At 42.2% G+C, this 109,713-nt stretch carries 102 protein-coding genes, 1 pseudogene and 1 other annotated feature; of the genes and pseudogenes, 27 read left to right on the forward strand and 76 right to left on the reverse strand.

Features of this window, described 5'->3' with window-relative positions:
• Positions 1-229 precede the first annotated feature (229 nt).
• Together tyrS and FD17_RS04925 are read right to left on the reverse strand one after the other, a co-directional pair.
• Positions 230-1,486, reverse strand: a complete 1,257-nt coding sequence (tyrS, locus tag FD17_RS04920) for a tyrosine--tRNA ligase (protein WP_057824197.1) — start codon at positions 1,484-1,486, stop codon at positions 230-232.
• Between the two features lie 312 nt (positions 1,487-1,798).
• Positions 1,799-2,452 carry a zinc metalloprotease gene (locus tag FD17_RS04925; protein WP_057824199.1) on the reverse strand — a complete coding sequence of 218 codons (654 nt, stop codon included), beginning with the start codon at positions 2,450-2,452 and terminating at the stop codon, positions 1,799-1,801.
• Positions 2,453-2,683: 231 nt separating this feature from the next.
• Between FD17_RS04925 and FD17_RS04930 the strand changes: the two genes are divergently transcribed.
• On the forward strand, positions 2,684-2,893 hold the full coding sequence (locus FD17_RS04930; RefSeq protein WP_057824201.1) for a hypothetical protein: 210 nt from the start codon (positions 2,684-2,686) through the stop codon (positions 2,891-2,893).
• Positions 2,894-2,981: 88 nt separating this feature from the next.
• On the opposite strand, the gene FD17_RS04935 is transcribed toward FD17_RS04930, so the two are convergent.
• Positions 2,982-3,416, reverse strand: coding sequence for a MerR family transcriptional regulator (locus tag FD17_RS04935; RefSeq protein WP_235803174.1), 435 nt, complete (start codon positions 3,414-3,416; stop codon positions 2,982-2,984).
• 123 nt (positions 3,417-3,539) lie between these two features.
• Between FD17_RS04935 and FD17_RS04940 the strand changes: the two genes are divergently transcribed.
• Positions 3,540-3,737, forward strand: a complete 198-nt coding sequence (locus FD17_RS04940; protein ID WP_057824205.1) for a hypothetical protein — start codon at positions 3,540-3,542, stop codon at positions 3,735-3,737.
• A gap of 42 nt (positions 3,738-3,779) precedes the next feature.
• On the opposite strand, the gene FD17_RS04945 is transcribed toward FD17_RS04940, so the two are convergent.
• From FD17_RS04945 to FD17_RS04960, 4 genes are all read right to left on the reverse strand, one after another.
• Positions 3,780-4,646: an NAD(P)-dependent oxidoreductase gene (locus FD17_RS04945; protein ID WP_057824207.1), complete on the reverse strand. Its 867-nt coding sequence runs from the start codon at positions 4,644-4,646 to the stop codon at positions 3,780-3,782.
• Between the two features lie 12 nt (positions 4,647-4,658).
• Positions 4,659-5,642, reverse strand: coding sequence for a dTDP-glucose 4,6-dehydratase (gene rfbB / locus FD17_RS04950; RefSeq protein WP_057824209.1), 984 nt, complete (start codon positions 5,640-5,642; stop codon positions 4,659-4,661).
• A gap of 103 nt (positions 5,643-5,745) precedes the next feature.
• Positions 5,746-6,252 carry a hypothetical protein gene (locus FD17_RS04955; RefSeq protein WP_057824211.1) on the reverse strand — a complete coding sequence of 169 codons (507 nt, stop codon included), beginning with the start codon at positions 6,250-6,252 and terminating at the stop codon, positions 5,746-5,748.
• Between the two features lie 267 nt (positions 6,253-6,519).
• Positions 6,520-7,689, reverse strand: coding sequence for an iron-containing alcohol dehydrogenase (locus tag FD17_RS04960; protein ID WP_057824213.1), 1,170 nt, complete (start codon positions 7,687-7,689; stop codon positions 6,520-6,522).
• Between the two features lie 617 nt (positions 7,690-8,306).
• On the opposite strand from FD17_RS04960, the gene FD17_RS04965 reads away from it, so the two are divergent.
• Positions 8,307-9,437: a trans-sulfuration enzyme family protein gene (locus FD17_RS04965; RefSeq protein WP_057824214.1), complete on the forward strand. Its 1,131-nt coding sequence runs from the start codon at positions 8,307-8,309 to the stop codon at positions 9,435-9,437.
• A gap of 30 nt (positions 9,438-9,467) precedes the next feature.
• Here FD17_RS04965 and FD17_RS04970 read toward each other — a convergent pair whose 3' ends face one another.
• From FD17_RS04970 to trhA, 7 genes are all read right to left on the reverse strand, one after another.
• A complete protein-coding gene (locus FD17_RS04970) occupies positions 9,468-10,178 on the reverse strand; it encodes a DUF975 family protein (protein WP_057824216.1) in 711 nt (236 codons plus the stop codon).
• Between the two features lie 27 nt (positions 10,179-10,205).
• A complete protein-coding gene (locus FD17_RS04975) occupies positions 10,206-10,910 on the reverse strand; it encodes an MIP/aquaporin family protein (protein ID WP_057824218.1) in 705 nt (234 codons plus the stop codon).
• A 35-nt stretch (positions 10,911-10,945) separates the two neighbouring features.
• Positions 10,946-12,133 carry an MFS transporter gene (locus tag FD17_RS04980; protein ID WP_057824220.1) on the reverse strand — a complete coding sequence of 396 codons (1,188 nt, stop codon included), beginning with the start codon at positions 12,131-12,133 and terminating at the stop codon, positions 10,946-10,948.
• A gap of 670 nt (positions 12,134-12,803) precedes the next feature.
• A complete protein-coding gene (locus FD17_RS04985) occupies positions 12,804-13,295 on the reverse strand; it encodes a hypothetical protein (RefSeq protein ID WP_057824222.1) in 492 nt (163 codons plus the stop codon).
• A gap of 102 nt (positions 13,296-13,397) precedes the next feature.
• A complete protein-coding gene (locus FD17_RS04990) occupies positions 13,398-13,832 on the reverse strand; it encodes a hypothetical protein (protein WP_057824224.1) in 435 nt (144 codons plus the stop codon).
• A gap of 230 nt (positions 13,833-14,062) precedes the next feature.
• Positions 14,063-15,343, reverse strand: coding sequence for a histidinol dehydrogenase (hisD, locus tag FD17_RS04995; protein ID WP_057824226.1), 1,281 nt, complete (start codon positions 15,341-15,343; stop codon positions 14,063-14,065).
• 458 nt (positions 15,344-15,801) lie between these two features.
• Positions 15,802-16,452, reverse strand: a complete 651-nt coding sequence (gene trhA, locus FD17_RS05000) for a PAQR family membrane homeostasis protein TrhA (RefSeq protein ID WP_057824228.1) — start codon at positions 16,450-16,452, stop codon at positions 15,802-15,804.
• Positions 16,453-16,585: 133 nt separating this feature from the next.
• Between trhA and FD17_RS05005 the strand changes: the two genes are divergently transcribed.
• From FD17_RS05005 to FD17_RS13535, 3 genes are all read left to right on the forward strand, one after another.
• Positions 16,586-17,059: a DUF1836 domain-containing protein gene (locus tag FD17_RS05005; protein ID WP_057824230.1), complete on the forward strand. Its 474-nt coding sequence runs from the start codon at positions 16,586-16,588 to the stop codon at positions 17,057-17,059.
• A gap of 81 nt (positions 17,060-17,140) precedes the next feature.
• Positions 17,141-17,719 carry a DUF975 family protein gene (locus FD17_RS05010; RefSeq protein WP_338092490.1) on the forward strand — a complete coding sequence of 193 codons (579 nt, stop codon included), beginning with the start codon at positions 17,141-17,143 and terminating at the stop codon, positions 17,717-17,719.
• On the forward strand, positions 17,668-17,910 hold the full coding sequence (locus tag FD17_RS13535) for a hypothetical protein (protein WP_338092491.1): 243 nt from the start codon (positions 17,668-17,670) through the stop codon (positions 17,908-17,910). Before FD17_RS05010 ends, FD17_RS13535 begins: the two co-directional genes overlap by 52 nt.
• Positions 17,911-17,977: 67 nt before the next feature.
• On the opposite strand, the gene FD17_RS05015 is transcribed toward FD17_RS13535, so the two are convergent.
• On the reverse strand, positions 17,978-18,379 hold the full coding sequence (locus tag FD17_RS05015) for an LPXTG cell wall anchor domain-containing protein (RefSeq protein ID WP_057824232.1): 402 nt from the start codon (positions 18,377-18,379) through the stop codon (positions 17,978-17,980).
• 198 nt (positions 18,380-18,577) lie between these two features.
• Here FD17_RS05015 and FD17_RS05020 point away from each other — a divergent pair, with 198 nt between their 5' ends.
• On the forward strand, positions 18,578-19,597 hold the full coding sequence (locus tag FD17_RS05020) for a sugar kinase (RefSeq protein ID WP_057824234.1): 1,020 nt from the start codon (positions 18,578-18,580) through the stop codon (positions 19,595-19,597).
• 33 nt (positions 19,598-19,630) lie between these two features.
• Here FD17_RS05020 and uxuA (FD17_RS05025) read toward each other — a convergent pair whose 3' ends face one another.
• Complete coding sequence (gene uxuA / locus FD17_RS05025) at positions 19,631-20,707, reverse strand: mannonate dehydratase (RefSeq protein ID WP_191983126.1); 1,077 nt, start codon at positions 20,705-20,707, stop codon at positions 19,631-19,633.
• A 169-nt stretch (positions 20,708-20,876) separates the two neighbouring features.
• Between uxuA (FD17_RS05025) and FD17_RS05030 the strand changes: the two genes are divergently transcribed.
• The 3 genes from FD17_RS05030 to FD17_RS05040 all read left to right on the forward strand — a co-directional run bounded on the left by FD17_RS05030 (position 20,877) and on the right by FD17_RS05040 (position 23,382).
• On the forward strand, positions 20,877-21,542 hold the full coding sequence (locus FD17_RS05030) for a GntR family transcriptional regulator (RefSeq protein WP_057824236.1): 666 nt from the start codon (positions 20,877-20,879) through the stop codon (positions 21,540-21,542).
• A gap of 109 nt (positions 21,543-21,651) precedes the next feature.
• On the forward strand, positions 21,652-22,836 hold the full coding sequence (locus tag FD17_RS05035; protein ID WP_057824238.1) for a D-alanyl-D-alanine carboxypeptidase family protein: 1,185 nt from the start codon (positions 21,652-21,654) through the stop codon (positions 22,834-22,836).
• A 288-nt stretch (positions 22,837-23,124) separates the two neighbouring features.
• Positions 23,125-23,382 carry a hypothetical protein gene (locus FD17_RS05040; RefSeq protein ID WP_057824240.1) on the forward strand — a complete coding sequence of 86 codons (258 nt, stop codon included), beginning with the start codon at positions 23,125-23,127 and terminating at the stop codon, positions 23,380-23,382.
• Positions 23,383-23,980: 598 nt separating this feature from the next.
• On the opposite strand, the gene FD17_RS05050 is transcribed toward FD17_RS05040, so the two are convergent.
• The 3 genes from FD17_RS05050 to FD17_RS05060 all read right to left on the reverse strand — a co-directional run bounded on the left by FD17_RS05050 (position 23,981) and on the right by FD17_RS05060 (position 26,224).
• Positions 23,981-24,715 (reverse strand): glucose 1-dehydrogenase, encoded by a 735-nt coding sequence (locus FD17_RS05050; protein WP_057824245.1) that lies wholly within the window; start codon positions 24,713-24,715, stop codon positions 23,981-23,983.
• A 90-nt stretch (positions 24,716-24,805) separates the two neighbouring features.
• On the reverse strand, positions 24,806-25,777 hold the full coding sequence (locus FD17_RS05055; RefSeq protein ID WP_057824247.1) for a quinone oxidoreductase family protein: 972 nt from the start codon (positions 25,775-25,777) through the stop codon (positions 24,806-24,808).
• 204 nt (positions 25,778-25,981) lie between these two features.
• Positions 25,982-26,224: a hypothetical protein gene (locus FD17_RS05060; protein WP_057824249.1), complete on the reverse strand. Its 243-nt coding sequence runs from the start codon at positions 26,222-26,224 to the stop codon at positions 25,982-25,984.
• A gap of 216 nt (positions 26,225-26,440) precedes the next feature.
• On the opposite strand from FD17_RS05060, the gene FD17_RS05065 reads away from it, so the two are divergent.
• Both FD17_RS05065 and FD17_RS05070 read left to right on the forward strand, forming a co-directional pair.
• The gene (locus tag FD17_RS05065) at positions 26,441-27,307 is read left to right on the forward strand and encodes a DUF3737 family protein (protein WP_057824251.1); all 867 of its coding nucleotides are present in this window, start codon (positions 26,441-26,443) and stop codon (positions 27,305-27,307) included.
• Positions 27,307-28,470 (forward strand): MalY/PatB family protein, encoded by a 1,164-nt coding sequence (locus tag FD17_RS05070; RefSeq protein ID WP_057824253.1) that lies wholly within the window; start codon positions 27,307-27,309, stop codon positions 28,468-28,470. Before FD17_RS05065 ends, FD17_RS05070 begins: the two co-directional genes overlap by 1 nt.
• A 132-nt stretch (positions 28,471-28,602) precedes the next feature.
• On the opposite strand, the gene FD17_RS05075 is transcribed toward FD17_RS05070, so the two are convergent.
• On the reverse strand, positions 28,603-29,160 hold the full coding sequence (locus FD17_RS05075) for a hypothetical protein (protein ID WP_057824389.1): 558 nt from the start codon (positions 29,158-29,160) through the stop codon (positions 28,603-28,605).
• A gap of 121 nt (positions 29,161-29,281) precedes the next feature.
• Positions 29,282-29,734 (reverse strand): NUDIX hydrolase, encoded by a 453-nt coding sequence (locus FD17_RS05080; protein WP_057824255.1) that lies wholly within the window; start codon positions 29,732-29,734, stop codon positions 29,282-29,284.
• Positions 29,735-30,082: 348 nt separating this feature from the next.
• Here FD17_RS05080 and FD17_RS05085 point away from each other — a divergent pair, with 348 nt between their 5' ends.
• The gene (locus FD17_RS05085) at positions 30,083-30,433 is read left to right on the forward strand and encodes a hypothetical protein (RefSeq protein ID WP_057824257.1); all 351 of its coding nucleotides are present in this window, start codon (positions 30,083-30,085) and stop codon (positions 30,431-30,433) included.
• Between the two features lie 101 nt (positions 30,434-30,534).
• Here FD17_RS05085 and FD17_RS05090 read toward each other — a convergent pair whose 3' ends face one another.
• Positions 30,535-31,992 carry an MFS transporter gene (locus FD17_RS05090; RefSeq protein WP_057824259.1) on the reverse strand — a complete coding sequence of 486 codons (1,458 nt, stop codon included), beginning with the start codon at positions 31,990-31,992 and terminating at the stop codon, positions 30,535-30,537.
• A gap of 91 nt (positions 31,993-32,083) precedes the next feature.
• Here FD17_RS05090 and FD17_RS05095 point away from each other — a divergent pair, with 91 nt between their 5' ends.
• Both FD17_RS05095 and FD17_RS05100 read left to right on the forward strand, forming a co-directional pair.
• Positions 32,084-32,578: a GNAT family N-acetyltransferase gene (locus FD17_RS05095; protein ID WP_057824261.1), complete on the forward strand. Its 495-nt coding sequence runs from the start codon at positions 32,084-32,086 to the stop codon at positions 32,576-32,578.
• Between the two features lie 114 nt (positions 32,579-32,692).
• Complete coding sequence (locus tag FD17_RS05100) at positions 32,693-33,523, forward strand: matrixin family metalloprotease (RefSeq protein ID WP_057824263.1); 831 nt, start codon at positions 32,693-32,695, stop codon at positions 33,521-33,523.
• A 194-nt stretch (positions 33,524-33,717) separates the two neighbouring features.
• On the opposite strand, the gene FD17_RS05105 is transcribed toward FD17_RS05100, so the two are convergent.
• The 4 genes from FD17_RS05105 to FD17_RS05120 form a co-directional block, all read right to left on the reverse strand.
• Positions 33,718-34,491 (reverse strand): CPBP family intramembrane glutamic endopeptidase, encoded by a 774-nt coding sequence (locus FD17_RS05105; protein WP_057824265.1) that lies wholly within the window; start codon positions 34,489-34,491, stop codon positions 33,718-33,720.
• A gap of 66 nt (positions 34,492-34,557) precedes the next feature.
• Entirely contained in the window at positions 34,558-35,352 is a 795-nt protein-coding gene (locus FD17_RS05110) for an alpha/beta hydrolase fold domain-containing protein (protein WP_057824267.1), read from the reverse strand.
• 138 nt (positions 35,353-35,490) lie between these two features.
• Positions 35,491-37,086, reverse strand: coding sequence for an MFS transporter (locus FD17_RS05115; protein WP_057824269.1), 1,596 nt, complete (start codon positions 37,084-37,086; stop codon positions 35,491-35,493).
• Positions 37,087-37,390: 304 nt separating this feature from the next.
• Complete coding sequence (locus FD17_RS05120) at positions 37,391-38,347, reverse strand: sugar kinase (protein WP_057824271.1); 957 nt, start codon at positions 38,345-38,347, stop codon at positions 37,391-37,393.
• Between the two features lie 156 nt (positions 38,348-38,503).
• Between FD17_RS05120 and FD17_RS05125 the strand changes: the two genes are divergently transcribed.
• On the forward strand, positions 38,504-39,142 hold the full coding sequence (locus FD17_RS05125; RefSeq protein ID WP_057824391.1) for a bifunctional 2-keto-4-hydroxyglutarate aldolase/2-keto-3-deoxy-6-phosphogluconate aldolase: 639 nt from the start codon (positions 38,504-38,506) through the stop codon (positions 39,140-39,142).
• A 147-nt stretch (positions 39,143-39,289) separates the two neighbouring features.
• Here the strand turns inward: FD17_RS05125 and uxaC are convergent, their stop codons facing one another.
• The 5 genes from uxaC to FD17_RS05150 form a co-directional block, all read right to left on the reverse strand.
• On the reverse strand, positions 39,290-40,708 hold the full coding sequence (gene uxaC / locus FD17_RS05130) for a glucuronate isomerase (protein WP_057824273.1): 1,419 nt from the start codon (positions 40,706-40,708) through the stop codon (positions 39,290-39,292).
• 14 nt (positions 40,709-40,722) lie between these two features.
• Positions 40,723-42,348, reverse strand: coding sequence for a mannitol dehydrogenase family protein (locus FD17_RS05135; protein ID WP_057824275.1), 1,626 nt, complete (start codon positions 42,346-42,348; stop codon positions 40,723-40,725).
• A gap of 263 nt (positions 42,349-42,611) precedes the next feature.
• Positions 42,612-42,980 (reverse strand): hypothetical protein, encoded by a 369-nt coding sequence (locus tag FD17_RS05140; RefSeq protein WP_057824277.1) that lies wholly within the window; start codon positions 42,978-42,980, stop codon positions 42,612-42,614.
• A gap of 39 nt (positions 42,981-43,019) precedes the next feature.
• Complete coding sequence (locus FD17_RS05145) at positions 43,020-44,279, reverse strand: family 43 glycosylhydrolase (RefSeq protein ID WP_057824279.1); 1,260 nt, start codon at positions 44,277-44,279, stop codon at positions 43,020-43,022.
• Between the two features lie 23 nt (positions 44,280-44,302).
• Positions 44,303-45,742, reverse strand: a complete 1,440-nt coding sequence (locus FD17_RS05150) for a glycoside-pentoside-hexuronide (GPH):cation symporter (protein ID WP_057824281.1) — start codon at positions 45,740-45,742, stop codon at positions 44,303-44,305.
• A 278-nt stretch (positions 45,743-46,020) separates the two neighbouring features.
• On the opposite strand from FD17_RS05150, the gene FD17_RS05155 reads away from it, so the two are divergent.
• Positions 46,021-46,827: an AraC family transcriptional regulator gene (locus FD17_RS05155; protein WP_057824282.1), complete on the forward strand. Its 807-nt coding sequence runs from the start codon at positions 46,021-46,023 to the stop codon at positions 46,825-46,827.
• Between the two features lie 90 nt (positions 46,828-46,917).
• On the opposite strand, the gene FD17_RS05160 is transcribed toward FD17_RS05155, so the two are convergent.
• The 5 genes from FD17_RS05160 to uxuA (FD17_RS05180) all read right to left on the reverse strand — a co-directional run bounded on the left by FD17_RS05160 (position 46,918) and on the right by uxuA (FD17_RS05180) (position 52,921).
• On the reverse strand, positions 46,918-47,310 hold the full coding sequence (locus FD17_RS05160) for a hypothetical protein (protein WP_057824285.1): 393 nt from the start codon (positions 47,308-47,310) through the stop codon (positions 46,918-46,920).
• Between the two features lie 50 nt (positions 47,311-47,360).
• On the reverse strand, positions 47,361-47,732 hold the full coding sequence (locus tag FD17_RS05165; RefSeq protein WP_057824286.1) for a hypothetical protein: 372 nt from the start codon (positions 47,730-47,732) through the stop codon (positions 47,361-47,363).
• Positions 47,733-47,824: 92 nt separating this feature from the next.
• On the reverse strand, positions 47,825-49,420 hold the full coding sequence (locus FD17_RS05170) for an MFS transporter (protein ID WP_057824288.1): 1,596 nt from the start codon (positions 49,418-49,420) through the stop codon (positions 47,825-47,827).
• Between the two features lie 356 nt (positions 49,421-49,776).
• A complete protein-coding gene (locus FD17_RS05175; protein ID WP_082617136.1) occupies positions 49,777-51,801 on the reverse strand; it encodes a glycosyl hydrolase 115 family protein in 2,025 nt (674 codons plus the stop codon).
• A gap of 37 nt (positions 51,802-51,838) precedes the next feature.
• Positions 51,839-52,921 (reverse strand): mannonate dehydratase, encoded by a 1,083-nt coding sequence (uxuA, locus tag FD17_RS05180; RefSeq protein ID WP_057824290.1) that lies wholly within the window; start codon positions 52,919-52,921, stop codon positions 51,839-51,841.
• A gap of 224 nt (positions 52,922-53,145) precedes the next feature.
• Here uxuA (FD17_RS05180) and FD17_RS05185 point away from each other — a divergent pair, with 224 nt between their 5' ends.
• Positions 53,146-53,811, forward strand: coding sequence for a GntR family transcriptional regulator (locus FD17_RS05185; RefSeq protein ID WP_057824293.1), 666 nt, complete (start codon positions 53,146-53,148; stop codon positions 53,809-53,811).
• A gap of 53 nt (positions 53,812-53,864) precedes the next feature.
• On the opposite strand, the gene FD17_RS05190 is transcribed toward FD17_RS05185, so the two are convergent.
• The 8 genes and pseudogenes from FD17_RS05190 to FD17_RS05225 all read right to left on the reverse strand — a co-directional run bounded on the left by FD17_RS05190 (position 53,865) and on the right by FD17_RS05225 (position 64,855).
• On the reverse strand, positions 53,865-55,751 hold the full coding sequence (locus FD17_RS05190; protein ID WP_057824295.1) for a DUF2264 domain-containing protein: 1,887 nt from the start codon (positions 55,749-55,751) through the stop codon (positions 53,865-53,867).
• Positions 55,752-55,913: 162 nt separating this feature from the next.
• The gene (locus FD17_RS05195; RefSeq protein WP_057824297.1) at positions 55,914-56,873 is read right to left on the reverse strand and encodes a beta-galactosidase small subunit; all 960 of its coding nucleotides are present in this window, start codon (positions 56,871-56,873) and stop codon (positions 55,914-55,916) included.
• Positions 56,857-58,746, reverse strand: a complete 1,890-nt coding sequence (locus FD17_RS05200; protein WP_057824299.1) for a glycoside hydrolase family 2 TIM barrel-domain containing protein — start codon at positions 58,744-58,746, stop codon at positions 56,857-56,859. Before FD17_RS05200 ends, FD17_RS05195 begins: the two co-directional genes overlap by 17 nt.
• A gap of 187 nt (positions 58,747-58,933) precedes the next feature.
• Positions 58,934-59,314: a hypothetical protein gene (locus tag FD17_RS05205; protein ID WP_057824301.1), complete on the reverse strand. Its 381-nt coding sequence runs from the start codon at positions 59,312-59,314 to the stop codon at positions 58,934-58,936.
• Positions 59,315-59,353: 39 nt separating this feature from the next.
• On the reverse strand, positions 59,354-60,646 hold the full coding sequence (locus FD17_RS05210; RefSeq protein WP_057824303.1) for an MFS transporter: 1,293 nt from the start codon (positions 60,644-60,646) through the stop codon (positions 59,354-59,356).
• A 576-nt stretch (positions 60,647-61,222) separates the two neighbouring features.
• Positions 61,223-62,086: pseudogene (locus FD17_RS05215) on the reverse strand (tyrosine-protein phosphatase).
• 321 nt (positions 62,087-62,407) lie between these two features.
• Positions 62,408-63,316 carry a magnesium transporter CorA family protein gene (locus FD17_RS05220; protein WP_057824305.1) on the reverse strand — a complete coding sequence of 303 codons (909 nt, stop codon included), beginning with the start codon at positions 63,314-63,316 and terminating at the stop codon, positions 62,408-62,410.
• A gap of 153 nt (positions 63,317-63,469) precedes the next feature.
• Positions 63,470-64,855 (reverse strand): Nramp family divalent metal transporter, encoded by a 1,386-nt coding sequence (locus FD17_RS05225; protein ID WP_082617137.1) that lies wholly within the window; start codon positions 64,853-64,855, stop codon positions 63,470-63,472.
• Between the two features lie 251 nt (positions 64,856-65,106).
• Here FD17_RS05225 and FD17_RS05230 point away from each other — a divergent pair, with 251 nt between their 5' ends.
• Together FD17_RS05230 and FD17_RS05235 are read left to right on the forward strand one after the other, a co-directional pair.
• Positions 65,107-65,748 carry a TetR/AcrR family transcriptional regulator gene (locus tag FD17_RS05230; RefSeq protein ID WP_057824307.1) on the forward strand — a complete coding sequence of 214 codons (642 nt, stop codon included), beginning with the start codon at positions 65,107-65,109 and terminating at the stop codon, positions 65,746-65,748.
• A 317-nt stretch (positions 65,749-66,065) separates the two neighbouring features.
• Positions 66,066-67,469 carry a uracil-xanthine permease family protein gene (locus FD17_RS05235; protein ID WP_057824309.1) on the forward strand — a complete coding sequence of 468 codons (1,404 nt, stop codon included), beginning with the start codon at positions 66,066-66,068 and terminating at the stop codon, positions 67,467-67,469.
• 55 nt (positions 67,470-67,524) lie between these two features.
• Here the strand turns inward: FD17_RS05235 and FD17_RS05240 are convergent, their stop codons facing one another.
• Positions 67,525-68,022 (reverse strand): DUF1440 domain-containing protein, encoded by a 498-nt coding sequence (locus FD17_RS05240; protein WP_057824312.1) that lies wholly within the window; start codon positions 68,020-68,022, stop codon positions 67,525-67,527.
• Positions 68,023-68,257: 235 nt separating this feature from the next.
• Here FD17_RS05240 and FD17_RS05245 point away from each other — a divergent pair, with 235 nt between their 5' ends.
• Positions 68,258-68,461 (forward strand): cold-shock protein, encoded by a 204-nt coding sequence (locus FD17_RS05245; protein WP_057824313.1) that lies wholly within the window; start codon positions 68,258-68,260, stop codon positions 68,459-68,461.
• A 147-nt stretch (positions 68,462-68,608) separates the two neighbouring features.
• Here FD17_RS05245 and FD17_RS05250 read toward each other — a convergent pair whose 3' ends face one another.
• A complete protein-coding gene (locus FD17_RS05250) occupies positions 68,609-69,472 on the reverse strand; it encodes a GRP family sugar transporter (protein WP_057824315.1) in 864 nt (287 codons plus the stop codon).
• A 184-nt stretch (positions 69,473-69,656) separates the two neighbouring features.
• Positions 69,657-70,310 (reverse strand): endonuclease III domain-containing protein, encoded by a 654-nt coding sequence (locus FD17_RS05255; RefSeq protein WP_057824317.1) that lies wholly within the window; start codon positions 70,308-70,310, stop codon positions 69,657-69,659.
• 145 nt (positions 70,311-70,455) lie between these two features.
• Between FD17_RS05255 and FD17_RS05260 the strand changes: the two genes are divergently transcribed.
• Positions 70,456-71,073 (forward strand): sugar O-acetyltransferase, encoded by a 618-nt coding sequence (locus FD17_RS05260; RefSeq protein ID WP_057824320.1) that lies wholly within the window; start codon positions 70,456-70,458, stop codon positions 71,071-71,073.
• 50 nt (positions 71,074-71,123) lie between these two features.
• Here the strand turns inward: FD17_RS05260 and yjeM are convergent, their stop codons facing one another.
• Entirely contained in the window at positions 71,124-72,614 is a 1,491-nt protein-coding gene (gene yjeM, locus FD17_RS05265) for a glutamate/gamma-aminobutyrate family transporter YjeM (protein WP_057824322.1), read from the reverse strand.
• Positions 72,615-73,201: 587 nt separating this feature from the next.
• Between yjeM and FD17_RS05270 the strand changes: the two genes are divergently transcribed.
• The gene (locus tag FD17_RS05270) at positions 73,202-75,400 is read left to right on the forward strand and encodes an alpha-galactosidase (RefSeq protein WP_057824324.1); all 2,199 of its coding nucleotides are present in this window, start codon (positions 73,202-73,204) and stop codon (positions 75,398-75,400) included.
• Between the two features lie 45 nt (positions 75,401-75,445).
• Here FD17_RS05270 and FD17_RS05275 read toward each other — a convergent pair whose 3' ends face one another.
• From FD17_RS05275 to FD17_RS05290, 4 genes are all read right to left on the reverse strand, one after another.
• Entirely contained in the window at positions 75,446-76,450 is a 1,005-nt protein-coding gene (locus tag FD17_RS05275) for a LacI family DNA-binding transcriptional regulator (protein ID WP_057824326.1), read from the reverse strand.
• A 134-nt stretch (positions 76,451-76,584) separates the two neighbouring features.
• Complete coding sequence (locus FD17_RS05280) at positions 76,585-77,274, reverse strand: 2,3-diphosphoglycerate-dependent phosphoglycerate mutase (RefSeq protein WP_057824328.1); 690 nt, start codon at positions 77,272-77,274, stop codon at positions 76,585-76,587.
• A gap of 105 nt (positions 77,275-77,379) precedes the next feature.
• Complete coding sequence (locus tag FD17_RS05285; protein ID WP_191983127.1) at positions 77,380-78,366, reverse strand: AI-2E family transporter; 987 nt, start codon at positions 78,364-78,366, stop codon at positions 77,380-77,382.
• A gap of 195 nt (positions 78,367-78,561) precedes the next feature.
• Positions 78,562-79,464, reverse strand: coding sequence for a hypothetical protein (locus tag FD17_RS05290; protein WP_057824333.1), 903 nt, complete (start codon positions 79,462-79,464; stop codon positions 78,562-78,564).
• A 199-nt stretch (positions 79,465-79,663) separates the two neighbouring features.
• Here FD17_RS05290 and FD17_RS05295 point away from each other — a divergent pair, with 199 nt between their 5' ends.
• Complete coding sequence (locus FD17_RS05295) at positions 79,664-80,044, forward strand: DUF1694 domain-containing protein (RefSeq protein WP_057824335.1); 381 nt, start codon at positions 79,664-79,666, stop codon at positions 80,042-80,044.
• 68 nt (positions 80,045-80,112) lie between these two features.
• Here FD17_RS05295 and FD17_RS05300 read toward each other — a convergent pair whose 3' ends face one another.
• From FD17_RS05300 to FD17_RS05410, 22 genes are all read right to left on the reverse strand, one after another.
• Positions 80,113-80,445, reverse strand: coding sequence for an AzlD domain-containing protein (locus FD17_RS05300; RefSeq protein ID WP_057824337.1), 333 nt, complete (start codon positions 80,443-80,445; stop codon positions 80,113-80,115).
• Between the two features lie 11 nt (positions 80,446-80,456).
• Positions 80,457-81,263 (reverse strand): AzlC family ABC transporter permease, encoded by an 807-nt coding sequence (locus tag FD17_RS05305; protein ID WP_420864818.1) that lies wholly within the window; start codon positions 81,261-81,263, stop codon positions 80,457-80,459.
• Between the two features lie 110 nt (positions 81,264-81,373).
• Complete coding sequence (locus tag FD17_RS05310; protein WP_057824341.1) at positions 81,374-82,639, reverse strand: D-alanyl-D-alanine carboxypeptidase family protein; 1,266 nt, start codon at positions 82,637-82,639, stop codon at positions 81,374-81,376.
• Between the two features lie 12 nt (positions 82,640-82,651).
• Complete coding sequence (locus FD17_RS05315) at positions 82,652-83,818, reverse strand: sensor histidine kinase (protein ID WP_057824343.1); 1,167 nt, start codon at positions 83,816-83,818, stop codon at positions 82,652-82,654.
• 31 nt (positions 83,819-83,849) lie between these two features.
• Entirely contained in the window at positions 83,850-84,539 is a 690-nt protein-coding gene (croR, locus tag FD17_RS05320; protein WP_013727423.1) for a response regulator transcription factor CroR, read from the reverse strand.
• A gap of 534 nt (positions 84,540-85,073) precedes the next feature.
• A complete protein-coding gene (locus FD17_RS05325; RefSeq protein ID WP_057824346.1) occupies positions 85,074-86,501 on the reverse strand; it encodes a nicotinate phosphoribosyltransferase in 1,428 nt (475 codons plus the stop codon).
• Between the two features lie 116 nt (positions 86,502-86,617).
• A complete protein-coding gene (locus FD17_RS05330; RefSeq protein WP_057824398.1) occupies positions 86,618-87,424 on the reverse strand; it encodes an NUDIX hydrolase in 807 nt (268 codons plus the stop codon).
• Between the two features lie 67 nt (positions 87,425-87,491).
• On the reverse strand, positions 87,492-88,244 hold the full coding sequence (locus FD17_RS05335) for a matrixin family metalloprotease (protein ID WP_057824348.1): 753 nt from the start codon (positions 88,242-88,244) through the stop codon (positions 87,492-87,494).
• Positions 88,245-88,445: 201 nt separating this feature from the next.
• A complete protein-coding gene (guaB, locus tag FD17_RS05340; RefSeq protein WP_057824350.1) occupies positions 88,446-89,597 on the reverse strand; it encodes an IMP dehydrogenase in 1,152 nt (383 codons plus the stop codon).
• A gap of 320 nt (positions 89,598-89,917) precedes the next feature.
• Positions 89,918-90,667 carry a DUF1129 family protein gene (locus tag FD17_RS05345; protein WP_057824351.1) on the reverse strand — a complete coding sequence of 250 codons (750 nt, stop codon included), beginning with the start codon at positions 90,665-90,667 and terminating at the stop codon, positions 89,918-89,920.
• A 26-nt stretch (positions 90,668-90,693) separates the two neighbouring features.
• Positions 90,694-91,794 carry a redox-regulated ATPase YchF gene (gene ychF / locus FD17_RS05350; protein ID WP_057824353.1) on the reverse strand — a complete coding sequence of 367 codons (1,101 nt, stop codon included), beginning with the start codon at positions 91,792-91,794 and terminating at the stop codon, positions 90,694-90,696.
• A 24-nt stretch (positions 91,795-91,818) separates the two neighbouring features.
• Positions 91,819-92,004, reverse strand: coding sequence for a DUF951 domain-containing protein (locus FD17_RS05355; RefSeq protein WP_013727415.1), 186 nt, complete (start codon positions 92,002-92,004; stop codon positions 91,819-91,821).
• A 328-nt stretch (positions 92,005-92,332) separates the two neighbouring features.
• Complete coding sequence (locus FD17_RS05360) at positions 92,333-93,217, reverse strand: ParB/RepB/Spo0J family partition protein (protein WP_057824355.1); 885 nt, start codon at positions 93,215-93,217, stop codon at positions 92,333-92,335.
• Entirely contained in the window at positions 93,210-93,974 is a 765-nt protein-coding gene (locus FD17_RS05365) for a ParA family protein (RefSeq protein ID WP_057824357.1), read from the reverse strand. The genes FD17_RS05360 and FD17_RS05365 overlap by 8 nt, the downstream gene beginning before the upstream one ends.
• 16 nt (positions 93,975-93,990) lie before the next feature.
• Positions 93,991-94,725, reverse strand: coding sequence for a 16S rRNA (guanine(527)-N(7))-methyltransferase RsmG (gene rsmG, locus FD17_RS05370; RefSeq protein ID WP_057824359.1), 735 nt, complete (start codon positions 94,723-94,725; stop codon positions 93,991-93,993).
• Positions 94,726-94,995: 270 nt separating this feature from the next.
• Positions 94,996-96,282: a peptidase T gene (pepT, locus tag FD17_RS05375; RefSeq protein WP_057824361.1), complete on the reverse strand. Its 1,287-nt coding sequence runs from the start codon at positions 96,280-96,282 to the stop codon at positions 94,996-94,998.
• Between the two features lie 10 nt (positions 96,283-96,292).
• Positions 96,293-97,942: a peptide ABC transporter substrate-binding protein gene (locus tag FD17_RS05380; RefSeq protein ID WP_057824363.1), complete on the reverse strand. Its 1,650-nt coding sequence runs from the start codon at positions 97,940-97,942 to the stop codon at positions 96,293-96,295.
• Positions 97,943-98,078: 136 nt separating this feature from the next.
• Positions 98,079-98,309: a binding site (T-box leader), on the reverse strand.
• Between the two features lie 167 nt (positions 98,310-98,476).
• Positions 98,477-99,391, reverse strand: coding sequence for a ribonucleoside hydrolase RihC (rihC, locus tag FD17_RS05390; protein WP_057824367.1), 915 nt, complete (start codon positions 99,389-99,391; stop codon positions 98,477-98,479).
• A gap of 95 nt (positions 99,392-99,486) precedes the next feature.
• The gene (locus FD17_RS05395) at positions 99,487-100,800 is read right to left on the reverse strand and encodes an NCS2 family permease (protein WP_057824369.1); all 1,314 of its coding nucleotides are present in this window, start codon (positions 100,798-100,800) and stop codon (positions 99,487-99,489) included.
• A 30-nt stretch (positions 100,801-100,830) separates the two neighbouring features.
• A complete protein-coding gene (locus FD17_RS05400; RefSeq protein WP_057824371.1) occupies positions 100,831-102,108 on the reverse strand; it encodes a NupC/NupG family nucleoside CNT transporter in 1,278 nt (425 codons plus the stop codon).
• Positions 102,109-102,233: 125 nt separating this feature from the next.
• Positions 102,234-103,064, reverse strand: coding sequence for an alkaline phosphatase family protein (locus tag FD17_RS05405; RefSeq protein WP_057824373.1), 831 nt, complete (start codon positions 103,062-103,064; stop codon positions 102,234-102,236).
• Between the two features lie 1,336 nt (positions 103,065-104,400).
• Positions 104,401-105,477, reverse strand: coding sequence for a hypothetical protein (locus tag FD17_RS05410; protein ID WP_057824375.1), 1,077 nt, complete (start codon positions 105,475-105,477; stop codon positions 104,401-104,403).
• A 195-nt stretch (positions 105,478-105,672) separates the two neighbouring features.
• Between FD17_RS05410 and FD17_RS05415 the strand changes: the two genes are divergently transcribed.
• Positions 105,673-106,890 (forward strand): SGNH/GDSL hydrolase family protein, encoded by a 1,218-nt coding sequence (locus FD17_RS05415; protein ID WP_057824377.1) that lies wholly within the window; start codon positions 105,673-105,675, stop codon positions 106,888-106,890.
• 56 nt (positions 106,891-106,946) lie between these two features.
• On the opposite strand, the gene FD17_RS05420 is transcribed toward FD17_RS05415, so the two are convergent.
• A complete protein-coding gene (locus FD17_RS05420; RefSeq protein WP_057824379.1) occupies positions 106,947-107,993 on the reverse strand; it encodes a DUF5776 domain-containing protein in 1,047 nt (348 codons plus the stop codon).
• 18 nt (positions 107,994-108,011) lie between these two features.
• On the reverse strand, positions 108,012-108,845 hold the full coding sequence (locus FD17_RS05425) for a C39 family peptidase (protein ID WP_082617138.1): 834 nt from the start codon (positions 108,843-108,845) through the stop codon (positions 108,012-108,014).
• Positions 108,846-109,023: 178 nt separating this feature from the next.
• Here FD17_RS05425 and FD17_RS05430 point away from each other — a divergent pair, with 178 nt between their 5' ends.
• Positions 109,024-109,317 carry a type II toxin-antitoxin system Phd/YefM family antitoxin gene (locus FD17_RS05430; protein ID WP_057824383.1) on the forward strand — a complete coding sequence of 98 codons (294 nt, stop codon included), beginning with the start codon at positions 109,024-109,026 and terminating at the stop codon, positions 109,315-109,317.
• 13 nt (positions 109,318-109,330) lie between these two features.
• Positions 109,331-109,651, forward strand: a complete 321-nt coding sequence (locus FD17_RS05435) for a hypothetical protein (protein ID WP_057824385.1) — start codon at positions 109,331-109,333, stop codon at positions 109,649-109,651.
• Positions 109,652-109,713 lie beyond the last annotated feature (62 nt).

The following is a 109,713-nucleotide window of genomic DNA, read 5'->3' on the forward strand; positions in this document are numbered from 1 at the left end:
CGAAAATTTTGTTCAGTTTTCAAAGGTCTACTGGTTGTCGGAAGCGCTTATTCATCGCTTTTGACAACTATTTAATATTATCATGACGACCATTCAGTGTCAATGATTTTTTAAAATTTGTGACTTGTCGAAGAAGTCATTCTTGCGAAAGCCGCACTAAATAATATACCGACTTTTGCGAGGTATGTCAACTAAAAAAAGACAGATCGAATTCGATCTGTCTTTCCTACTATTTAACTCTTGCTAAAAAGTACTTCTTCTTGCCTCGACGTACAATGACAAATTTACCATCAAATTTATTAGCCGGATTGATTTCATAATCAACATCTTCAATTCTTTCGCCATTAATTCGAATTGCTCCATTGGTGATATCTTCTCTTGCCTGACGACGAGACTTCTCAATCTTGGTTGCATCAACCAGCCACTGCACAATGTTAAGTGGCTCTGAAGACACCTCAACTGATGGCATATTCTTGAATCCTTGTTCAATTTCTGCCGTCGTTAAGTCGGCAACGTTTCCAGAGAACAATGCTGCAGTAATATGTTCAGCCTGCTTAACCGCTTCTTTGCCGTGAACAAACTCAGTGACTTCTTCAGCAAGTTTCCGTTGAGCTTCACGTTTCTCAGGTTGGGTTTCAACCTTCTTCTGCAAGTCGGCAATCTCATCTTGTGACAGGAAGGTAAAGTACTTCAGGTATTTGATAACATCATGGTCATCTTGGTTGATCCAGAATTGATAGAACTCGTATGGGCTTGTCTTCTCGGGATCGAGCCAGACATTGCCGCCTTCAGACTTGCCAAACTTGGTTCCATCAGATTTTAATAACAGCGGAATGGTCAAGCCAAACACTTTGGCATCCTGGCCTTCAACTCTATGGATCAAATCAGTACCGGATGTAATGTTACCCCACTGATCGGCGCCGCCTAATTGAATTTGAACATCGTTGTGACGGTATAAGTGCAGAAAATCAATGGACTGAAGAATTTGATAAGTGAATTCAGTAAAGGAAATTCCAACTTCCAATCTGCTAGCCACAATTTCCTTGTTCAGCATCGTATTAACGTTAAACAACTTACCGTAGTCCCGCAGGAAATCCAATAATGATAATTTTGAAAGCCAGTCATAGTTATTGACGATTTCAAACTTACCATCCTGACCAAACAATTTTTCCATTTGGGCAGTAAGGGCGTCTTGGTTGTGGCGAACCTGATCCATCGTCTGGAGGACCCGTTCGGATTTCTTACCACTTGGGTCACCGATTGAACCGGTCCCTCCGCCAATAACAATCACCGGATGGTGTCCTGCCAACTGGAATCGTTTCAAAATCATAAACGGAATTAAATGACCAATATGCATACTATCACCAGTCGGATCGATTCCAACATAAATTCCGACCGACTTTTTGTTGACCAAGTCATTCAAACCATCATGATCAGTTTCCTGGTTGATGGCGCCACGCCACTTCAATTCTTCCAAAATGTTCATCTAATAATTCCTCCTAAAATAAAAACGTCCCCGGCAAAATTAATTGCCAGGGACGAAAGTTTTCCGCGTTACCACCCAAGTTCTTGCTGGAACAGGTCCAGCAACCACTCAATTCATCGGTAACGAGATGATCCGTCTAACTTAGTTAAAGACTCGGCAGCTGTATGTTCGTCGGCCATTCGCCCAGCTCACATCCCCGCTGAGTTTCTTAATTCTCAAAATGACCAACTATCGTACTGCTTCAACATCCATAAAACAATAGTTTAATCATAGTGGTTGCAACCTGCATTGTCAATGGAATCCTGATGAAAATCAAAGACGGCCGTTGAGCATCTGCTGATAATACAGTCCCGTGTTTGAACGGTAATGTCGAAACTCGGTTTGTGACATCGTCCGGGTTTTCTTCAATGTCCATTTGGCAAGCTTTGTATCGAAACTTTTAATATGAGTGGAATAATTTCCGCCCATTATGGTCTGCTTCTTAAACATGCCTCGCAAATCAGCATTCGGATATGCATACAAATCTTTCGTTCCAAATGTATGACCCAATTCATGAATCACAACCGCCCGCCGTTTCTGCTGATTATATCGATTCATCCACGACGTGTTTAATGCAATCACACCACTATTTATTTCTGCTACACCCGCATAATTTCGCCCGAGCTTATTGGTTCCGGTAAAGACCAAGCGGGAATGGCCAATGTTGGTCGTCGGTTTAAATACCTTTTTACCTAGGGCCCTGTTCCATTTTTTGGTGGCGTATGAGATTTCAGGCGAATATTTTTTGGCATCTGATTTAACGTAATACTTGATTGTTCCGTTATAAGTCAAATTCTTGCTGGTGTGCATAGCGCTGGTAAACTTAATGGTCTGAGCTGAACTTGACTGACTGCCAATCGCAGCAAATCCGATCATTACTATCAACGTTGTTAACACAAGAACAAAAAAAGGCTTAAACTTCAACATTCAATTCCCCCTAATTAAACGTCAACTACTCCAATTCAATTTAAAAATTCGTTGCCATTCCCCACTCATAATATATCATGGCACAATTTTTCCAACAAATTTAAAGTCTCAAAAAAGTCAAACAATCTTCACACTAATTTCATAATGCCAGTTAGTTGTATTTCAAAAACTTTCAATCTAAAATTAAAGTATATGGAGAATCAGTCTTCTATATAGAAAGAAAGTGACATGATGTTAAAAATTAAGTATGAAAATGGCGCCGGCACAGAGTCCATCGAATACCAATCGGCAGCAGCTTTTGTAGCTAATCAGCGGTTGGAAATTCCTGATTTGGAAGATTATTACAAAATCGTTGAAGTTACCTTGGATGGTAAACCGGTTGAATTAAAGGACAAAACAATCATCGGCTTGTACAAGAAGTTTGATGCAGAAGCAAAATAATGCCGTGTGACAAACTTCAATTCATCTGTCACACAATAAAAATAGCGCGGGAAAATTCCCGCGCTTTATTTGTTCGCTCAATTATTACCTAAACATCTTTTATTCGAAAATATGTTTCGCCGTCTTTGACAACGCCAAAAATTCGCTGATGGTGAGATGCATCCACATAGCCTAAATCCAGAATGCTTTCATCATCTTCAAAATCCACTCCCTTGAGCTGGGATCGCAAGAACTGGCGAAGAACGGGCAGCTGACGGTCAAATTGTTTGGCTTTGTCGACTGCTGCTTGAAGGGTAAACCCGTCTTTTAGGAATCGAGTAACGTGAAAAACGAAGAACAGCGTGTGGAGCGAATATTCTCTGGCGGCGCCTTTTTTCTGATTCAATGATTGAATGTATCCCTGCTCTTCCCAGTATCGTAATTGTCGGCCCGAGACACCTGTAATCTGTTGTACCTGACCGATTCCAAAGATCAATTTGTCTGTATCAATAAACGCATCGCTGCCGTTCAACTCTGCCATCATTTTCACCTGACTTTAATTAATAGCTCTATTATATCAATTTTACTCCTGCAGACAAACTTTCTTAAGATGTTACGGCAATGTGGAAAATGTTTGTTATAATGCTTTTTGAAAGGTGTGAAAAGTATGGGATTTTCTCCAAAGTTAATTGTGGCAGATGTTTCGTTGATCATTTCAATCGCACTGGCATTCTTCATTCAAAAGTCCGGATTTCCAAGCGATGTCAAAATTGGCCTGCTGATTCTAGCATCCATCTTCCTGCTGGTTTCCGTTATCATCAACTTAGTCGTTGCAAATCAGCGCCGAAAAGAACGAAAAAAATAAAGTTGTGGAAATTCATTCCACAGCTTTTTCTTTTACACTAAATTATTGATTATCATACACTTTCATCAATCCTTGAGTACCCAAGTCACCAAGATGAAGTTGATCGGTCATCTTTTCATATAGGTCTCGTGCGACTTTCGTGGCCGGTAAATCAAGATTCATCTCGTCTGCAGAATCCAGAGCAATTCGAAGGTCCTTTAAAAAGTGTTTGGCCGCAAATCCGGGTTTAAAATCATTCTTTAGAATTCTTGGCCCATAATTTGTCATACTCCAGTTGGCCGCAGCGCCACCGTTGATCGTCTCAATCATCTGATCAAGATCAATTCCGGCTTTCTGAGCATACATCAATGATTCAATCATCCCAGTCATCGTCCCGGCCACCATGATTTGATTGGCCATTTTGGCATTTTGCCCCTGACCGGCATCCCCAAACCGGGTGATTGCCGAACCCATTGCACTTAAAATTGGCTTTGCTTTTTCAAAAGTATCCGGATGACCACCGACCATAATCGTCAAAGTTCCTTGAGCAGCACCAACGTCACCGCCTGAAACCGGCGCGTCCAATACGCCAATCTGCTTGCCAATCCCTGTATCAGCAATCTTTTTGGCCAAGCTGGGTGAACTGGTCGTCATGTCAATCAATATCTGGCCGGAGTGGGCAGTACTAAAGATGCCATCCCTGCCAAAATAAACTTCTTCAACGTCTGCTGGAAAGCCGACAATTGTGATAACCACGTCACTTAAACGCGTCACTGCTGCTGGCGTATCCTGCCACTCGGCACCCGCGGCAAGCACTTTTTGAGCATGCGCTTTTGTGCGGTTGTAGACCGTTACTTGATAACCGGCCTTCAATAAATTCTGAATCATCCCGGTTCCCATCACGCCTGTTCCAATAAAACCAATCTTCATCATGCCACCCCACTATCTATTTTTAACTTTTCCTAATAAAGGCCGCCACCATTGTTCATGATTGACGTACCAATCAATCGTCTGATCAATTCCTGCATCAAAATCAACCCTTGGCTGCCAACCCAATTCATGTCGAATTTTGGCATCATCGATTGAATAAAGCAGGTCATTTGCCGGCCGATCAGCCACATACTCGATCTGTGATTTGGAGATATTCAAATGATTAATCACTTTTTTAACAATTTGGATATTTTTAGCATAGTTGTGAGCCGCAATATTATAAATTTCACCCGCCTGCCCGCGACGCAAGACAGCGTCAATCGCCCGACAATTGTCAGCGACGTTCAACCAATCACGCACATTCGTTCCATCACCATAAACCGGTAATGGCTTGCCTAAGATCCCATTGGTCACCATCAGCGGGATCAACTTTTCCGGAAATTGAAGCTTGCCATAGTTGTTGGCGGACCGGGTGATATTAACATTTAAGCCATAAGTTTTAAAATAGGCCAGCACAAGTAAGTCGGCCCCTGCCTTGGTCGCCGAATATGGTGAACTCGGATTCAAATCAGCAGTTTCAGAAAACTGTTCACCAGGGCGAGAGCTGCCGTATACTTCGTCAGTTGAAATTTGAACAAACTTGTCTACCTTAAATGTCTTAACCGCATCCAACAACGTGCTGACACCAACGTAATTACTGCGGACAAAGGCATCCGGATCCAAAATTGAACGGTCGACGTGTGATTCTGCCGCAAAATTGACAATCGCATCAACGTGATAATCATTGATAGCCGCTTCCACAGCAGTCTTGTCTGCGATGTCACCCTTGATAAACGTGTAAGAAGAATCATCGGCCACATCTGCCAGATTTGCTAAATTGCCAGCATATGTCAGTTTATCAAAATTAATAATGTGATCATGCAACCCGTCTCCCAACAGATAATGAATGAAATTTGAACCGATAAAACCTGCACCGCCAGTAACCAGAATGTTCAAAGTGCACCTCCTGTTAAACTATTTGATACATATAATTTACCATAATTAACATAAAAATGAGATTGTCTACCAATCATCCTGGTAAACAACCTCATTATTTTTTTTAGTCATCAATTGCGTCTTCATTTACCCAATAACGAGTGGCAGTTTTGTTGGCTGAAACTCGAATCCGATAAAAATCTTCACTTTCTCTTTCGCCGTCGTCATCGCGATAATAGGCTTTGGCTTTCTTATCAACGTAAACCCGTTTGCCGGTATGGCCGTTGATCTTTTTCCAACTATATGTGCGGTTGTTCTTCTTAGCGCCGGGTACATAGCGATAAAGCTTTTCCTCGCGGTAATCTTCATCGAGCACCGTTTTGAAGTTAACGATCCGATATTTAACACTAAATACCCTTGATGCTTGGAAATAAAGTGGCCGCACGGATCCTTTGTTCAGGTCCGATTTGCCGGAATATTCAGTATCGATTGTTTCCCCAATTTTATTCACCTGTGCTGCTTTGGTTGTTGAAATATCATTGTTGTGGGTGTGGATGCTGGCAGAAAAGCCAATCATCGTCAGTGGAATTAGCAGAAGCATTGCGGCATCCGTCAGTTCAAACTTTTTCATCTTAATCGCCCTCCAATATTGATTCTTGAATCCATTTTCTATTATGATCCCTTATTCACACTATAATCATATATGAATATGTGTGGGAAGTTGTGAAGAAAGTGTGAAGATTGTTGGAAGGTTTTGAATTAATATTTCACTGAAGGCCATCTTGGCGATGAATTAAAACCCCATTTCGAAAACAAAAGAGACGCACAGTAATGAATAAATCATCCATCCCTGCATGCCTCTAATTACGCTCTTAGCCTTAACCGGCTTCGCTGCGCATTACTTCATCTCATATGCCTTTTTAAACAGTTCTACAATTTCTTCCTTTGTGCCTTTGCGTGGGTTTGAGAAAGCATTTCCGTCCTTTAAAGCATTTTCTGCCATCAACTCAAAGTCTTCAGGTTTGGCACCAATTGCCTTAATGCTGCGTGGAATGTGAACATCATCGGCCATTTGACGCATTGCTTTGATTGAAAGTTCTGCCGCATCTCTGGTTGATAAGCCATCAGTATTTTCACCCATTGCCTTTGCGAGTTGAGCAAATCGTTCAGGGCATGCAACCAAGTTGTATTCCTCAACAATTGGCAACAGCATTGCACAGCAGACACCATGGGGTGCATCATATTGGCCGCCAAGCTGGTGAGTCATGGCATGAACATAACCTAAGTCAGCATTATTAAAGGCCATACCACCCAACATTTCTGCTTCAACCATTTTGGTTCGAGCTTCCAGATTATGACCGTTCGCAACGGCTTCACGCAAGCTTTCTTCACATAATTTAATTGCTTGAATACATTGACCATCGGTGATTTCGTTACGGTTGGTTGACACATATGGTTCGATTGACTGGACAAATGTATCCATTCCGGTAGCGGCAGTCATTGCGGCTGGTACATCCAGTTCCAACATTGGATCATTAAACGAAACCAGTGGAATATTACGCCATGAGACAACTACAAACTTTAACTTGGTTTTCTCGTTGGTGATAACACAGTGTCTCGTAAGTTCCGAAGCTGTTCCGGCAGTCGTATTGACAGCCATCAATGGCGGAAGTGAATTTTCCAAAGTTTCGATTCCGGCCAACTTCGTAATATCATCACCGTTGGTCAAAATGATGCCGGTTCCTTTGCCGCAGTCGTGAGCTGAACCGCCGCCAACCGTGATAATACTGTCACAGTCGTTGTCCAGATAGACTTTCTTAGCGGCTTCAATGTTACGAATCTTTGGATTGGGTTCAACTCCGTCAAAAATGACATTCGTGACGCCAGCGGCTTTTAACGAATCAAGGGTTTGAGCAACCGGACCGTTATCCATGCCCCGCAGAAACTTGTCAGTCACAATCAGCGGCTTTTTCATGTTCAGCATCTTTGCCCGATCACCGATTTTCTTAATGACCCCTTTGCCAAAGAAGTTAACACTTGGCATCAAAAAATCAAAATTTTCTTTCATAATTTCTTCCTCCTAAAAAATAATTCAATTTATAAACCGCTTTCATGCTAACATCTTGTGAAAAATATGTAAATAGGCTCAACAAGCAGTTCAGCCCCTTTAAACAAATTCGGTTAGGGACTTTTTTTACTTGTAAATAAAGGGTTTTTAATAGAACTATGTTTACAAATCGACTGGTTCTCCCACCCATCGACGCCATTAGAAGTGAAAAGATTGTGAATAAATATACGATTGTTTTTGATTAGGTCATTGACCTTATCCCAAAATTATCCTACAATGAAATAAATTTTAATTTACTTAAGTGTAGATGAGAAGAGTAACGCTTTTAAGCTGATAAAGAGAGCTTCGGTTGGTGAAAGAAGACTGATTAAAAACGTGAAGATGATCTCTGAACTCCGATGCGGTCCAAGGGCCAATTCGACGTCAGCAAGCGTTACTTTGCCGAGTATCCTATATTTTTGTATAGCGTACTTATTGAGGCTGGGGTTGTGAAACTCCAGTAAAGCCAGGTGGTATCGTGGAAAAGCCTTCACCCTGAACAATGTTAACGGCATTGCTCAGGGTGAAGGCTTTTTTAATTTATTCAACTATTTAATTATCTAAAGGAGAAAGATCATATGTCAGACAAATTAATCGATATCGATACATTACTCGCACAAGCAGGAAACCGGGATAACAACGACCAGTATCATTCTGTGTCCACACCCATTTACTTAACATCGAACTTTAGGCATCGGGATTTGGAAGATGCCGAAACCTTTGATCCGCACAAGCAATATTCGTATTCCCGCCTCTCAACCCCTACTCGAAGCGTGCTTCAGAAGACACTCGCACAGCTCGAGGGTGGTGCCAATGCATTCGCGGTTAGTTCCGGTATGGCGGCAATTCAACTGGTCTTTTCATTATTCAAATCCGGCGATGAAATCATTACGTCAGATGATCTGTACGGCGGTTCATTTCGCTACTTTGATTATTTAGCAGATCATTATAACGTCAAATTCAATAAGTGGAATGGTAAAGATTATGAAAAGTTGAGTGAATTGATCACCTCAAAAACCAAAGCCGTCTGGCTGGAAACTCCATCCAATCCAACCATGAAAATTATTGATATTCAAAAAGTTGCTGATCTCATTCATGATGCCAATAAAAACACGTTGGTTTGTGTCGACAACACCTTTTTAACTCCTGTTTACCAACAACCTCTGCGTGAAGGTGCGGACATCGTGGTTCACAGTGCCACAAAGTATCTTTCCGGCCATAACGACATGCTGGCCGGTTGTGTCATTGCCAAGTCAAAAGAAATTGCCGACGAGTTGGAATTCAACTTCAATACGACTGGCGTCACCCTTGATCCGTTCGATTCATGGTTGCTGTTACGAAGCTTAAAAACGTTATCGGTTAGAATGGAGCGCCACACAAGCAACGCCAAATATGTCGCAGCGTGTTTGGAGAAACTTCCACAAGTCACAAAAGTGCTGTATCCCGGTGTCGGTGGGATGATCAGCTTTTATCTTCAGAACATGGATCAAGTCGATCATTTATTCAAAAATCTAAAAATTATTTCATTCGCCGAAAGTCTGGGCGGTGTGGAAAGTCTGTTGACAATTCCATCTCTTCAAACCCACAGTGACATGGCCAAAGAAGACCGGTTAAAGCTCGGAATTACCGACGAACTGTTACGTTTATCAACCGGTTTGGAAAATCCACAGGATCTGGCCGCTGATCTCACTCAGGCATTGGGTGACTAAATAAAAAGTCGGGGCAATTGCCCCGACTTTTTATTTGTCTTCTGAAAGCTGTGCAACTTTGACATAAAAGTTGGCAAATGACAGCTGAAAGTACGGCTGCAGCCATAGCAATAAAATACCATAAGTAAATGAATTAAGGATGTACCAGCCAATAAAACTCAGGTCCATGATAAAATAGGTCATTTTATGGCCAACCATCATCTGTCGACTTCTGGTAATTGCTTCAAGGTAGCCAATTGGTTTGCCGGCATCCACGGAATCCCGATAGATATTCAATGCCTGCGAATATGCAAATCCTTTAATAATCCCGGGAACAATGAACAGGATCGACCACAATAAGGTCAAAACAGTCGTTAAGATTCCAATCATAATTGCACCCATGAAATACTGCCCATGGTTCAGAATTGTAAACGACTTGGTGACCGGCTGATCGAACTTTGTCTTATTTCGAATAATATCGATGCAGACAAACATCATTCCCGACAACAGCAGGCCGGAAATAATCGAAATAAACGTGGAAATTCCCCACAGATTCAACATTTCATTACTGCCAAATCGTGCCGTTCCCTGAATAATCTGATTAAAGGCATGGTTCATATCAGTTTCATGGAGCGGATTCATCGAATAGGCCACAGAATATCCCAGTTGAATAATAATTGCCGGGAGAAATAATAAGATAAAGAATGGAAAATGGCTGTTAATGATGCGCTTAGCTTCTAATTTTAATCCTACGCGGTCCATAAATGCCTCCAATTTTATTAATAGCTTCTATTTAACCATAACTTGGACGGCTGCCGCAATGATACCTCCAGTAAGCGGGCCAAACATTGGGACCCAAGAATAATACCACTCGCCACTGCCACGGTTGGGAACCGGAATAATTGAATAAGCAAACCGTGGCCCCCAATCACGGGCGGGATTCAAAGCAAATCCGGTAGTAGTCCCCACGCCAAGACCAACAACCATAATCAATAAGCCAACCACCAACGGCTTGAGACCCAGGCTGAAATTCCCCAAATTCAATAATGCAAATACAAAGATGAAAGTTGCCACAACTTCTGATAAAAAGTTGGATAACGGCGAATAGATGGCCGGTCTGGTAGCAAATATTCCGACCGTATTACCATTTTCAGTGGTCGTTGCTTTAAAGTGTGGATAGAAGATAACCATGATGGTGGCTGCGCCCAAGAACGCCCCGATAAACTGACCCAACAGGTATGGAACAACTTGAGACCATGGGAATAATCCAAAGATTGCGTAAGGGATTGTGACTGCCGGATTCAAATGGCCCAATGATCCCAGCGATGAAGCCACATAAACGCCCATTGTAACTGCCATTCCCCAAGCAACACTGATAAATGTCCAATTTGCACCTTTTGCATACGCCTGCTTAAGATTAGCTCCCGCACACGCTCCGGTTCCCAGCACAATCAATACATACGTTCCAAAAAGTTCACCAATAAATCCATTCATACGCTCACCCACTATTTTTTATATTCAATCACATTTTACAAGTTACTGGAACTCGTGGAAAGCCCTTTCGAAGTTAAATAATTGAGCCATAACACAAGGCCGAGGGAAACAACTGCATATACTGCACCTCCGGGACCAACGCCGTTTAGACTCAGCGTGCTGACAATCACACCGCCGGTAGCCGATCCAAGAGCAATTCCAAAATTAGAGAAAATTGAATTCAAAGAAGATGCCAGGACGATTGACTGAGGATACTCCCGCTCGGCAATTTGAAGGAAAAACAGCTGAATCGGTGAATTAAGCAACGGCATGGTAAAAATCACAAGAGTCAGCAAAATTGCCCCAGGCCAACTAAAGTTGAACGCAAACGGCATCAGCATCATCAACAAGAATTGTGCAATAAAAACAGCTGGCATCCGCTTCATTCCAGGCCCTTCACTCAACTTACCGCTGGCCCGATTTCCAATGATATTTGAGATTCCAAATACCGACAATAGAATGGTTAGCATTGGGATTGAAAAATGAAGCTGGGTCGTAATAATTGGTCGCAAATAAGTATAGAACACGTAAATGGCGGCCAAATTGAACATTGGCAATAACATGCCAAGTTGAATTTTATGGTTTTTCAATAACGCCAACTGACCTGAAACGGTACTCTTCCTCTGCTTAAAGTCCTTTGGCAAACTGAGAAAAATCATGATCATCGTTGCTGTGGAAACGACAATAACCGTCAAAAATGAGATTCGCCAACCAAACCTGGTTGAAATCCAAGTTCCAAGCGGCACGCCGACAACTGAGGCAATTGAGAAACCGGAAAACACCCAGGAAAGCAGCCATCCCCGCTTTGACATAGGCGCAATGTACCCGGCAAAAGTGAGCCCAAGAGAGATTGATACGCCGGCAACCATGGCAGTGATTACTCGTGACAGAGCCAGCGTAAAAAAGTTGGGTGCCAAAAAGCTCAAAATATTGCCTACTGTAAAAACAGTCATTGTCGCCATCAAATCCCAAAACAAATTGAAACGACCAATCAAGATCGTGATAAACGGCGTACTAATCGCATAAACAATCGCAAAGGCGGTGACCAAGTACCCAACCGTTGCCACAGGCACATTAAACTGCGTACTCAAATCATCCAGGATCCCCACAATTAGGAATTCACTGAACCCCAATACAAATGCAATAAGAACTAAAACGAAGCTTTGAAACTTGAATGTTTTCATTGATTTCTCATCCCCTTTATTAATTTCTAAAAATCACAACTTGTTTATACTACAGGTTTTTACATAGATTTTCTAGGAATTTGGATGGAAAAATCAATTATTTATTTCGTGGGTGGTGAATAAAGCCTTTTCAGTTTGGACGGCTAGTTGTCAGTATGACGACAAAACGATAACTATCTCCGATGGCCTGCGAAGGCTGCCTAGGATACTTGGCGACGCCCTTGACCCCCCGACGGCGTGAAATGCCTTGCCTCCTTGGTGCTACACAAATAGAAAATCCCAACGATGAACACACTACGTTCGTTGTTGGGTGTTATCAGTTCTATATGTTACAGGGTTAGTGCATTAATTTTATTGACTGCTCCCTTCGGCCTTTGAGCTATGCTTCGACGCAACTGCTGCTAACGTGTAAAGGGGCGGTGATTTAAATCCAAAATCAGGATTTTAATCACCGCCCCTTTACACACCGCATCACTCGTTGCTTGTCGCACACTACAAAAAAGGACCCACACTTGATTTGCGAGTCCCCTTTCCTAATGCATCAACTATTTTAATTCGTTCTCCACAGCTGATGCTTTAAGAGATATTCCACTATTCAAAAAGCATCACCTCCTTTTTTGATTGTCAATAGAATACAACCAATCAAAAAGAAATGCAAGTGTTTAAATTGTCAGTCATCATAATCGTCTTCATGATCGTTTTGTAAAACATCATCGTTAACCCAATATTGTTGATTGGATTGTCGACTGCCTAACTTAATGCGGTAAAATTCTTCATGCTCATACTCGTTATCATCATTATCTTTGAACGTTGCGACAGCCTTCTTGTCGACATAAACCTTTGTTTTGGCAGAAACATTCAGATTGTCCCATGAATAAGTTTTATTCTGATCCACTGTTCCAGGAACATACTTATATAGATGTTCTTCTCGATACTCGTGATCCAGGGTCGTCGTCAGGTTCATCTTCTCATAACGGACTTTAACTGCCCGTTTTGAAGAAGAGGTGTTGCTTGACGCTTCAGAAGTACTAGCTGAGTTGGACTTGGCCGATTGAGTATTGGTCGACGTGTGGCTGCCAGAATTATTCGAATTTGAAGAACAGCCAAACAGTCCAAGTGGCAGGACAAACAGTATACAAAATACGGTAAATATTTTTTTCATGATAACATCCCCCTATGCAATTCATGTTTGAATATCTGTCCTCATTATAAATGATCAGGCAATTCAAATCTAACAAACTGCTTAAGGTTGTTACCTATAAAATTAATCCAACACTTTGTATGAATACTTGTGTTCATACTTGTGGCTTGGGAATACGTGATAAGTCCCAATTCCACGATACTTTATCAATACCCGCTTGTATGAACCACCGATTAGTTGCTTTGTCGCCTTGTATTGGCCCAAATCTTTACTGGATGACTTGGACTTGTTGAATAGATACCATGATCCCCATTTAGACACTTGCAACTTTCGGTCGCTCTTCTTCGATGGGGTGTAGCTCTTACCGTTAGTCGTAAAGCTGTGGGTGGTAATCTTAATGATATTGAACTTACCCTCGCCACGATATTCAAACCAGGTCCCCCGAAGCGCCTTGGGGGTAGTCGTGGATGCGCTGGCACTGGCATCGGCCGGAAGAGCTGTTAACTGAATTCCGAAAATGACAGCCATTGTGAATATGATGCCTATAAATTTTTTCATTATTCCGCCTCCCGTTTGTTATTAAAAAGTATATCATTGATTTCTCAATCTTTACTTTTCCATCTAACTACAATTGTTTTACAGAAAAAGCCTCTGACACAAAAGTGCTGTCAAAGGCTTCATGGTGCGTGATTAGAAAAAATGTTATTTCATAAGATAATGATTAATTAAGTAATTTGATGCCACTTTTGTAAACAATATTACAAACAGACAACAGCATTGCAATCACATTAGTCATCAAATCGGCTCTCAATGGCTCTTGCATGAGCTTCCAATCCTTCAACTCGAGCAAGGGTTGTGATGGCATCCTTTTCTTTCTTGAGAGCTTCTCTAGTATAGGAAACAAATTGTGTTCGTTTAACAAAATCCTGTACGCCCAGAGGTGAGAAGAACCGCGCTGTCCCACCAGTTGGTAGAATGTGGTTGGGCCCTGCCAGATAGTCGCCAAGTGGTTCGGAAGCAGAGAATCCAAGGAACACGGAACCCGCATTCTTAATTTGGTTTAAATATTCAATCGCGTCTGGTAATTGAACTTCCAAATGTTCTGGTGCGACGGCATTCATCAAGGTAAACGCATCATCAATGTCATCAACCACTGCGATAAAGCCTTCATTATCCATGGCTGCTTTGGCAATTTCTTTTCGTGGCAGCAAATCCACTTGTCTATCCATTTCTGCACTCACGGCGTCGGCAAGCTTGCGGTCGTCGGTGACTAAGATTGGCCGTGCCAGCTTATCATGTTCAGCCTGAGAGAGCAAATCAGCTGCGACTTGGCTGGGAACAGCCTGTGATCCGGCAATGACACCAATTTCCGATGGGCCGGCAATCATGTCAATATCAACTTGACCGAAAACCTGCTTTTTGGCGGTTGCAACAAAGACGTTACCCGGACCAGTAATCTTATCAACTTGCGGAATCGTTTCTGTCCCGTATGCTAGGCTGGCGATCGCTTGGGCACCACCGACCATATAGATTTCATCGACTCCGGCAATCTTAGCTGCAGCAAGAACGGCTTTATTCAACCCGTCTTTTTGTGGTGGTGTGACCATGACAATTCGATCAACCCCGGCAATCTTGGCAGGAATCACGTTCATCAAAATTGAAGATGGATAAGCTGCCGTACCACCAGGAACATATAAGCCAACTGCTGCGAGCGGCGCAATCTTTTCACCCCGGATAATGCCTTTTTTCTTGGCATCAATAAAGCTGTCTTCCACTTCCATCTTGTGAAATGAAATAATATTTTCTTTTGCCAACTCCAGTGCCTGGATGACTTTATCATCGGTTTGGGCGTATGCATCATCAATTTCTTGTTCTGTCACCTTCAGACTGTCCAAGTCGACATTGTCAAACTTCTTTTCATACATTTTGACGGCTTCATCACCATCTTTAATGACATTTGAAATGATTTCCCGAACAGCCTGTTCAACCTCTTCACGGTTCGCAACCGCGTTAGTCCTGATGGCAACCTGTTTTAATAATTGATCTAAAGAATCTTCGATAATTTGCATAAATTCCACTCTCCATTTCCGCTGGCCAAACAATTCGTCACAATCAAATCCTATGAAATAAAAAAGTCCCCAGACATTGCCTAAGCAATATCTGAGGACGAAAATTCGCGGTTCCACCTCACGTTTATCGTTTCCTTACAAAAACGACCTTACGCTGCTCGTAACTAGTCATCCAATTGGAGAACAGTCACAGTAGCCGTGGTAACGCTCACTAGCGGGACAACCTACTTGGTTCAATCATCCAGTTCATAGATGTGTGTTCATCACTGTTCGCTTCCCCTTCTCACCAGCGGGGCTCTCTTTATGTGAAACCAGCGATTACTTTTCTAATCGTAACTTCATGTTTATTATTTATTTTTAATTTGTTGATACTTGTAATTTACCACCAAAGAAAAATAAGTCAAGACAATTTTAAATGTAATAGTTATTCCATTTACTTTTTGAAATGATCAATCCGGCTAAATATTAAAGTAAATTGAAAGAAACATGGTGAGTGTGCCGCCCATCACGAAGAAATGCCAGATCAGGTGCATCCCTGGAACTCTGGGAATACTGTAGATCAGTGCCCCAACCGTGAATGTCACGCCACCTGCGACCAGCAGCCAAAAACCGCTAGTACTCAGATTAGCATAAAGTGCTTTTCCCAAAAGCAGGCACATCCAACCCATGACAACGTATATCGTCGTTTCAGTTTTCTGAAAACGGCCATGGAAGACCACGTGACTAACAATTCCACCGATCGCAAGCGTCCAAATGCTGGCCAATAATAAATAACCAGACCAATCATGAACGAAAATAATGCAATACGGTGTGTAAGTTCCCGCGATCAGAATAAAAATGTTGCTATGATCCAAAATTTGAAAGACCCGTTTGGCTCTGGTAAAGACAAAACAGTGGAGTAAAGTGGATGCCAGGTATAGCGAAAGAACGGTCGCACTATAAATAATCAGGCTGGTAACGGCAACGGCTGAATGGCCATCCTGGATTGCCTTATGAACAAGCATAATTGATAATATAATTGCCACCACAAACGAAACACCGTGGGTAACGGCGTTTAGAACTTCATAAACAATTTGCTGGCGACGGATTTTTTGAGTTGCTTCTTTCATCACGATACCTCCTTAGCACCATAATAAGTTATTCTATTTTATAAGTCAAGATAACATAGACTTAATATCTAGATACTTTATTTTTCCATTGTCATATGTAATAATACAAGTATTTAATTGTAAGGGGAATACTATGGCTAAAGAAATTTTTACCAAAAAATTAGCGGGCATGACAATGCCGCATTTTGATGATTTACCCAACTTGGATCTTTACATGGATCAGGTTATCGATGAAGTGAACCAATATTTAGCACCAATTACCCACACGGATATTACAAAGTCCATGATTAACAGTTACGTCAAAAAGGGAATCGTCGACCGTCCCACCAAGAAACGATATTCTCGCGTTCACTTGGCTAAAATTCTGGTGGTCAGCCTCCTCAAGCCGATCCTTTCACTTGATACGATCGACCAGGCAATGAAGATTGCCCTGAAGTTAGACTCCGCCCAAAAGGCTTATGACCAGTTTATTGACCTGTTCAATCAGGAACTCACCGATGTCGATATCGACAATTTATCTGCCAAACAATACCAGTCGATGGCCATTAAATCTTTACTTTATAAATTGGTTGTCGACGACCTAATTGAAAACAGCAGGAAATCATAAAGGACTTTATATTAAGTCAAATGCCCAAATTGTTTTATAATTAAGTCGTTAAGATAATATAGATCGACGGGGGTTGAGATTATGAATAGAAAAGCATTGAAATTAGACGCGAAAACGCTACTGAATGCTCATTTTAAGTTTTTTCTTTTGCTATTTATTCCAGTATTTGTATTAGAGCTTATCGGTGGCTACATGACATCGCCCCGACAGGATTATAGCGTCGAACTGAACGCTACCACGGCCACACCAATTTGGACTGGCCAACAGACATTTGGCACGATTGTTAGCCTTTTAAGTTCAATCATTGCGATTGGTATCGCATTTGTCTGTATTGATGCCATGCGGCAAAAGCTGACGTATGAAAAGCCACTCCAGAAATCAATGACCGTTTTTGATAACGTGGACTACTTTTTGGGAACGATTTTAATTTATATCATTGAAACAATTTTTGTATTTCTTTGGATGATTTTGTTGATCATTCCCGGAATCATCAAATCAATTGCCTACTCACAAGCATTTTATGCTTACCGTGACGCAGTCGATAACGGTGAGAAAATCAGTTATCTGGATGCGATAACCCGCAGCCGAAAGTTGATGGATGGTCATAAATGGGAATACTTTGTGATGGCATTGAGCTTCATTGGCTGGGACTGTTGGTAGTTGTAACCCTTGGGATTGCGGCTATTTGGGTCCAGCCTTACATGGCTTTGAGCTATGCAAACTTCTATCGTGAATTGGTTGATGAAGAGCATGCCAAAACTTTGGCAGCTGCTGATAGCATTAACCAAGGAACACAGACAGACGCCAACAGTAACCCATCCGAATCAAATAACGAATCCGATAAAGACTAAAAATCATTGCAGTCAAAGAAGGTCCAAGACTCCTTTCATCAGGAATCTTGGACCTTCTTTTTTTGGTTTAATCCTTTCGTTTCTTAAAAATCAATCCGCCAATCAGTGCGGTAATTGCCAGAAGAACACTACCAACAATCGTCAGTTGCGTTGCTTTGTAGTCACTGGTTTGAGGCATTTTGGGGTTACCCGGCTTGCCGCTTAATGCAGTCATCGGTGGTTTAATGATTGACTTGGCCGACTGTACGTCGGCAATCAGCATTCTTGGTTTCTCAAGGGAAATTTGTTGGTTCAACACCCGGCTTTGTGGGGCATCCCGTACAGACTGGTTACTTGAAGCGACAACGTCATCTACTCCACCGATTACAGAGATACTTACCGCAATAATCACTACTCCAGAGATTAACCAACGTCCCACTGGGTTATCAAATATAAAATGCACCGGTCGCTTTGGTAGATTTTGCTGCATAACAAATCCCCCCTGTGTGTGCCTGTATTAATTCCTTATTAGTTATTAATTATATAACATTCATCTTCATCTACATTACACAGGATTTCAGATAATAAAGCAACTACTTAGCCTCCAAATTCATTCATATTTAACTGATGTACCAGATTGAATATGGTATTATACAGTTATCAAACATAACGAATGGAGATTTTCAAGATGAAGGTCACTACTTTTGGTGAAATTATGCTGAGGCTGACGGTCCCAGGCGGAAGGAAGTTTGTCCAAACGGATTCTTTTAATGCCAACTACGGAGGCGCTGAGGCCAATGTGGCAGTGTCCTTGGCTTTATTGGGCGATCAGGTCGCTTATGTTACCAAGCTGCCGAAAAACGAGTTGGGAACGGCAGTCACGCAAAGGCTGGGAGGGTATGGCATTGATACAAAGAAAATTCTCTATAATGATTCCCGGCTTGGAATCTATTTTCTTCAACAGGGATCGGGTGTCCGTTCAAGCAGTGTGATTTATGATCGTGCCGACAGTGCGTTTGCCACATCAAATTCTAACGATTATAATTGGCAGGAACTTCTCAAAGATACTGATTTTTTCTATATTTCCGGCATTACGCCTGCCCTGTCGACAGAATTACAGACAAGTCTTCTATCAGCCGTCGAATTCTGTCGCAGCCATCATATTCAAGTGGTTTACGATGCTAATTTTAGAGGCAAACTGTGGACGCCTGATGAAGCGGCCGCTTTCAACAAAAAATTACTGCCGTTTGTGGATATCTGCTTTGTTCATGATGAAGATATTGAAAATGCCTTTGGCCTCGCCACATTCTCAAAGCATGACAATCACGCGATTAACCAAAAGGCATCCTTCAAACAGTCACTCAAGAAACTTATCACTGCGTACCCAAATATTAAGTTAGTCGGCAGTGTTTTAAGAAATATTGATTCAGCTCAGGAAAGCCAGTGGATGGCCCTTATGTTAACTGGTGGAACTTTCTATGAAAGTCCAACTTATAAGATGAACGTTGTACCTGAAGTCGCTTCCGGTGACGCATTTGGTGCCGGCATTGTCCACGGCATTCTTAACCACTTTGATCCTCAGTTCCAAGTGGATTACGCCATCGCAGCGGCGGTATTAAAACTAACCATTCCAGGTGATTTCAACCTTTCAAGTGACGCCGAAATAAAAGCAGCAATGATCAATCCAACCGGTTCAATTAAAAGATAAGCATACAAAAAGTGATGAACTTTCAAAAGTTCATCACTTTTTATTTTTAGTAAGTGCTTCCCACAAACCATTGAGATAAGCAGCTCCCAAAGCTCGGTCATAAAGACCATAACCTGGTCGGCCGCTTTCTCCCCATATGTTTCGACCATGATCAGGACGAATGTATCCCTCATAATCATTATCAGCCAAGGCTTTCATGATTTCATACATGTCCAAAGACCCATCTGCTGATAAATGAGCGGACTCATGAAAGGCTGTCTTCTCCGCATTCATAAATCGAATATTACGGGCATGAATAAATGGTGCTCGATCTTTACCGACAAACTCACGAATGATTGCCGGCACATTATTTTTGGGGTTTTCACCTAAACTACCTGTACAAATCGTAAACCCATTATATGGTGATTCATAAAGCTGCTCAATTCTCAGCATATCTTCGCGATTTTTATAAATTCGTGGTAACCCGAATAATGGAAACGGCGGGTCGTCGGGATGCATCGCCATGCGGACGCCATATTGCTCACAAGTCGGAATGATTGCCTCTAAAAAATACTTCAGGTTGGCAAGGAGCTTTTCAGCATCAACATTTCGATAGGCGGCAAACAACTGCTGGACGTGAGCCAGCCGTGATGGCTCCCATCCCGGCATTTCAAATCCCTTTGAGCCATCCATGATTTGGCGAATGAGTTCATTGGGATCATCCGTCAGCATTTTCGGCTGATACGCCATGGCGTTTGAACCATCCGCCAACGGATAACTCAGATTGGTTCGCAGCCAGTCAAAGACGGGCATAAAGTTGTAACAGATTACTTTGACACCATATTCTGAAAGATTCTTAATTGTTTGTTGGTAATTTTCAATGTATTGATCTCGTGTCGGCAGGCCAATTTTGATATCGTCGTGAATGTTAACTGATTCAATTACCTCAAACCCAAGGCCAGCATCAACCACTTCCCGCTTCAACCGGGCAATTTGGTCTTTCGGCCAGATTTCACCGACCGGAACATCATACAATGCGGTGACAGCTTGAGAAACACCAGGTATTTGTCGTATGTCTGACAGGTGAATTGGATCATCCCTAGATCCAAACCATCTAAATCCCATTTTCAAGATAATTTGTCCTTTCAGGTTCCCTTAATTTCATACTAATATATCACTTTTTGAAAGCCCTGTCAAAACCCGTTTTGAACCGATTTATCCAGTTCTACAGTTCCGAATTAACTTGAATATGGTAACATAATCCCAGTGATTTAATTTGAAAAAAGAAAGCTGAGATGACATGGAAAGTTTACAAGATAAAGCGTATAACGCAATTTACTCAAAAATAATGAACTTGGAGTTACATCCCGGTCAACAGGTTTCCGATAAACAATTCGAAGAAGAAATCGGTGTCAGCAGAACCCCTGTCCGTGAAGCAATGCTTAGGCTGCGGCGTGATGATATGCTGTATTCTTATCCTCAAAGCGGTACATATGTTACCAGAATCGATCTAAAGAAATCGTTGGATGCCCGCTATGCACGCCAGCTTTTGGAATCAAATATCGCCAAATCGATTGGCGGCACCCTGACAAGCAATCAAATTGATGAGCTGTCCGCACTGGTTGCCGAACAGGATACGGCATCCGAAAAAGATCAAATCAATTTATTTTTTCAGATGGATAACCGATTCCATGAAAAAATTTATCAATTTGCTGACAAAACAAACATTTGGGATTGGCTGCTGACTTTCAGCACCGATCTTAACCGCTATCGCTTATTGCGGGTTTACGATACGAATCTGCCAATGAGTCGACTCACAGCCGAACATCGAGAAATCATTGATGCCTTCGCGAAACATGATGAGGAACGGGTCTACCAGCTGGTTTATACCCACCTGAATCTGATGTTGAGTGAACAGCAGTCGGTTCTCGAAAAATTTCCGGACTATTTCACCAACATTAAATAGTCTCCTCTTAATGACCCCGAGCGCACAATTCTTTTACAGTTCTGTTAAAAAGGCAAAGTGGGTAAAGGTTGAATGTTACACTTTTTATAAGACGAGGAGGAGATTATGTATGAAATTCAATAAAATATTACGGACAGTGCTTGTGACGTGTGCCGCTGCTATTACAGTTGGGATTGGTCTAGGGAGCCAAACGCCAACGGTGAGTGCAAGTACTTACCACACTGTTTCATCAACGAGTATCAAGAAGGCACCTTACCATAAGAAATCATCCACTGGGGCAGTTTATAACGCTTCTCATACCAAGAAGGTTGCTAATTTAAAGACTTATCCATACACCACTTGGTACGCCACTGCCAAAGTGACTTTAAAGCATGGCAGTTCAAAAGCTCTTTACTATAAGGTTAAAAATGGATCTGGGAACGTATCTGGTATTGTTTGGAACAAATACCTTAAACCGGGAACCTCACCATTTGGCCTGAAATACGCCAAGTCAGCAGTTGCTTTGGATGTCAACACCAATAACAATGTTTGGACCAAGAATGCCAATACTGCAAGACCAATTGCTTCACTTTCCAAATTGATGACTCTCTATCTGGTTCGCCAAAAGATCGCTTCAGGCAAGGCAACCTGGTCTGATAAAGTTAATACCAGTAATGCCGGCTTAAAGCGATTGGGCAAATCAGCTGATTTTGGTGGCTTTAAGTTTAAGCACAATACTTACACGGTTCGTCAGTTGTATCTGGCTGGATTGGTTGAGTCTTCCAACAACGCTGCCATCGCCCTTGGCCAATGGGTAGCTGGTGGTTCAACGCCTGCTTACAATAAGAAATTTATCGGTATGATGAACAACCAAGCTAAAGAATGGGGATTGAAACATTCATCATTCGTATCAGCTTCAGGAATGGAACAGAACAGTCTGCAGCCTTATGGTTACAGCATTGGTGCTTCAAAGAACGCCAACTATGTTTCAGCAAATGACATTGCCAAGATTGCCCGTCACTTCATCGTTGATTACAATGATGTGTTGACAGATGCTTCAATCAAGTCAATGAAGGAAGACGGCCAGACACTGCACAACTACAACAACCTGCTGCCTGGTAGAAAGTATTACCAGAAGTCATTGAAGGTTGACGGTTTGAAGACCGGCTACACGGATCCCGCAGGTTACTGCTTCGTGGGAACCGGCCGTAAATCAGGTCATGACCGAATCATCACTGTCGTATTACATGACGAAAACGAGTTCACGGAAACCCGTTCATTAATGAATTATGTGTATGATAAGGGATTGGCATAGAATCAGAGTGTGACGAGCAACGGTTTGACACGGAGAGCTAAGGCTTCTTTGATTTAAACCCAGGGCTTGGGTTTGAATCAAAGAATCTTAGATCGCAGTGTCAGTTGCGTCGAAACACGTTTCCACTATGTAAAATTAACACGTCCACAAAAAAATGCTGCTAACCGGAACTCCCGGTTAACAGCATTTTTTACGCTATTAATTGACATCTTAACCAAATAATCATAATCTTAAAGATAGTGATTTCATATTACAAATGACTGATTTCTGGGGAGAATTTACATAATCATGGAAAACGAAAGTAATTATGAGCTATACAAAAAATTGAACCCAAGGTGTTTTTCCGAAGCAATGGTCGCAAGAATTGCCCGTACCGAGTTGGAACAACGTGCAGATAACGGAGATGGCGAAGCGCGGATGTTACTAGAGCTTCAAAAGCTGGAGCCGGCACGCAAGCCATTGTATGGTCATGTTGTTCATTCTATCAACGAACAGCCTAAAAGGCGGAAGTTTGTTTATACTTTGCGATTGAAGCGTAAAGATTAGATTTTAATTGAAGTGACACAGGCGTCGGACTTTTGGGTTCGGTGCTTTTTTTGTGAGTTGGACTATCTTTTTTGAAAATTTGACAGGCGATCAATGTGCAACGCCTAGCCTACTTTGTACTGTGTAAGATAAAAACAGGGGGTGCGTTTGTTATTTTATCTACTACTCCCTCCGGCCTTTGAGCTATGCTCAGAGACCCAAGACCCTACTATACAAGAAGAAGCAGGCAACGATGAACAAGGACCGTTCATTTCTAAAGGTCTATTGCGGTTAAGGTCACGGGTTTTGAAACTTTTATTCTATTTCGAGTTTCCTTCGGCCTTTGAGCTATGCTCGGACGCCCTTGACCCCTGCCACACAAGCAAAAAAAGCTAATGATGAACAAAAATCGTTCACTTCAAATGATCTATTGCGGTTAGGGTTACGGGTTTTGAATCTTTTATTCTATTTCGAGTTTCCTTCGGCCTTTGAGCTATGCTCAGAGACCCAGGGCCCTACTATACAAGAAGAAGCAGGCAACGATGAACAAGGACCGTTCATCATTGCCTGCTTCTTCTTGTATAGTAGGGCCCTAAACGGGTCTCTTCGCACACTTGTTTTACATAGCCGTCATTCCGCCATCGATCACGAATTCTGATCCGGTTGAATAGCTTGAATCATCTGATGCTAAGAAGAGTACCATCTTTGATACTTCTTCCGGTTCTGCGACTCTTTGTAGTGGAATTGACTTTGCAAATTGCTTGATAACTTCTTCACTGTCACCTTGGTGAATCATTGGTGTTGAAATGACACCTGGGTGAACTGAGTTTACACGGATATGTGATCCGGCCAATTGCAATGCAGCGGCCTTGGTCATCCCACGTACCGCGAACTTGGTGTCAGTATAACCAATTGCACCACCAACTAATCCATTCATTGATGAAATATTAACGATACTGCCGCTGCCATTCTTCTTCATTGCTTCAGCAGCGTACTTCATTCCCAAGAATACTGAAAGTTGGTTAATCTTGAAGATCTTCATATAGTCGTCAACCGTAATATCAGCAAGTGATTTGTTCATGCTGATGCCGGCATTGTTGACTAAAATATCCAATTTACCAAAATGCTTTACAGTTTCGTCAACGACATTCTTCCAATCGTCTTCACTTGAAACATCCTGCTTGATGAAAATCACGTTGTCGCCTAATTCATCAGCAAGGGCGTTACCCTTTTCAGCATTGATATCGGTAATGGCAACCTTTGCGCCTTCCTTAACGAAAAGCTTTGCGTGACTGGCACCCATTCCTTGTGATCCACCAGTAATAATAGCAACTTTGTTATCTAATTTTCCCATGAGTTATACCTCCTATAATAGTATGAAAACGTTTTCGATCTACATATACAGTATAACTGATTTATTTTAGAAGTTTAAACATGTTGCTCATCAAAATGTGAGTAGGATCTTTTTCTTCTTGGAGTTGGTTTCTAACTTCAAATGTGCCCAACCTGCTTCTTCATACGATTTTTGTAATACTTGGTCCTCAAGAAGATAGCCGTCCGCCATCAGTCGGTTAATAAATTTAGCTGATTCTTGAATTTGCTCCAAAGGTGCATGGCTGATGACAAAACCGTTAATTGTTTTTGACTGGGTATAAAATTTCCGAACATCAAATTTGAATGTATTGCTCTTCGGCGCAGTGATCAAGCAGACATGGCCGCCGACATTCAGGACCTGCAGATTATCCTGAAGTGAAACTTTGCCTGAAGTATCAACCACGTAGTCTACTTTTTTAATTGGCCCTTTCGACATCTGTTTCTTTAACGATTTTTGGTAGTCCAATCGTTGATCACTGCCAAGGCGATCCAGCAGATCGAAATCTTTCGGATTGGATGTAGTCACAACCTTCAGCCCCAAAATATGAGCCATTTGGACAAACTTGGTACCCACATGCCCAGCAGCTCCCTCAATTAAAATGGTCGATCCAGAATTTACCGCGAACACACTTGTTAACACAATTGCGGCAGTTGCCGATGAGTGCACCGACGCAATAAGCTGAGTTGGTTCGACATTTTCCGGCACATGAAATAAACGGTCAGCTGGAATGGCGGCAAATTCACTGGTCACCCCCTGGCGGCCGTTATAGCCCATACTGTTGGTCCAAACCCAGTTGCCCTTCGAAAAGCCGGTTACATCTTTACCGACTTCCTCAACCTGGCCAACGGCATCCCTGCCGATCACAAACGGAAAGTCGGTATCGGTTTGAAATGCCCCTGAGCGGACAAACGTGTCCACGTGGTTGACTGCCACCGCGTTGACTTTAATTAAAACCTGATTGGCAGAAATAATCGGTTTCGGCAGATCGCCAATGATGATGTCATCCGCACTGCCATTTTTGGTAATATAAGCTGCCTGCATGATGATTCCTCCATTCTTAAAATCCGATTTCACACTTTAATTATAAGCCATAAGTGATAGATCCATGCATGAATACACTTATCAAAAAAGCACCCAATCAGGTAAAGTCTGATTGCGTGCAATATGTGGAACAAATGATATTCAATCGTTCAGAATCACGTTCTTGTATATTCTCGCAATTATTGCTTGCGGTAATAAACAAACCTATGATTTGCTCAACCATTGAATCTTAAACTGCTGTTCACCATCGATTGAATGAACCGTCTCTTCATCACCATTGACGGGTGCGTGCTGCATCTCAAAGCTTGGGTGCATATGGCTCGTAAAGTCAAATTCATAGCCAATGCCGGACTTCTGCTTTTCAGCTTTCATCAATCCAAACGTTCCATCAGACAGCTTAACGATTTGTTCCTTCTTTTTTGAAGGGTCAACATAAATTGTTGTCATAATCTGCACCTCCACTTACATTATAGCAGTGGTCACGTGAGCTGATTCAATTAACATCAATAATTATTTCAAGATTTCTTGACTTAGAGTGCACTTCAACGTTTATAGTGGTGATATTCCAAATCAGATTTTTGATAACGACGATTGCTGAAACGAGTATACTGAAATTAAGTCTTTTCAAAAATTCAATTAGATTATAAACACTAAGGAGCCGCAATGAGAAAATATACAAATCAATATTTTGATGGTGAGCGCCCATTGTTCGCCGAAACCAACGCGGACATTCAAGGGACCACATTTGGTACCGGCGAATCACCACTTAAAGAAAGTTGTCATATTCATCTAACCGATTCAATTTTTACTTACAAATACCCATTATGGTACAGCAAGCACGTCAAAGTCGACCATTCGATACTAGAAACAATGGCCCGTTCCGGCATCTGGTACACCCATGATATTGAAATTAATGACAGCGCGATCCAGGCACCCAAAATATTCCGGCGTTGTAGTGGGATTACTTTGAACAACGATCATTTTTCCGACGCCAAAGAAACCCTGTGGAATTGTCAGAACATCAAAATCAACAACGTTCAGGCGAACGGCGATTATTTTGGTATGAATAGCGAAAACATCTACGTCGATCACATGAATCTAATTGGAAATTATGTATTTGACGGTGCCAAAAACGTTGAAGTTCACAACTCCACTTTCGTTTCCAAGGACGCCTTTTGGAACTGTGAAAATGTCAAAATTTACGATTCAACGATCAACGGCGAGTATCTCGGATGGAACACCAAGAACATCACGTTTATCAATTGCACAATCGAAAGTGACCAGGGACTTTGCTACATCGATCACCTGATGATGCGCAACTGTCGCCTGCTGCGGACAGATCTGGCATTTGAATTCTGCTCAAATATTGATGCCGAAATCAATTCAAATATTATGAGTGTCAAAAATCCAATCAGCGGCACCATTCACGCCCACTCGGTCGGCAAAATCATCCTTGATCCCACCAAGATTGATCCAAGCAAAACGGCAATCGTTACTGATGACAAGGCCAGCAAAAAGGAGACCGCATAATGTACGACTTTACTTCAATTATCCCGCGAAGAAACACCGATTCAGTCAAATGGGACGTCAAACCAAATGAGTTGCCAATGTGGGTCGCTGATATGGACTTCAAAGTTGCACCGGAAATTTTGGATGCCATGCGTCAAAAAGTCAATTTTGGTATCTTTGGTTATGAAGAACCCCACGATGATTATTTCAACGCGGTTGCCGATTGGTATACAAATGAACACCACGCCACCCCTAAAAGAGACTGGATGTTTCTGTCGACTGGTGTGGTGCCAACCATTTCGTCATCCGTTCGTCGAGTCACAAACGTCGGCGATAACATCCTGGTCCAAGCGCCAGTTTATAATATTTTCTACAATTCGATTGTCAATAACGGCCGTCACGTACTGTCCAGTGATTTAGTCTACAATGCGGATGCGCATCAATACCATATTGATTTTGATGATTTGGAAGCCAAGTTGGCAGAACCACTAACCACCATGATGATTCTGTGTAATCCCCACAATCCAGTTGGAAAAGTATGGACAAGAGACGAACTGATCAAGATTAATCAACTATGCATCAAACATAGTGTGACTCTCTTGTCAGATGAAATTCATGGTGATCTGGTCTTCAAAGGTCCGGACTACACCCCAATGTTCTCGTTGCCTGACGACCTCATTCAAAACATCATTGTCTGCGTTTCACCCAGTAAAACATTCAATGTCGCTGCATTACACGCCGCGACAGTAATCATTCCCAACCCTGCATTGAGAAACAAAGTCAATCGCGGCATCAACACCGATGAACTTGGGGAGCCCAATCTATTGGCAATTCCGGGAACAATCGCGGCATACACAAAAGCCGGCCGTTGGGTTCATGAGCTCCGAAAACAAATCAAGACTAACTATGATACGGTTTTAAAATTCTGTGAAACTAACATTCCTGAAGTGACAGTTGTTCCTTCAACCGCCACCTATCTGGTTTGGATCGATGTCAGCCAGCTGACTGATGATTCTGCAAAGTTGGAATCATTCATTCGAAAAGAAACCGGCTTGTATGTGTCGGCCGGAACAGTTTATGGTGGGAACGGCAATCTGTTCTTAAGAATGAACATTGCCAGCCCGGCATCAATGGTTGAAGACGGACTTAACCGTTTGAACAATGGAATTGAAAAATTTAAATAAAAGAGTGGGACAATAGGCGTTTTGATTCCTGCCGTTTGTTGCACGTTTTAGATAAGTAATAGTTGGGTATCAAAAATAATAAGGTCGAGACAAAAGTTAATTTTTGTTTCGACCTTATTTTTGTTTGACAACTTACTCTTCAACAATTTTTCCAACGGCAATTGGCAGCGTCGTATGCTGATCATATTTACCAACGGCGCCTTGAATCGTATCCGGCAGCTCCATTGAGTCCGGAACGCCATGGATATAAATCACCCGTTTTTCAAGGTGTAGATCATCGTCGTTGAATACTTCCTTGAACTTTTTGCTGATCTCTGCCAATGGCACTTCTTTCTTGTAGTGGAAATGCCCATCTGCATCTGAAGTTGGATAAGTATCAGTTGGAATATCCATCTTCTCGGGTTGGTCATTAAATGGCACCATCGTGGTTCCGGAAACCGGTTCAGTTTCTGGAAGATCAACGTAGCCGTCATGATTGGTATCCTGGGCAATGGTTGCGGGTTGAGCATCCTTGCCATCTGGGAATCCGTGGAAGTGCATCCAATGCTGCGTATTTGGTGAAGTGTGATCCATCGTAATCTCAACTGTCAGTGTATCCCCATCAACCGTGAAAGTCGCTTCACCGGTTGGATGAGTACCGATTTTGTCCCCGTTCAATGAAGTAATTTCTGCCTTATATTTTTTTGCCATCATTACCGCTCCCCTTTGAATGAATTCACGATTCAATTTAAATATAACACCACAAAAACCCTTGGACAAAGGAATGCATATTTACTTTTTTTCTGTGTGTGTAAAGCTGCCAATTTGATCCTTAAACATTGTCCTTTGCAAAAGCCAGCATGTCCTCTGTCTGCTGATTTAACAGCGGCGGAAGCTGATCAAAGTCAAAGTAATCCAGTTCAATGGTTTCATCAGTTTCGGCTGACAACAAGCCGCCACCTACTTTTTTGACCAGGAATAGCTGAGTTACATTTTGGACCTTGTCACCGTTTGGATATGTAAAAATACCTTCGTCAAACAATTTGAGCGGTCTGACAATTTCAACATCCACCCCACTGTCTTCTTTATATTCCCTGACACACGTTTGGGCAAAGGTTTCACCAAACTCCATATACCCACCAGGCAGACTCCAGTTATGGGTATCCGTCCTTAAGTTCAGTAGAACCTGTTTCTTGTCATTCAGTAAAATGCCACCAGCCGTATTCAAGATCAACGGCATGTGACCCACTAATTTTCTAATGTCACCAATGTATCCAGTTGCCATTCAATCACCACTTTCAAGAAAATTTATCGTTTCCTGTTGTTATAATCTTACAAAAAAGTACCTAAATCAAGAGAACATCATGATTCCTAATGAAAAAATCAGCGGTGTACTAGTATACCAGTGATAATTTCCGATAAATGCTGCTGGTTTCCTTAAGATAACGTTTCCAATTAAAATAATTTAAAATATCCAGTATTGTCAACGTTTTCATAGACGTTTTCACTTGTATTATTTTCAAAAGTGTTTAGAATGAAAATTGAAGTAAGGGGAATAATTAAGTAACTAATATGTCAGTTTACTGATTCCTTACGAATATTTGCTGCTTATGAAATGAAAGGAAGATTTAAAATGACAAACACAACTTGGAAAGAATCACTACAATCAGAAAAAGCATTTAACGATTTCATCATTGATTACTTTAAGGATCACAAGCAATTAACCGGAAATTACGAGACAACTTCATATTACGAGTATTATACCGTTACGTTGAACAGCAAAAAGGGCCTGATTATTACCCTGATCAGTTCAGTTAACCCTGCTGTTAACTCAGATGGCCCAACCATCCCATTCAAGGACGTTGAGACCATCAGCGTTGAAGAATTCCGTCAACTCATTCTCCACAAGAAGTTTGCCGACATGCACACTTCATTGGCAGATGTCTTCCAGACCGTTGCCGGTGTCCCTGATTCAACTAAGTAATTTCAAATTATAACCAACTTAACTCAACAAAAAATGTGCGGTTATCCAAGTCTTGGACTTGTGATAGCCGCATATTTTTTATTTTCTATTTTCTAATTCTATCAATGAATAATCTTCCTGTTCGGATCCAAAACATTAATCACCAGCACGACCACAAGCATCGTGACCACCCCGACAAACACCATATGAAGTGCTGTGAGGACGATCGGATCGATCAGTGAACGATTGACCACAACTGCGGTACCCTTCGAACTGATGACATTATTGACCTGTGAGAAGGTAATGCCACCATGGAGCTGCAGGCGCACGACCAGGTTCAGAATCGCCCCATAGACACCTGCCATGACGGTCTGACCAAGAGAGCGGCCCAACGTCAATACAGAAGTCGCTGAACCCACCATCTCGTTGGGGACTAAATGCTGGCTGAGCACAGTATTCATGCTGACAACAACCCCCATACCGATTCCATTGACCATCGCAATCACATAAAAGGCCCAAACAGGAAATGACAGACCAGCAAAAATAAGGGATACATAACTGATCAGCATCACACTGATCAAAGCCACTGCAATCTGCTTTGGCACAAAGTGGGCAATCAATTTCCCAACGAAAAAGGATGCTGCCAGCCACATAATCGAACTTGATGTGACCACCAATCCGGCGACGGTTGCCGAAACCCGGTACAACGACTGCAGCCAAATCGGGAAGTACATCTGATAGCCAATCAAGACACCGCTCAAAATAGTGGCGGTCACAATTTGAATCGTAAAAGTTTTCGACTTAAACATGGTCGGAGAAATTAACGGATCGGTAAATCGTTTTTCTTGGTGGACCAGCAAAATAACCGAAATGAGTGTAATCACCAGCAATCCGGCTGCCAGGACCGGTATCGTGTCCAGCGCTTGGATGCCTAACAACAAGGTAACCAAAGAAACCGCCAGCCACAGAATTCCAAACCAATCGATCGTCAGGTTGCTGCTCAATTCAACATTTTCGTGATAACCCAGCCAAACCAACAATGCAACGATGATCCCAAGCGGCACGTTAACAAAAAATACCCAGTGCCAGGAAAGATGGTCTACGAGAAAACCGCCGATTAACGGCCCCACCAGAGCTGATAAGCCCCACGCTGTATTATTGAGTGCAAGCACATTTGCCCGTTCTTTAAAGCTGAAAATATCGGCAATAATGGTAAACGTGAGCGGCATCACGGCACCGGCACCAATTCCCTGAATTGCCCGGGCAATGATTAGGAATAAAATTGAAGGCGATAGACCGCTTAATAGAGAACCGATCGTAAATACAATCACGCCCCACTGAAAAACGTTTCGGCGCCCCATCGTATCAGCCATCTTGCCATAAATCGGTGTGGTAATTGCGGTTGTCAGCAGATAAGCACTCATGATCCAGCTTTGATATGCCAACCCGTGCAGCTCACTGATAATTGACGGCAACGCCGTTGTTACAATAGTCACTTCAACAGAAGTCATGAAAGTCGCAATAAAAACAGCGGTCATGATTACCCACCGTTGATGTTGAACTAATTTTGAATGATTCATTTTTTCAGATCTCCTATCGTGCTATGATAAGAATTATTTATTAATTCAAATGCGCACAATAAGATGATACCACATGCCCAGGAGGACAAAATTGGAATTACACTTTGAATCCGCTCAGATGGATGAACTCCAACAAATTATGTTAATCGAACACGCCGGATTTTCTGAAGAGGAAGCCGCAACTCGAACCGCAATGCGAGATAGAATCAAGCTTTATCCAGAAACTTTTGTGGTTGCCAAAGTTCCCACCGGACAACTTGTTGGCTACGTTGTCGGTCCTGCGTTCGATCAACGATATTTAACTGATGACTTATATGCTCAGTCCCATCCCAATCATCCAGAAGATCCCTATCAAACCGTTTTGAGTCTGGCCGTTGATCCTGACTTCCAACATCATGGGATTGCCAGTCAATTACTGACCAAGTTCGCAAAGGTCGCAAAAGCCCAGGGACGGTCTGCCGTTACCCTCACCTGCTTGGAAACCCTTGTCTCATTTTACGAAAACAACGGCTACAAGAATGAAGGCGTTTCTGCGTCCAGTCACGCAGACGAAACCTGGTACAACATGGTATTGCCACTGACATAATTCGTAAGGGTTCATTAAGAGCATCAATTTTTAAGCAAGATTGCTTGAACCATGAATAATGGAATGATATTATTCAGGCGAAATGTATTTTATGCCATTTTTATGGGGGTCATTATGAAAAAAAGAAGTTTCATTCTCGTTGCAGTGGCAAGCATTGCCTTTGCACTATCAGTTCCAATTACATTGGATACACCAACAACTTCGGTTACTTATGCAAAATCGACTAAACGCATCGCTGGAAAAACGGTTGCCAAAGCGATTAAAAGCACGCCTGATTTGAATCCAACTTCAAGTGTCCGCAAATACCCAGCATATATTTACGATAAATACTGGAAAGTCTTCGACCGTTGGTACAATGTTCAGCCAATGAGTGAACCCGGCACATTCAACTCAAAACACACCGCCAAAGTATACGTTGCCAATAAAGCATTAAAATCCTATACCTATACTGCAATGCAGAATTGGAACAAGGCCCTCAAAGTTAAAGCATTCAAGCTGGGGACCAAATCCAACCACACAATCACCGTTGGATTTAAGAATGCCGGCACCGGCGAAGGCAGCTGGGATGGCTACTATATCACCAGCAAGCTTTTCATCAACTATAATTTTTTTGACAATGCAAATTACATGCCGGCAGCTTATAAAGCCATCACAGGTAAAGCCATGCCGTCCGCGGATAAACCAAACAGTGCCGAATATCAATCGATTTATGATACGTACTGGAAATCCGTGGTCACGCATGAACTGGGTCACAGCTTGGGGCTTGATCATACACCGTACTCCAACGACATTATGGAGGCTGATTCCGGTACCAGGAGCGGTGACGCCAAGTATACCTGGAACAGTACAAAAGTTGTGAATGACGATTATGCAATCTTTGAAGACAAGCTATCCTCACGGGATATTAACCGTGCCAAGCTCACGAAAGTTTTGGGATATTGGTAGAAAACAGAGTGTGGGAGCCGGCGATTTGACCCCTGAATTTAAGGAAATAACGCGATTATTCCGGGTCCTGGAATGGTCGCGTTATTTCCTTAAATTACTGGGGTCAGCCGGCTCCCACACGTTTCAACTAGATATAAGCAATGAATTAAAATGAGGCCCGAACAAAAGCAAAACTTTTGTTCAGGCCTCTTCGTTTAATCATTTTTAATTAAAGAATCTTGATGATTATAACTACCATCAAACGCAACCAGGAAAATCACGGTCACAACCAGCAGCGTTCCCCAAACCGCCAAAAAGACGGGCCAAGAAGCAATCGTGCTGACCGTATGGGTAACCGAAATTCCCGGCTGCCAATCAATTAACCAGTGGATTAACACCACCCAAGTCAACGTATTGGTAGTCAACCGAATCGACGCAAAGATTGCCCCAATCACGAAAGCATAGGTTGCCTGCTGCAACGTCTGCGCGATCCCTTGGCCGGAAATTAAATTCATGAAATGAAACAGCCCGAAGAAAATTCCGGTAGCTAATGCCGCTCCGGTAAACTTATATTTAGTCTTTTCAAAAACTGAAAGAAACGCCGAGAATAACAAGCCACGGCATAAAAACTCTTCAAAGATTCCGGCGGATAACGCCATCATCGTATCGGCAGCCAGTGTCTTGACGTGCATCATCATGGCAGAATGGCCAAGAATACTGATTAACAGAAATAAACCACCTAGACAGATGCCAAAAATAAATCCCCAGATTTTGGTAAAGGTTCCCAATTTAATCTTCTTTCCGAAAATCTTCATCGTGCCTAATATATAATACACAATTCCGGCAACAACCACGGCAAATACCAACCGTACACCGCCACGCATGAGAGGGCCAGTCCCTTTCACAGAGAAGTCGACTCCCATCAATAGGACAAGGAAGAGTGCTGCCAACAGAAATTCTTTTGCCCATGACATCTTGTTCTTAATCATTAATTTGAGCCCCATTTCTATGTATGAAAATGGCCGGAAGTTATCCGACCACTTAATTTTACTCCATTATAATGTTTGGTCAAAGAAGCCAACAATGTCATCCCACACGTCATCCAGGTACCCTTTGGCATGCCTACTTCCTGTCAGCATTCTGGTTCTGTAAGGAATCTGGTGTTCAGTCAGGGCTTTAGCGATATCAAGCACACCACTCGTCGGAACAAATTCATTCAGTGAATTTGCCAAATACATCTGACCGGTCTCATCAGTCACCCGATGAACCGGTGTGGCTTCTTTGTACTGATCGGTCCTTCCGTCAAAATAGTTGGTCACAAACCATTTATAGAACGGATCGTTGGCCCCCGTTTGATTGATGTTGGAACTGGCAGTTGAATTAAACCCACTGGTGTCACCTTCTGCAGCAACCACATCTTCATGATCCCCCAACCACTTGTCAATATCCAAAATACCAGAAAGCGATACGATTGGAATGCCATATTTGATGGCCAGTTCAACGGTCATGTTACCGCCGGCAGAGGAGCCGAAAGCCCCAATATGATCGTGGTTAAACGGCAGGTCTGATTTCTTCAGCCAGTCATACAAATGATCCATGTCTTCCAACGGAGCTGGATAAAAGGCTTTAGGGGTAATCCGATATTCAGGAGTCACAACCAGATAACCAGCTTCAACGAAACGGATTGATGCATCGGCATCCTTGGATTTATTACCGCGGAACCAGCCGCCACCATGGATATCAATGATGGCACCCTTGCTCTGAGCTTTTTCACCATCGTAATAAATATCAGCTAATTGATGATTGATGGAATCGTATTCAACGTCTTTTTTAATCACTAAGTTAGTCATGTAAATCCTCCTCAAAATAAATGACTTTTCGATTTCAGGAAAAGTATCTACCCAGAGGATATGAAGGTCAATCAAATCGACTTTAACAAACAATTGATGCTTTAATAATTATCATTCGTATTGTCAACAGGGTTTGAATTATTGTTGAGCGCCGTCTTGGGGATCGTCATTTTTCTTCCAAAACTCGATTGAGTCATATTTGACCCCTGTCAGGTCTTCGCAGACTGCTTTGGTTTGCGGATCAACATCCTTCATGCTGCCGCCTTTTTGTAATCGGACAAGTTCGGCGGACAGAACTGTGAAGGTCTTCTTACTCAAATGAAAACGGCTGACAAAAAATATGGCTAATAAAATCATGATACCAACGCCACCGGAAACAATAAAAATAATCATATTGATTGCACTTTGCGGTTGAACGACCGCACCACTGGCTGATTCTCGGAAATTGGCAAAATCAAGCAGGTATCCGGCAACAACCCCGGCAACACCCACGCTGATCTGATTAACAAAGGTCATAACCGAGGCAAACAGACCGGCACGATTTCTACCTGTGACCAGCGTATCCAAGTCGGGGATAAAGGGAAAGGCATTCCAAGGTGCAAAATACAAGATATACAGGCCAATTTCCCAAAATATCATAAAAATAATCAGCCAGACCATTTCCGCAGCCGGTTTGGCAAGAGCAATGAACGTCCACCCAAAACAACTCACAAGAATTAACGAGAAGCCAAATAAATCCAAAGTTCGATAACTGATCTTGGTAATGGCAAAGCCGGCAATAATTGTAACCGGAATTGAGACAATGCTTAAAGACTGCAAAAGTCCTGATAAGCTGGTTGTCTTGCCCAACACATAAACAATGTAATAAACAAACACTGTGGTAAACATGGTTGCTGCAAAATACGAGCTTAAATAGATTCCCATATGAAGCCGGAAAGTTTTAATTTTGAACGTCGAAAAATAATTCTTTAATACTGATTTAAGGCTGGCCTTTTGCCCATCGTTTTCTTCCAGGGCTTCAGCTTCCATTTTTTTGGCCTCATCCTTGGTCACAAAATGCTCCCATGTAGAATTATATGTCACAATAATCAGGAAAAATGTCACGATTGAAAATGCGGCCTGCATGAGGATATATGGTTCAGGTGATGTCTTCGGAAAGTATTTAAATAACTGAGCTGGGATAAATTGTGTGAGCATCCCACCCAGTCCAGCCAAAACCATTTGCATCGTGGACATCTTTGTTCGATTATTGAAGTTTTTTGTCATTTCATTTGGCAGGGTTTCCCACGGAATTTGGAGGGTTGACATTAGCACCGTCACAATCACGTATGTAATCAGATAATACCAGAAGTTCATTCCAGCCACCCACAGTGTAATGGCAACTAATACTGACGGTGCAGCAGCCAAAATGAATAAATGACGGCGGCCAAACTTTCGGCCCAACTTATATTTATAAACATTGTCGGAAATGTTCCCCATAACCAGAGATACCACCGCATCAGCAACTCGGCCGATTAAAAAAATGGTGGCCCCTTGCCCGGCACTCAAACCGGCAAAGGTGGTGTAAAAAAACATCAGCCATGCTCCAACGAGTCCCTGCATTGAAATGCTGAAGAATGAGAAGACACCATATCCTAATGATCGCCAAACACCGATTTTGCCACGGTTTTGATAAATCCTTTTAGTCGCATACTCGTCCCAACCGTCGTGAACGTTTTGCTTTTCATTGTCCATGAATACAATGATCTCCTTTTCTAGCGTATCTTAATTTACCCATGATGGGTTTAAGAATCGTATAACTTTAAACTTCACAATCCCTAATTGATGAATTATTAATTTGTAACATTTTAAATTAGAATACTAATATTCTACTTTGTTATAATAGTTCTAACGGAAAACGCTGTCAACCACGATTCCACGTTTTGGGCGCAGATTAAAAACAAAAACGGCTTCTACCCACTCTGTAGGTAAAAGCCACACCTGTTTTCAGTTAGATTTCATCTGAGAAATCAAGATTCATTCAATTTGGATATTTGGTTTAGTCTTGCTCATTTTGATACGCATCCAACTCTTCTCGGGTTGGATAACCATCATTGTCACCAGGAGCCTGCACGGCCAATGAACCAATTGCATTGCCGCGTTTGGCGGCATCTTCAATGCTCAGGCCTTCAAGCAATCCAGTAATCACCCCAACTGCAAAGCCGTCCCCGGCACCAACCGTATCGACGACTTTGTTAACATGATAGCCGGTTACCATTGATGACTTTCCGTCCTTGGTCTTAATGAAAGCTCCTTTTGAGCCAACTTTGACAATCACGGTATCGGTGCGGTCGCCATTATTCAAATAAAAGTCGGCAATTTTTTCCGGATCACGACTGCCCATCAAAATTTCACCTTCATTAACGCCGGGCAAAATGATGTTGGCCTCCGCAGCTAATGCATTAATTGTCGTAACCATCTTTTCTTTTGAGGCCCACAATTGAGGACGTAAGTTCGGATCAAAAGTTGTTCGAACAGTTGGATGACTTTGAATTAAACCAATTAAATACTTGAAGGCATCCAAAGCTGTATCTGAAATGGCCGGGAAAATCCCGGAAAGGTGGACAAGTTTGATTCCATCGAAATCAATGTTGTCCAGTATGGACTTTTGAAAATGGGCTGCAGCGGAATTGCGACGGTAATAGAAGATTCCCGGGTCCCCTTTTGTAACCCGCTGCTTCATTTGAAAGGCCGTCCAATATTCGTCAGTCGTGTCGATATAATGGGTGCCAATGTGATTCATCTCAAGCTGCTTGCTGATGAACCCACCAAGTGGATCAGATCCCAACCTGGTTACATATTCGGCTGAATGCCCCAATCTCGAAACACCAACTGAGACGTTGACTTCGGCTCCGGCCAGAAACTTCTCGAAGTGGGTTGCATCAACTAAGGATTGGTCTGCATCCTGTGAAGCAAACAGCCCAATCGGCTCGCCAATCGTTAAAAATTCACTCATGATTATCCTCCTATATTAAGCGCTTACAAACAATTTTAAAAATAAAGGTCAAACCATTGCATATTTCGGAACAAAGTAATATATTAATATGTGTAAGTAATATATTAATATTATAATACAATGTTGTTGAATTTAAAAGGAGCTAATATGATGAGTATGAATCGTGTTCAGAATCTCAATAAGATTGCCGATGCAGGTATTATTGCGGTTGTCCGTGCCGATACCCCAGAAAAAGCCGAAGCAATCAGTAAAGCTGCTATCAAAGGTGGCGTGATGGGGATTGAACTGACCTTTACCGTTCCCCACGCAGACCAGGTCATCGCAAAATTGACCGAGGAACTCCCTGATGGTGTCATTGGTGCCGGGACTGTTCTGGATGTTACTTCAGCACGTTTGGCAATGATGGCCGGCGCTGGCTACATTGTCAGCCCAACATTTGATCCTGACATCGCAAAATTATGTAACCTTTATCAAATCCCTTATCTGCCGGGCTGCAGCTCAATGACAGAAATGCAACGGGCCCTTGAAGGCGGTTCAGATATCGTTAAGCTGTTCCCAGCAAGTGTCGCGGGACCCGGCATGATCAAAGCCGTACACGCACCATTCCCACAAATCAACATTATGCCTACTGGCGGTGTTAACCTGGATAACCTCCAAGAATGGTTTGATGCGGGTGCTGTCTGTGTTGGTGCCGGTGGCAATCTTGTCGGTCCTGGTGAGACTGGTGATTACGCACAAGTTACTGAAAATGCCAAAGAATACATCAAGAAGTTTAAAGAAATTAAATCCAAATAATTTAACCAAAACCGTTTCGACTCCCCCCTGTCGAAACGGTTTTTATTGATTAATATAGATCTCAACACAAATAGACCACGGTTCCTCATTTCTGAGAATCCGTGGTCCATTGTCGTAAATGGTCAATTAACGAATCGTGATGAACGGTTAATCAAAAAAGCCAAATTGATCATGCGCATTGTTATACGAAATATCTTCCACAATTCTGCCCAAATAATCTTCATCTTCTGGAACTTGACCCCGAGCTGCCCATTGGCCAATCACACTGCACAGAACCCGTCTAAAGTACTCATGACGAGGATACGACAAGAAACTGCGTGAATCGGTCAGCATCCCCACAAAGTTTGGCAGAAGGCTTTGTTCGGCCATCGTGGTTAACTGTCGGGTCATACCGCTGAATGTATCATTAAACCACCACGCAGCGCCCAGCTGAATCTTTTGAACACCATCCTGCTGAAAGTCGCCCATACCCGTTGCCAACTGCATCCAGTCATTTGGATTAAGCGAGTACAGAATCATCTTTGGAAGTTGATTCTGAGTTTGCATGCTGATCAAAAGCTTCATAAACTCCTGAGCCAAGTCCGGCTGGGTTCCCATGGAATCAAAGCCACCATTGGAGCCGAATTCTTTGAACATTGGTTTATTGGCGTCACGAATGACGTTCATATGAAACTGCATCGTCCAGTTGAATTGTTTATTCAACTTCATCAACGCTTCAACAAGCATCGTTTGATACTGATTGATCTCTTTGTCAGTCAAAGATTGATTAGCGCGCGCTTTGAAGATAATTGCATCCATCTCTTCTTCGGTTGCGGGAACGAAATGAAAGAAATTCAAACCGTGATCAGACAAGCGCCCGCCAATGCTTTGGAAGTATTCAAACCGTCGTTTGAGAGCTGCAACCAGTGTCTTAAACGAGGTAATCTTGGTATCCGAAATACTGCTCAATTCATTCAGATAAGCATCATAGCCATCATCGGTGAGATTGAATGCTTTGTCAGGACGCATTGCCGGAAGCACTTTAAAACCATTTTCAGCTTCCTCTTCCTTCAACAGCTTGTGATATTTTAAATCAGACGCTGGATCATCAGTCGTGCAGACAACTTTGACATTTGAACGACGAATCAGGCTTCGAGGTTTGAAATCGTCGGTCTTGAGTAATTCATTGGTTTTTTCCCAAATTTTTGGGGCACTTTGGCGATTAAATACTTCATCGATCCCAAAAAATCTGCGAAGTTCCAAGTGTGTCCATTCGAATAAGGGATTCCCAACGGCCTTTTCAATTGTACCGGCCCATGCCATGAATTTATCATAGTCATCCCCATTTCCGGTAATCAGTTTTTCAGGGACCCCATTTGCTCTCATCAAGCGCCATTTGTAATGATCGCCAAAGCCGTTTTCGTAAATCCAAATTTTGGTAATATTGGCATAATTTTTGTTTTCATAAATCTCCTTGGGCTCCAGATGACAATGGAAATCAATAATTGGCATCTTCGCCGCGTGATCATGAAACAGCTTTTTAGCCATCGGGGTCGTTAATAGAAAGTCATCATTTAATAGCGTCACGGTCGATTTCTCCTTTATTTAACTTCTTGTGCGTATTTGGCCAAAGTCTCCTGCAAGGTCTTGCGGACTGCCCCTTTGCCTGCAATCTGCTTAGCAAAATAGCGTTCAACTTCTTTACCCAGTCCAACTTGGTATAAGTCGTGGCCAAAGATTGATTGGGTACTCAATAATTCTTTCAAGTGGTCATGGACATCGGTTGACTCGCCCAACTTAATATCTTGAACTAATGGCTGTAATTCTTTCAGCAATGGATCTGGACTCGGGGTAAATGATTTCCCCTGATCGTTAATCCCCATTAGATAACGGCACCAAGTTGCCAAGACCAACGGAATAAAGTGTAAATCAGATGGTTTGCGTGCTGGGTCATCCAAATAATGTTTAATTGTGACACCATAACGAACAGCTAATTTTTGTGATGTATCGGATGCAATTCTTTGCGGCTTGTCAGGGATATAAGGGTTAGGGAGCCGTTTATTGACAACTTGGTCAATAAACTTACGCGGGTTAATGACCTTTGGATCAGTTACAACTGGCAATCCCTCAACGTATCCGATTTGCTTGATCAGGTTCAGTAAGTCTGGATCCTTAACTTCTTCTGAAATTGATTCAAATCCTAACAAACTGCCATTCACGGCCAGTGCGGTATGCAGCGGATTTAGACAGGTAGTTACTTTCATCTCATCAGCATCATTAACTGTATCACGATCAGCAAGAATAACCCCTGCTTTCTCAAGTGCAGGACGCCCATTGGGGAAGTCGTCTTCAACAACCAAATAGTGAACAACTTCAGTGTTGGTAAATGCTGCTAAATTGGTATGACCCGGAGTATGGGTAATCTCATAGTCTTCAAAGCCATCTTCTTTTAAGCGCTTTGAAACTGTTTCAGAAGGATTTGGGGTGATTCGGTCAATCATCGAAAGTGGGAAACTGACTTTTTTAGGATCCTGCAGATAATCTATAAATTCAGTTGGAACAAATCCATTTGCCTGCCAACCTTTGGCAATCGTGAGCACACTTTTTTGAAGTCGTTCACCATTTTGCGAGAAGTTATCGGTACTAACCAAAGCCATTGGGTACTTGCCGGCCTTATACCGGGCAAACATCAACGCTGTCAGACTCGCCATGTTGTTCTTTGGCTTTTCCGGACCATCGTTGATATCTGCTTGAATAAGTGGCAGCAACACCCCGTTGGCATCCCATAAATTGTAACCTTTTTCTGTGATGGAAAAGGTCGCCAACTGAAGGGCAGGATTCTTGAAAATGCCAAACATTTTGTTCCAGCCTTCAGGATTACTTTGATCGAAAAACATTGCATCCGATACAGAGGCAAACAGTTCTTTTTCAAAACGGCCGTCTTCATGGGTGATCACCCGTAAAGTCCGATTGGCATATCGTTGATAAACTTTTTCAACGACATTGGCATCGTGGGTTTCTGCTACGACCACGCCACCATCAAGGTCTCCAGATTCCAGCAGACGATCGGCAATGGCAGCATGGAATGCACGAAATAGATTGCCACCGCCAAAGTGGACCCACTTGGTTGCACCGTTTCTTCGCCTAATATCATATGTTGGGGTCTTAATTCCGGCATCGGCAAACGCCTTTTGATTGTTAAGATAATCTCCTGTTACTTTTACCATTGATGAACTCCTCCAAACAAATTGGTTTCATTAACTTGAACATAAACGTTAAACAATTGATATTCTAATATATCAATATACATATGTAAACTTTAACACTCTGAAGTAAGCGCTGTCAATAGTGTATAGGAGTATTGTCTTGAAAGCCAAAACAAAAGAGGTTGAAACAAGTGTTCACACTTTTGTTTCAGCCTCTAATCGTTAGGTCTACCAACAACAGTTTGATCAAAATTCAAGAATACTTCCTGTGGATTTTGTAGCTGCTATGATTTATTTTGTTCATCTGAGCTTGGCACTCCAGCGACAGTTTGGAATACATCAGCTAATGACATATTTGAGTCAGCAAACTTTTTGTGCAAAATAAGCTTGCGAAAATCCTCAATTGACATACTCTCCTTCTGTTTGAAAGGCAATGGGGCAACCGATCCACTACCAGTTGGCGTTACGCCCGTTTCAAGTGTTATTACAATTCCCTCTTTGCTATCAAGCCTGACCGTATAATGCTCGTAGTATGATGGAATATCATACATTCCAGTTAATTGACTGTGCTCTTTGAAATATCGCGTAATGAAATCTCTGAATGAATCCTCCGATTTTAAAGATTCTCTCCAGTTATTGCTGCTTTCTGCCATAATAAACGCTCCTCTCATATTTAGCTGATGAAGGATAAGTTATCTCGTTACAGAATATCCGGTAAGAGTGACATAATAATCATTACTACCGAACCGATCACCTGCTTTATCAAACCAAACCCCATTTTCGTCCATCACAGTGATGCTTAATTGATAATCATCTCGTGGCAGTATTGGTGAAACATACCGCAATCCATCACTTGCCACCAAACTATAAAAATCAATAACTGTGTCTTGAACCATGTGACCACGCGAATCAGTTAGTTTAATTTTCGCGTACCCACCATGCCTATCAGTGTGTCCGTATAACATAACCCTGGTTCCATTATATCGAAACGATCGTGATTTATTTGGAATATTTGATTGAAAGTCCAGCTTGGACTCATTTTTATTCAAAATGTATGGGGCGTCTTTCTTCCAATCCCACGCATCCCAATATTCCGGTATCTCCATCTCATCACCATGAACGGTAATCGGAAGCCAGACCTGTGTCGCACTGGATTTTTGTTTAGGGAAGGACCAGCGATCTCCCATATACATTGGAACTCTACCCTTCTCGGTTTGCAATTGATAGACAAATGAGCATTGGGAATTGTAGGTCAAGGTGCCTTGGGGACAGAATAATCCTTTCTTTACCCAGGGGCCACGAATGTTTGTCGCAGTCAGATAATAGTTGTCATTTCGTTCCCAACTCGTCTTGTTGGAAAACATAATGAAATAACGATCGCCTGACCGGAACATAGCTGGAGATTCTCCTCCAACTGCAATATGGTGGGCAACTTCCTCCTCGACATACAAATAATCCTTTGAAAGTTTGAAGATATTACCTTCATGGGTTAATAGATAGGCAGTTCCATCGTCATCAATAAAACTTCCCATATCCCACAGCTTAATTGGTTTCCCGTTAAACTGTAATGGGCCAACAAATTTGAATGGTTTGTCAATATTGTCAGTTGTAGCAACTCCAATATATGGGTCATTATATTTCAGATCATCCGTATGCATCAGCATGACATAATGATTGTCGGGAGTTTGTAAAACTTTTACCCTCTCGCCAATTCGATTTGATCCCAGCAATCCGCTTTTTTGAGTTGATAAAGCCATTCCATCAAAATGCCAATTTGATAAATCAGTTGAAGAATATTTGGAAAATCCGACGAAGTGGTTCACATCATCAGTTTTGTACTCACCAAATAGATAGAACTTATTATCAACCTTAATTAGGCATCCTGCTTCTGCATTAACTGGATCATTATTTTGATCGTACCATGGAACGCCATTGTATATAATATTCCCCATCAAATTCTCCTTTTTCAGTTATTTTAGTCGGCTGACTCATCAGACTTCTGTGGTTTATGAAGTTCAACATTTAGTTTTTCAACAATTTGAGCATGCTTTTCTTCAGTCAGCTTTACTTTTGCCAAGAATATGATTAATGAAATAATCATGAACACAGCTGGAACAACGAACGCTGACAGATGGAAAGTTTGAACGTTTTGAGCCGAAAGATGAGCTGCTTTGGTTGCATTTCCCATTCCCGAGATAATCACAATAAATCCTACAATTCCGCTTGAAAGAGCACCGGCAATCTTATCTAACGATCCATGAACAGAAACCGTAACTGCCTCGTTTCGAATGCCATGCTTCAACTGTTCATATTCAATCGAATCAATACCAATCATCATAGTAACCAGCGCAATCAGTTGTTGTGGCAGGAAGTACAGAATTGTAGCGATAACAACCAACACAAGGTTCTTGCCAGAGACAACGAACAGAAGCTCAGATAGCAGCATCCCGCAGATAGCCACGATGTATACTCGACGACGGGTAATCATTTTAGATAGAACCGGATAGAATGGAACCGAGAATATTCCGCATAAAGTTGACGCAGCACCAACAACCCAATACCAAGCTGGACGAGCCAGAACATAGTTATAAATATAAAAGATTGATGGCTTACTTGTAACGTTACCAATAGCAAATACTAAATAGGTTAAAGAAATCCACATTAATTGATCATTTTGGAAAATCGATTTAAAGATGTCGGTGATAGATGCTCGTTTCCGACTCTTTCTGATGGCACTTGTATTTTCCTTAACATTGGCCATTGAAATTGTCATCGTAACCATGCAATAGATTGCGAGAATCAAGCCCAACCAGAACCATCCTTGAATGCCTTGGGTATGATGACCAGTTGACAAATATGTGAAGAATACAATTGCTGGAACCATGAACAGTGGAATAATATCCCCACCCCCAAGAGCTGCTCCAACACGGGCAAACGAATTGATAATGCCTCGTTCCTTTGAATCCACACTCAGTGCAGGAACCAGTCCGGCAAATGATGTGTCTTTAATTGTATAAACAAAGTCCATCAATGCATAGAATGCAACAACGGTAATTGCTAGCAAAGCATAATTTTGATCCAACAATCTTAGAAATCCTGAATAAAGGATAATCAGTAAGACTGCATGAATCATGGTTGCACCCCACGCCCATGGCCGAAACTTGCCCCAGCGGGTGGTTTTAGCATTATCGATAAAACCAGCAATCAGTGGATCAAAGAATATTTCAATCAATCGAATTACAACAATCGAGCTCGTAAGTAACGCAATTAATGAGTTTGCGTTTTTAAGCCCTGAGAATAATGACGTTGTGGCATAAATGATGAATGTATTGGCCATGAGGTTATAGGCCATATCATGCCCAGCCTCACCAATTGTATATGCGACACGCTGCTTCATTTTACTTGTAGCTGCCATAGATACATTTCCCCTTTGGATTAATTAATTATAAACAATGCCGATATAGTTAAGGAGTATCGAAAAATAATATGTGTAATTAATTGCAAAAGCATTTATCTTATTTAACGATCAAATTTGTTCATCGTAATCCTGCCCTACCATGGTATTCGTACGAACTGCGCGTTACGGTGGACTCTCTGAACTATTCAACATTGTAATTATAGGCTGAAAGCGGTACCATTTATATGGAGTTTTTGTCAAAAAATATGTTATTTTGATTTTTTAGGAGCTTGCTTATGCGAATTCAATTTATGAGAAAAGGAACCAATTTACCATTGTTTTGTGAAAACATTGGTTATAACTGGAATCAAGAAGATGTGAAACGTCCAAATGGCTACTATTACTATCATTGGCTTCAATCTGAACGTGGAAAAGGGATTGCAACAGTCGATAATCAGACTTTTGAGCTCAATCCTGGGGATGGGTTCCTAATCAGGCCAAACGTTCCCCACCAATACCACAGTGCCTCCCCATATGAAACGTGGATAACAGGATTCTTTGTTATTTCAGGTGATATCATTGATGACTTAATGGAGTTCGTCGGGATCAAAGATTTCCTTTATTTGCCAGAGCTTCATCCTGAGACTTTCTCATTTATTCAAAATAGTTATAATGACTTTTTGAAGGAAGACCTTTCAGCAACATTAATCCAATCCACAAAGATTTATCAATTCATTATGCTGTTAAAAAATGAAAACCAAGGCAGTTTTAATTCATTCGATGATCAAGCAATCATAAATCCAATTACAGACTACATCAGCGATAATTTCGATCATGCAATCACAAATGAAGACCTATCAAAATATACAGGGTACTCAATTTCACACCAAAATAAGATATTTAGGGAACACTATGGTCTTACACCTTTAAAATACTTGGATGATTACCGCCTGAGAAAATCAAAATCATTAATGATGATTCATCCTGATTGGCTGATTCAACAGATTGGCGAAGCGGTTGGTTATACGGATATTTCAAGATTTATTCATCAGTTTAAATTATCTAATGGGATTACACCTCACCAATTTATTAAGCAAAGGTGAGCCGTGACACAATGATTTTTACACGGCAGCCAAAAGCCGGCAGGGTTTGCTTTCCCCGCCGGCTTTTTTTAATTTCCAAATTTTCACGCACTATTTTAAAGTTTGTTTTTTTGAGACATTCCCATACTCTTTGTTTTGGTTAGGAACACCGGCAACTGTTTGAAACACATCTGCCAATGACATGTTTTGGTCAGCAAACTTCTTGTTGAGAATCAATGTCCGGAAATTTTCTATCGACATTTTTTCTTTTTCCTTTGTTGGCAACGGCGCCGAAACATTGTCACCGGCCAGATTCATTCCTACTGTCAGTGAAATTACAATATTATCGTGCTTATCCAACTTAACAACATAGTGCTCGTAGTAAGAAGGAATGTCGTAAGTTCCGGTCAATTCCTCGTGCTGCGTAAAATATCTGATAATAAAGTCACGAAATATGTCTTGAGACTTTATAGCAGCTTTCCAATCATTGCTTCTTTCTGCCATTTCTTCAACCTCTATTTTGGGTTTATCGCATTCACAAATTAAAACAACTGTTAGTTGTTATCATCGTTTGCATCAGGGACACCGGCAACTGTCTGGAAAACGTCTGCCAATGACATGTTTTGATCGGCAAACTTTTTATGAAGAACCAGGTTACGGAAGTCTTCGATCGTCATGGTTTCTTTTTGCTTAAATGGAAGTGGTGCTGAAACATTACCGCTGCCACCCGTTTGATTCATCCCGGTAACCAGGGTAATCACAATTCCTTCACGACTGTCCAACGTAACCGTGTAATGCTCATAATATGAAGGAATGTCATATGATCCGGTCAATTCTTTGTGGTCTCTGAAGTAATTGGTGATAAAGTCCTTGAACGCATCCTTTGACTTCAGTGCTTCTTTCCAATCCATATTTTTGTCTGACATATTGACTTATCTCCTTTATTTTCATTCGGTAATACCAAACGGCATGGCCCGATCGGTTTCCGGAGACATGCCGTTTTAAGTTAACGCGCTAATTAAGATTGTTTCTGAAATTTAGGATCATCGTTCTTCTTCCAGAAATCAATTGAATCATAATCCACACCGGTTAAGTCTTCACAGACTTCCTTGGTATGTGGATCAACTTCTTTAGGACTACCACCCTTTTGGAGACGACCCAATTCTTGGGCAAGAACTTTAAAGGTCTTCTTGCTTAAGTGGAAGCGAGCTGCAAAGAACATCGCCAATAAGATCATGAAACCGACCCCACCGGAAACGATGAAGATAATCATGTTTGTAGCACTGGCAGGCTGTGATACAGCACCGCTGGCTGACTGACGGAAGTGAGCAAAGTCAAGTAAGTATCCGGCAACAACTGATGCCAAGCCTTGACTGATTTGGTTAATGAAAGTCATAACTGAGGCAAATAATCCGGCACGGTTTTTACCAGTAACCAAAGTATCCAAATCAGGAATGAATGGGAAGACATTCCATGGCGCGAAGTACAGGATGTACAGACCAACTTCGTAGAATGACATCCCAACAATCAACCAAACCATCATGTGGGCTGGACGAGTCATGGCAACGAAAGCCCAGTTGATGGCACTAATGAGAATTAATGAGTAACCAAACAGGTAAAGTGTCCGATAAGAAAACTTTGTAACGGCAAATCCAGCGATAATGGTAACGGGGATTGACACAATACTCAATGATTGTAAGAATCCGGAGGTACTGGTTGACATCTTTAATACATAAACAATGTAATAAACAAACACAGTTGAGAATAAGATCGTTGCGAAGTAAGAACTTAAGTAAATACCCATGTGAAGTCTGAAGGTCTTAATCTTGAAAGTCGAGAAGTAATTCTTCAATTCTGACTTCAGGTTAGGCTTTTCACCATTATTTTCTTCAAGCGCTTCAGCTTCCAACTTCTTGGCTTCTGCCTTGGTTACAAAATGCTCCCAAGTTGTGTGGTAAGTCACTAAGATCAAGAAGAAAGTGGCAACTGAGAAGATTACCTGCATAATGAGGTATGGTTCTGGTGATGTCTTTGGGAAGAACTTGAATAATTGAGCTGGAATGAATTGAGTTAACATTCCACCTAATCCGGCAAGTACCATCCGAGTCGTTGACATCTTAGTCCGCTCGTTGAAGTCTTTGGTCATTTCGTTTGGAAGAGTTTCCCAAGGAATCTGAAGGGTTGACATCAAGACAGTTACAATCAGGTAAGTAACCAGGTAGTACCAGAAGCTCATCCCGGCAACCCACATTGTAATGGCAATCAGCACTGATGGCGCAGCTGCCAGAATGAAGATGTGTCGACGGCCAAACATCCGACCGAGCTTGTACTTATAAATGTTGTCTGAAATGTTACCCATAACCAGGGAAACAATGGCATCAGCCACACGACCGATTAAGAAGATGGTGGCACCTTGCCCAGCCGTTAAGCCGGCGAATGTGGTGTAGAAGAACATCAACCAGGCACCAACTAATCCCTGCATTGAAATACTGAAGAATGAGAATGCACCAAATCCTAATGATCGCCAAATTCCGATTTTTCCACGACTTTTATAAATGCGTTTGTTGGCATATTCATCCCAACCGTCGTGAACAACTTGCTTTTGATTGTCCATGATTATAATAATCTCCTTTTCTTAATTATATCCGATGAAACCTACTGTGCCACATTGGCAGTGAACCGCTTTCAATAATCAACGCAGTTCTGAAAGGTTACGACGCTCAATGGATTAAATGAAAATTCAGGTAAAATAGCAATACTTCCAATCCATCAGTCGTGACAACAAAACTGTTGTATTTCAGTTATCATTTATTGAAATACTAAAATACTAATATATTAGCATCTTTATAATAACGCTTGTTGAAAACGCTGTCAATCATTAATTCCAGTTTTATTGACTTTTTTAATCATCGTATAAAAAAGGCTCTTACCCCACTACAGAGGTAAAAGCCAGTCATTTGATCTTTACAATTAATAGTCCTTGTCGCCTTTTAAGCGCAAAGCCATTTCATCATCACTATAAGCCTTATGCGTATTGGACAGCAGCATAACCTTGCCATCACTTGGCAGCATCAAGTATTGACGTTCCCATTGATCTTCATCGGGACCATCGCCAATAATTCTGACGTAGTTTCGTAAGGTCTTAAGGGTGTCGATTGCCAACGTAATGTTGGTGTAGCAGTCATTATCGTAAATGTGTGCCCACTTCTCGGTTGGGTTATGGTGCCAGGCAGTCACAATCACCCGCAGGCTGTCAATCGCATCACTGAGAGACAGGAACGACTTGAGGCTGTCCCCATCACTGAACTCGTCAAAAGCATCAATCGTGAGTTGAAGGGATTTGATTGAATAACGATGAATCGCAATGCTCAACCAGATGTCATTGAAGAATCTGCCACGATCGTCCTCAGGCAGCTGCTTCATCAAAATTTGGGCATCCGTATCCAACTTGGCAAATGGTGCAATATGCGGCTTGATCATGTTGGAAATCATTGCCAATTGATCACCAAGCTTTTTATTACCGGTTACCCACTCCATCTCAGGAAGCTTGTCCTCATGATTCAACCAAGTTCGGATCAACTTTCTCAGCGTATACTCGTAGAACTCATCGCCGGCTTTTTGGTCTTCAATGTCACGATAGTTAAAAGTGGTCTCAAAGTATTTCAAGTAAACATCGGCAATCTCTTGCTGGTGTGACCCATAGAAGTGATCCACATATTCAGCAAGAATCTCCTTATTTGATTTAAGCTTGAAGTCCTCACGCCATGATTGAGCCACTAACCAAATATAGAAGATGTGTGGTTTAATACTACCAGTATTACACATAACCAGATCATCCATACCGGCTTTTCTGACTTCAGTAAGTTGATTAGCAACATAATGTGGGTCAATTTGAAGCAGGGTTAAGAAATTAGAGGCCTGCAAATCATGGAAGGCCACATGATAGTAAATGCCTTGAGAAATCGCATTATCTTTGGCTGAAAGAACCTCGGAACGGGGATCATCGTTGCCTTGACGACGTGAAACCATCGTCCCGTAACCATTATCTGCCCAAATTTGAATAACGTCTTTTGGCAGTTTTAATAAGCCAGCATTGTAGATAGCGGTCGTTTCACCATAGATGTTGGTTGAGCAAATGGCATCTGGAACCGCCTTTTTGACCATATCATACTGCAGCTTAATGACCGAATTAATCACGTCAGCCTTGTCTTGAAGGGTGTACTCACGATCTTCATCAGCCCAGAATGGTCGGTCTCCCTGGCCACGAAAGCCAATGTTGAAAATGGTGTTGGTTCCTTTTTGGCGGTCAATACTCTCCTGCCAAATTTTCTTGAATAGATCCGGGTGTTTGAGATAAGATGCTTCCAAATCAGGATAGACCCGTGAGAACATATCGGCACCAAGCGGTTCGGCATGGTGATGAGCAATCGTTAAGCCCATTGCTGCTGCAAGTTTCCGGTTGGAATGGGCATTCTTGTCAGTTCCAGGAATAACCACGTTGCCACCACATCTGAGCAGGGTTTCAAAGATCAGCTTCCAGACATACTCATTGGATTCGCGGTATTCCCAGTTATTGAACAGCAACTCATCATTGACGAACCAGCCACGGTACTTAACGTGGTAATTTTGCATCTTGAGTGAGTCAAAGTCCGACCATTCAATTGTGTCGTGCTTGGTTGTCTTTGTATCCAACCAGAACCAGAAGTTATCAATGCCCAGCACACTTCTTGAAATTGCGAGGGCACCATACATCACGCCGAGCGCTGTATAGGCAGTCACTTTAACGTGTTCTGAATCAATGAGCTTAACGGCATATTCATCAGAACTGCCATTGCCATCCCCACTTAAAGTTAAAGTGATTAGATTTTTAGGCCCATTACCAGTGACTGTTTTATCAATATCCCGCTCCAAAATACTAACAGCGTTTCTTAATACTTCGTTGCTGAAATCAGTTTGAACAGCGGTATTTTTTGAAATTACAAATTTTGTACTCAAAGTATATTCATCCTTCCATTAACGGAACAGCTGAGAATCAACTTTTAGCCTTTTCCAGTGCTTCCCACAATCCGAGCAGATACGTAATCCCGAGTGCCCGATCGTAGAGCCCATATCCTGGACGGCCGTCTTCATCCCAAATATTGCGACCATGGTCCGGACGAATATAGCCATCGTAATCAGTATCATGCAATGCCTTCATGATTTCAAACATATCCAATGAACCTTCACTGGATGGATGAGCTGACTCATGGAAGTCACCCTGCTTGTTAACAAACTTGATGTTTCGAACGTGCATGAACGGTACCCGGTCCTTAGGTACGAATTCGCGGATAATTGCCGGTAAGTCGTTATTCTGGTTCTCACCAAGGCTTCCAGTACAGATTGTAAAGCCGTTGTATCGTGACTCGTACAGCTTTTCAATTCTGAGCATGTCATCGCGGTTCTTGAAAATCCGTGGTAGACCAAACAATGGCTTCGGTGGATCATCCGGATGCATTGCCATTCGAACATCATACTTCTCACAAACCGGAATAACGGCATCGAGGAAGTACTTCAAATTCTCCACCAATTTATCTTCATCGACATCTTTATATGCGTCAAATAAATCTTGGAGGGCTGCCAATCGTTCAGGTTCCCAACCAGGAAGTGAGAAACCGTTTGAACCGGATTTCATGTGGGCCATCAATGCTTCTGGATCTTTAGGCAGCTTGGCTTGTTCATACATCATCGCATTTGAGCCATCGGCCAATTGATGATGCAGATCAGTTCTTAACCAGTCAAAGACCGGCATGAAGTTATAACAGATAACCTTGATGCCCACTTTCGAAAGGTTTTTAATTGTTTGAATGTAATTTGCGATGTACTTGTCGCGGCTTGGCAGGCCAATCTTGATGTCATCATGAATGTTGACTGACTCAATCACCTCAAGCTTTAAGCCGGCATCGGTCACTTGTTTTTTTAATGCATTGATCTTGTCTTGCGGCCAAACTTCGCCCACAGGAACATCAAACAACGCACCAACTACTTGTTTGGTTTGAGGAATCTGACGGATCTGTGATAAGGAAATGTCATCGTCCTTTTCACCGAACCAGCGGAATCCCATCTTAATCTGTCCCATTATTTCCTCCTTGAAAAGACATGATACAATTTAGTAAATGAAGAATACTTTAGTAAATATTGCTAATATATTAATCTAGTATTCTAATATATCAATTACTTAAAATTTACCACCATGTGTAACCGCTGTCAATGGTAAGCGACAATTTCTTTCAACATCCTATAAATCTTTCCCTGCTTAGTGGTACAATTAGAATGCTAATACAACAAATAATGAGGTTTAATATGCAAAGCTTAAATGAAGTCGCTTATGAAGCTATTTTAAACGACATTTTAAAATTAAAATTTTTGCCTGGTGAAAAGATCCAGGATAAGACGCTGATCGACCGTCTAAATATCAGTCGCACCCCTGTTCGGGAAGCCATTTTACGCCTAAAAAATGACGGCTTGATGATGACCGTTCCCCAAAGCGGCACATATGTGACTAAGATCAGTCTGAGTAGCGCCCTAAATGCCCGTTTTGTCCGCCAGAGTGTTGAACGGAGTATTGTCAGTGAAGCGGCAAAGAAAATGTCAAAGATGGATATTCTCGACAGCCGAACCGTTATCAGCAAACAGCAAATTGCAGCTGAAGAGCACAATGCAGTCGACTTCTTCTACTTGGATAATGATTTTCACAAAAGCTTTTATAAAGCTACGAACCGTCTGCAAGTGTGGGATTGGCTCGAAAATCTGTCACTCCAGCTTGATCGTTACCGATTCCTGCGAATCCAGCAAACCAACATGCCGCTTGATGAACTCATCAAGGAGCATACGGAAATCCTGGATGCCGTGGAAGCTCATGATGCTGATGCCGCTGAAAAGTATGGCTTTAATCATTTGAATTTGATGCTTGCCGAAAAAGATGAATTGATTAAACAATTTCCAAGTTATTTTGCTGATGAAAACTAAAGATCATATCAAAAAATCCTACCATGAAATTGGTAGGATTTTTGTGTTATTGATTAAAATTCATCAAACGTTGCTTCAACACTATGGTCATTAAACCCAATCGTCAACTTGTTACCATCAAGCTTTACTTCAGGAATAACAACATTTCCGTCATCGTCCAAGCTTTCGAGTTCACGGTCACCCAGGTAAAGAGATACCAATACATAATGACCGGGCTTTAATACCCCTGTCTGTAAAGGAATCTTTGTCTTAGGGAAGTACAAATTGGTATTTGGTTCCGGAACCGATAATTCAGCTTTGAGTTCTTTTGACAAACCGATAATCCCGGTAATACCAACTTCAGTCTTGTAGAAGACGGCGTTATCAACGTTGGTCTTCATCTCAACTTGAGTTGGGGCACCGGTATCAGGAGCTGCGAAGCTTCCTTCTGCCAAATGAATCGTGCGGCCGTTGTCAATTTCATGAACCCGGACGTGCCAAGGCATTGCTGGAACAACGAAATTCTTAATCTCAACGTCGTCATACGGTTTCCAGTCGGAGTAGACGTAATTATCATGAATTGCGTAGTTTTCGTACTTGAAAGCTGTCTGCCAGAAGTTATCAGATTCAGCAACTGCCAAAGTGTTATCATAGGCACCCTGTTTCAAAAGAACTGATCCTTTTGGTGTACTGAAACCAAATGTTGTGGAATAAACGTACTTTTCATATTTGGCTTCACCATGGGCATGCTCATGTGAATGTTGGCCAGCAGTGAATGACTGAACTTCCAAGCCATTTTGACTGTGGGCAATCAGCATTCTTGGTTCAGGCTGTTTCTTCAAAGCTTCAAACTTAAAGTCGTCGCTTTCCTTAGTGGTCCAGAATGGATCATCATCAGGAAGTGCAAAGAAGATAAAGGTCTTCAATGCCCAGTATGCTGAGGCAGGTCCGTTATAACCTTCCGCAAAGTTCATATTTGGATATGAATAACCAATTGGAATCAAACCATCAGTTTGGAAGATATTCTGTTGGAACCACCAACGCAGGTTATTCAACAACAGATGTTTAATATCTCCTAAGCTGTATCCATCCGGCATGTCAACGTGCGCATAGGCATAAGCAGCCCAGAATGCGGCTTGGGCAAATCGATAATCCAAGCTTCGACCATAAGGAAGTGCTGCACCATCTGCAGCGAACCAGTTGGCATAGCTTGGGACAAAGGCCTTTGCCCGTTCCTTTAAGAGCTTACTTTGTTCGTTGTCGGTATGGGCCAACCCAACCGTTAAGATCGTAAAGAACTGGTAAGCAAATGGAATGTAGTTATCAATCTGGTTCACATAACCATCGTACGACCAGCCGTGGCCCAAATAATGTTTGTTGGTAATGGCATAGTCGGCGTCGATTAATTCAGAATTATCCATATATCCTGAATCGTCAATGAACTGGTTAACCATGGCCCGGAAGAACAACCAGTTAGTCTTTGGAATCGTCTTGTGGTTAACCTGATCCATCCACTTCACGATTGTTTTTTGCTTAGGAACAGATAAAGTATCCCAGAAAGTTTCTTTGGTTTCATAGAAGAAAGCAGTTAAGGCACCCATTTCAACGAAAACCTGGTCGTAGTCGCCAAGGTCTCCGCCCCAATAATCTGGGGAATCCGGATCAGTTCCGGCGATAATGCCTTCGGTCACTAGTTCGTACCAGTCAGGATGTTCATAAATGCGTTTGCGGTCGCTAAAGAATGGTCCCAGGCCCCAAAGTAAACGCATGAAGCCTTCAATCTCGGTTTTATCTTGAAGATAAACGGCACCGCTGTCGCTCATCCGGAAACGGCCCTTGCGTTTTTGCTGAGCCAGAACTTCCATGGCTGGCGTTAAAATATCAACCAGGGCAGCCTTAACGTCAGCTTTGCTGCGTAAGGGGTTATCCTTAATTTGTTCGTTAAACAGTTTTCGTTTCAATGCTAAGATCACCTCATCATATTATTTTGAAAGCGCTTTTACAGTATTAAGAATACCGCGTATTTTACTAAAATGCAAGATGATTTAGAAAGTATTTTCCTAAAATTAACTTTTATTATGGTAAACAAAAAGACAGCCGTTATGGCTGCCTCATGCATGCATTTATGCTTTCGTAATCTTAAATCCAAAATCAATATCCTTGCCAGCTGGAATGTGGTATTGTTCTTCAACATCCCTGCCCCAGCTGTCAATGCCGCCGACACCACGAACCGCACCTAGAATCGAAACAACAGTGCGTCTTGGTAATGGCAGCTCTTCTTGATGGGTCGCGTTCTCAAGCTCTTCAGCCGTATATGGTAGGCAGCTAAAGGCAAATGGAGCACCATCTTTTTCAAATTTGATACTAAACGGCGTATCGGAGTGGTCTGAACTGTCCTTGGTGGTATTTCGGGTAACAGTTACCCAATCAGTCTTCATGTGCACACCACAGTCTTGTGGGACCATGTAGTTGGTCACAGGCAGGCCGTCGACCTTATACTCCCCGGGAATTCCGCCAGCCATTCGATCCGGATAAGTTTCACCAGACAAGCCAGCGTACTCAAAGCCGGTAGCCGCTGTTGGCAAAATGAAGCGCATCCCAAATACCGGCAAATCAGGCAATTGATCGTTTCCAGTATAGTGGGTATGAACCTTAATAACGCCATCTGGTGTTACCGTATAACTGACATTCACGTCGGTTCTTGGAATGGTCTGTGTCCGATAGTGATAAACCACTTCAACTTTATCAGCAAACTCGTGGTTGGAATATTTGTTATTACCAGGAGCACTTGGAAATTCAATCAATTGATCATTGATTTTAATATCAACTTTGTCTGCCCCTGAAAACATATCGGCACCATACCACTGAACAGCTTGCTTGGAGAAGCCGTTACCGTGGTCATTATCGGTGGTTGCCCGCCAGAAAGTCGGCTTGGGTTCGCGATACATCCATTCACGACCGTTAATCACCATGGACTCCATCCCGCCTCGGGTGTAATTGAAAATGTAGTGGAAATCCTCGCCACCAACACCAATGCCACCGTCACCGTATATCACATGCAATTGTTTATTTGTGTTGACCATAGTAATATTTCACCTCCTGCATTGCTGGCTTTTCAGTTCGATCCGCAAACATCAAACCGTCACCTGAAAATTCATAGTCAGACATCCGGTCATCAAAGTCGCCGCCATATCTGAGTACTTTTTTGCCGGTCACCTCATCGTTGACTTCAATGGCTTGGTCAATGAAGTCCCAGATAAAGCCGCCTGCATACATTGGATACTTGTCGATCAAGTCAATATATGATTTCATGCCGCCAAGTGAGTTACCCATATCATGCATGTATTCGCACAGCATAAACGGCTTCTTTGGATCATGATCCAAATAATCTTTAATTTCATCAGGAGAAGCGTACATCCGACTTTCAACATCGGAAATAACATCTTCGTATTTTCTGTTCTGAACAACCCCTTCATAGTGAACCAAACGGGTTGGGTCAACACTCTTGTAGAATTCTTCCATCGCCTGAATATCGTCACCGGCATAGGATTCGTTTCCCAGTGACCAGAAAAGAATGCTGGCATGGTTCTTAAGCATCTCATAATTATTTCGTGCTCGGTCAATGACAGCAGCTTTCCACTGTGGTACGGAACCCGGAACGTTGTATGATGGCTCAACCGCACCAAGCTTCTGCCAGGTACCGTGAGACTCCAAATTATTTTCAGCCATCACGTAAATCCCATTAATGTCACATAAGTGATACCACAACGTGTGATCAGGATAGTGGCAGGTTCTCACAGCATTGATGTTGTTCTTCTTGAAGGTTCGGATATCAGCCTTCATATCGTCGACGGAAACAACCCGGCCGGAATGGCAATCCCATTCATGGCGGTTAACGCCGTTAATAATCAGGCGCTTACCGTTCAACGTGATAACCTTGTCGGAATTAATTTCAATCTTCCTGAAGCCAAATTTGTAAGGCACAATCTCAAGGACATGACCATCTTTATCATCAATTTCAATTGTGAGCTGGTAAAGATAGGGATCATGATTGTCGTAGAGATGAACGTTTTTGAATTCAATATCTTTTAGCGAAATTGAATCGGTAACCGGTTGAGTTTCGTCGTATAGTTGCTTTCCGTCAGCATCCGTCACTTGTACTTTTGCTGTGGCACCGGACTTGTTAACCGTCATCTTGGTGTCGACGTTCAAAGTTCCATCTTTAAGATCATCAGACAACGTTGGCTTGATTGTCAGGTCCTCAATATGAATTTCAGGTTGGGCAATCAACGAAACATCCCTGAAAATCCCAAAGAATCGGAACATATCCTGGTCTTCCAGCCATGCCGCTGTGCTCAGCTTAAAGGCTTCCACTGCCAACGTGTTCTTACCTTCCTGCAGATAAGGTGTCAAATCAAACTCCGACGGTGTAAAACTGTCTTCCGCATAACCCAGAAAATGCCCGTTCAGCCAGACGTACATGGCCTTTTCGACACCATCAAAGCGAACGCGGACCTTTTTATCTTTAAATTCTGAATTCAGAGTAAATTTTTTGATGTATTGACCAACTGGATTATCAGTCGCCTCACTGAACTGCCCCTCAGCCTTGTCATTTTGGTCAAGCGCGTATGCCGGACGGCGATAAATCTTGCCTTCCCAAGGATACATCGTGTTAATGTAATGAAATTTATCGTATCCCGCAAATTCAATGTGTTGAGGGACCTTGATATGATCAAAGTCACTGCTGTCAAAATCGGCAGCATAAAAATTCTTGATTCGGTGCATTGGGTCCTTTGCATAAGCAAATTGCCACTGCCCGTTTAAGCTTTGCACATAACTGCTTTGACCATTCCTAATCTCATCATTACTTTGATAAAATTGATGGTCGCTGTGTGCAGGAATCATCCCCACCCGAAATGTTTCGGGATCGTCTAGCCATTTAATGTCTGGTTCCATGAACTTATCACACTCCTCTAGCTTAGTATGAACACTAACTACAATGTAAGCGCTTTATGGATTTTTGTCAATAAACAATTTATTCCATTGATTAAATGTTTAATAATATTTACTAAATATTTTAAAACAAAAAATCAGGCCCTATGTAAGGACCTGATTAATAGTGACAAGATTAATGACTATAACTTTATTTATTCCCGTGGCCGTGCTTAAAGCGGGCATTTGGTTCCGATGCAAGCATCTTTGAAAAGACGTCGGTCAAGCTTTCACTCTGATCTTCGAACTTCTTGTTCAAAACAAGCTGTCTGAAATCTTCGATCGAGATATGTTCAACATCTTTAAATGGAAGCGGCGCGTTTACGTCGCCGGTGGTTTGATTCAAACCGGTCTTCAGGGTGATAATCAACCCTTCTTTACTGTCCAAAGTAACCACGTAATATTCGTAGTAACTTGGGGTTTCATAATTTCCAGTTAAATCTTTGTGATCCTTGAAGTATTCGTAAATAAAGTCTGCAAATGCATCCTTTGACTGTAAAGCTCGTTTCCAGTCATCTGAGTTCACTGACATAGTTCATCCCTCTTCCTTACAAATAACGATTCATTGTTACTACTTAACACGCTTAATCATGGCAATCGCAATACCACCAATAATTTCCATACCAATGGCAAAGATGAAGATGGCACCGTAACCAAAGGCTTCAACAATGGCTGAAGCAACCATGGCACCAAGCATTTGACCTAAGGTGTTGGCCAAGTTAATTAATCCCAAATTCTTACCGGCAGTATCTGATGATGGCAAAACATCCATGTTCAAGGCACCATCAACTGAGTTGTACAAACCATTACCAAAAGCAGCGATAACGGCATATGCAAACATTGCCCATGGTTCCTTAACAAACAGTGGGAACAGTGCGGCAGCACCCAAAGCGAAGGTTGCAATTACAACTGGGGCTTTAACACGGCCAAGCTTATCGGCAAGTGGTCCACCAACCAGGGCAAAGAACACACCGATAAAGAGCATGATGGAACTAAAGATTGAAATTGAAACGCCGGCTTGACCGGTATTTTGACCAATGTAATCAGTGAAAATAAACAGCAGGAAGGTCGTAACAATTGTTGAACCAACAACCATGAAGAACTTACCGAACAAAGCCAGGTAGAAGTCACGGGCATCATGAGTTGGGAAGAAGAAGTACTTCTTCAAACTATCTTTATCAAACTTAACTTTTGGTTCGTCAAGGTTGCCTTTTTCGTTAATGAGCAACACATGGATGAAAGCTAAGATAACGGTACACCCAGCCATGAAGTAAATACCAAATTTAACGTTACCCAGGAATTGAGCTGCTAACAGGGCGAATCCTTGTTGGGCAATGGTAAATCCAACTCCATAGAACGTCGACACGGTACCTCGCCATTTTGGCGCAACCCGATCTGAAATCTGCGGGTATATGGCGGCCGCAATCGCATTTTCAGCGGCTGCTGCAACAATCCAAATTCCAATAATGGCAACAATGGACTTCGTGTTGGCAATCAGTACCAATGAAATCGCGATCGCAATGGTTCCTAATACAATATATGGCTTACGTTTACCAAAGCGCGTCCTGGTAACATCAGATAATGCACCAAACAACAGGTTGGTGACCGCACCGGTAATTGAAGCGATTGTTGCAAGGATACCAACGGCCCAAACTTTATGAGCCGGATCCAGTTGCGCGAACAATTGTGGAATTAAAACGCTTCGAGTAGATCCGATAGGACCATACCAACATAATGGTGCTAAAAACATTGCGGATGAAATCATCCAAGGTAACTTGGGCTGTTGTTCATCCTTAACTTTGGCGTTGGTAACAACACCAACGGTTGTTTTAACAACGTCTTTTTCTTCATCTTTTTTGGCCATGAATTTCACTCCTAATTAAAAATTTTGTGCTTCCAACTACTTAACCTGAGCTTGCGAACCGAATAAGTGAGCCTGCAGCGCCTCCCCTGAGCATTAATACTCAATCATGTAATCATTGTGATCACAGTTGGAGCATCATTAACCGCTTACATTTTGCCTAAAAATATAAAAGCATTCAGTGTTCAGTGAGTGATCGTCCAAAAATAAATCTAAAAATTGCTTTTTCGTCGTAACGATCAAGCCCACATTATCGTTTGGAAACGATGGAATACTTATATATCAGCATCTATATAATAGCGCTTGAAGAAAGCGCTGTCAACATAGTTTTTCTATTTTTTACTAGAATTATTCGTATCAATGATTAGCAGCTTTTACAGAACCAGCGGTGATATACTGCTTACCGGCGACGATATAAGCCCATTTTAGTTAAATGAAATTCCCCTACTGATTACCAGCAATTGATATGTTAGTTCGATAGAAAGGAAAATAGTTAGTATAACGATAATTAATTTCTTAATTTTTAGTAAATCAAAAAGCTACCAGACAGTTTCCTATCTGATAGCCTTAATCTGCTTATTACTCCAAATACATTTCTCTTAGTCGTTCCTGCTGTTCATGAGTGATGTGAAGGCCTTCGGTAATATATTCACCAACCGATCCATAATCTTGGTGAATCTCATCAATTAAGGCTTTCAGATATGATAAATCAACACCACCATCAATCTTTGCGAATTTGATTTCAGCGCGACTGGCACCCTTTGCTTTCAAGTGGGCAATCCGTTGATTGATTTGAACTTACAAAAAATCATTGGAAGCTACATAGTCCTTGAATATCGTTCTGGAATCAACTCCCAACACGTACAGAACCAATGCTGCAGCAACCCCTGTCCGGTCCTTTCCGGAAGTACAGTGCCACAAAAATGCCTGGCCGATCGGCTTGTTTAAAAGGCTTGAGAATAAATCATGGTAGACTTTTCTGGCCTGAGGTGAAGTTGCGTAGGTCCGGTAATGCTTGCGATTATTTTCTGGATTAATTTGATAATAATACGTTTCCCGAGTATCAACGGTATCATTGATGTACTTAACACCAGGGATGGTAACGTCTGGGTTCTCGCTGACTTCTTCAGGGCGACGTAAATCAAAATCAACTGCCAAATTATAAGTATTTTGAAGTTTATTAATATCCATTTGGGTTAACTGATTTAATCTGGCTGATCTCAAAAGAACATGACTTTTAACGACCAAACCGTCTTTGGTCGGATAGCCACCCATATCGCGGACGTTGAAAGCGCCCTCTAAGTGAATTTCATGTTCTTTCACATTTTTCAGTGTTCTTACAGCAGGTTGACTGATGGAAAAAGTGTTTGTGGAGTCTCCAGTGGTTGGAATTGCCTCCCCGGTTAATGCTGAAGCGGCAAATGATTCATTGCTTTCTTTCATGTAAAACCCTCCTAACTTTCTCAATCTCGCACATTCCAATGTAACACTTTTAGTATAGAAGGGTAATGTTTTTGCTTGGTTTCGTTTGTGTAAAGGATTGGTAAAAAAGAAAGAGTGTGAAAACCGGCGCCTTGACCCCAGAATTTAAGGGAATCAAGTGATCATTCCAGCGCTTGGAATGGTCACTTGATTCCCTTAAATGGCCGGGGGCAGCCGGATTGAACACGTTTTATCAAAATAAAAGTCGTGCCGACCTCAACGACAAAACTACTTCACTTTTCATGACGCTTTCAACCCTTTTCACGCCACCAAACTCAACCCCTACATCTTCCGCCGAGCTTTCAACATAATCAGCATGGCCACAATCAAAACAACCGAAATTCCCAACGTCACCATCCAGGCATATTGCATGGTTGCCAACGGTAATTTGACATTCATCCCGTAGAATCCGGTGATGATCGTTGGAACGGCCATTGTCAGAGACCAAATGGTTAGAAATTTCATCGTGTCATTCAGATTATTGTTAGCGATGCTGTTAAAGGTGTGATCAATTCGATCGACCACTTGAGTTTCAATTTCAAACATCCGTTGAACCTGTTCACCTTCAATTTGAACATCCTCAAACAAATCCAGCTTATCCTGATCGGCACCAACCCCAAAATGAGTCTTTGGTAATCGATTGAGTTCACTGAGATTGGTTTGAACACCACTTGATAGGAAGGTTAAAGTCTGTTGCAAATGCGACAAAGCCACCAGATCGCTATTCTTCGTGTTCTTATTAAGGGTTTTATCCAAATAATTCCGCTTCTTAGTAATCCCTCTTGCAATTGGAATAAAGCTGTCAACGACGGCAAATAAAGTTTCCAGAATAAACGAGTCGACATTTTGAACTTCCGGGTTATCCCTTGCAGAATACAGAGCGGTGTTAACTTCTGGAATATGGCTCTGATTGAATGTAAACAAGACGCCCTTGTGAAGGAGCATCCCAAATGGTTGGGTAATGTATCTCAGCGCATCCTTATCCAGTGCATATGGAGCCAGGAAAATAAATAATTGGTCATCTTCATTAATGTCATAGACATAATTGGTGCTTTCATCTCTATCAGTAACGTACTCGATGATGTCCTCATCAATTCCGTAGTCATTTTCGAGTGTTTCGCGTTCTTCGGCATTAATTTGAATCGTTTCAATCCACTTGGTGCCGTTAATCATCTTTTCAGGTTTGATCATTGCCAATCCCCCTGTTAGTTGTTAGTTTCTATTTTAGCCCAAAAGAAAAGAAGTCGCTGACAAATTTTGAATTGTCAATGACTTCTCACTGTTAAATACTTTTATAAAGAATAGGATGAAAATCAACTGATTTTTTATAAAGGCCTTTAACTGCTACTTCATCAATCCAACAGTTTGAAGAATCAGATAGATGTTTAAAGTAACCAGAACGACTGTTGCAAACCAGGCTGCATATTTTACCCAAGCGTGGTTAACAAACTCGCCCATCAGCTTCTTGTTACTGGTGAACATCACCAGCGGGATGATGGCAAACGGTAAGGCAATACTCAGGAACACTTGTGATGCTGTCAGTAAGCCTTCAATTTTTGCTTCATTTCCATGATAGTAAATGGCGAAGATCAACACTGGGGTTACTGAAAGCAAACGGGTAATCAACCGTTGTGCCCACAGTGGCATTCTTAAATGAATGAACCCTTCCATGATGATCTGTCCTGACAAGGTTCCGGTAATCGTTGAGCTTTGACCTGATGATAACAGGGCAACCGCGAACAGCATACTCAAAACCGGGCTGGCAATTGCACCAACAATGTGTGAATCCTGTAAGGCGTTGAATAAATCAACGAACCGGCCAACTGAACTGTCTGTTCCAAAGAACAAAGCTGCACCAAGTACCAACAGCAAACTATTAACGATGAAAGCCAGTGACAGCTGAATATTTGAATCAATTGTTGAGAACTTAATTGCCTTGGCAACACTCTTGTGGTCCTTACGATCAACCCGCCGTGTCTGGGAAATTGATGATCCCAGGAACAAATCATGAGGCATAACCGTGGCACCAACAATTCCTAATGCCAGGTAAAGCATTGACTTGTCAGTCACAATTGAAGTTGATGGAATATATCCGGCAAACAGTTCCGGCATATTTGGTCCTGATAAGAAGACTTCATATGAGAAGACCATCAAAATCACTGCGACCAAAGTGGCAACAATTGCTTCAATCTTTCTGAAGCCAAGCTGCATCAACAACAACAGGATTAAAACATCGGCACTGGTAATTAAGATTCCAAAAACCAACGGAATTTTGAATAACAGTTCCAAAGCAATCCCTGAACCAATAATTTCCGCAACATCCGTCGCCATAATGGCAAATTCGGTGATGACCCACAAAGCAAAACCCACTGGTTTGTTTGTCTGCTCACGGGTTAATTGAGCCAAATCTTTTCCAGTCACGATTCCAAGTTTAGCTGCCATGGACTGTAACAACATCGCAATCAAACTTGAGATCAAGACCACCGATAACAGGCTGTACTTAAACTGAGCACCACCGGCGATTGACGTAATCCAGTTACCGGGATCCATATACCCAACCGCAATCAGAATTCCCGGTCCGGTATAAGTCATTAATGTCCGCCAGAATCCGGCGTCTTGAGGAACAACGATACTGCCGTTAACTTCATCAAGACTCTTGCCGCTGCCTGCATCTTCTGTACTGCTGAAAAACTTCTTCTTAGGTTCTTTCATTTCCACACTCTCTCGCATGTAATAGCCCTCTTTCATTGGTTTGAATTCGGGCAATTGTTTGAGTATTTACTCACTCAATTACCAACGTTTATTATACACACGGAATTATAAAGGTCAATCTTTATTTGTTAATTTCTGAAAGATGCCGTTTTCATGGCATTTATCAAGAATTTACATAGAAATTTGTTTTGAAACTTCCAATTTCGTACATTGAGTGTATACTTAATTTGAATTTCAAATCACATACTTTAAATAAGGAGTCACACTGAATGCTGAATGGTACCGAATTAAAATTATTTGCCGACGCCCATGTCCTCGATGAAATGACAGACAAGCAGGTTCGAATTCTCTTGGCGGCCATCGAAGTATTTGCGGAGAAAGGATACGCCAACGCCAGCACAAAAGAAATTGCCAATAAGGCTGACGTCGCTGAAGGAAATATCTTCAGTAAATATAAGAACAAACGTGGGTTATTGAATGCGATCATCAATCCGGTTATTCACTCAATATTCCCAGCGGTTCTCAGTGACTTTAACGATGCCAGTCCGATTCAATCAAATTATGTGACGCTTCATTCTTTTGTTGACACAGTTTTACGGGACCGGGTTCAATTTTTGAAAGAAAATTCAGCCGTCTTAAAGATCTTTGTCTCCGAACTTTTGTATAACAATGACGTCCGTGTCAAATTGATGCAACAATTCCCTACTTCTTATTGGAAGAACATTAATCACAACTTGAATGTATTGAAGGAGAACCATTTGATGGTTGATTGGGAAAATACCGAAATTTTGAAATTAATGTGGTCGGTAGTCAGTGGCATGATTGTTGGTTATCTATTATTTAACCAACCGTTGGAATCAAAAGAAATCAATCATTGTATCGATGCTTTGGTTAAAGCACTGTCGAGATAAACAATTGAAGGATATACTCGAAGTATATATAGAGGCTTTTGAATTCTTGATTGAGTTCAAAAGCCTTTTTTGATTGAATCATTCAAAATATAAGATACCGTTTCCATTATTGTCTCATCAGCGTCCAACATGATCGTTCGTTTTTGAACGTCAAATTATCCCTAAACACGAACATTATTCTTAATAATTAATTTTGAAATTGCCATTGATTATTGAAACCCGAATGTTTATAATATAATCATTCAGCAATACGAATTATTTATTTTTATTATTAATTAAAGTTCGTGTTTTGCCATTCTAAACTAAGGAGATTCATAATGAAACGCAATGACAATGGTTTGCTTTACGGTCCAGAAGATAAGGTTTCATACTTTCAATCAGGATTATTAGGTCTTCAGCACGTCCTCGCGATGGACGTGTATGTTCCACCAATCATCATCGCCGGCTTGCTATCAATGAGCCTGGCACAGAAGACCGGATTCCTGCAGGCAGCATTTCTCGCCTGTGGGATCGGCACCATCTTACAGACTAAGTACTTCATGAAGCTACCGGTTTCTCAGGGACCATCATTTGTTCCAATTGGTGCCGTTGCCGGTGTTTATCTTGCCAACGGTGCTTCTCATGGTGGAATGGCAACTGTCCTCGGGTCACTGATTGTCGGTGCGATTCTTCTGATTCTGCTTGGGATTTCAGGAATCTATCAAAAAATCATTAATACATTGGTACCCGCAATCGTGGGTGGAACCATCATCACATGTGTGGGTCTGTCATTATTACCATCTGCCTTGAATGACAATATCTTCAAAGCGACGGGTAACATCAATCAAAACATTGAAATTGCCGCAATTACTGCACTAGCCATGCTGGTCGCAATCACCATCGGTATTCGAGTTCCCCAATTGCAACGTCTGTTCAAAGTCAGTTCAATCATTATTGCTTTAGTCGTTGGAACAATTGTCGCTTCAATGATGGGCCGTTTTGACTGGTCGGTTGTTAACAACGCTGCCTGGATCAGCCTTCCCCACTTCACTTCATTACATTATGGAATTCATTTCTCGTTACCTGCTATTTTGACTTTCGTTGTCATTTACATGGTATTAACAACGGAAACCACTGGAACTTGGTTTGCGATGAGTGCGGTTGTCGGTGAAAAGATCAGTAAGAAACAATGGAACCGCGGAATTATTGGTGAAGGCCTCAGCTGTTTAACTGCTGCTTTATTGGGAACCACTCCAATGACTGGTTACTCAACTAACGCCGGTGTTGTATCAATCACTGGTGTCGCCAGCCGTCGGGTGTTCGTTTCAGCTGGAATCTGGTTTATCGTTCTTGGCTTCTTCGGAAAATTGTCAGCCTTCTTATCTGCCGTTCCTGCAGCTGTCATTGGCGGTATTTTCTCCATCATCTGTGTCATTATCATGCTTAATGGTTTAAATGTTATCCGTAATCTGGCAACTGATGAAAGTTCAATCTACGTTCTTGGTATTCCGATTGTCCTCACCATGGCAGTTATCTTATTGCCAAGCAAAGTTGTCAGTGAAACCCCTCAGATGATCCAATACCTTCTGGGGTCACCAATTACGATTGCTGCGTTAAGTGCCATCATTATTAATCTTGTGATGGGTAACCATGAAGTGTCAGCATCAGCCGAAGATACTGAGGAAGACACTGAAGAAGACACTGAAACAATTTCTAAAGAACAATTAGCTGAATCAAAATAATCAATTGTAAACAAAAATTCTCAAGCAGAAAATCATGCTTGAGAATTTTTTATGGTTATTTCTTATTTAACTTGTTATAAACTTCATCGGCGATCAAATCATTCGTCCACATCCAGACAACGTGACCCAATGCTTCGGAAACATGTTCTTCAGCTGGCTGATCCTTGGCGGAAGGAACCGTCCCCATTGCAGGCATGATGCCCAGATGAAAGGCGCCCCAGACACCAAGGCCGAACAATGTCCCGTCGCCCATCTTGATCATCGGTACATAATGGCCGGCCAGACTGTAAAACATGGCAAATGAGGTTGAGAACCCAAAGTGAATCACGTAACTTACCCATGGCAATTGCTCACCGGAATAGGTATAAGTGGCATGGGTAACTTTTTCAGGTATGCCCGCCTGTTCAAGTAATCGTTGCGGTGGATTGGTTTTGTTGCGTTCCGGTGTTCGCGGCGGTAACACATTCTCCCAGCCCAGCTTCACCAGACCGGAGATAACCCCGGCGACTCCGCCGGCAATTAAAGCGGCTTTCCAATTAACAGATCTACTCATAAGTGACGATCCCCTTTCGCGTTCGCATTAACTTAATTATAATCCAACTGATGCCACTTCACTCAAATAAAGAATTACAGTTCTTTCATTTGCTTTTTTCGAATTTACCTGTTAAGGTATAGACAATGTATTTAGCTTCGAAACAAGGTCCATCGTTCTAATAAGAATGACTCCTTACTTTTCAAGTTTCAAATGCAAAATTTATCGCGCTATGCGCAACGGAGGTTTCATTCTTATGGAACAAGGTACTGTTAAATGGTTTAATGGAGACAAAGGTTACGGTTTTATCACTTTAGAAGACGGCAAGGACGTTTTTGTTCACTTCTCAGCTATTAATGCTGACGGTTACAAGACCCTTGAAGAAGGACAACATGTAACTCTTGACGTTGAAGACAGCGATCGTGGCCCACAAGCTGCTAACGTTTCAGTTGTTGAATAATTAAATCAACGAAAAATAAAAGCCTCCTGTGAGGGGCTTTTTTTGTTGCTCTGAAAACCGATTTGTTCAGCTGAATTGGATCAAAGTATAATCAAATGGCGTCCAAACATATTCATGTTCGGACGCCATTTTCATTTGGAGATTATTTTAAAATACCGTCGTAATCACGGCACCGGTCACAATCAACACTAATCCACAAAACGTAAATACCAGTTCCCGTGGCGTCTTATATTCATGCATCCAAACCATCCCTAATAAGGTCGAAATAACAACTGCCAGCTGGGATACAACAAACGCAGAGTTAACCCCATTTGCATTCACAGACAGGATGTACGTAATTGCCCCTAACGCATAGACAAGTCCACCGGCAATGTTGAGCCAACTCGTTCTTTCTTTGAAAATGGCGCTCTGTTTGGTAACAACGACATAGATGATAACGGCCACAAACATGCCGACACTTTCGGGCATAAAAATTGCCAATCCTGAGCTGTTTAAGGTTCGAGGAATGGCCATATAGATAATATACCCCAAGGTTGTGAATACCAGCATGATCATGGTACCGAGCCATTTTTTATCATGGCCTTTCTGGTTGGGCAGCTGTTCGGTAACTGAAGTCAGCCAGATTCCCACAATGAGCGTCAGAACACCGATCGCCCCAAGAACTTTCTGGGTGAATGTCGACCACTCACCAAAAATGACGACGCCAACCAGGGAAGTTCCAATCAGCTGAAACCCAGTAGAAACAGGCATTGTGGTCGAAAAACCAATGTTCTTTAAACTAATGAACTGGCCAACCTGGCCGATTACCCAAAAAGCCCCGGCAGATGCGGCAATTAAAAAAGTGGCAGTAGAAATATGGGGATGATAAAAAACGGTCAGAATCAGCGCAGTTGTCAAAGCCCCAAAGGTGGTCCCGAAAATCTGATTGGCTGGTTTACCGCCGATCTTGGCCACGACTGGAGATAACAGCCCCCAACCAATTGCCGGCAGAATCATTAACAATATATTCACGATAAAAGCTCCTATTCAATCGATAAAATTTCTTTAAATGAGCCCGATGATTAGCCACAGGATCCCCTGGCCTTTAGATATAGTAAAATTTTATCATGAATTTTCGATTAAATGCCATATGAATTATTAAAAACTTGTCAATGTTGATATTAAACGCTGTTAAAGCCGTAGCTGAAATGAATGGTTACCCCTTTACATTGAGCAATTTCCTATCGAAGGTACCCAGGAAGCTTTCTTTAAACTGCTGCTTATCTTTCAAATGTTTCTTTCCAAATTCATCAATCAAGCCATGAAACTCTTGGGCGTCTTTATAGTTGAATGTTTCCGGTAAGATAATCCGCTGTTGAAGCTTATGGTAGTTCGACAGGCCGCGAAACCCCAGGTAAGTAAATAACGTTCTGGCATACTTGTCAGCAATAAACGCGGGTTGATCAAATACATAAACCACTAATGAGTCAGCGGTCTCTTCACCGACCCCAGGAAGTGCCAGCATCGTCTCTCGGAGCTTGTCACCGTATTCTCCAACCATCTGGCTAAAGTCACATTGATGTTGATCAAACCAGCTGAGAACGGCTCTCAGGCTCTTACTTTTATTAACATAAAAACCGCTTGGCCGAATCAAAGTCTGTAATTGCTCGTCGGATAACTTCAGAATTTCTTTGACGTCCAGTTGGGTTTCATCCCTTAAGTTGGTCAGAGCCATATCCACGTTATTCCAATTTGTATTTTGAACCAAAATGGCACCGATCACAATTTCCATTTTGGAATCTGCCGGCCACCAGTATTGTGGTCCCATCTTACTGAACATTTCTTTATATAACGGCACTGGATTAATCACGCCTGTCCCTCCCAATCAAGTTAGTTCAATTATACCAAAGCCAAATGGCCATTAGCCTCTCTAACCACCCAAAAGCCAATCCGTGGTAGCGCTATCACCTACGATTACGTTATACTCATGACATAACAAATCTTAGGAGGAAACCATGACTGAACAAGAAAAAATGCTGGCGGGTAAGATTTATGATCCATCAGACCCCACTCTCCAATCGAAACAACATAACGCCCACCGGCTGTCAAAGCTTTACAACAATACTTTTGATGAAGATGCCGAAGAACGGGCAAAAATTTTAGCCCAACTCCTGCCAAAAGCAGATAAAAATATTTACTTACAAGGGCCAATTTTCTTTGACTATGGCATCTATACCACGATTGGCGACCATTTTTACGGAAATGCCAATCTCTCCATCCTCGATGATTGTCCGGTCACAATCGGCAGTAATGTCATGTTTGGACCCAACGTGACCCTTGCGACACCCATGCACCCCCTGCGTTATCAGGATCGAAACGTGAAGCAGCGACCAGACGGGTCCGAATATGATGATGAGTATGCCAAGCCGATCACGATCGGCAGCAATTGTTGGTTGGCCAGCAACGTGGTGGTTGTCGGTGGTGTGACCATTGGCGATGGCTGTGTGATTGGTGCCGGTAGCGTCGTAACTCGCGATATTCCCTCAAATTCATTAGCCGTCGGCAATCCCTGCCGGGTATTGAGAAAAATTACAGATCAAGACGACATACATTTAAAAACCGAATTATTTTAACCAAAAAAGTCAGCCGAAGATATTCTTCGTCTGACTTTTTAATATCGAGCTTATTTATTTTTTGCTAATTTGTGTGACTGATATGTCAAGAATGCCCAAGCAATCGCACCAAAGAAGATTGGGCCGATGATTGTCCAGAAGGCTGTGACATAGTCGTGTTGAATGATTGGAGTCACCGCGGTAAACCCGATTCCACCAACCAAAACGATCAAAACGATGATTGAAACGGCGTCAGTTATCCAACGCTTCTTGTAAATCTCAAATGGTCGTTCCAACCCTTTCTTGCGTTTGAAGAAAGGAAAAGCGGCAACCAAAAAGATGTAAGGGAAAGATGTGGAAATATTTCCCATGTTGGTCAAAATAACATAGAATTGTGAGGCATTTGAACCACCGAAAGTAACAAAGAAGATCAAGACTGCCACGATGACTGCTTGAGTCCACATCGCAAACCCAGGCATGCCCTTCTTATTCAACTGAGTCATCTTGGCCGGCCAGAAGTTGGGATTTGAACCCATGATAAACGACTTCAAAGGTGAATATACCAAGACAAAGAATGAGCCCATATAAGCCATGAACATACTTAATCCGGCGAATCGGGCAAAGGCAGTCCCGAGTATTGAACTGGCAGCAGCCGATAGATGAAGACTTTGCCCAAGGACAACTCCTAAATTAGCCATCAACACATAGGTGATGTTTCCCAAGTTGACTTGTCCGTGGCCAAGAACTGAATGCCAATTAGTAGTAATTCCCCAAAGGAAGATTGATAGAGAATACATAACGGTAATGATCACTGTTGAAATAATCAATCCACGTGGAAAAGTCTTGGCCGGATCCTTCATATTATCGGTAACCCCACCCAAGGTTTCCGTTCCGGCATATGCAAACACAGCGTAAACCATGAATGAAATGACCGCGATTGGTGATGTAAATTGAGGGTTTGGCGAATTGATGAAGCTTCCTATCCCAGTGACGGGCTGAGCCAGATGACCTCCATTAAATACCAGAACAACGATACTGGCAATTGCAAAAATCACTGTCAACAATGAAACAAAAATTCCACCCACTGACGAGATTTTAGAAATGGAATCCATTCCGCGAACCGCAAACCAAGTAACCGTTAGAATCCACAAAATAGCAAGCAACCCAACGGTCTTGGTTGAACTCAAGCCAAGAAAGCTCCACGTCTGAGTCGTATCATGACCAAACAATGTGGTTGCAAATGGAATCCAAACTTTTGAAGCAGTCGACATCAACCAGATAATCCAAGACGACAACCAGATGAAAGTCCCGATAAAGGCCCACTCCTCACCGATTGAACCAGCCAACCAGGAGTATATTCCACCATGGGCATCCTTAAAAGTCGAGCCATACTCGGCAAACATCAGGGCAGTAGGCAGCAGGAACAATACGGCTCCCAATATGTACCAAATAATACTTGCGTAGCCCATCTGATCGTACGCAACGGTCGTATTCGCAAACCCATAAATGGTTGATAACGTCATTAAAACTAATCCAACTAAAGTGATCTTTTTCTTCTGCATAATATAGATTCCCCAATTTTTAAATGATAATCCTCTACGAGGTAAACGTTTTCGCACAAAAATTAGTGTAGCATTCGTTTATTAAAATTAATTGCATTTATCTCACATATCAAATGGAGAAATATTAAAAGATTCACAAGTTACATTACAATTGATCACTCAGATAATCATGAATAATGAACATTGCGGTAATTAGAATTTAGCATCAAATGTATTCGCCCAATTTTTTCTAATAATAGTTTAATGATAATCAAAATTGGTATTGCCACCAAAATGTTAGATGTATTAAAGATGCTTCTTTTCATCTCTCCTGACTTTGATTAATCGATTTCAGAAGCCGTTTATGTTTACTGTTTATTTTTAAACCCTGAAATGTTTAATTCGTCAAGTGGTTAAAATTAAAGATTTTCGATTTTTAAGATGAATTGGCCAGATAACGATTGATTCTATGCCAATTAACGCGAATTTATTTTTTATTTCTTTTAACCACAAGGATCAGGTTGACTTTTCCCTAAAAGCGCTTACAATTATAATTATTAAATTGTTTACTGTTTACTTTCAAACAAAATTATTGGAGGAATACATCAATGGATGCACAAATTAAAGTATCAAAAGTGAGTGGGAACCAAATTTTCCACCTATCCAACTCAAAGGTTAGTTACATTCTGGGTGTGGAAGACCATAACGTTCTAGCCCACTACTACTTTGGTAAAAAAGTGAATGACTATTCAGGGAGCCTGAAGTATCCCCGACTGGATCGATCATTTTCTCCAAATTTTAGTGATGCGACCGACCGAAACTACTCATTGAACACCCTACCCCAGGAATTTCCAAGCTTTGGTGCTGGCGATTTCCGTGAACCAGCGATCAGTGTTCAACAAACCAACGGCTCTATGATCACTAACTTTGAATATCAAAGTTACCAGATTACCGATGGGAAAGACGCTTCGCCTGAACTTCCAAGCACTCATGCGGATCAATCGGAAGCCAAGACGCTCACAATCACGATGGTTGATAAAATAGCGCAGATTACCGTCAATTTGGCCTACACCATTTTTTCTGATTCCGCATCAGTTGTTCGCAGTTCACAAATCATCAATTCCGGAACAACAGACATTGACATTAAAAAGATTGACAGTATGAACATTGATTTTCCTAAAAATGATTATCAACTACTTCAACTTCCTGGCCGATACGCTGAAGAACGCCAAGTTGTAGTTGAAGACATTAACCCAGGTACTAAAGTTTTGGATTCGAAACGAAGTTCATCGGGGCACATGCAAAGTCCTTTCTTTGGCTTGGTTTCACCAAATGTCACTGAGGATAGCGGCACAGCTTATGGTTTCAATCTAATCTATAGTGGAAGCCACAAATCGACTATTCAAAAAGATCCATTTGAACAAGTTCGTGTACAGATGGGAATCAACGATTTTAATTTCTCTTGGAAACTCCGTCCACAAGAATCCTTCCAATCTCCTGAAGTTATGATGAGCTTCAGTGATCGTGGTTTAAACCAGCTGTCACATGCTTTTCATCATTTGATTCTTAATCACGTCATGACATCACAATTTGCCAAGAAGCCACGGCCAATTCTGATTAATAATTGGGAAGCAACGTATATGGACTTTGATGAAGCCAAGCTGGAAAAAATTGTGAAAAAATCTGCCCAACTCGATATCGAACTATTTGTTTTGGATGACGGCTGGTTTGGTCATCGTAACGATGACAATTCTTCACTGGGTGACTGGTACGTTAACAAGGAAAAACTGCCACATGGTTTAACTTCAATTTCAGACCTAACCCATCAATTGGGAATGAAATTCGGCCTATGGTTTGAACCTGAAATGGTTTCCAAAGATTCTGATTTATATCGGGCCCATCCTGATTGGGCGATCCACACCCCCAATCGGCAGCTTTCCGTCTCCCGTGATCAATATGTTTTAGACTTCGGCCGTCCGGAAGTTCGTGAACATATTTTCAAACAAATGTGTGAAATTTTAGACAGTACAACAATTGACTATGTCAAATGGGACATGAATCGAAATATTACCGAGTTGTACAATTTGAACTTACCTGCTGACCAACAGGGTGAAGCCTCACATCGCTACATTCTTGGGGTCTATGACTTTATGGCCAAAATCACAGCCCGTTATCCAAACATCTTATTTGAAGGCTGCTCAGGCGGCGGTGGTCGTTTTGATGCAGGAATGCTCTATTACATGCCGCAATACTGGGTATCTGATAATACCGATGCTGTGGAAAGAGTCAAGATTCAATACGGTACCAGCATAATTTATCCACCAGTTGCAATGGGTGCCCACGTATCAAAAATTCCGAACCCAAATACCGGCAGAAGCATCGATATCAACTTCCGCTCGTTAGTTGCTAATTCCGCTGATACCGGTTATGAACTGGATCCTCTCACTCTTTCGGATGATGAAGTCAAAACCGTCATTCAAGAAAATCAATGGTATAAAGCAAACCGGGAACTTATCCAATTCGGTGATTTCTATCGATTAATTAATCCTTTTAAGAACAATCAAGGCTCTTGGATGTTTGTCAGCCCCGACAAGTCTAAAGCGGTGGTCATGTACTTTAACATTCTCAATCAACCTGCATATCCACTAACCGTGTTGAAGCTTCAAGGTCTGGATCCAAAAGCCAAGTATGAAGTTAACGGCTCATTGGCAGTATCCGGTGATGAGTTGATGAACATTGGCTTCTACCCAATGCCCCAACCAAAACATGATTTTGAAAGTATGAAATTTGAACTCAAAAAAATATAATCTCAAAAAAGGTTTACGCATTTTAACGTAAACCTTTTTTGCACACTATATAGTTGTTTCCCGTTCGATTAATTTGCCAGATAACTGGACCTGACGAATATTTGAATTGTCAGAAGTTAATTCGTGGACTAGAATTCTAACCGCTTCGCTGCCAATCTCTTTAGTTGGAATTCGAAAAGTGCTTAAGCGCGGAATCAAAAATTTTGAATAATTCAAATCATCAAAGCCAATCACTTGGACTTGATTGGGAACTGATACCTTCGAATCATGGAGTGCCCGCAACACGCCAAGAGCAATCGGATCCGAAGCAGCCACAAAAGCTTGAATCTGCGGATGCTCCTGGATCAGGGCAGTTGCCGAGTCGTAACCGAATTGTGGTGACCATTCACCAATCTTAGTATGAAGCGTCACGCCGGCTTCTGCTTCACTAAGCTGTTGGAACGTGTCCAATCGATCCTCTTTTTCGGGGTGACTCACCTGACCCTGTACGCCAACACTAGATAATCTGCCGCCAATAAAACCGAATTCCTTGATTCCCTGGTCCATAAATCGTTGAAAGGCAGTCTTAGCCATTCCAGACACGTCCGGATCCACTCGATTGGCAACCAATGTATTCACTTGATTATCAATTAAAACCAAATGCTCATTTTGGTCTCGAAATGATTGAACCACTTGGTTATCAATTGCCCCAATCAAGATTAAACCGGCGTATTTGGGAATATCATTCATTTTCGGTTTTTCCTGAAGCCGATAGATTGTTTTAATTTTAAAATCAGTCTCTTGGGCTGCCTCGGAAACCCCTTGAAAAATCAGTCGGAAATAAGCGTCATTGACTTCTTCAGCCTCCGTTAACGTGGTGATCACACAAAGAGAATTGATCCACTTTTTGCCTTGATGCTTAGTTGGCTGGTAATTATATTGTTTAATGAGCGCGAGAACCCTTTTCCGGGTACTATCTGACACCGAGAGAGTTGGATCTTCGTTCAGTACGCGGGAGATGACCCCAGGTGAAACTTTTGCGATCCGAGCAAGTTGGCGAATACTAATCATAGAAAAACTTCCTTTGAGAATTCATTTTTTAAAAGTGATTTCCTTATTACGAAACCAATTATATCAGATTAGCAAAATACGCAAAAACAGTCACTTTGGGGACATGCCCAAAGTGACTGTTTAGTATTACTTGATTAGTCCAACTTAGTCTTGCTGACAACGTTCAATTTGTCATCAAAGTCATAAACCACTGGCTCACCAGTAGCCATTTCAAGGTTCATGATATCTTCATCGGAAATGTTTTCGATGTATTTTGAAAGTGCCCGTAATGAGTTACCATGAGCGGCAATGATAACGTTCTTGCCGTCAAGTAATTTAGGAGCAATTTGATCTTCCCAGAATGGCATTACACGTTCGAGTGTAACTTTAAGATTTTCACCACCAGGGATGATGTGTGGATCAAGGTTGGCGTAACGACGGTCATGAACAGCTGAACCTTCGTCGTCGGCCTTCAGAAGTGGAGGCAATACATCGTATGAACGACGCCAGATATGAACCTGTTCGTCACCATATTTTTCAGCAGCCTTCTTCTTGTTGTGGCCTTGCAAAGCGCCGTAATGACGTTCGTTCAAACGCCATGATTTAACTTCTGGAATCCAAAGTTGGTCTGAGTATTCCAAAGCATAATGTAAAGTTTTGATTGCTCGAGTCAATACTGAAGTAAATGCAAAGTCAAATTGAATGCCGGCTTTTTTGATTAACTTACCAGCGTTGATGGCTTGCTTAACTCCTTCTTCACTCAAATCAACATCGACCCAACCAGTAAATTGGTTAGATAAGTTCCATTCACTTTGACCATGACGAATTAACACAAGTTTTGCCAATATAATTACCTCTTTCTTTATCTCTATCAGATTGATTTTACACCAAACAGAAAAATTTTTCAGCTTAATTGTGAAATTTTTATAAAGTGGTTTTAAAACCGTAAGCTACGATCGGGTCTTTAGCAGCTTTTTGCGAGGAACTTCATGCTTTTTGACTCCCAGAATATCCAGGAAGAACGTGAAGATCGGCACCCCACAGATTAAGCCCCAAATGCCAAAGAAATGTTCGCCGACCAGTAGTACAACAAAGGTATAAAAGATCGGCAGGTTGGTCTTTGAGGCCATAAAATTGGGATTTAGCACGTATGCCTCAAAGATATGGATCACGATTATCGTGATCAGCAGGTAAAAGACATCGTTGATGCCGCCCACTGAAAAGCCGACCAGCGATAACGGGATAAACGAAATGATTACCCCGGCAACCGGAATCAGACTGAAGATGAAGACCATCAGTGACAATGCTGCCAACTGCGGCAGCCCCATAATGGCAATCACGATTGTCGTCAAAGCAGTGTTGCAAAGGGCAATGAAGAATTGGGCTTCAATCACAACACCAAAAGTAGAAACAAACTTTTTACCAAAGAAAGCCAAGTCTTGGAAGAACCAGCCAAAATCACTTTCCAACAGTGACTTCGAAAAGCGATCCATCGCTTTGAGCTCAATGGTGAAGAAAAAGCTCAGCATGATCGACAGGAATAATGTGACTCCCATCTTTCCAACACCGGTAACATACTTCCAGACCAATGAAACACCATTTTTCATCTGGGCCATGACATTGCTTTGCTGGATCAATTTATTGACCCACGAAAGTGTGCTGTCATCGGGCAGATTATTCGGATTAGAGTAAAAATTAATAATATCCTGGGTCACATTGAACGTTTGGTCGGCAACTTTAGGAATATAAGTGGTAATCGCAAAGTACAGACCTAAGACAACCAACAGATAAACGATGGAGACAATTACCGGCGCCGGAATACGGATGTGCCGTCGAATTGCGTTAGTCAATTTGACCACCAACAATGAGAAAATAAACGTCAGCAAAACCGTACTGATCATGCTGCGGGTGACATACAGCACAAAAATAACCAGCATTAGAACGGTAAATCTTCTCAGTGGAATGTTGTTCACAAACCTTGCCCAAAGTGACAATTGCTCAACCCCCTCGCGGTTTTATTGATAAAACACATTTTACTCTTGGAAAGCGGTTCCTAACAAGCTTTATTACTCATGGATAATGAAAATCCCAGAGATAGTCATCCCTGAGATTCATTATGAATAAACTTTGAATTAATAATGTGCCTTTACGTACTGGCCAATTGTTTCGCCATTCTTGTGGGCACCTTTGATAATGTTACGGACATCCTGGTCGCTCATCGCATTGGAATCCACACCAGCTGCAGAGATCTGCTTTCTGGCACTCGTAATTTGAGCGGCAGTAATCGGCTTGCCGTTAAGGTCACGCTCACCCTTGGTAACAGTGTATTCGTTCGAACCCTTATATGCGGCCGCAGCCTTCTTCTCAGCAGAAGTTAAGCTGGCTCCCTTATCGCCGGTCACATTAGGATTATTGTTGGTGTTACTATTGGAACTACTTGATTCAAAACTGTTTGAACTGTCTGAAGAATTGCCGCTGATTGCGTCGTTATTCTTATCCCGCAAAGTTTGTGCTTTCTTCAAAATGTCCGCATAGTATGATTGATGAATCGACTTGTCGGAGAATATCTTGTCCAACGTACTGTTTGACTCGGTGTACTGCCCATTACCGGCCTGATCCAGTGCTTGATCATAAATCTTGTTGTAATTTTGACGATTCTTTTGAATCCCCTTTATTTTAGTAATTTGCGCATTGGCCCGGTCTGACAATAACTGATTGCCCTTCTTGGTATTGGCAACGGATTGATACTCACTTTTTGCCTCGCCAAATTTGAGCGAATCAAATAAGTCATTTGCTGAAATAAATGACTGGGTCTGGTTCAATATCCGATCAGCCTTGTCATCATTCGGTTTGCGCTTTAAGGCGTTGGTAAATGACGTCTCGGCAGCGGTATATTTTTTATTCGAAATTTGAAGGCGGCCTCGCTGCATAGCTTCCGCGTATATTTTTTCGTTTTGGCTATGACGGGCATATGCGTAACCACCAACTGAAGCACCAATGACTATGGCGATTACAATCCAAATCCATTTTTTCAAATTGAAGCCCTCCTCGTAAAATTTGTTCTAATTTATTATAACATTTTTCCCGAATGAACATTTTCCGGATCCCAGATTATTGTTCGGAAAATTTGGAATAATGATTGTTAAAGTATATTATAGCAAATGACTGATAGAGACTTTCAACAAATAATTTGTTATATTAAACTTAAATATTGCGTTCGAAAGGGGCATTCAATTGGCTGATAGTTCAGAAGAATTTATTAAGCAGCATATGTTTGGCAATCCACAGATTAAACCGGATGAAAAGCGGGCATTTCTTGGCAACTTTCGAGAAAGAGTCGCTTTAGCCCTGACCATCGGCCAGCTCCATCAGGCCGGCACCCCGGAATTAGTGGACAAAGTTCTAAAAAATTATCCTGAATACCGGGTCTATATCAACGGCAGGATGGACCAGGAATTAATCGACCCCTTCATGGACATCGCGATTAAAGAAAAGGTTCAATTCACTGTTCTAGTACAAAACGGCATGCGGGTTGACCAAGAGCTCACCGCAGATGACTTTGGTCTGGTGGTTGCCAATCCAACTGAAAAAATTAAACGAAGAATCCTTTTGTAAAGTTAATAGGACTACCGACAAGTTGAACTCGTCGGTAGTCCTATTTTTGTGTATATGTAATGCTTTTATCAGACAACCATTGCCAGGAGAAATACTGCCAATAACCCCAGAACAACTGAGATTGCCATTGAACGCGTCCAATACGCAATCCCAATCACGATCACAGCGGCAATCATTTCTGGTGCCCGGTTCACAAATGTGACCGTGTATTCAGGAGAAATGAAAAGATCCTTGACAACCAATGCTGTGAACAGCGAAATTGGAACGTATCTCATCCACTCGTTAAACCAATTTGGAATTTTTCGTGTACGGAAAAACATTAGGGGAATTAACCGTGGTGCAAAGGCCACGCAAAAACACCCTAAGATTAACCAAACATGTTGTGTCGTGTTCCATTCCATAAAGATAGCTCCTAGTCATCCGTGTCTTCGTCAGTATCCTCAGGCGATCCAGCAGGGTTCTTCATCGGTTTCAACCAACGACTCTTTGTGTCGAACTTTCTAATCGTTGCTTCGACCATAAATCCAATAAACGATGCCGTTAAGGTTGATAATACCAGCCCCAGGGTTGATTTGGTAATCACCATGAAGAAAGCTGCCAGAAATCCTGACAAGATACAAATTACGATAATCAAACCATTCTTCAACTGCACAACAATCATATAAAGGAATAACGCAGTTAAAGCGAAGTGAACAATTGTTAAGTCAATGTTAATCGCACTGCCGATCAGACTACCGATGATGTTACTGATTGTCCAAAAGACCAGTGTCATATGTTCAACATGCAGAGCTTCATGCGGCGTGAACTTCTTATCAGTTGAGAATTTTAAGTAATTTAATGCATAGTTTTCATCATTCATGGATGCCGCAAACAACGCGGTAAATCCCAGTGACTCCCCGTGCAGATACTTGGAAAGACTGGATCCCAACAACGCATAACGAAGTTCCAGGAAGAACATCATCAAGATCACGGAAAGCATTGGGGCATTCGTTGCCAGAAGCGAAGCGATTAAAAATTGAGCACCGCCGGAAAAAACCATAATTGATACCATCAAAGTGGTCCACACATTAAAGCCCGATGCGTGAAGTAAAATACCACACGCCAGCCCAATTGGTATATAACTTAAATCTACAGGCAAAGAAGCGTCAAGTATTCTTCGCCAATATGGAAGCTTTGCCCTCGATTTTGCTTCAGCTTTTCCCAAAAAGGATTCCTCCATTTAAACCAATACACACTTTCGTCATCTGTGTGTAAAAATAATGTAAACACTCCAAGTACAATTATATGGGATATGCCCCAATTAATAAACACCTTTTGTGAAAATGAATTCTAAAACAGCCTCAATATCGCACGCCATAGGCGAACAAAAGGATTGGCTTTTTTTACGGAGTTTTTGGTAACCATGAAAATTTCTCCAGCTGACTTACCAATGTATTGCAATCGTTTGTCGCCAATTTTTAAATGAGCATTGCCGACATAAGTATTCTTTTTAGTTGGCGAAGCCAGTTTAGCCGGTTTTGTGACGTATTGCCCACTGATTTGGCTGGCGTGGGTTCCGTTAGCTGCCCATATCCAGTTGGCGGTCTTGGTTACCGGAATGACAGTTTCGGTTTTGCCATCCGGAATCTGTGCCTTGCCGACTCCGGTAACTTTGGACTTTGCTGCAAGTTTTACCGGCGTCAAAGTTGTATAAACCGAACGCATCAACTTGGCAGTCTGAATAAACCGGGCAGGATCACTGGCGCTTTGGTTTCTGGCACCCAACACCACGGTGATAATCCGATGACCACCATTCTCAGTTGCCGAGCCGACAAAACAAGCCCCTGCTTTATCGGAAGTTCCAGTTTTTAAGCCGTCAACCTGCACGCCCTTGGCAATGTTCTTATCATCAATCAGCTGATTGTGACCGGTCATCGCCATGCCATAAAAAGTCGAGCTGGTCTGTCTGGTCAGATTAATCACTTTTGGAAATTCTTTCAACAAATTTTTCGCCAATAAGGCGACGTCACTTGCAGATAATAAGTTTTCCGCATTGGCACTGACCTTTTGTAAAGCCAGCTTTCCGGTCAATTTGTTGGTGAGACCGGAGGCATTGTAAAATTTACCATCATGAATGCCCATCTTTCGGGCTGTCTTATTCATCAAATCGGCAAACTTTTCCGAAGTACCGGAAACTTTCTGCCCCAATGCTAAAGCAGCCGCATTCGCGGAAGCCACCAGGGTTGCGTTAACCAACTGGCGAACTGTATATGAACGGCCGGTTTTTAATGTCACGTTGGTCAGACCCGATGCCGTGCTTAATGACGCAAGCTCTGAGGAAATTTTGACCTTGCTTCCCCATGACAGGTGATGCTTCTGGATTTGTTGGTGAACGATATAAACCGTCATTAACTTGGAAATTGAGGCAATTGCCCGCGGTTGTTTGGCATTCTTCTGATACAAAATTTGACCGGTTTTGGCATCTACGGCGATCGCCGCTTTGGCATAGATATTAGGAGAAACGGTGTTTTGAGCACTGGCACTAACCGTGGTCGCCCCTGTTAGAACGCAAAAAAAGCCTATCAAGGTTATTACTAATTTAAGTCGATGCTTCATAAAGTTCTCCTTTTATTCAGCAGCTTTCGTTTGAGAAGGTTTGCTTAATTTGTCACCATGCTTAACTGGTAAATGAATGGCAAAAGTGGTTAAGCCTTCATCTGAACTGACGTTAATGTAACCGCCATGAAGGTCAATAATACTCTGGGCGATTGCCAAGCCTAAGCCGGAGCCGCCGGTTTCTTTGTTTCGAGAACTTTCAACCCGATAAAAACGCTCAAAGATTTGATCCAATGATTTTTTCGGAATTTCCGGTCCATCGTTAGCAACATGGATGACCACTTCACCAGGTTGGCCAACTGAGGCGCTCAAGTAAATGTGGTGGCCGCCCTTGCCATACTTGATCCCATTGGAAATCAGGTTGTTGAAGACCCGTCCAAGCTTTTCGGCATCTGCTTCAATGTACAACGGCTTGTCGGTTTCCTTAGCGGAAATTGCCAAACCATTTTTGTCAGCTTCAAGTTCAAAGCTGGCGACTAACTGTTCCATCATCTGGTTCAGATCAATTTTGCTAATTGATAGTGGCGTCCCAGTCTGCTTGACCTTGGTATATTCAAACAGATTATCCACCAGAGATTTCATTTGTTTTGCCTTTAAATAGGCAATATCAGTGTATTTTAACAGGTCTTCCTGACTATGATACTGCTTGTCCTGGATCAACCCAAGATAGCCTAGAATCGAGGTCAGTGGTGTCCTTAAATCGTGGCTGACATTGGTAATCAATTCATCCTTGGAACTTTCAATTGCCCGCTCCTCATCCATGGACTTAATGACACTGTCAACCAGTGCGTTGATACTTTCAACGACTGATTGAGTATTTCCTTTAAAATTAAATGGAATCCGGTGGTTCAAATGGCCATTGGCAATGTAATGTAGTTCACTGATGATGTGTCGAAGCTCCATTTGATGGTAGCGTCTGATTAAGCGCCAGTATACAACAGCAGCATCAAACAGCAGCATGAACACAATGAAAATGTTCTCCCAGCTCCAAAGGTGCATGTGGTCGGGACCGATAACGATCGACCGCTTGATGATAAAAATACCATCCCGCAAGCCAGGGTTTGTATAGAGTGATTGGTTAATTAAGATGATAATTGAAAGGTTGAGCAGCAACAGCAAAATAACCGTCACTATTCCTTCCAGGAGCAGTTCGGTTTTTTCACGACCTGTCAGTTTCATGCGACATCCCCCATTTCAAAATTGATGATGCTTAGTGGGACTCAATCTTGTAGCCCACACCCCAAACGGTCTGAATGACTTTCTCGCCGTTGGTTGCTTCTTCAATCTTGTCACGAAGGTGGCTGACATGAACCATGACGGTCTTGGCGGAAACAATACTTTCCTGACGCCATACCCGTTCAAAAATTTCGTCAGCTGAAAAGACCCGGTTGGGATGACTTGCCAACAGGTACAAAATACCAAACTCCAAAGCCGTTAACTGAATAGGCGTTCCGGTGATGGTTTTGACTTCGTGAGAATCTTTATTAATGGTAAGTGGACCAATGTCCAATACGTCGGGGGTATCGTTGGTAACGTGTTCTTCGGTCCGGCGAAGCAAGGACTTAACCCGGGCCATGACTTCAAGGGGATTAAACGGCTTGGTGACGTAATCGTCGGCACCGCTGATCAGGCCTTGAATCTTATCCATATCTTCGGTCTTGGCAGACAAAATAATGATGGGAATTTGAGAATCTTTACGGACTTCTTTAACCACTTCAATTCCGTTCATACCGGGCATCATAATGTCGAGAATCATCAAACCAATGTCTGATTCAGTCCGTAAACGGGTAAGGGCTTCTTGACCGCTATAGGCAGAAACTGGCTCATACCCTTCATTTCGAATGTAGATCTCGAGCAGTTGAGCAATTTCTTTATCATCATCAACAACTAAAATTTTCATAGCTTCATAACCTCATTATCGTATATATTTACTATTATTTTATCATTATTATGTGCATCACATTATTAATTAGCATCCAATACCGATTCTACACTTTTTAACAAATTCAACAACCGTGCTTGAAATGCTACTGTAAGACCGATACACAACGTTGACAAGGTTAGCAAGTGAAGCTTAAAAAAGACTTAAAAGAGAGTGCGAGTCAAGCCGCTTAGCTTCTGAGCATTAGGTAAATAACGAGTTTTAATGCGGGGCTTGCATTGAAGCTCGTTATTTGGCTAAGCGGAGGAAGCTGGCTTGGGGAGCACGTTTACGAGGCCGAAGGGAGCGTAAAATAAAAGAACCAATCAATCCTATCAGAAGAATAGAGAGGCTCTGACATAAGGTAAATACCGAATTTTGCTGCAAGTATTGCATTAAGACTCGATATTCAGCAAAACAGCAAAACCCATTTTAGCCAAACAAAGCTCAAAAATCCACAACAAAAAAGCCCCGGGGAACACCCCGAGGCCACTCAAATCCATCAATCTATAATTACTGTCCATCTTCCTCAAGCAGCCGTTCCTGCAAATCCGCCAACTTGGTCGTGATATAAATTGGGAATTCATCAGGATTGACCAGCCGTTCTGTGGCAGAAGGAATCTCACCCAACTTTTGTTTGGTATACTTCTGAATATCAAACACGCCAGGTAATTTCATCTTCAGATTAGTTCCATCAAGTGCCTCAACCTGCAATGGTTTGGCATCAAACTTTTCAATCCGCTGTTCACGCTTGGTGGCTAATGGATTGGCTTTCACAACGGTAATTGGTTGATCCAGTGATTCATCGCTCAAAGCAATAACGTCAGCAAATGCTTTATTCGTACCAGGTTCATACAGCCGGTATACCTGCTTGAGTCCAGGCAGTGTCACCTTTTCCCGGCTGGCACTGACCTTGATTTTAGGAATCATTTTGCCGTTTTCGCTGACGGCTGCAAGCTTATAAACGCCACTCAAAACTGGTGATGAAGCACTGGTAATCAACTTTTCACCAATCCCAAAGTTGTCCAGTGGAGCGCCTTCATGAAGCAATGAGGCGACAACATGTTCATCCAAGGCATTGGATGCCGTGATCTTTACTTCAGGCAGGCCGGCATCGTCGAGCATCTTTCTGGCAGCCTTTGAAAGCTGGGTAATATCCCCGGAGTCAATTCGGATGCCAACCGGCTTGTGGCCATTTTTCTTGAGTTCTTTAAATACTTTAATGGCATTTGGAACTCCCGATTTTAAAACATCGTAAGTGTCAACCAGTAAGGCAGCGTTGTCTGGATAAACTTCAGCCCACTTTTCAAATGAAGTTAATTCATCCGGGAATGATTCAATCCAGGCATGGGCCATCGTGCCGGCTGCTGGAATCCCGAACTTCTTGGCAGCCAATACGTTGGAAGTACTCGTACAGCCGCCGATAACAGCTGCCCGAGCGCCATAAGTGGCACTGTCAGGTCCTTGAGCCCGCCGAGCGCCAAACTCCATGACGGGACGATTACCGGCGGAATAAGTGATCCGTCTAGCTTTGGTGGCAATCAGAGATTGGTGATTCAAAATATTCAAGACTAAAGTTTCAAACAACTGCGTCTGTAACAGTGGTCCTTGAATCGTCAACAATGGTTCCCTTGGAAACACCGGAGTTCCTTCGGGGACAGCTGAAACTTTACAGTCGAACTTGAAGTCTTTCAGATAAGTTAAAAAGTTCTCCTGGAATAAGTTCAATGAACGCAGGTATTCAATGTCACTGTCATCAAAGGAAAAATTCTGCAGTGACTTGACCACTTGTTCCAGCCCTGCGGCTATTACAAAGCTGCCATCGTCCGGCACCTTGCGGAAGAAGACATCAAAGACTCCCTGCTCGTCAGTAATCGTCTGACGATAGCCGTTTGCCATAGAAAATTCGTATAAATCAGTGAGCATTGATAAATTATTCATAATATTCAGACACTTTCTTTTTATATTAAAAGTCGACTTAACTTTTATCTTGGTAAAAATAAAAGTATTTAAAACTTTTATTACACATTACAACGCCTTCGGGCAAAATTCAACCTTTACGCGCTCAAATAAGCCAATTTGTAAAGCCGTGCCGGACGTCCCGGGCCGTTCACCTCACTGGATCCAATGTCCGTGAAGAGTTGTTGATGACTTTTTTTAAAATTGGAATTGTCAATCTGTTGAACAGGAATTTTCATAAACGGTGAATACACCCGTCGAGCATCCTTCAGAGTAAATTTGCCACCCAAAATCAGCAGGATATTTGGCTGATAATTCAACTTATTGCGAATTCGATCACAAGCGACTTTTAGGATCCATTCGTGATCAAAAGCCAAATGTTTTTGGGGATCTGACTTTGTTCCGTCGAACTCGGTATAATAAGTCTTTTGAACTGGGCAATCGGTTGATTGAAATGTATGCACAGTATCGCTAAAAGAATAGGTCCGATCGGAATACCCCATGGTAAACCAACGGGCATCAGATGCCCCATAACCGGCTTTAAGCTGTGGCTTTTCAGGCAAAAATGTCATATAGGCAAGTGACAGTGCCCGGTCATTGGGGGTTCTCAAAGGGTTCGTGAAGGTCGCAAGCTGCTCGGTGTGACTGCCGGATAAGTCCATGCCGATCTTCTCACGGACCAAGCGTAATGCGGCTTCTTCAGCGCTCTCCTGAGCCCGCATGAAGGTTTCGGGCAATGCCCAATAATTGTCATATGGCGCGTTGTTGCGCTTGACCAGCAATATGTTGACCCGGTTGGTAACGTGATCAAAGCTCCAAATTAAATTGGTAATCGTAATAAATGGCCGTTCAAGAATGTTTTGTGAGTCCACAGAACTGCCTCCCCTGTCTTCAAAATAAATCATACTACCAGAATAATAATACTCCAATTTGGTAATAATATTGATAAATGTCAAAAACATTGGGAAAATTTTACCAATACAAGGGGTTTGCCAACCGGTTAAGGATCTTATTTTCGTAGGCAAATTGTTCCGCTAAATTAATCGTCTGTACTGGAAAGAGGCGTCGATGAATGGTAGTGCCAAACATCCCCGGTTCGATATCCGGTGCCTGACGACTTTTCAAATTAACAACCGGATCAGTCACCCGTTTGCTTCTGGCTCCGGTAGAGATTCGAATGGATGGCAATGAATAAAGCTGGCGAACGGATTCGATATCAACGTTTTGGATACTGTAGGATCGATTGGCAATATACATCACACTGGCCTTACCGGGATTATGGTTTAAGCCAATAGCGTGTCCCAGCTCATGTTCAGCGACATTAATCCATTCAAATTTCGCATAATGAAAGCTGCTTAATGTCTGATTATTAATTTCACATTTTGCTTTGACAATTAAATTCTGATTGTTGGTAGTTAAGTAGGTCATCCCGCTATAAGTCCCGCCAAGATTTGGGTTCATCTGAGTAATCACCTGAGCGTTGGGATCGTTGGTAATCTGAAAAGTAAAAACCCCGGTCCGGTTCCACGCTTGAACAGCACTTGTCCAAATAGACTGGAATCTTGGGGAACTTTGAGTGACATTCACGGTGGCAGTGTTAGTTTGAAATCTAGCAGCACCATGTGGGGTAATTGGTGTTGCGGCGTGGACATCAATTGATCCAAGCATTACCATGACACATGCAAATAAGACAAGAAATTCAATTTTGAGTAGTTGCCTAAACATGAAATCACCGCCTTGAATAAGTGTACGATTAACGTCTGTAATTACCTTTATTATATAACATATGTATTATAGTTTGAACTCATTAGCCTTCCCTGACACCACGAGGCCATAACAGGGTGCTTTTTTCGTCCAATCATGCGTGACACCAAACAAAAACAGGTCAATCGCATAAGCGAATGACCTGCTGAGGTTTGAGAATAATTAATCTTCTGGTTTATAGTTAGGAGCTTCTTTAGTGATATTAACGTCGTGGGGATGAGATTCTCTCAAGCCGGCGTTGGTAATCTGAACGAATTGGGCACTGTCATTAAGATCTTTAACAGTTGCTGAACCAGTGTAACCCATTCCTGAACGAAGGCCGCCGACCATCTGGAAGACGATGTCGTTGATGCTGCCCTTGTATTCAGTTTCACCTTCGATACCTTCGGGAACCAACTTGTTGGCTTCGCTAACGCCACCTTGGAAGTAACGGTCAGCTGAACCATGTTGTTGTTCCATGGCTGCAACACTTCCCATACCACGGTATGATTTGTACTTCTTGCCATGATCTTCGAAGACTTCACCAGGTGCTTCATCGGTTCCAGAGAAGACACTACCAAGCATAACAGCAGTTCCACCGGCAGCTAATGCCTTGACGATGTCACCTGAATATTGGATACCGCCATCAGCAATAATTGACTTGCCCCACTTGCGGGCAACACTGGCTGCATCATAAACGGCAGTGATTTGAGGAACGCCGACACCGGCAACAACCCGGGTTGTACAGATGGAGCCGGGACCAATTCCAACTTTGACAACATCAACACCGGCTTGGAAAAGCGCTTCGGTTCCGGCGGCAGTTGCAACGTTGCCGGCGATCAAAGTTGTGTGAGGATAGTGGTCACGAATTTCAGCAATCTTTCGAAGAACACCTGCTGAATGACCATGGGCGGTATCAATAACAATTGCATCCGCACCGGCTTTAAGTAAAGCTGAGGCACGATCAAATGTATCGGAGGAAACACCAACTGCTGCGGCAACTAATAACGCATCGTTGTCATCAACAGCAGCTTTTGGTGTATCGGCTGTCTTCTTAACTGCCTTAACCTTGGCAATCTCAGCAGCCTGATCTTCAATACTTAAATTCTTGTGAACCACACCCATACCACCAAGCTTGGCTAATGCAATCGCCATCTTCGATTCGGTAACAGTGTCCATTCCGGCACTTAGAAAAGGAACATTTAACTTCAAGTTGTCTGCCAATTGTACTGATAAATCCACATCATTTGGTAAAACATCACTCGCTGCTGGAATCAACAGCACATCATCAAACGTCAAACCTTTTTTACCGAATTTTTCATCCCAACTAACCATCTATCTCGCTCCTTTTTAATGTTGATTGCTTAACAATCTATCACTTTCATTTTGGTGAATCAACGCATTTGGATTAAATCTCATGCATTTCTAATAAAAATAACAAGCCCGTTAAGCAAATCGTTTTCTGAAATTGTTTTGATTATACACGACTCTTCCGAATAAATAAACCCCAATGTTCATGTATTTTTACTTCTCTGACAATTTATTTCGATTTTTAACAGTTAATGTTCGTGTTTTGCTGAAATGAATGTAAAAAAATAAGGCATTTTCAACAAGTGATCTTTTGAAAAGCCTTATCGTCCAATGTTTACGTTAGTTTAGAACACACCACCGGTAATGTTGTAGTGGCGTTTGATGAAGAATGAACCTGCTCCTGAGAGCACACCTAAGACGATGTAAATAATCGGGTTCAATACCGGATTAAGGACTGTCGGCAAAATAGATGCGACTGTGAAGATTCCCATCCACACGATCAGGAATAAGATAACCAGGATAATTCGAATCCAGACTGAAAACTTGTGTTTAACCCCTGGCGTGAACATCATGGTTACAATTGGAATTCCAAGCCCAGCCACCGCGGCACTGATGAGAATTCCAGTAATCCCCATCATCGGTGCATGGGCACTACCCTTGGTTGGCAGGAAGTACAAGACCCCATACATCAGGAAGAAGATGGTCAAAAACAGGACAGCATTGTACCCTGCATTTTTCCAATAGTCTCTGCGGGGATCGGCAGGTCTTGCCGGTGGATGAACTGTATTTTCGACTTTTTGATCAACAGTTCCCCACATATTTTTGGCAGTCTTTCCAGACTTTTGGCCTTCCAGCAATTGTTGAACCATTGTCTGGACGGCATCAGACTTCTTCTCTGCGGACAGTTTGGTGGCCCCGAGTGCCTGGTTGAACTTAAACATGTATTCTGCATTTCGTTTTGTTAACCCAATATTATCAAACTGGGAATGGACAATTTTTGCCGCATGATCCCGGTCTTGATGAACTTGAGCATTTTTTTCACGCGCTTTGCTGTTGGCATTACGCTTTGCTGTATCATCGTTGTTGCTGCTCACAAGCTTCACTCCTCAAATTGATCGTTTTAAACGTTAAACCTAAATTCAACAATATCGCCATCCTGCATAACGTAATCTTTACCTTCAAGACGCAGCTTACCCGCTTCTTTGACGGCTGCAGGAGTTTCTAACTTATCCAAATCATCAAATGCCATGACTTCAGCACGAATGAACCCACGCTCAAAGTCGGAATGGATGATCCCGGCTGCTTGAGGGGCCTTTGTACCCTTTTTAAACGTCCAGGCACGCGTTTCCTTACCACCTGCAGTGAAGAATGTCTGCAGGCCCAAAAGCTTGTATGAAGCTCTGATAAGACGGTTTAAGCCAGGTTCTTTAACACCTTCGGCATCCAGAAATTCAGCCTTTTCATCGTCGTCCAATTGGGCGATTTCTTCTTCGGGACCGGCAGCAACCGCAATCGCTTCGGCGCCTTCTTTTTCGGCGAATTCCTTAATCTCTGGGAAATACTTGGAATTCTCGGGATCAGCCATGTCGTCTTCGGCAATGTTGGCAACGTAAAGGACCGGCTTGCTTGTCAGTAAGAACAGACCTTTAACAATCTTTTGCTCATCTTCGTCAAAATCAATCGAACGAACCGAACCGCCGTCTTCCAATACCGGTTTGATTTTTTCAAGGACAGCTAATTCAGCTTTGGCCTCTTTGTCACTACCCTTGGCAGCCCGTTGGACCTTGCCCAAGCGTTTGTTAACGGAATCTAAATCGGCAATTCCAAGTTCCAAATTGATTGTGTCAATATCGTCTAATGGATCCACTTTGCCGGATACAGTGGTGATGTTATCATCATCGAATGCGCGGACAACGTGAACAATCGCATCTACCTGACGGATATTTTCCAAGAACTTGTTACCCAGTCCTTCACCCTTGCTGGCACCTTTGACGATTCCGGCAATATCGGTAAATTCAAAAGTGGTTGGGACAACTTTCTTGGCTGGAATTAATTCTTGAATCCGGTCCAACCGTTTGTCGGGAACTTCAACCATCCCGACGTTTGGGTCGATGGTGGCAAATGGATAATTGGCCATTTCGGCTCCGGCTTTGGTAATTGCGTTAAATAATGTTGACTTCCCAACGTTAGGCAAACCAACGATTCCTGCAGTTAATGCCATAATTCAACAACTCTTCTTTCTGGTTTATTTTTCAGCTTTTTCAAGGATCTTCTTTAATTTGTGATCAAATTCTCTGCGGGGCATCATCACAATGTGGCCGCAGCCGGTACATTGGATCTTAATGTCGGCACCCATGCGGATGATCTGCCAACGGTTAGTACCGCAGGGATGGGGCTTCTTCATTTCAACTAAGTCGTTTAAATCGTACATGGTGAGGTCTCCTTCCGGATCAGAGTGTGACAAGAGCCGGGAGATGCGGTTTCTAAGGATGCTTGGACTGAAACCCCGGTTTTGGGTTTTAGTTCAAGTGTCCTTAGAAGTTAGCATCTGGCTCATCGGAACACGTTTAGAGTGTGAGCCAAACCGGTTAACTTCCGAGCATTAGGTGAATAACAAGTTTTACTGCGGCTTTTGTAGTAAGACTTGTTATTTGGCTAAGCGGAAGAAGTTGGTTTGGGCCAAGTAGGCTAGGCAGGCTTTCGCCGGCCGTCGGAACACGTTTCGGCTAGATAACATTAAAATTTCACAATCCGGCTACCTAATCCAAATCGACCCCAAACATCTCCAAAATCCGGTTCAAATCATCAGTTGAGGTATACTCAATTTCAATCTTGCCCTTCCCCTTCTTACGAGAGGAGTTGACAATTGAGACCGGTGTTCCAAACTTTTCTTGGAGCTGGCCTTCGGATGCCCGAACAAATGGGGACTTTCTGGTAACCTTTTTCTTTTTGGAAGGCTTGTTGCCATTAATCTTGGCAGCTGCCTGCTCAAGTTGGCGAACTGTCAATGATTCATTCACTGACTTGCGAGCCAGCTTGATTAATTCCTGCTTGTTGTTAACGGAAAGCAGGGTTCGCGCCTGTCCCATTGACAGCTTTTTATCTTCCAACATTTTCTTAACTTCGGTTGGTAACCCAAGGATTCGAAGATAGTTGGCAATATAAGGCCGACTCTTTCCCAACCGAGTTGCAACCTGAGCCTGGGTCAAATCCAAGCGGCTCATGAGCATGTTGTATGCTTCAGCTTCTTCAAGTGTTGTCAGATCTTCTCGCTGCAGGTTTTCCATGACAGCGATTTCCATCATTTGCTCTTCGTTGACGCTGCGGATGATGGCCGGAATTGTTTCCTTCTTGGCAATCTTTGATGCCCGCAGACGCCGTTCACCGGTTAACAGTTCAAAGGATTCAACCTCTGGATCCGGCTGTCTGACAATGATTGGCTGGAAAACGCCCGAATTTTTAATTGAATGGGCTAAATCTTCCAAAGCCTTTTGATCAAACCGATGCCGTGGTTGGTAAGGATTTGGCTTAATGGTGCTGACTTTGATATCTAATACGTCTTCTTTACTGGTATCGACATTATTATCCTGGAACAGGGCTTCAATCCCTTTTCCAAGACCAGTTAATTTTTTCTTATTAGCCATGATTTGCCAACACCTCTTTTGCCAAATTCATATATTTCTCGGCACCTTTTGACTTTGGGTCGTAATCCATAATTGGCAGACCATAGCTTGGTGCTTCAGATAAGCGGACGTTTCTCGGAATAATTGTGTCATAGACTTCATCTTTGAAGTACTTGCGAACTTCAGCGTTAACCTGTTCGCCCAAATTCGTACGGGCATCAAACATGGTTAAAAGGACGCCTTCAATCTTCAGATCTGGATTGAAATGCTTCTGCACCAACTTGATGGTGTTCAGCAATTGACTCAACCCTTCCAGTGCATAGTATTCACTTTGAACCGGAATGAGAATTGAGTCACTGGCGGTAAAGGCATTGACGGTAATCAGACCAAGTGAAGGGGGACAATCGATCAAGACAAAATCGTATTGGTCCTTGACGGCATCCAATGCGGCCTTCAAACGGGTTTCTCTGGCCATCTGCGGGGTCAATTCAATCTCTGCCCCAGACAGTTGGATGGTCGCCGGAACAATGTCCAGGCCCTTATGCGATGTGTGCACGATGGTTTCAGCCATTGGTTCTTCATCGACCAAAACATCATAGATATCCTTTTTGATATCAGCTTTGGCAATGCCGACACCACTGGTCGCATTACCCTGCGCATCGGCATCCACAAGCAGAATTTTCTTTCCTAGTGAAGCCATGCCGGCACCCAAGTTAACCGCAGTAGTGGTCTTACCTACCCCGCCTTTTTGATTGGCAAGCGCGATTACATATGTCATCTTTCATCCCTCCTTATCATTTGGTTTGATCCAGCGGCTCCCTGTTAGGCGTCCCCGGCTTTCTTGGATATTTTTTAGGTGTATCTTTAACCTTATCAATCACAATAATGTGTCGTTCTTCATCAGAGATCGGTAACGTAAACTCAAAATCTCCTGATACTTTCCCACCCAGTAAGCGAATGGCGGGATTGGCGTCTGAAAGTTCGCCTTCAGCCTTGGCAGCCTTTAAAGCAACCATTTTACCGCCGACTTTAGCCAATGGTAAACACAATTCGCTGAGAACGGTCAACCGAGCAACCGCTCTTGCAGTCACCAAATCGTACTGCTGCCGATGTTCAGACTTCTTGGCACCGAATTCTTCTGCCCGCGCATGGAACAGTTCAACATCAGTTAAATCCAGCTTATCGACCAATGTCTGCAGAAAATTAATTCGCTTATTCAATGAATCAACGATCGTTATCTTTAGTTGTGGGAACAAAATTTTCAGCGGCAATGACGGAAATCCGGCACCCGCTCCCACGTCACAAATAGATAACGGCTCTGTTTGGATCTGTGAAACAAAAAAGGCTGGAGTTATGGAATCATAGAAATGTTTGAGATAAACTTCAGGCTTTTCTGTAATTGTAGTCAGATTAACGTGTTCGTTAACTGCTACTAACAGCTTAAAATAGGCATCGAACTGATCCATTTGCTGATCGGTGACTTCGATACCTTTATCCAAAAGCGCTTTTTTAAATTGATCATTGTTCATTCGTTATTCTCCTGATGTGTGAAACAATCTGTTTCACGTCTTATTATACTTTACCTTAAAATGACATGACTCGCAAGGTGTCCACAGACATTTGTTTTGTGCACATATTTTAATTTTACCATGTTTTATCAATATTTTTGTGCGATAGGACCATTCGCTTAAATTGATATCTTATTGAAATATTCTATTTGCAAAATCAGCCAGATTATAAGCTTCAGTTTCATCCAAAAAAGCAACCAACCCATCCGGTTGATTGCTTAATTGTCCATATTAATATAATTTGACCGGCTTTTCGTCTCGATGCCCATACTGGTGAACATGCTCTCGAATAATTTCCGTCACTACTTGGGCGGTTTTCACCATCGCTTCAGTGCTGACATATTCGTATGGTCCATGGAAGTTATCGCCGCCGTTAAACAAATTTGGTGTTGGAATCCCTTTGGCAGTGATGGCATTGCCGTCTGTACCGCCTCTGAAAGGTGTGATGTTGGGTTTGATACCCAAGTGATGGTAGACATCGAGTGCTAAATTGACAATATATGGATGTTTCTTAACCGTATCGCCAATGTTTTGGTACTGCTCGTTGATTGTTAACGCCACTCTTGGCGACTCAAAGCGGGCATTAATCCTATCGACAATTGTATGCAATAATTGTAAATTCTCGTGATATTTCTGTGTATCAAATTCCCGTACAATCAAGCCAATGTGGGCTTCAGCTACCGTTGCGGTCATGTCGGTTACCAGAATGAAACCTTGATGATTGCGGCTCTTTTCAGGCACCTCATCTTTAGGTAATGAGCTGACAATTTCATTTGCCAACGTGGCAGCGTTGACCATCAGGCCATATGCATCCCCAGGGTGGACAGCTGTGCCACGGATTTCAATTTTCGCTTCTGAAGCATTAAAAGTCTCCGCCTCGATTTGTCCAGGCTGACCATTATCCAAAGTATAAGCGAATTCGGTTCCAAACTCCTCAGCTGGAAATCGTTTAGCTCCCCGGCCGATTTCTTCATCAGGACCAAACGCCACTTTGACTTCGCCGTGTTCGACCTCAGGATGAGTCAAGAAGTACTTCAGCATCCCAAAGATTGCGGCAACTCCCGCTTTGTCATCGGCACCAAGTAATGTCGTGCCATCGGTGGTAATCACCCGTTGGCCGACATACTTCTTCAGTAATGGAAATTCTTTTGGACTGAGAACGATGTGCTTTTCAGCATTCAGGACAATATCCTGGCCATCATAGTTTGGATGAACCTGTGGCTGAATATTTTCGGCGTTGAAATCGGCGGTATCCAAATGGGCAATGAAGCCGATAGCACTTAGATCTTTGTCTGAATTGCTTGGAAGGGTGCCAAGAACATATGAATTTTCGGGTTCATATTTAGCGTCCTTTATTCCCAGATCTTGAAGGTCACTCAATACCATCTTCGCCAGTTTCACTTGTCCAACCGTTGTCGGGACAGTCTGGCTATTGGCATCAGACCTCGTGTTCACCTTCGCATATTTGATGAACAATGATTCAATTAATTCACTGTCAAAATCGCTTGTTTCACTCAATTCATATCACCTACTTTGCAATATACGTTGTCTTCCAGTCATAAGGAACACCAGCTGGGTTGTAAACGACATTCTTAACATTCTTTCGGAGTAACTGTGATTTTGCGACTTGATAAAGAGGAATAGTTCCTTGATCATTCATCAAAGTCTTTTCAGCTTCAACAAGATTGCTCCAACGTTTTTCTGGTTGGTTTCCAAATTTGTTTTCTGATTGATCAAGAAGCGTATCGTATTTCGAACTATTGTAACCACTTGTGTTATAACTCGATCCTTTTTCAAAAACATCCAAGAAGTTAATTGGGTCGGCAAATACTGACTGCCATGTTTGTACCGTGGTCTGATAATTCTTGTCAGCCTGCTTGGAAATTAATTGTACAAATGGAATTGATTGGACTTGAATCTTAACGCCTGGCAATTTTTGCAGATCTGCTTGAATGAATTCAGCTGCATCTTTGCTGCTGTCAGTATCAGAAGTCAGTAGAGTTACATGAAGTTGCTTAACGCCAGTCTGTTTGTATCCTTTTTTCAATAATGTCTTAGCTTGGTTCAAATTATAACTAACTGCATCTTTAACGTAGGCTTCCTTGTCAAAAGCCTCACCAGTCTTAGGATTGTTACCCATCTTAGCAGGCACAAATCCCTTCAAAGGAACTGAACCATCTTGCAAAACATTCTTGGTTAACTGAGAACGATTGATAGCCAAAGAAAATGCCCGACGAATGTTAAAGTTCTTAAATGCCTTCACTTTGTTCTGATTTAAGTCTAATCGGGTTGTTGCAGTTGGCAGTCTCTTTACAAAGTTGGGGTTATGCTGATTGTTTTTAACTTGTTGGCCACTCAATAGGGTTGCGTCAGTCTTCTTGGCCGTGAACAAGTTGTAGCTGGTCGTCGTGTCTTCGGAAACAAGTTCATTAATCTTATTCAAATGAACTGCTTTCTTATCCCAATAAGAATCATTTTTTGCTAAAGTCCATGACTTGCTGGTCCCACTCCATTTAGTTAACTTGAATGGACCATCAGAAACAGTGTACTTTGATGCAGTTCCGTATTTCTCACCAAATTTGTTAACTGCATTCTGATTAATTGGGAAGAACAGTGGCCATGCTAATAACTTTTTAAAGTATGTAACTGGCTTGGTAAGTGTGACTTCAAGTTTATAATTGCCGTCTGCTTTTATTCCCAATGAGCTAACAGGCTTCTTGCCAGAGTTAATGGCTTCGGCATTCTTTACTTGGAAGAAATAAAAGGCATCTTGTGAAGCGGTTTTAGGTGCGACAGTTCTCTGCCATGAATAAACAAAATCCTTAGCCGTGACTGGATCACCATTTGTCCATTTAACGCCTTTTCGCAAATCGAACGTGTAATGTTTCCCGTTATCGGTAATTGTCGTCTTAGTTGCCAATGCACCCTTTGGTGTTCCATTTTTATCCAGACGGTAAAGTCCCTCTTGAGTATTCATCAACACATCAAAGCTCAGTGTATCGGTTGCTTTAGAGATATCCGCAGTAGCCAAAGCCGTGTTTTCAGTCCAATTAAGGGTTTGAGTTTTAGCATACTTTCCATTACCGGTATTATTGGATTGAGTTGATTTCCCACATCCCGCTAAAATAAGGATTGCGGCAAATGCAGTTGAAGCTGCAATAATTTTCTTTAAATTCATAAATTTAATCCCTCCAAATATATCTTCCATCCATTTTGTTGATCATAATTACGTATAAACCCAACATCTGATATTTCATAAAATCATCCCCTTAAATATGAGAAAACAAAAAGCGTCCCTTAGCCCACTTTCTGGACTAAGGGACGCTTTGCGCGCGTTACCACCCTATATTCGTGTATCAAAAATACACCTCGACAGTACCATCTGGAATCGATACCCGGCAAAATAACGTTTGCTAACGGATCAACGGCTTTTACCGCTAACCTGCTCGGAGCTCATCTTCATTGTTTTAGTAATCGGGGTTCTCAATAAATGCCCCTTCTCTTTAGATTACGGCAACAACTACTCTTCTCGTCATCACATTGTTCTCATGTGTTTTTAATGTTAAATTCATTATGCAATTCATTATTAAAAGTGTCAAGGCCTATTGTAACTTTGATAGGACATCGAGAAAGCATTGTTGGTCCAGTGACCTGAGAAACCACCAAAGCCAAAAAAGCAGCCAGGCCAAAGCCCGACTGCTTCAAATTCAAATTATCGCTTAATCTTGGAAACCTCATCCAAGAACCACTTGTTAAATGCTTCCGAATCAATATCAACACACACATTCGCATTGGTCTTACCGTCATGGTAAGCACCACGGATATCCCCGACAGTTTCCCCAATTGCTGGTCCGTCAGTGACAATGTCAATCCACATCTTCTCAGTCTTAATTGCTTCTGGATGAAGCAGGTAGAAGATGGTGTTCACATCGTGCATGGCAATTCCTTCGGCACTGTTGTCACCATCGTGAATGATAATGTCATGGAGCATCTTACCAGTTTCGTTCATGTGCTCCAGCTTACTGAGTGAATCGGGCGTAATCAGCGCCTTCATGGTAATATCAAGGCCAACCATTGTTATTGGAATCCCAGAACTGTACATAATCCGCGCAGCATCCGGATCAGTGAAGACGTTAAATTCAGCCGCACTGGTCATGTTGCCCTTGCCAAGCGACCCACCCATTGCGACGATTCGTTCAATATGATCCTTAACTTCAGGATATTCACTGAAGAGTAAAGCAATGTTGGTAAATGAACCGGTTGGCACCAACGTAATCTTCTCATCACTATCCATAATGGTTTTACGCAATGCTTCAACGGCACTCATATCCAAAGGCTTTGGCAGGTCTTCTGGAAAATCGTAACCGGGCATCCCCGACTCACCATGAATTCGGGCAGCGTCTTCAAATTCCTTGATCAACGGCTGCTTGGCTCCGGCAGCAACCGGCACCTTCTTGTTGAAGAAGCGAACGATCTTCAGCGCATTCTTGGTTGTCTTATCAACAGTCACGTTACCGGCAACGCTGGTAATCAATTTAACGTCAATTTGAGGATCATTTAACGCCATGGTCAATGCAGCGGCATCGTCAATTCCTGGATCGGTATCCATAATAATTTTGATGGTCATAATAAATTCCTTTCCAAACAGTATTTGTCAATATCAAACGCTTACAATTAGTGATTAACAAGAAGCGAACCGCAAAGTCCGCTCACTTGCTACTTCTATAATAAGGCACTGAGCACCAAATCACATAAGAATAAAACTCCTAATACATAAGTTGCGACAGTCAATTCGGATTGCCTGCCCGCAGCAATTTTTAAAATTGGATACACGACAAATCCAAAGGCCAACCCGGTTGAAATGCTGCTGGTAAATGGAATCAGGACGACAATCAGAAATGCCGGGAACCAATCGGAAAAATCAAACATATTAATGCGACTAAGCTGGTTCATCATCAAAGCCCCGGTGATAATGATCACGGGAGCAATCGCTGCTTGCGGCACAAATGCCAACAGTGGAATGAAGAACAAAGAAGCGGCAAACATTAACCCGGCAACAATCGAAGTCAATCCAGTCCGGCCACCGCTTTCAATGGCCGAAGCACTTTCAGCAGCGGCAACAGTTGGACTGGTCCCCAGGATTCCAGAAAGAAAGCTGGTCACAGAACTGGCTTCAAAAGCCTTTTTGAATTTCTTGGGATTAGGCATAATGCCTTCCAGTAACCCCATCGACTCAAACACCAGAATCATGGTCATTGAGAATACCGCGAGAATAAATGGAATTGTGACAGCATTGCTGAAATCACCTTTAGCCACAATGGCGGAATACTTGGTAATATCACCAATTCCGACTGAAGGCGACGCCTGGTCTTTGATTCCAAACAGGATGCCGACAACCGACGTCACCAGAATTCCGATGAAGAAGCCACCGGTAATGCCACGGACAAACAGGAATAACGTCAGCAGCAGTCCAAACAATGCTAACAACGTAGCTGGTTTGGTCAGGTCACCCAGTGCTAAAATCGAACTTTTCCCCTGCTGGATCAGCTGAGCCTTTTCAAGCCCAATTTCCACCAGGAACAACCCAATTCCGGCGGTAATTCCTGCTTTCAAGGTGTCAGGAATCCCCTTGGCCAAGATCTCACTGAGCTTGGTAAAGGCGATTAAAACGTAGATCACACTGGACACAATCGAGATGGCCAGTGCTTCCTGCCAGGACAGACCCATCGCCACGACCACCGTATAAGTGAAGAAGGCGTTGACCCCCATCCCCGGCGTCAGGATAACCGGCGCATTGGCCCAGAATCCCATGATCAAACAGCCGATAAGCGATGAAATGATCGTCGCAAACACGCTTAAATCAGTGGGAATTCCAGCATCTTTTAAAATCATCGGGTTAACGATAATGATATAAGAAATCGCGAAGAAACCGGTAATCCCAGCGATGAGCTCCCGTTTGACAATCGTTTTATCTCGTATAGCCTCACGAAGAGGCAGCCGATTAGCTGCCTCCTCTTCTCTTTGTAACTTATCCAAAAATAAAACCTAACTTTCTAGTTGAAAATATTACCAAACGAATAATCCAACGATTCCGGCAGACATCAAGGATACCAAGATACCTGAGAGAAGCATTGTACCAACGTTCTTACTGATCAAATCGTTCTTTTCCTTGTCAACCAAGCCTTTGAAGGCACCGATAATCATACCGGTAGTTGAGAAGTTGGCGAATGAAGTGATGAAGACAGTCAATTGTGCTTGATAATGAGCTGGGAAGATGCTGAGGTTGTTAATTGTACCGGCAATCTTACCCATAACAACGAATTCGTTGGTAACCAACTTCATACCCATGAATTGAGCGAATTGGAATGCGTGGCTGACATCCAGACCCATTAACCATGCAAATGGGAACATGATGATTCCTAAGATATGTTCCAATGATAACCATGGGTTGAATAATGCCAAAATCTTATCGATCAAAGCGGCCAAGGCAACAAAGGCGATAACGTTGGCAGCAATGATTAAGATCAAACGGCCGGCACCAAGAATTGAGTCACCCAAGAATGAGAAGTATGGTTCACGTTTGCCATCAGGCTGAACGTCACCAGTTTCAACGGCAGCTTCACTTGAGCTTGAACCACCCATTTTGGCAATCGTATCTTCTTCAGGCGTAACTTTAACTGGATTAAGTAAACTTGTAATAATCAAGGCGTTTAACACGTTCAATGGAACGGCGGTCAAAACATATTGGCCAGGAACCATTTGAGTATAAGCACCAATGATAGAAGCAGTAACACATGACATTGACATCAAGGCCAGAGTCAAGTTACGCTTTGCTGACATTTGCTTTAATTGAAGTGATGAAACGGCAAGTGCTTCAGTGTTACCTAAGAACATCATTTCAACGGCAAAGAATGATTCGAACTTTGGTGCACCGGTAACAAATGAAAGTCCACGGCCAACCCATTTGATGATCCATGGCAATACTCCAATATATGTAAGAGTATCAAACAATGGAACAATCATCAGGATTGGTAGTAACGCACTGGTAACGAAGTTCATCGATTTGGCAGTTCCGCCAAATTGAGGGGTTACCCAGTTAGGCAAGGCAAAATTAATTCCTTGATAAGCAACCTGAACCAACCAGTTGAATCCATCGGCAGCGGCTTTAACAGCGTCACGGCCCCATTCAAAGCTGGTTAAGATCCATGCAAGAACAAGGTTAATCACTAAAACAACGGCAACTGATCGCCAGTTGATGTTCTTTTTATTATTTGAAAACAAGAACGCAATTCCAAGGTATACGGCGACACCCAGAATGTTGACCAGTAAATATGTTAATTGCATATTCTGAAATCCTCTTTTCTGAATTTTGACAACAATAATTGCTAAACAACGATGAAAATGATTAGCTATCCCCCTCTGTGATGGAATTGGTTTTATAAATTAAACCCTAATTAATAAGTGATGAATTATTTCAATTCACCAAGGAAGCTCTTCCCAATCGATTCATTGGAAATGTCGAGCCCGAAGATTTCCCCGATCGTAGCGCCAATATCAGCAAGTGTCCTTCTAATACCGAGCGCTTTTCCTTCAGGCGACGAAGATGTGTAGGCAATCAGCGGCAGGTACTCGCGAGTCGGCGTCACGTCTAACGTTGAATCGTTGGCAAACGACGCCGTAATGATCAACAGGTCCGTGCTGTACAATTCACGCATCAGCCGGGCCAAATGCTGGTCCACCAGCTTCAATGCATCGACACTACCTTTGAGGTCGTCCGATGCATTGCTCTCCTGAAGCCCCATCGTCCGAAAATAAAGCAGGCCATTATTCGGGGCAACTACCTGCTGATGAAGCTGCTCAAATCCAGCATCATCAGTATTGACAGGAATCACTTCAGCTTCGTTTTGATTGGACAAGTAGCTCTGATAGTTGCTGATCAGTATTGAGTGAACCCCCAAAAGGCCAACAATCGAATCAATGACGCTGGTCGTTCTGGTTAGAGACTGAAAATCAAACATTTCCCGCAAGCCGCTTAATGTGGAGTTATCCCGACTCTTGGAACGAATCTTACCAAAAAAGCCAATCGGATCATCAGCTGGCGCAAGTCCGACAACCGGATCACTATAGCGGATGTTTCCGAGCCCGAGCCGATTCAAAGTCGGCAGTTGGAAATCATCGCCATCATGGACTGCAATGTGTCCAAGCGTATCGGCACCAACTGAATTAAATCGATTTGCGTCACTACACTCACCAACACCGAGTGAAGCGAGATCAAGTACAATTACCCGACGAAAGTTCATCAGAAACTTCCTTTCCACTTCAAAACTTTGTTCAGAAAAAATTAATCTATGTGAATAGAATACCGCATTCTGGAAAGACCTGGCAATAAAAATGTCCTTATGACGTGAAGTAATACGGTTTACTTTTCTGATTGCGCTTTCATTATATCAAAGTGTGAGGACATCGTAAACAAAAAAATTTGATTGACAAAGTTGGGTGGGGGTGTTTATGGGTGGATGGGACTTATGTATGGGGAGTCTATGTATGATGAGTTGGTGGAGGTTTGTTTTTGGTCTTTGTTTTGTGGTTAAGGTTCTTTGCTTTTTCCTTCTCAGTAGCCGAAATGTGCTCCGACGCAACCGAGGCTAACTTCTAAGCCAACTTTGATTCAAACCCAAGTCCAGGGTTTCAACCAAAGTTACCTTAGAAACCGCCTCACCCGTTGCTCATCGCACTCTGCACAAAAAATAGGATTTAAACTCGCTTTTGAAACTGCAAGTCTAAATCCTATACGGAAGGGAACTTTGGGGTAACTACCCACTTAATTAAAACTTTAATGTCTTATCGCCTCAATCTAACTATTTATTGATCCAGCTGCCGCAAACTTTAATCATTTTCACGTTTTTACTTTATTGATAAATTTGCCGTGTGATCAATATTTTGGTTCTTCGTGAAACTATTATACTTGGAACACTTGCTTGGTACGTGCTACATAAACCTTGGTGCTGATAGCCTTGTACACGGTACTTTACGCGTGAACTATAAAACTTTCATCAACTTGATTCACATCAATTTGATATTCGAACCTGAATCTCTCAGATTCACCACAATTGACCTCTGTACATAACCCTTTTCAATTACTCCAACAGGTTTTCAATGGAGAATCGTCGAATTCATGTCTGAACTTTTGTGACTCATAACATTATATTCAAACACTTAATCACCTGAATTAACCTTCTGTTATTTTAAACTGTAACAATTTGAAACTCTGTGAATCCTTTGAAACAATCGGCTAAATAAAGCATTCTTATCAAACTACCATGCTTCTTGTGAATCGTGAACCTCAAACTCTTAAAACTTAAAATAAACAACTATGCGTTCTACACGTGAAACATTTGAAAATAACTCTGTGACGAAACAACATACTAATCTAGGATCAGAGAACATTCAAAGTAGGATGTAAACCCCTGTGCTTCGAACTTCTTTTCCCTTCCTTGACTATATAATATCATATCTGTAAGCGTTTGCAAGTATTAAATACTCTTTTTTTAAATTTATTTCAGAACGTTATATTCCATGGCTTTAAAGGCAGTCAAAAAGCCGGTTAAATCAACTTAACCGACCCTTTTGTGAATGCTATTTAAATAAAAATTTAAGTGGATCAAAAGCAAAGAACGTCACGCCTGAAACTGCAATTACCGCCAGCGTTACCATAATTGGCAGTGTTTCGGAAATCCCGGTTGTATCATGGTCCATGTACTTGACGTGCTTAACCGGAGTCGTCAGTGTGACTTTTCTGCCAGTTACTGTTGTAACCTTTCCCGGCTTCTGAGCAGTCTTCAATACATGACTATAAATCTTGTCAGAGAATGCGTTGAAAGTGAGCAGCTTGGTCTTACTGTTGCCTGCTGTGGCGACTGCTTTAATTGCTTTGGAATCACTTTTTGAAAGTTTATCGGCAAATGTATCACCGGAAATGTCGTTATGAACGCGACTTTCAATAATCGGCTGATTGGGAACGATTAAAGTTTCCTCAACTTTATTGGGATTTGCCGAATCCGGCGACTCCAATACAACTGCGTTATCAGCGGGTGCTTCAGCAGTTGGAGCTGACGTGGCTGATTCATCTTCTGAATCCGCCTTGTCAGAATCATCAGTCACTTTGTCAACAACGGTTTTGACAACCTTGTTGATCGTATCGTCATTGGCACCACCGACAACCGATGTTCCGGCATTAACACTTGTAATTGTGGTGGAGCCGGATTTATCCTCTTCCTTATCAGATGTCTCATCCGCAGTATCCTCAGCTGCTTCAGAAGTCACTTGTGGCTCCTGGGTATCATCGGAACTTGTGGCAGTGGCATCGGATGACGAGTCATCTTTTGCTGTCGTCTGGCTGTCAGTCGTATCATTGTTATTGGTTGGCTTAACCTGATTATTCTTAGCATCCCCATATGTAGTCTTTACGCTACTGTTTGAATCATCATTGGTTTTCAAAGTATCAGCCGTATCGTCCTTAGCAGTATTAGTCACAGACGATGCTTTCGCTGCAACCCCACTTGTCGGACTGACGGTTGTTGTCGACTTTGCTTGAACTTGGACTGTTGCTGTTGTTTCATTGGTATCAGCGTTGGCTTGGGAACTCATCCCCAAACCACCGAAGACCATCATTGAAAATAACAGTATTAACCTGTATTTTGACCTGGTATTCATCTGTTATATCCCCCGTTTGTACATTCAACAATTGACTAAATGCATTTCTTGCTAAATGTAAGCATAATTGATTTACTAAAAATAAGCAAGTTGTGTGCAAACTCTTCATTTTAAAGTAAGCGGTATGTAAGACTTTCGTAACAATATCATGCTAAAGTAATACATAGTTGAATTTTTATGAGGAGATAATAGAATATGAAAAAACATTTTTACATAGCGACCGCTGTCACGGCAGCGCTGGGGATCGCGATGTTCATGGCACCTGCAAACGCCGCGTCAACTGATCCGACGACAACAACGCCAACAAGTTCATCTAGTTCGTCAAGCTCAACGAGTACTAAATCCGATGCAACAAAAGATAAAACTAAAAAAGTGATTCCTGCTGCAACACTGGTCTCCACCGAAAGTTACGACCAACCACTTCCCTATCATATGAAGAGCGGCTATATTTACACCACTTCAGGATTAAATAAAACATTGGGATCCGCAAAAGATTTTGCCAAAGTCACCTGGTATGCTTATAAAAAAGTCGTAATCGACCGTTCTGCTCAAGGCAAAGGAACCTCTGTCTGGTATTATGTTAAGAGTGGAAACGGCAAGCAGACCGGCTACGTATGGCACGGTAATTTACAGGATATTTCGGAAGGAACGTTTGACATCGCAATGAAAAATAGTGACTACTTCAGTAAAGATAAAATAATCACCATGGGAGATTCAATTACCGCCGGATACGATGGCTATGAAACTTTGGATTCCGGATACCCAACGTGGTTAGCCAGATATCTTGGAACGACCGTTGATAACGCCGCTTATAATGGCGCCTTTCTCGGCGATGCCGGTGAAATGGCAACTCCAGGTGATTTGAGCACAACCGTTAATGACACCAACTTTGCCAAATACGATGTTGCCACAATCGCTTATGGAACCAATGATTACGGCCATACTGACAACACAATTGATCAGCTTAAAAGTATTTTGGATTCAAACATTAAGAAAATGAAAGCCGAGAATCCGAAATTAATTATTTACGGTTTCCTGCCGATCACTCGTTATGACAATAACCAGAACTCTGACGAAGTGACTGGCCAAGGCGGCTACACCATGAACGATTTACGGGCGGCAGAAGCTCAGGTCTACCAGGACAATGACGTGCCCGTCTTAAATTGGAATGATGTTGACCCCAACTTAATTACCGACGCCAACCATATTGATCGTTTCAACGACGGCCGGCTTCACCCAGCAGCCAAGACTTATCAGCTGATGGCACGTGATATTGCCAAGTTCATGATTGACAATTTCCCACAGGATCAAATTAAGAAGACCACATCAAGCAAGAAGAAAACAACCAAGACAACTAACAAGACCACAACGGCAAAGAAAACAACTTCTACCAAAGCCACAAGTCAATACTAATAGATTGTAAATCAAAGGGATGCTTCCAATTGGGAGCATCCCTTTTTTCATTATATTTAATTAAACGGTCGCGCAATCCCTGCAATATCCGATCGCTGGCTGTTTCGAATCGGCTGAACCATAATTCTTGGCGGCCAGCTTTCGATCACTTTGTTCTTACCCAGATAAATTGCCACATGCCAGATGACATGGGTCCCCGGTTGATAATAAAAGACCAGATCGCCACGTTGTCTGTGGGAATAAGCAACGTGCCTTAACTTTTTGGATGCCCAAAGGTTTCTGGAATTCCACTCGTTTCCAGGATAAGCATGGTGAATGGAGCTCGTAGGCAGTGGATTGATTCCACCTGCATAAAGTGCCTGCATGACAAGACCAGAACAGTCGGTTCCATATTTAGGACTTGATGATGAGCCCACCAGATAAGGATTACCCATGTAACGATAGGCCTGGTGAATCATTGCCTCAATATGCTGGGACCGGCCATTCCAGGCAAAAGCTTTTAACGGTGCGACATAACTGTCGATCCCCGTCCACGCCTTTTTGGAGAAACCCATTTTGAGCCAGGTCTTTTCATCCACGTTTCCAGTCACTTTTAAGTGATGACGACTTTGGAATCGCTTAACGGCATTGTAGGTTGCCTGGTTATATTTGTCATAACCGGCATAGGTGCCCATCTTTCGCATAATGTACCAAGTCTTGATTCCTTCAAAATGACGTTTCACTGTGTAGCCGACTTTACCGAATGGCTTAATTTGAGTGTATTGAACCTGATAGTATTTTTTCGGGTTTTGATAACCCTTTGTTTTGGCGACAAATGATTTGCTGGCAGTCAAATACTTACCAGTATTGGTTTGCAAAACAGGTGCCTTGCCCGCCTCATTGATCACCTTACTAATTTTAGCGTAGTGGCCAGCGGATACTTTGGCTGACTTGTGAGTCTTGGCAGCGTCTTTATACAAGATAACCTGACGTTTAGTCTTGATGATTTCAGGATTGCTCGTGTAATACTGGCTGTCAGCCTGAACACTTGACCCAATACTGAGCAGTAACATAGTGGTTAATGATAGAAAAATTGCGAGTGTGATTCGTTGAAAATTCTTCATGAATATAAACTCCCTTACTTAATAACTAAGTGCTCGATAACCGTCTCTTGAACGGTGATGCTGCATCGTTTTAATCTTCATGCTGGTCTTCTTATCAGTCCATGGATCATTGTAATAGAACCGTGAATCCGAGTAACCAGATATGGTAATGGCGTGATTCACAAAACCGTCTACGTTGTTCACCCAGACCACCACTGGATGATCGGATGCAATTTGCTTCTTCAGCTGGGCAACCGTTGCCCCAGTCATATTTTGGGCACTCCCAGCATGACGCTTGACCACCTTCATCAACCCTTTTGGATAAATGTACCAGCCGGTGGGGCTGTATGGACTGCCAACAAACCCCTTATTAGGATTACGGCTGCGCGGAACCTGTTTGGCCAGCTGCATCTTGGTTACCTTCGAACCGGCAAAGTTGAGCATCATCGTGGTCGCGACTATTTCACAGCCGGTTGGAAGCTCCGGTCGTTGTGCAATCAATGGCACATTCAGCCAATGATAGGATTTGTCGGTCCCATTTTCAGAAACCCATCCGGAAAAATTCTTATATGTAAATTTAAGCCAAGTGCTGTTCCCCACTTTCTCTTTTTGGGTAATGTGAACTTTCCGGCTGTTAAATTCACGGGCGTAGGCAATCGGTTCAACGTTTTGTGAAGAAGTGTTATAGCCACCAGACTTGTAAATCTTATAATTGTGCGCTTTGCGGGTAAGAATATGGGTATAATAATTGGTCTTTGTGAGATTGGATACCTTGTCATGATTGACATCCGCATTGACCGCTGACACAGACGTTACGAGAAGCGTCAGCATCCCCAATATCACAACCAAACCTTTCAATATAAAATGCTTCATGATGACCCCCAACATTTAAGATAATTATGATTATACTATTTCTTAGTAAGTGTTTCTATGGATTTTACTAAACTGTTGAAAATTCAGATATTCATCAAAGCGACTATCCTTCAACACAGCGTTTGATAGTATTAAACGCTAAAACTTGGTATCATTAATTTAAACAAGGAGGGTTATTATGACAGTCTTGAATACACCACTTATGTCCGTTACCGAATTGCAGAAATCCCCAACTAAAGCTTTTGAAAAAGCAAAATGGAATGAAACCGGCGTGTTTGTTCTTAAACGTAATGAGATGCTCGGTGTCATATTGTCAAAAAAAGACTACGATAAAATCATGCATGAGCTCGAGGAGCTGAGGTGTAAAGTTTTTGATGCGGGAATTGAACACAAGATGAATAATAACATCCCCGAACACTATACCGATTACGAAATGCTTGGCCCAACTAATGACAGTATGATTCTTGATTAAATGGAGGCAAATCATGCATCGAAAAATTATTGCAAGGCCGGATATTAAAATTACTGAGCTGAAAAGTTCATCAACTAAAGACTTTAAGAAGGCATTGAACGAACACGCAGAATTATATGTAACTGATCAGCAAGAAACACTGGGAATCATACTCTCGCTCAATCATTACAATGAATTGATGGATCAAATGCAACACTTGAAGGATCTGCTTTACAACCAAGAAATCAAACACAGGATCAACGAGAAGAATCCGAAATTTTATTCTGATGAAGAAGTTCGTGGCGATCTCTCCAAAGATGAATCATCCATTGATCCAAACGATGGTTGGGAATGACAAATATTCCAAACAAAAACCAGCGACCCGAAATTAATGGTTCTACAATATCTGTTGTTGGT

The organism is Lentilactobacillus sunkii DSM 19904 (genome assembly GCF_001435575.1).
GTDB lineage: Bacteria > Bacillota > Bacilli > Lactobacillales > Lactobacillaceae > Lentilactobacillus > Lentilactobacillus sunkii.

Bases quoted from the DNA above. Each gene is read 5' to 3' on its own strand.
- FD17_RS05380 (WP_057824363.1), bottom strand. From the start codon at position 97,942: ATGAATTTAAAGAAAATTATTGCAGCTTCAACTGCATTTGCCGCAATC.
- FD17_RS05015 (WP_057824232.1), bottom strand. From the start codon at position 18,379: ATGCAGCAAAATCTACCAAAGCGACCGGTGCATTTTATATTTGATAAC.
- FD17_RS04945 (WP_057824207.1), bottom strand. From the start codon at position 4,646: ATGAAGATTGGTTTTATTGGAACAGGCGTGATGGGAACCGGGATGATT.
- FD17_RS05050 (WP_057824245.1), bottom strand. From the start codon at position 24,715: ATGGGAAAATTAGATAACAAAGTTGCTATTATTACTGGTGGATCACAA.
- FD17_RS05245 (WP_057824313.1), top strand. From the start codon at position 68,258: ATGGAACAAGGTACTGTTAAATGGTTTAATGGAGACAAAGGTTACGGT.
- FD17_RS05090 (WP_057824259.1), bottom strand. From the start codon at position 31,992: ATGAATCATTCAAAATTAGTTCAACATCAACGGTGGGTAATCATGACC.
- FD17_RS05005 (WP_057824230.1), top strand. From the start codon at position 16,586: ATGGCTAAAGAAATTTTTACCAAAAAATTAGCGGGCATGACAATGCCG.
- FD17_RS05425 (WP_082617138.1), bottom strand. From the start codon at position 108,845: ATGAAGCATTTTATATTGAAAGGTTTGGTTGTGATATTGGGGATGCTG.
- FD17_RS05305 (WP_420864818.1), bottom strand. From the start codon at position 81,263: ATGGAGGAATCCTTTTTGGGAAAAGCTGAAGCAAAATCGAGGGCAAAG.
- FD17_RS05060 (WP_057824249.1), bottom strand. From the start codon at position 26,224: ATGACAACAATTTATGTTGACCCTTCAAAAAAGAAGGAACAAATCGTT.
- FD17_RS05030 (WP_057824236.1), top strand. From the start codon at position 20,877: ATGGAAAGTTTACAAGATAAAGCGTATAACGCAATTTACTCAAAAATA.
- FD17_RS05150 (WP_057824281.1), bottom strand. From the start codon at position 45,742: ATGGCAGCTACAAGTAAAATGAAGCAGCGTGTCGCATATACAATTGGT.
- FD17_RS05355 (WP_013727415.1), bottom strand. From the start codon at position 92,004: ATGTACGATTTAAACGACTTAGTTGAAATGAAGAAGCCCCATCCCTGC.
- FD17_RS05240 (WP_057824312.1), bottom strand. From the start codon at position 68,022: ATGAGTAGATCTGTTAATTGGAAAGCCGCTTTAATTGCCGGCGGAGTC.
- FD17_RS05105 (WP_057824265.1), bottom strand. From the start codon at position 34,491: ATGATTAAGAACAAGATGTCATGGGCAAAAGAATTTCTGTTGGCAGCA.
- FD17_RS05040 (WP_057824240.1), top strand. From the start codon at position 23,125: ATGGAAAACGAAAGTAATTATGAGCTATACAAAAAATTGAACCCAAGG.
- FD17_RS05405 (WP_057824373.1), bottom strand. From the start codon at position 103,064: ATGAACTTTCGTCGGGTAATTGTACTTGATCTCGCTTCACTCGGTGTT.
- croR (WP_013727423.1), bottom strand. From the start codon at position 84,539: ATGAAAATTTTAGTTGTTGATGATGATAAAGAAATTGCTCAACTGCTC.
- FD17_RS05235 (WP_057824309.1), top strand. From the start codon at position 66,066: ATGAAACGCAATGACAATGGTTTGCTTTACGGTCCAGAAGATAAGGTT.
- FD17_RS05080 (WP_057824255.1), bottom strand. From the start codon at position 29,734: ATGGCAACTGGATACATTGGTGACATTAGAAAATTAGTGGGTCACATG.
- FD17_RS04960 (WP_057824213.1), bottom strand. From the start codon at position 7,689: ATGAAAGAAAATTTTGATTTTTTGATGCCAAGTGTTAACTTCTTTGGC.
- FD17_RS05035 (WP_057824238.1), top strand. From the start codon at position 21,652: ATGAAATTCAATAAAATATTACGGACAGTGCTTGTGACGTGTGCCGCT.
- guaB (WP_057824350.1), bottom strand. From the start codon at position 89,597: ATGGTTAGTTGGGATGAAAAATTCGGTAAAAAAGGTTTGACGTTTGAT.
- FD17_RS05205 (WP_057824301.1), bottom strand. From the start codon at position 59,314: ATGTCAGTGAACTCAGATGACTGGAAACGAGCTTTACAGTCAAAGGAT.
- FD17_RS04955 (WP_057824211.1), bottom strand. From the start codon at position 6,252: ATGAAAAAGTTTGAACTGACGGATGCCGCAATGCTTCTGCTAATTCCA.
- FD17_RS05135 (WP_057824275.1), bottom strand. From the start codon at position 42,348: ATGGTAAAAGTAACAGGAGATTATCTTAACAATCAAAAGGCGTTTGCC.
- rihC (WP_057824367.1), bottom strand. From the start codon at position 99,391: ATGACCATCAAAATTATTATGGATACCGATCCAGGAATTGACGATGCC.
- FD17_RS05270 (WP_057824324.1), top strand. From the start codon at position 73,202: ATGGATGCACAAATTAAAGTATCAAAAGTGAGTGGGAACCAAATTTTC.
- yjeM (WP_057824322.1), bottom strand. From the start codon at position 72,614: ATGCAGAAGAAAAAGATCACTTTAGTTGGATTAGTTTTAATGACGTTA.
- hisD (WP_057824226.1), bottom strand. From the start codon at position 15,343: ATGCAAATTATCGAAGATTCTTTAGATCAATTATTAAAACAGGTTGCC.
- FD17_RS05220 (WP_057824305.1), bottom strand. From the start codon at position 63,316: ATGATCAAACCTGAAAAGATGATTAACGGCACCAAGTGGATTGAAACG.
- FD17_RS05140 (WP_057824277.1), bottom strand. From the start codon at position 42,980: ATGGCAGAAAGCAGCAATAACTGGAGAGAATCTTTAAAATCGGAGGAT.
- FD17_RS05415 (WP_057824377.1), top strand. From the start codon at position 105,673: ATGAAAAAACATTTTTACATAGCGACCGCTGTCACGGCAGCGCTGGGG.
- FD17_RS05055 (WP_057824247.1), bottom strand. From the start codon at position 25,777: ATGCAGGCAGCTTATATTACCAAAAATGGCAGTGCGGATGACATCATC.
- FD17_RS04980 (WP_057824220.1), bottom strand. From the start codon at position 12,133: ATGAAAACATTCAAGTTTCAAAGCTTCGTTTTAGTTCTTATTGCATTT.
- ychF (WP_057824353.1), bottom strand. From the start codon at position 91,794: ATGGCATTAACTGCAGGAATCGTTGGTTTGCCTAACGTTGGGAAGTCA.
- FD17_RS05100 (WP_057824263.1), top strand. From the start codon at position 32,693: ATGAAAAAAAGAAGTTTCATTCTCGTTGCAGTGGCAAGCATTGCCTTT.
- FD17_RS05125 (WP_057824391.1), top strand. From the start codon at position 38,504: ATGAATCGTGTTCAGAATCTCAATAAGATTGCCGATGCAGGTATTATT.
- FD17_RS04985 (WP_057824222.1), bottom strand. From the start codon at position 13,295: ATGAAAAAAATATTTACCGTATTTTGTATACTGTTTGTCCTGCCACTT.
- FD17_RS04935 (WP_235803174.1), bottom strand. From the start codon at position 3,416: ATGATGGCAGAGTTGAACGGCAGCGATGCGTTTATTGATACAGACAAA.
- FD17_RS05225 (WP_082617137.1), bottom strand. From the start codon at position 64,855: ATGCGAGAGAGTGTGGAAATGAAAGAACCTAAGAAGAAGTTTTTCAGC.
- FD17_RS04990 (WP_057824224.1), bottom strand. From the start codon at position 13,832: ATGAAAAAATTTATAGGCATCATATTCACAATGGCTGTCATTTTCGGA.
- FD17_RS05315 (WP_057824343.1), bottom strand. From the start codon at position 83,818: ATGAAACTGACAGGTCGTGAAAAAACCGAACTGCTCCTGGAAGGAATA.
- FD17_RS05285 (WP_191983127.1), bottom strand. From the start codon at position 78,366: ATGCTGGTTATTTTTGTGCTGTATGTCACCCGCAGCATGATCAGTACG.
- FD17_RS05155 (WP_057824282.1), top strand. From the start codon at position 46,021: ATGCGAATTCAATTTATGAGAAAAGGAACCAATTTACCATTGTTTTGT.
- FD17_RS04930 (WP_057824201.1), top strand. From the start codon at position 2,684: ATGTTAAAAATTAAGTATGAAAATGGCGCCGGCACAGAGTCCATCGAA.
- FD17_RS05360 (WP_057824355.1), bottom strand. From the start codon at position 93,217: ATGGCTAATAAGAAAAAATTAACTGGTCTTGGAAAAGGGATTGAAGCC.
- FD17_RS05430 (WP_057824383.1), top strand. From the start codon at position 109,024: ATGACAGTCTTGAATACACCACTTATGTCCGTTACCGAATTGCAGAAA.
- trhA (WP_057824228.1), bottom strand. From the start codon at position 16,452: ATGAAAGAAGCAACTCAAAAAATCCGTCGCCAGCAAATTGTTTATGAA.
- FD17_RS05085 (WP_057824257.1), top strand. From the start codon at position 30,083: ATGACAAACACAACTTGGAAAGAATCACTACAATCAGAAAAAGCATTT.
- FD17_RS04970 (WP_057824216.1), bottom strand. From the start codon at position 10,178: ATGGACCGCGTAGGATTAAAATTAGAAGCTAAGCGCATCATTAACAGC.
- FD17_RS05330 (WP_057824398.1), bottom strand. From the start codon at position 87,424: ATGATTTATTTTGAAGACAGGGGAGGCAGTTCTGTGGACTCACAAAAC.
- FD17_RS05325 (WP_057824346.1), bottom strand. From the start codon at position 86,501: ATGAATAATTTATCAATGCTCACTGATTTATACGAATTTTCTATGGCA.
- FD17_RS05075 (WP_057824389.1), bottom strand. From the start codon at position 29,160: ATGGCAAAAAAATATAAGGCAGAAATTACTTCATTGAACGGGGACAAA.
- FD17_RS05185 (WP_057824293.1), top strand. From the start codon at position 53,146: ATGCAAAGCTTAAATGAAGTCGCTTATGAAGCTATTTTAAACGACATT.
- FD17_RS05120 (WP_057824271.1), bottom strand. From the start codon at position 38,347: ATGAGTGAATTTTTAACGATTGGCGAGCCGATTGGGCTGTTTGCTTCA.
- FD17_RS05195 (WP_057824297.1), bottom strand. From the start codon at position 56,873: ATGGTCAACACAAATAAACAATTGCATGTGATATACGGTGACGGTGGC.
- FD17_RS05210 (WP_057824303.1), bottom strand. From the start codon at position 60,646: ATGGCCAAAAAAGATGAAGAAAAAGACGTTGTTAAAACAACCGTTGGT.
- FD17_RS05260 (WP_057824320.1), top strand. From the start codon at position 70,456: ATGACTGAACAAGAAAAAATGCTGGCGGGTAAGATTTATGATCCATCA.
- FD17_RS04925 (WP_057824199.1), bottom strand. From the start codon at position 2,452: ATGTTGAAGTTTAAGCCTTTTTTTGTTCTTGTGTTAACAACGTTGATA.
- FD17_RS05300 (WP_057824337.1), bottom strand. From the start codon at position 80,445: ATGGAATGGAACACGACACAACATGTTTGGTTAATCTTAGGGTGTTTT.
- uxuA (WP_057824290.1), bottom strand. From the start codon at position 52,921: ATGGGACAGATTAAGATGGGATTCCGCTGGTTCGGTGAAAAGGACGAT.
- rsmG (WP_057824359.1), bottom strand. From the start codon at position 94,725: ATGAACAATGATCAATTTAAAAAAGCGCTTTTGGATAAAGGTATCGAA.
- FD17_RS05410 (WP_057824375.1), bottom strand. From the start codon at position 105,477: ATGAATACCAGGTCAAAATACAGGTTAATACTGTTATTTTCAATGATG.
- FD17_RS05275 (WP_057824326.1), bottom strand. From the start codon at position 76,450: ATGATTAGTATTCGCCAACTTGCTCGGATCGCAAAAGTTTCACCTGGG.
- FD17_RS05110 (WP_057824267.1), bottom strand. From the start codon at position 35,352: ATGACTAACTTAGTGATTAAAAAAGACGTTGAATACGATTCCATCAAT.
- FD17_RS05115 (WP_057824269.1), bottom strand. From the start codon at position 37,086: ATGGACAATGAAAAGCAAAACGTTCACGACGGTTGGGACGAGTATGCG.
- FD17_RS05200 (WP_057824299.1), bottom strand. From the start codon at position 58,746: ATGGAACCAGACATTAAATGGCTAGACGATCCCGAAACATTTCGGGTG.
- FD17_RS05310 (WP_057824341.1), bottom strand. From the start codon at position 82,639: ATGAAGCATCGACTTAAATTAGTAATAACCTTGATAGGCTTTTTTTGC.
- FD17_RS05420 (WP_057824379.1), bottom strand. From the start codon at position 107,993: ATGAAGAATTTTCAACGAATCACACTCGCAATTTTTCTATCATTAACC.
- FD17_RS05230 (WP_057824307.1), top strand. From the start codon at position 65,107: ATGCTGAATGGTACCGAATTAAAATTATTTGCCGACGCCCATGTCCTC.
- FD17_RS05365 (WP_057824357.1), bottom strand. From the start codon at position 93,974: ATGACATATGTAATCGCGCTTGCCAATCAAAAAGGCGGGGTAGGTAAG.
- FD17_RS04965 (WP_057824214.1), top strand. From the start codon at position 8,307: ATGTCAGACAAATTAATCGATATCGATACATTACTCGCACAAGCAGGA.
- FD17_RS04975 (WP_057824218.1), bottom strand. From the start codon at position 10,910: ATGAATGGATTTATTGGTGAACTTTTTGGAACGTATGTATTGATTGTG.
- FD17_RS05070 (WP_057824253.1), top strand. From the start codon at position 27,307: ATGTACGACTTTACTTCAATTATCCCGCGAAGAAACACCGATTCAGTC.
- FD17_RS05170 (WP_057824288.1), bottom strand. From the start codon at position 49,420: ATGGACAATCAAAAGCAAGTTGTTCACGACGGTTGGGATGAATATGCC.
- FD17_RS05065 (WP_057824251.1), top strand. From the start codon at position 26,441: ATGAGAAAATATACAAATCAATATTTTGATGGTGAGCGCCCATTGTTC.
- FD17_RS05400 (WP_057824371.1), bottom strand. From the start codon at position 102,108: ATGCAATTAACATATTTACTGGTCAACATTCTGGGTGTCGCCGTATAC.
- FD17_RS05020 (WP_057824234.1), top strand. From the start codon at position 18,578: ATGAAGGTCACTACTTTTGGTGAAATTATGCTGAGGCTGACGGTCCCA.
- FD17_RS05160 (WP_057824285.1), bottom strand. From the start codon at position 47,310: ATGGCAGAAAGAAGCAATGATTGGAAAGCTGCTATAAAGTCTCAAGAC.
- FD17_RS04940 (WP_057824205.1), top strand. From the start codon at position 3,540: ATGGGATTTTCTCCAAAGTTAATTGTGGCAGATGTTTCGTTGATCATT.
- tyrS (WP_057824197.1), bottom strand. From the start codon at position 1,486: ATGAACATTTTGGAAGAATTGAAGTGGCGTGGCGCCATCAACCAGGAA.
- FD17_RS05145 (WP_057824279.1), bottom strand. From the start codon at position 44,279: ATGGGGAATATTATATACAATGGCGTTCCATGGTACGATCAAAATAAT.
- FD17_RS05335 (WP_057824348.1), bottom strand. From the start codon at position 88,244: ATGTTTAGGCAACTACTCAAAATTGAATTTCTTGTCTTATTTGCATGT.
- FD17_RS05165 (WP_057824286.1), bottom strand. From the start codon at position 47,732: ATGTCAGACAAAAATATGGATTGGAAAGAAGCACTGAAGTCAAAGGAT.
- FD17_RS05010 (WP_338092490.1), top strand. From the start codon at position 17,141: ATGAATAGAAAAGCATTGAAATTAGACGCGAAAACGCTACTGAATGCT.
- FD17_RS13535 (WP_338092491.1), top strand. From the start codon at position 17,668: ATGGGAATACTTTGTGATGGCATTGAGCTTCATTGGCTGGGACTGTTG.
- FD17_RS05435 (WP_057824385.1), top strand. From the start codon at position 109,331: ATGCATCGAAAAATTATTGCAAGGCCGGATATTAAAATTACTGAGCTG.